The organism is Dysgonomonas sp. UBA7710, assembly GCF_002482385.1.
Classification (GTDB): Bacteria; Bacteroidota; Bacteroidia; order Bacteroidales; family Dysgonomonadaceae; genus Dysgonomonas.
The window spans coordinates 1-115,343 of the sequence record NZ_DLFW01000046.1; the positions used below are offsets into that span (position 1 = coordinate 1).

At 39.8% G+C, this 115,343-nt stretch carries 77 protein-coding genes and 3 tRNA genes (1 of these 80 running past the window's edge); 28 read left to right on the forward strand and 52 right to left on the reverse strand.

The features are described 5' to 3' along the window. The first annotated feature begins 250 nt into the window (after positions 1–250). Both B3317_RS15395 and B3317_RS15400 read left to right on the forward strand, forming a co-directional pair. Complete coding sequence (locus tag B3317_RS15395) at positions 251–1,390, forward strand: AAA family ATPase (RefSeq protein WP_291113206.1); 1,140 nt, start codon at positions 251–253, stop codon at positions 1,388–1,390. After that, positions 1,390–2,103 (forward strand): DUF4276 family protein, encoded by a 714-nt coding sequence (locus B3317_RS15400; protein WP_291113208.1) that lies wholly within the window; start codon positions 1,390–1,392, stop codon positions 2,101–2,103. Before B3317_RS15395 ends, B3317_RS15400 begins: the two co-directional genes overlap by 1 nt. Positions 2,104–2,293: 190 nt before the next feature. Here the strand turns inward: B3317_RS15400 and B3317_RS15405 are convergent, their stop codons facing one another. From B3317_RS15405 to B3317_RS15425, 5 genes are all read right to left on the reverse strand, one after another. Next, positions 2,294–2,974: an ABC transporter ATP-binding protein gene (locus B3317_RS15405; protein WP_291113210.1), complete on the reverse strand. Its 681-nt coding sequence runs from the start codon at positions 2,972–2,974 to the stop codon at positions 2,294–2,296. Between the two features lie 119 nt (positions 2,975–3,093). After that, positions 3,094–5,487, reverse strand: coding sequence for an ABC transporter permease (locus B3317_RS15410; RefSeq protein ID WP_291113212.1), 2,394 nt, complete (start codon positions 5,485–5,487; stop codon positions 3,094–3,096). A gap of 4 nt (positions 5,488–5,491) precedes the next feature. Next, positions 5,492–7,822 carry an ABC transporter permease gene (locus B3317_RS15415; protein ID WP_291113214.1) on the reverse strand — a complete coding sequence of 777 codons (2,331 nt, stop codon included), beginning with the start codon at positions 7,820–7,822 and terminating at the stop codon, positions 5,492–5,494. 7 nt (positions 7,823–7,829) lie between these two features. Further along, on the reverse strand, positions 7,830–9,080 hold the full coding sequence (locus tag B3317_RS15420; RefSeq protein WP_291113216.1) for an efflux RND transporter periplasmic adaptor subunit: 1,251 nt from the start codon (positions 9,078–9,080) through the stop codon (positions 7,830–7,832). Positions 9,081–9,166: 86 nt separating this feature from the next. Further along, complete coding sequence (locus tag B3317_RS15425; protein WP_291113218.1) at positions 9,167–10,492, reverse strand: TolC family protein; 1,326 nt, start codon at positions 10,490–10,492, stop codon at positions 9,167–9,169. A gap of 265 nt (positions 10,493–10,757) precedes the next feature. Here B3317_RS15425 and B3317_RS15430 point away from each other — a divergent pair, with 265 nt between their 5' ends. Then, positions 10,758–11,789, forward strand: a complete 1,032-nt coding sequence (locus B3317_RS15430) for a rhodanese-related sulfurtransferase (RefSeq protein ID WP_291113220.1) — start codon at positions 10,758–10,760, stop codon at positions 11,787–11,789. A gap of 7 nt (positions 11,790–11,796) precedes the next feature. Beyond that, positions 11,797–12,318 (forward strand): NUDIX hydrolase, encoded by a 522-nt coding sequence (locus B3317_RS15435; RefSeq protein WP_291113221.1) that lies wholly within the window; start codon positions 11,797–11,799, stop codon positions 12,316–12,318. Here B3317_RS15435 and B3317_RS15440 read toward each other — a convergent pair. From B3317_RS15440 to B3317_RS15460, 5 genes are all read right to left on the reverse strand, one after another. Beyond that, a complete protein-coding gene (locus tag B3317_RS15440; RefSeq protein WP_291113222.1) occupies positions 12,302–12,940 on the reverse strand; it encodes an HAD family hydrolase in 639 nt (212 codons plus the stop codon). The genes B3317_RS15435 and B3317_RS15440 overlap by 17 nt on opposite strands. 145 nt (positions 12,941–13,085) lie before the next feature. After that, positions 13,086–13,850: a porin family protein gene (locus B3317_RS15445; protein ID WP_291113223.1), complete on the reverse strand. Its 765-nt coding sequence runs from the start codon at positions 13,848–13,850 to the stop codon at positions 13,086–13,088. A gap of 11 nt (positions 13,851–13,861) precedes the next feature. Next, entirely contained in the window at positions 13,862–14,965 is a 1,104-nt protein-coding gene (locus B3317_RS15450) for a PCMD domain-containing protein (RefSeq protein ID WP_291113225.1), read from the reverse strand. Between the two features lie 167 nt (positions 14,966–15,132). Further along, positions 15,133–15,570 (reverse strand): hypothetical protein, encoded by a 438-nt coding sequence (locus B3317_RS15455; RefSeq protein WP_291113227.1) that lies wholly within the window; start codon positions 15,568–15,570, stop codon positions 15,133–15,135. 320 nt (positions 15,571–15,890) lie between these two features. Next, positions 15,891–16,238, reverse strand: a complete 348-nt coding sequence (locus B3317_RS15460; protein ID WP_291113229.1) for a DUF3836 domain-containing protein — start codon at positions 16,236–16,238, stop codon at positions 15,891–15,893. Between the two features lie 368 nt (positions 16,239–16,606). On the opposite strand from B3317_RS15460, the gene B3317_RS15465 reads away from it, so the two are divergent. The 3 genes from B3317_RS15465 to B3317_RS15475 all read left to right on the forward strand — a co-directional run bounded on the left by B3317_RS15465 (position 16,607) and on the right by B3317_RS15475 (position 21,927). Further along, the gene (locus B3317_RS15465; protein WP_291113231.1) at positions 16,607–18,253 is read left to right on the forward strand and encodes a diphosphate--fructose-6-phosphate 1-phosphotransferase; all 1,647 of its coding nucleotides are present in this window, start codon (positions 16,607–16,609) and stop codon (positions 18,251–18,253) included. Positions 18,254–18,996: 743 nt separating this feature from the next. Further along, a complete protein-coding gene (locus B3317_RS15470) occupies positions 18,997–20,361 on the forward strand; it encodes a sigma-54-dependent transcriptional regulator (protein ID WP_291113233.1) in 1,365 nt (454 codons plus the stop codon). Between the two features lie 237 nt (positions 20,362–20,598). Continuing rightward, positions 20,599–21,927 (forward strand): sensor histidine kinase, encoded by a 1,329-nt coding sequence (locus B3317_RS15475; protein WP_291113235.1) that lies wholly within the window; start codon positions 20,599–20,601, stop codon positions 21,925–21,927. Between the two features lie 196 nt (positions 21,928–22,123). Here the strand turns inward: B3317_RS15475 and B3317_RS15480 are convergent, their stop codons facing one another. Further along, entirely contained in the window at positions 22,124–23,182 is a 1,059-nt protein-coding gene (locus B3317_RS15480; RefSeq protein ID WP_291113237.1) for a class I fructose-bisphosphate aldolase, read from the reverse strand. Positions 23,183–23,437: 255 nt separating this feature from the next. Between B3317_RS15480 and B3317_RS15485 the strand changes: the two genes are divergently transcribed. Then, entirely contained in the window at positions 23,438–25,171 is a 1,734-nt protein-coding gene (locus tag B3317_RS15485; RefSeq protein WP_291113239.1) for a phosphoenolpyruvate carboxykinase, read from the forward strand. Positions 25,172–25,218: 47 nt separating this feature from the next. Here B3317_RS15485 and B3317_RS15490 read toward each other — a convergent pair whose 3' ends face one another. Further along, positions 25,219–26,556 (reverse strand): Na+/H+ antiporter, encoded by a 1,338-nt coding sequence (locus tag B3317_RS15490; RefSeq protein WP_291113241.1) that lies wholly within the window; start codon positions 26,554–26,556, stop codon positions 25,219–25,221. Positions 26,557–26,810: 254 nt separating this feature from the next. On the opposite strand from B3317_RS15490, the gene B3317_RS15495 reads away from it, so the two are divergent. The 4 genes from B3317_RS15495 to B3317_RS15510 all read left to right on the forward strand — a co-directional run bounded on the left by B3317_RS15495 (position 26,811) and on the right by B3317_RS15510 (position 29,104). Then, the gene (locus B3317_RS15495) at positions 26,811–27,074 is read left to right on the forward strand and encodes a DUF2089 family protein (RefSeq protein ID WP_291113243.1); all 264 of its coding nucleotides are present in this window, start codon (positions 26,811–26,813) and stop codon (positions 27,072–27,074) included. After that, complete coding sequence (locus tag B3317_RS15500; protein WP_291113245.1) at positions 27,064–27,672, forward strand: hypothetical protein; 609 nt, start codon at positions 27,064–27,066, stop codon at positions 27,670–27,672. Before B3317_RS15495 ends, B3317_RS15500 begins: the two co-directional genes overlap by 11 nt. Positions 27,673–27,683: 11 nt before the next feature. Then, positions 27,684–28,646, forward strand: coding sequence for an alpha/beta hydrolase family protein (locus B3317_RS15505; protein WP_291113247.1), 963 nt, complete (start codon positions 27,684–27,686; stop codon positions 28,644–28,646). A gap of 89 nt (positions 28,647–28,735) precedes the next feature. Continuing rightward, complete coding sequence (locus B3317_RS15510; protein WP_291113249.1) at positions 28,736–29,104, forward strand: hypothetical protein; 369 nt, start codon at positions 28,736–28,738, stop codon at positions 29,102–29,104. Between the two features lies 1 nt (position 29,105). Here B3317_RS15510 and hemN read toward each other — a convergent pair whose 3' ends face one another. From hemN to B3317_RS15525, 3 genes are read right to left on the reverse strand one after another with little or no spacing between them, the layout of a single operon-like run. Continuing rightward, positions 29,106–30,473 (reverse strand): oxygen-independent coproporphyrinogen III oxidase, encoded by a 1,368-nt coding sequence (gene hemN / locus B3317_RS15515; RefSeq protein ID WP_291113251.1) that lies wholly within the window; start codon positions 30,471–30,473, stop codon positions 29,106–29,108. Continuing rightward, complete coding sequence (locus tag B3317_RS15520) at positions 30,451–31,695, reverse strand: MFS transporter (RefSeq protein ID WP_291113252.1); 1,245 nt, start codon at positions 31,693–31,695, stop codon at positions 30,451–30,453. The genes hemN and B3317_RS15520 overlap by 23 nt, the downstream gene beginning before the upstream one ends. 9 nt (positions 31,696–31,704) lie before the next feature. Then, positions 31,705–33,813 carry a TonB-dependent receptor gene (locus B3317_RS15525; protein WP_291113253.1) on the reverse strand — a complete coding sequence of 703 codons (2,109 nt, stop codon included), beginning with the start codon at positions 33,811–33,813 and terminating at the stop codon, positions 31,705–31,707. A 618-nt stretch (positions 33,814–34,431) separates the two neighbouring features. On the opposite strand from B3317_RS15525, the gene B3317_RS15530 reads away from it, so the two are divergent. After that, entirely contained in the window at positions 34,432–35,637 is a 1,206-nt protein-coding gene (locus tag B3317_RS15530) for an FAD-dependent oxidoreductase (RefSeq protein WP_291113254.1), read from the forward strand. Positions 35,638–35,710: 73 nt separating this feature from the next. Here B3317_RS15530 and B3317_RS15535 read toward each other — a convergent pair. Then, a tRNA-Thr gene (locus tag B3317_RS15535) sits at positions 35,711–35,784 on the reverse strand. A 273-nt stretch (positions 35,785–36,057) separates the two neighbouring features. On the opposite strand from B3317_RS15535, the gene pepT reads away from it, so the two are divergent. Next, positions 36,058–37,278, forward strand: coding sequence for a peptidase T (gene pepT, locus B3317_RS15540; RefSeq protein WP_291113255.1), 1,221 nt, complete (start codon positions 36,058–36,060; stop codon positions 37,276–37,278). A 33-nt stretch (positions 37,279–37,311) separates the two neighbouring features. After that, positions 37,312–38,406, forward strand: coding sequence for a glycine cleavage system aminomethyltransferase GcvT (gene gcvT / locus B3317_RS15545; protein WP_291113256.1), 1,095 nt, complete (start codon positions 37,312–37,314; stop codon positions 38,404–38,406). Between the two features lie 57 nt (positions 38,407–38,463). Here the strand turns inward: gcvT and B3317_RS15550 are convergent, their stop codons facing one another. The 9 genes from B3317_RS15550 to B3317_RS15590 form a co-directional block, all read right to left on the reverse strand. Beyond that, positions 38,464–38,685, reverse strand: a complete 222-nt coding sequence (locus tag B3317_RS15550; RefSeq protein ID WP_291113257.1) for a hypothetical protein — start codon at positions 38,683–38,685, stop codon at positions 38,464–38,466. Between the two features lie 126 nt (positions 38,686–38,811). Beyond that, positions 38,812–39,978, reverse strand: a complete 1,167-nt coding sequence (locus B3317_RS15555) for an AIR synthase related protein (protein ID WP_291113258.1) — start codon at positions 39,976–39,978, stop codon at positions 38,812–38,814. A 166-nt stretch (positions 39,979–40,144) separates the two neighbouring features. After that, positions 40,145–41,107, reverse strand: coding sequence for an ROK family protein (locus B3317_RS15560; RefSeq protein WP_291113259.1), 963 nt, complete (start codon positions 41,105–41,107; stop codon positions 40,145–40,147). A 130-nt stretch (positions 41,108–41,237) separates the two neighbouring features. After that, positions 41,238–42,338 carry a methylmalonyl Co-A mutase-associated GTPase MeaB gene (gene meaB, locus B3317_RS15565; protein WP_291113260.1) on the reverse strand — a complete coding sequence of 367 codons (1,101 nt, stop codon included), beginning with the start codon at positions 42,336–42,338 and terminating at the stop codon, positions 41,238–41,240. A gap of 227 nt (positions 42,339–42,565) precedes the next feature. After that, complete coding sequence (locus tag B3317_RS15570; RefSeq protein WP_291113261.1) at positions 42,566–43,852, reverse strand: tetratricopeptide repeat protein; 1,287 nt, start codon at positions 43,850–43,852, stop codon at positions 42,566–42,568. A 23-nt stretch (positions 43,853–43,875) separates the two neighbouring features. Next, on the reverse strand, positions 43,876–46,467 hold the full coding sequence (gyrA, locus tag B3317_RS15575) for a DNA gyrase subunit A (protein WP_291113262.1): 2,592 nt from the start codon (positions 46,465–46,467) through the stop codon (positions 43,876–43,878). A 244-nt stretch (positions 46,468–46,711) separates the two neighbouring features. Further along, positions 46,712–50,026, reverse strand: a complete 3,315-nt coding sequence (gene secA, locus B3317_RS15580) for a preprotein translocase subunit SecA (protein WP_291113263.1) — start codon at positions 50,024–50,026, stop codon at positions 46,712–46,714. A 141-nt stretch (positions 50,027–50,167) separates the two neighbouring features. Then, positions 50,168–51,757 (reverse strand): alkaline phosphatase family protein, encoded by a 1,590-nt coding sequence (locus tag B3317_RS15585; protein WP_291113264.1) that lies wholly within the window; start codon positions 51,755–51,757, stop codon positions 50,168–50,170. After that, the gene (locus B3317_RS15590) at positions 51,754–52,977 is read right to left on the reverse strand and encodes a DUF4105 domain-containing protein (RefSeq protein WP_291113265.1); all 1,224 of its coding nucleotides are present in this window, start codon (positions 52,975–52,977) and stop codon (positions 51,754–51,756) included. Before B3317_RS15590 ends, B3317_RS15585 begins: the two co-directional genes overlap by 4 nt. A 272-nt stretch (positions 52,978–53,249) precedes the next feature. Here B3317_RS15590 and B3317_RS15595 point away from each other — a divergent pair, with 272 nt between their 5' ends. Continuing rightward, positions 53,250–53,849 carry a SagB/ThcOx family dehydrogenase gene (locus B3317_RS15595; RefSeq protein ID WP_291113267.1) on the forward strand — a complete coding sequence of 200 codons (600 nt, stop codon included), beginning with the start codon at positions 53,250–53,252 and terminating at the stop codon, positions 53,847–53,849. A gap of 76 nt (positions 53,850–53,925) precedes the next feature. Here B3317_RS15595 and B3317_RS15600 read toward each other — a convergent pair whose 3' ends face one another. Next, entirely contained in the window at positions 53,926–54,837 is a 912-nt protein-coding gene (locus tag B3317_RS15600) for a dihydroorotate dehydrogenase (RefSeq protein WP_291113269.1), read from the reverse strand. Further along, complete coding sequence (locus tag B3317_RS15605; protein WP_291113271.1) at positions 54,825–55,607, reverse strand: dihydroorotate dehydrogenase electron transfer subunit; 783 nt, start codon at positions 55,605–55,607, stop codon at positions 54,825–54,827. The genes B3317_RS15600 and B3317_RS15605 overlap by 13 nt, the downstream gene beginning before the upstream one ends. Positions 55,608–55,968: 361 nt before the next feature. Between B3317_RS15605 and B3317_RS15610 the strand changes: the two genes are divergently transcribed. After that, a complete protein-coding gene (locus B3317_RS15610; protein WP_291113273.1) occupies positions 55,969–57,345 on the forward strand; it encodes a tryptophanase in 1,377 nt (458 codons plus the stop codon). 61 nt (positions 57,346–57,406) lie between these two features. Here B3317_RS15610 and B3317_RS15615 read toward each other — a convergent pair whose 3' ends face one another. Next, positions 57,407–57,913, reverse strand: a complete 507-nt coding sequence (locus B3317_RS15615; RefSeq protein WP_291113275.1) for a helix-turn-helix domain-containing protein — start codon at positions 57,911–57,913, stop codon at positions 57,407–57,409. 564 nt (positions 57,914–58,477) lie between these two features. Here B3317_RS15615 and B3317_RS15620 point away from each other — a divergent pair. The 3 genes from B3317_RS15620 (at position 58,478) to B3317_RS15630 (ending at position 62,672) form a co-directional block, all read left to right on the forward strand. After that, complete coding sequence (locus B3317_RS15620) at positions 58,478–60,112, forward strand: dipeptidase (protein WP_291113276.1); 1,635 nt, start codon at positions 58,478–58,480, stop codon at positions 60,110–60,112. 138 nt (positions 60,113–60,250) lie between these two features. After that, entirely contained in the window at positions 60,251–61,282 is a 1,032-nt protein-coding gene (locus B3317_RS15625; RefSeq protein WP_291113277.1) for an iron ABC transporter permease, read from the forward strand. 373 nt (positions 61,283–61,655) lie between these two features. Then, positions 61,656–62,672 carry an ABC transporter ATP-binding protein gene (locus tag B3317_RS15630; protein WP_291113278.1) on the forward strand — a complete coding sequence of 339 codons (1,017 nt, stop codon included), beginning with the start codon at positions 61,656–61,658 and terminating at the stop codon, positions 62,670–62,672. Positions 62,673–62,677: 5 nt separating this feature from the next. Here B3317_RS15630 and rodA read toward each other — a convergent pair whose 3' ends face one another. From rodA to B3317_RS15695, 13 genes are all read right to left on the reverse strand, one after another. Then, a complete protein-coding gene (rodA, locus tag B3317_RS15635) occupies positions 62,678–64,135 on the reverse strand; it encodes a rod shape-determining protein RodA (RefSeq protein ID WP_291113279.1) in 1,458 nt (485 codons plus the stop codon). A gap of 22 nt (positions 64,136–64,157) precedes the next feature. Next, entirely contained in the window at positions 64,158–66,125 is a 1,968-nt protein-coding gene (gene mrdA / locus B3317_RS15640) for a penicillin-binding protein 2 (protein WP_291113281.1), read from the reverse strand. Then, entirely contained in the window at positions 66,107–66,601 is a 495-nt protein-coding gene (gene mreD / locus B3317_RS15645; RefSeq protein ID WP_291113283.1) for a rod shape-determining protein MreD, read from the reverse strand. The genes mrdA and mreD overlap by 19 nt, the downstream gene beginning before the upstream one ends. Before the next feature lie 19 nt (positions 66,602–66,620). Then, a complete protein-coding gene (gene mreC, locus B3317_RS15650) occupies positions 66,621–67,484 on the reverse strand; it encodes a rod shape-determining protein MreC (protein ID WP_291113285.1) in 864 nt (287 codons plus the stop codon). Positions 67,485–67,539: 55 nt separating this feature from the next. Continuing rightward, a complete protein-coding gene (locus B3317_RS15655) occupies positions 67,540–68,565 on the reverse strand; it encodes a rod shape-determining protein (RefSeq protein WP_006798177.1) in 1,026 nt (341 codons plus the stop codon). Between the two features lie 40 nt (positions 68,566–68,605). Next, positions 68,606–70,129: a bifunctional phosphoribosylaminoimidazolecarboxamide formyltransferase/IMP cyclohydrolase gene (purH, locus tag B3317_RS15660; protein ID WP_291113288.1), complete on the reverse strand. Its 1,524-nt coding sequence runs from the start codon at positions 70,127–70,129 to the stop codon at positions 68,606–68,608. Between the two features lie 337 nt (positions 70,130–70,466). Then, the gene (locus B3317_RS15665; protein WP_291113290.1) at positions 70,467–71,405 is read right to left on the reverse strand and encodes a cation diffusion facilitator family transporter; all 939 of its coding nucleotides are present in this window, start codon (positions 71,403–71,405) and stop codon (positions 70,467–70,469) included. Positions 71,406–71,645: 240 nt separating this feature from the next. Beyond that, positions 71,646–73,553: a transcription termination factor Rho gene (rho, locus tag B3317_RS15670; RefSeq protein WP_291113292.1), complete on the reverse strand. Its 1,908-nt coding sequence runs from the start codon at positions 73,551–73,553 to the stop codon at positions 71,646–71,648. Positions 73,554–73,729: 176 nt separating this feature from the next. After that, positions 73,730–73,803: transfer RNA gene (locus B3317_RS15675), tRNA-Cys, on the reverse strand. Between the two features lie 243 nt (positions 73,804–74,046). Next, positions 74,047–74,448 (reverse strand): septal ring lytic transglycosylase RlpA family protein, encoded by a 402-nt coding sequence (locus B3317_RS15680; protein ID WP_291113294.1) that lies wholly within the window; start codon positions 74,446–74,448, stop codon positions 74,047–74,049. A gap of 18 nt (positions 74,449–74,466) precedes the next feature. Continuing rightward, on the reverse strand, positions 74,467–77,424 hold the full coding sequence (locus B3317_RS15685; protein WP_291113296.1) for a PEP/pyruvate-binding domain-containing protein: 2,958 nt from the start codon (positions 77,422–77,424) through the stop codon (positions 74,467–74,469). Positions 77,425–77,691: 267 nt separating this feature from the next. After that, complete coding sequence (locus tag B3317_RS15690) at positions 77,692–79,221, reverse strand: hypothetical protein (protein WP_291113298.1); 1,530 nt, start codon at positions 79,219–79,221, stop codon at positions 77,692–77,694. A gap of 49 nt (positions 79,222–79,270) precedes the next feature. Next, positions 79,271–82,126 carry a TonB-dependent receptor gene (locus tag B3317_RS15695; RefSeq protein ID WP_291113301.1) on the reverse strand — a complete coding sequence of 952 codons (2,856 nt, stop codon included), beginning with the start codon at positions 82,124–82,126 and terminating at the stop codon, positions 79,271–79,273. 246 nt (positions 82,127–82,372) lie between these two features. Here B3317_RS15695 and B3317_RS15700 point away from each other — a divergent pair, with 246 nt between their 5' ends. From B3317_RS15700 to B3317_RS15735, 8 genes are all read left to right on the forward strand, one after another. Beyond that, the gene (locus tag B3317_RS15700) at positions 82,373–82,936 is read left to right on the forward strand and encodes a hypothetical protein (protein WP_291113302.1); all 564 of its coding nucleotides are present in this window, start codon (positions 82,373–82,375) and stop codon (positions 82,934–82,936) included. A gap of 22 nt (positions 82,937–82,958) precedes the next feature. Then, complete coding sequence (locus B3317_RS15705; RefSeq protein WP_291113303.1) at positions 82,959–84,287, forward strand: TolC family protein; 1,329 nt, start codon at positions 82,959–82,961, stop codon at positions 84,285–84,287. Between the two features lie 81 nt (positions 84,288–84,368). Then, the gene (locus tag B3317_RS15710) at positions 84,369–85,586 is read left to right on the forward strand and encodes an efflux RND transporter periplasmic adaptor subunit (RefSeq protein WP_291113305.1); all 1,218 of its coding nucleotides are present in this window, start codon (positions 84,369–84,371) and stop codon (positions 85,584–85,586) included. A gap of 4 nt (positions 85,587–85,590) precedes the next feature. Next, positions 85,591–86,343 carry an ABC transporter ATP-binding protein gene (locus tag B3317_RS15715; RefSeq protein ID WP_291113350.1) on the forward strand — a complete coding sequence of 251 codons (753 nt, stop codon included), beginning with the start codon at positions 85,591–85,593 and terminating at the stop codon, positions 86,341–86,343. 147 nt (positions 86,344–86,490) lie between these two features. Then, positions 86,491–87,711, forward strand: a complete 1,221-nt coding sequence (locus B3317_RS15720; RefSeq protein ID WP_291113307.1) for an ABC transporter permease — start codon at positions 86,491–86,493, stop codon at positions 87,709–87,711. Between the two features lie 312 nt (positions 87,712–88,023). After that, positions 88,024–89,130: a sensor histidine kinase gene (locus B3317_RS15725; protein ID WP_291113309.1), complete on the forward strand. Its 1,107-nt coding sequence runs from the start codon at positions 88,024–88,026 to the stop codon at positions 89,128–89,130. Next, on the forward strand, positions 89,127–89,846 hold the full coding sequence (locus B3317_RS15730) for a LytR/AlgR family response regulator transcription factor (RefSeq protein WP_291113311.1): 720 nt from the start codon (positions 89,127–89,129) through the stop codon (positions 89,844–89,846). The genes B3317_RS15725 and B3317_RS15730 overlap by 4 nt, the downstream gene beginning before the upstream one ends. Positions 89,847–89,952: 106 nt before the next feature. Then, a tRNA-Ser gene (locus B3317_RS15735) sits at positions 89,953–90,040 on the forward strand. 183 nt (positions 90,041–90,223) lie between these two features. Here the strand turns inward: B3317_RS15735 and B3317_RS15740 are convergent. The 11 genes from B3317_RS15740 to B3317_RS15790 form a co-directional block, all read right to left on the reverse strand. Beyond that, positions 90,224–92,548: a glycoside hydrolase family 3 N-terminal domain-containing protein gene (locus B3317_RS15740; protein ID WP_291113313.1), complete on the reverse strand. Its 2,325-nt coding sequence runs from the start codon at positions 92,546–92,548 to the stop codon at positions 90,224–90,226. A 29-nt stretch (positions 92,549–92,577) separates the two neighbouring features. Further along, entirely contained in the window at positions 92,578–93,834 is a 1,257-nt protein-coding gene (locus tag B3317_RS15745) for a hypothetical protein (RefSeq protein ID WP_291113315.1), read from the reverse strand. A gap of 23 nt (positions 93,835–93,857) precedes the next feature. Continuing rightward, a complete protein-coding gene (locus B3317_RS15750) occupies positions 93,858–95,531 on the reverse strand; it encodes a SusD/RagB family nutrient-binding outer membrane lipoprotein (protein WP_291113317.1) in 1,674 nt (557 codons plus the stop codon). A 40-nt stretch (positions 95,532–95,571) separates the two neighbouring features. Continuing rightward, positions 95,572–98,760 carry a SusC/RagA family TonB-linked outer membrane protein gene (locus B3317_RS15755; protein ID WP_291113319.1) on the reverse strand — a complete coding sequence of 1,063 codons (3,189 nt, stop codon included), beginning with the start codon at positions 98,758–98,760 and terminating at the stop codon, positions 95,572–95,574. Between the two features lie 17 nt (positions 98,761–98,777). Then, positions 98,778–99,602: a glycoside hydrolase family 16 protein gene (locus B3317_RS15760; RefSeq protein ID WP_291113321.1), complete on the reverse strand. Its 825-nt coding sequence runs from the start codon at positions 99,600–99,602 to the stop codon at positions 98,778–98,780. 261 nt (positions 99,603–99,863) lie between these two features. Next, the gene (locus B3317_RS15765) at positions 99,864–103,871 is read right to left on the reverse strand and encodes a hybrid sensor histidine kinase/response regulator transcription factor (protein WP_291113323.1); all 4,008 of its coding nucleotides are present in this window, start codon (positions 103,869–103,871) and stop codon (positions 99,864–99,866) included. A gap of 627 nt (positions 103,872–104,498) precedes the next feature. Further along, the gene (locus tag B3317_RS15770) at positions 104,499–108,413 is read right to left on the reverse strand and encodes a hybrid sensor histidine kinase/response regulator transcription factor (protein WP_291113325.1); all 3,915 of its coding nucleotides are present in this window, start codon (positions 108,411–108,413) and stop codon (positions 104,499–104,501) included. Positions 108,414–108,499: 86 nt separating this feature from the next. Continuing rightward, positions 108,500–110,050, reverse strand: coding sequence for a right-handed parallel beta-helix repeat-containing protein (locus B3317_RS15775; RefSeq protein ID WP_291113327.1), 1,551 nt, complete (start codon positions 110,048–110,050; stop codon positions 108,500–108,502). 169 nt (positions 110,051–110,219) lie between these two features. Further along, positions 110,220–111,770, reverse strand: a complete 1,551-nt coding sequence (locus B3317_RS15780) for a right-handed parallel beta-helix repeat-containing protein (RefSeq protein ID WP_291113329.1) — start codon at positions 111,768–111,770, stop codon at positions 110,220–110,222. A gap of 37 nt (positions 111,771–111,807) precedes the next feature. Then, positions 111,808–113,247 carry a sialate O-acetylesterase gene (locus tag B3317_RS15785; RefSeq protein ID WP_291113332.1) on the reverse strand — a complete coding sequence of 480 codons (1,440 nt, stop codon included), beginning with the start codon at positions 113,245–113,247 and terminating at the stop codon, positions 111,808–111,810. A gap of 4 nt (positions 113,248–113,251) precedes the next feature. Next, positions 113,252–115,343, reverse strand: partial view of a beta-galactosidase gene (locus B3317_RS15790; protein WP_291113334.1) — the 3' portion only. 650 nt of this gene lie beyond the right edge of the window; only the last 2,092 of its 2,742 coding nucleotides appear in the window; its start codon lies off the right edge, out of view; its stop codon occupies positions 113,252–113,254.

Genomic DNA, 115,343 nt, shown 5'->3' on the forward strand with positions numbered 1-115,343 from the left:
GGCGCGTTAGAAAAAATAGAACATTAAAACATAACTACTGATTCGTATTTATAATTGATTTCCGTTACTTTCGTTACATTTTAACAATATAAAGTTAATGAATGTAAAATAAAAAGAGGATTGGCAATATGCTCCCGTATTAGCAATAAGGCTTATGATTTTTGTTTACCGATTACTGAAAAAAAGCGTATATTTGAGTCTGTAACAGCAGATATATACTTATTCGTAATACCCTAAACTTATTACTTGAATGATACTAAGTGCTTTAAAATATACCCGCTATGTAGGAGAACCCCGCGAATGGAGCATTGTGGGAAATGGTGGTGATTATGCTTATTTCAATAATATAAACTTACTGGTAGGCAAAAATGCTTCGGGTAAGAGTCGCACATTGAATGTCATCCGTGAAATTGCCGATTTACTATCGGGCAGGATAGACTTGAAATATGCAATCAGTCCGTCCGAATTGTTCGAACTGATATTTACCAATGGCAATAATGATAAATACAAATATTCTTTGACCTTCAAAGATAGGATTGTCACGGATGAAGTACTGTCTCTCAATGATAAAGTATTGCTTAACAGGTCGGAAAGGATATTATTGAATTCTCAGGGAGAAAAGATTCCGTTCGAGGTTGCCGGTTTCGAAATCGTTATATCACAATGCGATGCCGAAGGTAAACCCTATTTCGCGAATCTTGTATCATGGGGCGAATCATTAAAGAATTACCTCTTTGCCAATCAATTGGAAAAGAACCGTCTGGTAAAAGACTATACGCAAATAGACGGGGACGACCATGATATAGACGATCCGGACGTGCTCATATACACTTTTTATAAGGGCAGGGAGCTTTTTGGCGAAACGTTTATTTCGGAAGTTAAAGCCGGTATGCAGGAACTCGGTTATTCAATCACAAATATCGATATAAAGGAAACTCGGGGTGGCTTTGGTATCTTTATCGAAGAAGATGGGGAATATACCATCTCCCAGCGTGAGATGTCGCAGGGAATGTTCCGTGCCTTGTCTTTATTTATTATGTTAAGTTATGCGCGGCTGAGCGATATTTCGCTTTGCCTGCTTATCGACGATATGGGCGAAGGTCTCGATTTTGAAAGTTCGAAAAAGATGATGGATCTGGTTATAAAGAAAGTCAACAAATCAAGTATGCAGTTCTTCATGACATCCAACGACAGGCAGGTTATGAACCAGATACCGCTTCGCTACTGGTCTGTGATAGGGCGGGAGAGTAGCAAGTCTATATTTTACGATTACACCAATTCGAAAGATACCTTCGACGATTTTAAATATACGGGACTGAATAACTTTGATTTTCTTGCCACGGACTTTTTCAAGAAAGGCTTTGGTGTTATAGATGAAGATAACGATTGATGAAACGGATTGCTTTTTTTGTTGAAGGACAGACCGAGCAGATTTTCGTGAATCGCTTGATAAAGGAAATTCTGGGAACTCAACAGATAAATATTATACAGAAACAGTTTCGCGGAGGAGTGAATATCCCGAAAGTAGAGATTGTGCGGAACTCTTCATTTTCGCGTAATCCGAAATATGAAGTGCTCATTTTCGACTGTGGTTCGGACAACCGCGTGAAATCTGAAATACTCGATAATATAGAGACTTTACGAAAAAACGGTTATGAAATGATTATTGGATTACGCGATCTGTATCCGTTGCCGATAGACGATTTGGAAAAACTGGAAAAAGGGTTGCGGTTTCTTCCCAATAAGTTGAAGAATGATGCTCAGTATTTCGACGTCATTATAGCCGTACACGAAATAGAAGCGTGGTTTCTGGCCGAGACTAACCATTTCAGGAAAATAGACAAACGGCTGACAGGGCGTTTTATCAAGGATAAACTGGGATTCGATCCCTATGCTTCCGACCCGCAAGCGAGGGAGCATCCGGCCAAAGACCTCGATAATATCTATCGCCTTGTAGGTAAATCATATACCAAGAAATACAACGCGACTACACGCGTGGTCAACAAGCTGGACTTTAATAACATACGCTTCAATCTCCGCTATGATATCAACCCTTTGGACCGCTTGTTGAAAGCGATAGAGAATTTTAAAGGGAAGAAGTGATTATTATTAATTCCTTTTAATGATTTAGCAGGATTGATACGGGGGCTCTAAGGTATTGCCAGCTGATAGCAAGGAAAGAAACCCGCATATATGATACATAAAGAGTTCTTTGACTTATTTATTTAACGTGAATTGTTTCATAAGTATATTACTTCATTAATTCATAGGGGAACAAATCCATATGGGGATATTACATCATGCTTTCCACTTCGGTAACGATCTGCCCGTCGAACAAGTTTACTATACGATGGGCAAATGACGCATCGTGCTGGGAGTGAGTTACCATGACAATAGTTGCACCTTCCCTGTTAAGTTCGGTGAGTAGATCCATTACATCCTTTCCGTTTTTAGAATCCAGATTACCGGTCGGCTCATCGGCAAGTATCAGCTTGGGATTGGCAATAACAGCACGTGCTATGGCAACACGTTGTTGCTGGCCTCCTGATAGCTGGTTGGGGAAATGGCTTGCTCTGTGGCTGATACTCATTCTGCGAAGAGTGTCTTCTACACGTTTTTTGCGTTCCGATGCTTTTACTTTCAGATAGGTGAGCGGGAGTTCTACATTTTCGAAGACGGTCATTTCTTCAATCAAGTTGAAGCTTTGGAATACAAATCCGATATTTCCTTTACGGGTCTGTGTGCGTTCCTTTTCCTTTAAGTTGCCGACTTCATTTTTGTCTAATAGATAATGTCCGGATGTAGGGTTGTCCAACAGTCCCAGAATATTTAGCAGGGTGGATTTACCACAGCCCGAAGGTCCCATAATAGCAATAAACTCACCTTTGTTGACATGCATGGATATACCGTTCAGAGCGATTGTCTCTACTTCTTCTGTACGGAATACTTTCTTTAAATCATTGATCTGTATCATAACTTTTAAATTTAAATTGTTTCTTAAGGTCGCAGACCTATTTATTATTTTGTTTTGCTTAAATACAATAATAGGTTAGATTGAAATAATGTATTATTAAATACTTCTTTTTATTTATATCATTCGTTTTTTAATGAGTCTACTGGATTCATATTTGCGGCTCGCCAACTTTGTCCGCTGACTGTCAGTATAATGATAAGTAGTATAGGAATGCCCGCCAAAACGAATCCCCACCAGTCTAATGGAGTTCTGTAGGTAAAATTCTCCAGCCAGCGATTTAGTATATAATAACTGACAGGAACAGATATGATAAAGCATATAATGAAAATCAATAGGTAGTTCTTATTCAAAAGAGTCAGGATTTCGAGTTCATTAGATCCCAATATCTTCCGTACACCTATTTCTTTACGCTTGTATTCACACTCGAACATGGCTATACCGAATACGCCGACAATGGATATGATAATAGCCAGTATGCTGAACATGCTTATTGTGGCTTCCGTACTTATTTCCTGTTTGTATAAGCTGTCAAACACCTGATCGTAAAACTCTATTTTGACAGGATATGCAGGATCGAAGTCTGAAATGGTTTTCTCAATGTATGATACAGCCTGCCTTATATCCGCACCCATTTTTATGCGTATGTACGAATATGATTGTAAATTGCCGTCATTGAAAACAAATGCCATATCTTCCGATTGGTTGCGCAATGACCTGAACTTTACGTCGTCTGTTATACCCAGCACTCGTCCGTCATTGTTTTTTTCATGAGTTCTGATCCATTCCACATCGATAATTTCACCCGGCTTTATATCATATTTTTTTTGCAGGTTACTGTTTATGATATAGGATACAACAGAATCATTCTTTACCGATTCATCAGGCATTCTGCCTTCCCTGACCTTTATGTCCATAACGTCGAGAAAATTCCATGATACGGACAGTGAATAAAAACCGATACTTTCATCTTTATATTTCGCACCCCATGTGCGGTAATTATCCGAAGCTCCGAACTTCTGATGGGAGAAAGCGACGTCTATTATAGCGGGATTGTCTTTCAACGCGGCAGTAAAAGAGTTTTTGTCTTTCCATGCAATGCTTTGTGGCAGTTCTACGACGGCTATGTTATCAGTATTATAACCCAGTGTATATTTTTGCATAAACAGGTTTTGTTTATAGACAAAGAATGATGTTGTAATGAGTATAATAGACGTCAGAAATTGAAATCCGATCAATATAGTCCGTAGCTTCTTGCCCGAAGGTGAGAGTCCGAAATTTCCTTTCAAAGCCAAAGCCGGAGAATAAGATGTCATATAAAATGCAGGGCGTATGCTTGCAATTGTTCCTGCTATAATGGCAATCAGCCCTGTAATCAGAGTCGGGAAGATATTATTCGCCGGATTTATATCGGCACGTATAAAAGGCAAGGCATTGCTCCCGTCCAGAATAACAGTAACAAGGATGGCCAGTATAAAAGATATCAGGCTCATGATGATACCTTCCGAAATAATACCCAACCGGAGGGATGTATTGGTACTTCCCAATATTTTCCTCGTGTTTATACTACGCATACGCATCGGGGACAACGCCATATTAAAGTTCGTATAATTAATAATGGCTATAACTATAATGATGATGCCAATAGTAATCAGCAACAGGGGTGTAGTTTCACTCCCGCTTTTTACGAACTTGCCCGAAGGATCACTGTTTTGAAAATAAATCGCCGGGAGTGGAGTCAGCTTTATCCCTGTTTCATTGTCCTCATTAAAAGTTTTGGTGAAATCGAAGTTCTTATTAAAATTATCAGCTATTTCTTGCGGGGATACATTGTTATCGAGCAGGATATAGCAGAAATAATTGGAACTGCCCCAGTCGCTTATCGCATAATTTTCGGCTATTGCTGTATAAATACAATTCTTCAGTTGAGTATTATCCGGGAAATCTTCGAATACACCGCCGACAATCAGGAATCCTTTGTCCTGTTTCGACCACAAACTTCCGGTCAGGTTGAGTTGCTTACCTACCGCTTGTTTGTCACCAAACATTTTACGGGCTATACTTTTCGGAATCATTACATTTTCAGGGTTATTCAGGCAATCAGCCTGACCTTCGAGCATCTTGAAGTCGAACATCTTTACTATACCTGTATTGCAGGTAGTAAAAGCTTCTTTAAATCCTCTTTGTATATTCCCTTCATCGACAGTAACGTAGAATTCGTCTATATAAGGATTAATAAGCGTACCGGCGATAATATGCGGCGAAGACGCTATTACGGCAGCCGTAAATGGGCGTGAATGGATAGTCCAGTCTTCGCCGGTTTTGAAGTTGGTACCTTCCACCCTGTATATCCTGCCTGCATTGGAATGGCACTTCTCGAAACTATACTCAAAATTTACCTGAATGGAAATGATAAGGAATGCAGCAAAGGCGGCGGTCAGTCCGAGTATATTAAGGATACCCGATACCCTGTATTTTTTGAATGTGTAAATAAAATTACTGAATATGGCTTTCATCTTTTCATTCTGTCTTTAATGCTTCTATGGGATTTCTGGATAATACCCTGATACTAACCAACGATGTGACTGAAATAGCTATAATATATTGAATCAGTATGGGAAATAGAAAAATACTCCAACCGAGAGATGTACGGTTCGTGTAATTATTGAGCCACTCGGAAGCGAAATAGTACACTATAGGCATGGCTATCGCTCCGGCGATACAAATCCATATTATAATATCGCGTGTAAGCAGTGTGAAAATGTTTTCTACACTGGCTCCGTTCACTCTCCTTATACCGATCTCTTTTATACGGCGCATAGTGCTGTAGAGATGCATGGCTACCAATCCCAACATAGCAATAAATATAGATAAGAATGAGCTTATCATTATAACTTTTCCCTGAGTCTTGATGGTATCGAATTTAGCCTTGTATATATCTTCGCTCCACATCGGGTTAAGATAAAAATCGGGGTCAAATTTTCTGAGAGCATTTACTGTTACTTCCTGAGCAGTTCTTCTGCTCACATGCTCATCATACTTTATATAAAGAAGTCCTGCTCCTCTTACACGGGTCAGCACTATAGGTGCTATACTATTGGCCGGACTGTCATAATAAAATTTTTTCACGACACCTATAATTTCACTGGTACCTTTGTAGTAAACTTGTTTTCCAACAACGGGATAAGTAAGTCCCAGCATTTTTATAGCGGCTTCGTTTAATACGATCTGGCGGATGCTGTCAGGGGTTTCTTCTTTATAAAACTCCCCTTCCTGCAGCTTAAATTCCATTAATTCGCACAATCCGCTCATAATTCTGTATTCGTTTATTGAAAGCCCTTTTTCTTTGCTTTCCAATAATGCGATTAGTTGCCCGCTACATCCTTCGCCAATGATATGATGGCCTCCGCTTACCATTTTTATTTCAGGTAAACTGAGTAATTCCTGTTTTACTGCATCATAACTCTTGGATATATCCTTTGTAACCAGTGCGCACATTACGCCATCCGGATTATAGCCTAACGGTATATTTTGGAGGTAAGTAGTCTGTTTATTGATAATCAGAATGAACGAAATAAGTACAATTGTTATAACAGACTGGAAGACTACAACAATAGTATTCAATCTGCGTTTCGAAAATTTAATACGTTTACCCAAAATGTCTAATGGATTGTAACGGCTCAAATAAAATGCAGGATAAAATGCAGATAGTATGACAGTAATAATAAAGAGAGCTATAATACATGCTATAAATATAGGATTTAGCAACTGCATCAGGTCTATATCCTTTTTTATCAGATCGGCAAAGTAAGGCGTGCAGACGACAGCCAGAATGAATCCGGCGGCAAATGCAACGAAGACAATAAGCGATACTTCCCTGAAAAATTGCCCGATAATATCCTGTACACGTGCACCATTCGTCTTGCGTATTCCGATTTCATTCATACGTGTTTCCCCTTGTGCCATAAACAGGTTTATAAAGTTTGTTATAGCCAAAACCAGTATAAAGAGGGTCAACCCCGATAACAACCATATAAAAGTCGTACTGCTGCGTTTCCAAAGACGGCTATCGGCCAGAGAATGCATGTATATATCAGTGACATTCTGCGTAATGCCATAGGCTTTAGCTCCGAAGTTAGCAGCCCAGGGTTTCATCAGGGTAGCATATTCTTTTTCAATGGATGCCGTAACATTTGCTATCGGAATATCAGGTTTTATTAGATAGTATGTATTGAATTCCAACCCTTTATAATAATCTTCCATGTATTGTGGAATTTTTCCTATTACATCAAAGGAAAAATGAGTGTTTTTGGGAAATTCTTCAACTACGGCCGAAATGGTAACATCTCCTCCGTCGATCTTCAAGGTTTTCCCCATGGCATTGCTTGCACTCCCAAATATAACTTCGGCTTTTTGACGGGTGATGACAAATGAGTTCATATCGTTTAGGGCAGTCTGAGGCGTACCTTCTACGAACTTTAAAGAAAATACCTTAAAAAAATCAGGATCAGCAAAAATAAGCCTTAAATTCTGGAAATGTTCGAGGTTATTTATAGCTTCAATATTCCCGGCATCATATATTTGAGTGGCGGCTTCTATTCCCGGAACTTTTGCCGGTAGTTCAGTATAAGCAGTGCGTAGTGTTATGCCGTTTTTACGTATATTGCCATTATCGTCTACTATGGTTACCAGATTCACTATCCGCTCATTATTTACAAGATGTTTATCATAACTCCATTCATTTATAATAAAAAGAATCAGCATGATGGAAGTAGCCAGACCGATAGCCAGTCCTGTTATATTCACCCACAGAAAGAGGCGGGTACGCTTGTAAGACCTTAATATATTCATAGTATTTCTATTTTAGTATCAGTTCCTGTATATCTCCATAGCTATCGTATGCAGACGTAATCACTTTTTCGCCGGGCTCCAGTCCGCTGGTTACCTCGTAATAGTTCGGGTTCTGGCGGCCTATCGTTATTTTACGCCTTACGGCCTTGCTGTCGTCCGGTACAACAACGAATATCCATTGCCCACCGGTAGTCTGATAAAACGGGCCGCGCGGTATTAATATAGCTTCGGCAGGTTGCCCCAACTGGAGATTTATATAGTATGTCTGTCCGGCGCGGATATTATCGGGGCGCTCTCCTTCGAATACAAAATCGGTTTTAAATTGTTTATCCCGTACTTCCGGATATACTTTCCTTACGCGCAGAGCAAAGTCTTTATTCTGACGTTCGAATGTGGCGTCCAATCCGGCTTTTACTCTATCTATATAGTGCTCGTCGATCATCGCTTCTACCTTATAATCGGATAATACGCTGATTTGGCCTATACGTTCACCGGAAGCGACTGTTTGTCCTATCTCGACATCCAGTACACCCAATTGTCCGTCGACAGGGGCTTTCACATTCAGATTATCCACACGTTGACGTACCAGTACCAGATTCTTACGGATATTGTGCAAACTTTCTTCCATCTGGTCTACCTGGATACCCCGGTATAACGAATCCTGTTTCTGACGCTCAACAACCAATACACGTCCGTCTACTGCAAATTCGTAATCTTCTTTGGCCTGCAGGTATTCTTCTTTAGAAGTCAACTTTTCAGAATGTAGTTGCTTATACTGTTCATATTTTCTCTTCTTGCGTTCCACGTCCACATCCAGTTGCAGTTTCTCTTTTTTCAGGCTGAGTCTTTCCTGCTCCATAGACACCTGCGTATTACGAAGAAAGTTTTGCTTTTCGGCCAGCTGTGCTTCGCTATCGAGTATGTTGAGGCTTAGCATCGGGTTTGTCAGTCGGATTATAATATCTCCTTTGCGTACTTCCGAACCTTCTTCTATCAGCTTCTCTGCTACCATACCGCCTTCTATTGCGCTGAGAAAGATTGTATTGATGGGCTGTACCTGTCCGGGGATGCGGACATAATCGTTGAACATGCCTTTGGCAGATTCCTGTATAGTAACCTTGTTTTTTTCGATATTCAGCTTTGAGGCATGATTACCGAATATGAACCAACCGATAAGCCCAAGTAAAAAGATACCTCCGGCAATGAAGGGGATATGTTTTTTCTGTATTCCTTTTTTCTTTTCTATTTTAATGTCCATATGATTTATTATTTCAAGATTTCAAGATTTCAAGATTTGGCTTCGCTTATAATTTAATTCAAAATACACATATTCCATCATTTACATTATTCTGTGATGAATGGAGTACCTTTGTAATAATCTACCAAACGATGCTTTATTTCGTATTTCAGACGTGCGTTCAGTTCATCTACTTTTGCCTGTAACAGACGATTGGAACTGGTATGCAGTTCTATTGCATTAATCAATCCTTCGGTAAATTTCCGTTGATTTACATTGTGTGCGACGGTCATGGCATCAGTTTGTTTTTTTGCCTGATAAAACTCGTCGGCCAGCCCGTTCATATCGGCAACCGCCTGCTCTACCTCGCTATATAGTGTACGCAACGTTTCGTCCCGTTCGTTACGTGCTATGACGGTTTGAGCCTTGCTTCTTTTTACTTGTGCAGAACGTGAGAATCCTGAGAATATAGGGATAGAAAGGGAAAATCCTATGTAATGCCCGCGCTTGTCTCTTATCTGGTCTTTGAATGAAGAGTATTCACTGCCGTCCATATAACGGGAAAAGTTAGTAGAAATGCCGGCTTCCACAGACAGAGTGGGAGAGAAGCTCCCTTTCGCCGACTTGTATGCCAGTTGCTGTGCCTGAAACGCGGATTCGGCCGCCATCGCTTTCGGGTTGACTGACTTTGCATTTTCAAAAATGGAGACTGCTGTTTCCTGAGTCTTCGTTATCAATTCGTCCGAGACGATATTGCTTATCTCGATATCGTCTTCGATGGGGAAATTCATTTTTTCCTTTAATACAATAATGCCTATTACCAAAAGATTTTTCTGGCGTGTAAGGTTATAATTATCGGCTGCTTCTTTGGCTACAAGTTCGGCTACATCTGCCGCGCCTTTCATTCCCAGTTCTTCCATCCGTTTGATTTGCTTTACATTAGCAGTACTTTCTTCAAGCTGTTGTTCAGCCAGTTTTACCATATCCATATAATATGCTACATTGATAAATGCTTCCATGGTTTCGTAAGCTATTACATCTTTAGTCTGCTGTAATTGCTGTTTACCCATCAGTTTGTTCACCTTCTGCATTTTCATTTTATTAATATTCGAAAAGCCATCGAATAAAACAAGTGACGAGTAAAGACTATAATTGTTACTGAAAGAGTTGATATCGGTGTATGTGTTTGTTTCAGAATCCAGCCCACGTCCGAAATTGAATGAAGCATTGGTATTTGCGCTCAGAGATGGTATAAGTTTTCCTACAGCTTCCAGAAAATTTTGGTGGTAGATGCTGTTTTGAGCGTCTTGCTTGTTTTTCTTCGGGCTGTTCTCTATTGCATACCGCATACACTCTTCCAGTGTCCACTTTTTTTCCTGGGCATTGGCTGTAAAGCCGATAATGAATGCGATAATAAAGATTATATATTTCATAGTTTTATTTACATTTTTAATATCTATAGAGCTAAAGTCGTGCCATAATGTATAATTAATTGTTGTATAGTTATTTATGTATTTTGGTGAATGGTAAAAGTGTAAAATAATTTTACAGTGTTTGTCAAATTTTATTACAATAGATCAATATTCCTTCATCTATGTTGTATAAATACTATTGATATAGAAAATTGGTACTGTTAGTTGTATCCTGTATATCTTTGTTTTTTTATTTGTAATTATTCTAAATTAATTTTTATATAAAATGCAATTATATAATACATTAAGTGCAGAAGAGAGAGCCAGACTTATTGATGATGCCGGACTTCAACGATTGACTTTGTCTTTCTATGCATACGCGCATATACAAAATCCGCAAGAGTTCAGAGACGAATTGTTTGTCCGTTGGAATAAATTAGATGTCCTTGGGCGCATCTATGTGGCTAAGGAAGGTATCAATGCCCAGTTATCATTACCGGCAGCTAATATGGAAGCCTTTAAAGATTTTCTGGATACATATCCGTTTATGAAAGGAATACGGCTGAATGTAGCTGTGGAACATGATAACAAATCTTTTCTGAAACTCAAGATAAAAGTAAGAGATAAAATTGTGGCCGACGGATTAAATGATGAGACTTTCGACCCTACTGATATAGGCACACACTTAAAGGCAAAAGATTTTAACAACATGATGGATGATCCGGATACTATAGTAATAGATATGCGAAACCATTATGAAAGCGAAATAGGGCATTTTACAGGAGCCATAACTCCCGATGTAGATACGTTCCGCGATTCACTGCCCATTATACACGAGCAGTTGAAAGAGTATAAGGATAATAAAAAGCTGCTGATGTATTGTACAGGCGGTATTCGTTGCGAGAAAGCCAGTGCGTACTTCAAACATCAGGGATTCAGGAACGTTTATCAGCTCGAAGGCGGTATTATCGAATATACCCGTCAGATCAAAGCCGAAGGGCTGGAATCTAAGTTTACAGGTAAAAACTTTGTATTCGATAACCGTTTGGGGGAACGTATCACAGAAGATATAATCGCTCATTGCCATCAGTGTGGAAAACCATGCGATACACATACCAACTGTAAGAATGACGGATGCCATCTGCTGTTCATACAATGTGATGAATGTGCGGAAAAAATGAAAGGCTGCTGCTCTGATGCTTGTAAGGATATTGTATCTTTGCCGGATGAACAGCAAAAGGTGATACGAAAGGGTGTCAGGAACGGCACAATGATTTTCAAGAAAGGACGTTCGGAAAGCCTTTTGTTTAAAGACTGATATGATTATGCCGGAAGAAATTTTTCCGCTTGTTGACGAAACAGGCAATATAATCGGACAGGCGCCCCGCAGTGTCTGCCACGATGGTTCGAAACTTTTACACCCTGTTATTCATTTGCATATATTCAATTCGGAAGGGGATTTGTATCTGCAAAAGCGTTCCGCGACAAAAGACGTACAGCCCGACAAGTGGGATTCGTCCGTTGCCGGACATATCGATCTGGATGAAATGCCGGAGATGGCAGCCTGCCGCGAAGCCGGAGAAGAATTAGGCCTTTCGGGTATAGAGCCGCATTTTATCACAAAATATATTATAGAAACAGATCGGGAGCGCGAATTAAGTTATTGTTTCTATGCGGTATATAATGGTGGCTTTGTATTAAACAGGGATGAACTGGCGGACGGACGCTTCTGGAAGATAGAAGAAATCCAGTCCAATCTGGGTAAAGATGTTTTTACGACAAATTTTGAACTGGATTTTATTAAGTTTCTGAACAAGGGCCTGACGGGAATCAGTTCAGGTATTTGATAATTTGCTGCATATCAGTAAAATTCGGTATCACATTCTCTGTTCTTTCTACCAGTACTTCGTGCGGTATGGTGGTCGACAGGCCGATTACTTTCATACCTGCATCCTGACCTGCCCGTATGCCATGCAGTGAGTCCTCAAAGACAATGCATTCATCCGGAGAAGAATTCAGGTCTTGAGCGGCCAGTTTGTAGCACATCGGATTAGGCTTGCCTTCAGTAATACGCGCAGCAGTGACTACTACATCGAAAGTATCGGATAATTGAAGAATATCGAGCGCCCTTTTCATTTTGAAGTCCTGGGAGCTGGTTACTATGCCTGTTTTATAGTTATTATCTTTCAGGTACCTGATAAAGTCCATCACACCATCAACCAGTGGAAAATCCATATTGAGTTCAAAATCTTCCAGTTCTTTAGCTATCTTGTCTTGTTCTTCCTGAGATAAGTGGCTGAAATACTTTTTCAGTATATCGGGTGAAGTAGTACCTTTCACTTGTAAGGCAAAATTTTCTATACCCAGATTATATCTTTCTCCCAGGTCTTCAATATGGATATCATATTGAGGTTCGGTATCAGCAATAACTCCGTCGAAATCGAAAAGAACCGTTGAAATTTTAGTCATGTCTATATTGTTATTTTTACGCTGCAAAGGTAAGACTTTATATTTTGATAAGCAACCTGAGTGAAGTCAGGTGTATGCGTCATAAATATGAAAGAGATGGCTTCGGTAGGAAGCCACCTCTCCGTATATCAATATTATAACGTTATTATTTCAATCTGTATGTGATGCCTATTGTCCCATAGATATTGTGCATCTTGAATTCGATAGGATTTGTTCCCGAATAAAAATAAGGAACCAGCCCCCATGTGAGGCTTCCGTAAAATCCCACACGATTTGTAAGCCGGAATTCGCCTCCGCCCAATATACCGAAATCATAGTCGCGGGTGTCGTCGCTAAAGTCGAATGTGGCTCCCTCTCCATCTATTTCCTGTCTTTGTCCCACGGGTGTATCTATGCGCATATATCCATCGTGGACTTTCCCGTTGAACTTGGAAGAAAGTGTCCTAGCGGCATATATACCCAGGCGTGCTTGCCATCTGTTGTTGAAATTATATGTCCCATAGATAGGTATGGTAAGGTAGGTCATATCTACGTTTGTCATATTCTTTCCTACAAAATAGCCGCTAAGGCGGCTGCCATCTTCCGTAAGTACAACGCTTGTTTTCATGTATTTCACTTCGTCCCTTACTCTCATTCCTTTCCAGTCGAGAGTTGCTCCTGTTCCGACACCCCATTTGTCATCGAGGCTGTATACAACGTTGAAACCCAATTGCGGATTAAATTTCGGATTATAACTTTCAATCTTCCTCACTTCGGCCGGTAGAGGAAGCGGCGCTGTACCTCCGATATTAAAACCGAGCAGGAATGATAAGTCGAGAGGTTTCTTATCCTGTATCTGGGCGGATATACTTGCCGAAAATGCAGATACGAGAAGAAAAGCAAATATTATATTATAAGATCTCAATTTCATACTCTTTCGATTTAAAAACTTTCGGTTAATATTTCCAGTTCATCAACAATCAATGTACTGCCTATCGCTCCCTCATATAGATTTCCATCCTGACTCGAAGATAAGACGATCGTCAGCTTATAATTGTTCTTCGTGAAGTCGAAATTTTCTGTATATACGAACGGAATAGTGAATTTGTAGAAACCTTTATTTACTTCTTCATCGGTAATAGAGCTCGTTTCTCTACTCCATTCGGCCCTGGCTATAACTTTATCCGAGGTCGAAACCGTCTCACCATTCAGATATTCAGTGTGTCCGGAAGAGCCCTTGCTAACCTTAAATATGACAGCATATATACTGCATTCATCTACTCTTCCGGCAACAGGATTACCGTCTTTATCAGTAAATACGTCTCCCGGAGTGTATTTGTAATATCCGGTAAATGTTACGGGTTTACCGTTTGTTTCGGAATACATGCGCCCCAGTTTAAGGGAGAGTAGAGGATTAGTAATGTTTGCGCTAAATTCGCCTAAGAACAGCGATCCGGCAAAGATAGGTATATTCTGACCGGTTACAGAAATATACAGGCCTTTAATAGTCTGCAATTTAGCAGCATAAGTCCCTGCATAAGAGTCTGTTGTTTTCTCTGTCGGATAAGGGTTTGCATTCACAACTATAGCAACGCCGGAGTTCCCTGTGCTCCAGGCATTATGATTGGATAATAGTATGGGGTATTTACGTCCGCTTACACCGGCTTCCCCCCAGTCTTCAAAGTCGTATTTCAGATCAATATTAGATGTCACTGTAATGGTATATTCCTTCGAATAATTACCGTCTTCCGATGTAACCTTATATTTTTGTCCTTCTGTGAAGTCCATAGCTATTCCCGATGCGGGGGAAACTGTCGCACCCGGGGAAAGTTCTATTACCGGAGTTAGATTAGTTATATCGGCTTCGCTGGTTACGAATATATTGATTTCATTGTTCGCTTCGGATATGATACTCGAAATAAAAGTATCCCCTTCTACTTTTACATCTGTGATGTCGGCTTCTCTGTTTAGGGGTTCGTCCTGGATGCATGAATTCAAAGTCAGGGCAATGACGATGTTAAGGGCTAATAATGATTTAGATCTCATATATTTCGATTAAAAAATAGTGGTATGCAAAGGTAAAGATTTCCTTTAACATTTTGCCCAAAATCTGAATTATAAGCTGTAATTGTCTCTATTTTCTACAAAAAATAAGAGCTTTCCTGATATTTTCTTAGGAAAGCTCTTATTTTTCAGAACAACATCTTCAAAACCTATTTATTCATAGTAAGCAAATTATAATCTTTAGTATCGATAGTCATCTGTCTTACAATTGTACTCTTATTCCCGTACGAATGTGCTATACATTGCGATTTTCCCGCCCACGCTTTCTGTTCCTGATCCCATTTTGTACAGATTATATTGGCTATTTTTCCATCGGCGGTATATTCATATTTGTATTTTTGGACAGGAATCCATTTCGTACCATACTCTGAAAGATAGGCTATTCTTTCTATCAGCCTGTCAGCCGGATCATACAGATATACAATTTTTGAGACGGCCTTTGTCCGTTGATACTGAATAGACTCTTTAGTGGTATATCCATTGTCATCTTTACTTATTTTTGTATCTCTTCCTGCATTACTTTGGGAAAAAAGACTTACTGATAGAAATAAGAATGCTATTATTGAAGTTGAAACTTTTGCTTTCATAATCGTTTTTTATTAAACTAAATTTACACTGATTGAATATTTTTATAAGCGCTTTCTATGTATATGACGAGATTGGTAGAAAAAAGTTACAGAAATTCAGATATAAAAAACAAATTTCTACATATTGTTTTGGCTATTAGGGTATTTTATTGTATCGAAAAAGATACATTTTACAGAATCGGATATAATAAAAAAACCGCTCTTTTCGATGAAAAGAGCGGCGTCATATAATCCACTTTAGCTATTCGGGAAAATTTTAAACTTAAATTATTAAAAGAATCTTTGTCTCAGGTTTTTATATATGTAATGAGTAAAGCTTTTTATTTCTTAGCCCAATCGTTGGACTTCTTGTCCCACTTGATTATGGTTGGAGTCTGAGCCTGATTTTCCGCATTGTAAGTATATTCATACTTCTGAATACCGGTCCATCCTTTTTCGCCCATCCATTCATAAGTGGCTTTTTCCATCATGCGGTTAGCAGCATCATAGACGTAAGTAGTCTTTGTTAGTGGAGCATTTGTGTTTTTGTCACAAAAAATAAATTCTTTCACACAACCTTCTTCTGTTTGTTCAACATTGGTAAATTTGATAGTTTCCGGTGTGCCTGCAAAAATATTTGCAGAAAAGAACAGAATAGCTAATAACGAAAATAAAGTTTTTGTTTTCATGATTCAAAATTAATTTAGTAATACAAAGATATATTGTTTTCTAATATATCAGATGTAATATATATCAAAATGTTACTATTTTATAGTTAAATATAGTTAATATGCATGTTTGTTGTGGTATTTTTAGGTTACAATATAGTATTTGTGTATCATAATGATATATTGAATATGAAAAACATTACTAAAAATGATAAAAGGATAAGCAAAACCATCAAAAGAGAAGATTATATCAGGAAAACAATGCTTATTGTATAAAAATAGGCTCGATATGGGCTGAAAACTCTTTCATATTTGAAAAAAAATGACGAAATTTGCGAGCCTTAAAAAAGAGCTGAATAAATTTAACTATATAAACCAATAAAAAAACGATGGTAAAAAGTGCTTTACAAGTAGCCAGGGCTGCTTATAAACCAAAAATGCCGAAAGCATTGTATGGTTCTGTGAAAATTGAAGAGGGTGCAGCAACACAATCGGTAGCTGACCAGGAAGAAGTGAAGAAGTTATTTCCCAATACATATGGAATGCCAACTCTCAAGTTTGTAGAGGCTTCAGAAAAAGCAAACTATCCGGCTATCAATGTTGGAGTTATCCTTTCGGGTGGGCAAGCTCCCGGTGGCCACAATGTAATTGCAGGCCTCTTCGACGGAATCAAAAACTTAAATTCCGGCAGTCGCCTTTATGGTTTCCTTATGGGCCCCGGAGGATTGGTCGACCACGATTATAAAGAACTTACGGGGGAAATTATTGATGAATACCGCAATACAGGTGGTTTTGATATCATAGGTTCGGGACGTACCAAACTGGAATCGAAAGAACAGTTTGACAAAGGGCTTGAAATCCTCAAAAAACTGGATATTAAAGCGCTGGTTATTATCGGTGGTGATGACTCAAACACAAATGCTTGTGTATTAGCTGAATATTACAAAGCGATCAATGCAGGCGTACAGGTAATCGGCTGTCCTAAGACAATTGATGGTGACCTTAAAAACGAGATGATAGAAACATCGTTCGGTTTCGATACAGCTTGTAAAGTATATGCTGAAGTAATCGGTAACATTCAACGTGACTGTAACTCAGCCCGTAAATATTGGCACTTCATTAAGTTGATGGGACGTTCGGCTTCTCATATTGCTCTTGAATGCGCATTGCAGGTACAGCCTAATATCTGTATCATTTCGGAAGAAGTGGAAGCTAAAAAATTATCACTTGACGATATCGTGACAGATATAGCTAAAGCTGTGGCACGTCGCGCTGCCGATGGTAATAACTTCGGTACTGTACTTATTCCTGAAGGTCTTATCGAGTTTATCCCTGCGATGAAAGTGCTTATTTCAGAATTGAATGATTTCCTTGCACATCATCAGGACGAATTCAATGCAGTTCCTAAAGATGAGCAATTGGCTTATATCAGAAAGAATCTGTCTGCCGATAATTCAAAGGTATTTGCCAGCCTTCCGGATGGTGTTGCCCGCCAGCTGACACTCGACCGTGACCCTCATGGTAATGTACAGGTTTCTCTTATCGAAACAGAAAAGTTACTGGCCGAAATGGTAGGAAACAAACTTGCTGAAATGAAAGCGGAAGGAAAATATAGCGGTAAATTTGCATCGCAAGTACATTTCTTCGGATATGAAGGCCGTTGTGCTGCTCCTTCAAATTATGATGCGGACTATTGCTATTCATTGGGATATACAGCTGCTGCCCTTATTGGTGCAGGCAAAACCGGATATATGTCATCAGTACGTAACACTACAGCTCCGGCCAGTGAATGGATAGCGGGTGGTGTACCTGTGACAATGATGATGAATATGGAACGCCGTCATGGCGAAATGAAGCCTGTTATTCGTAAAGCTCTTGTTGAACTCGATGGTGCTCCGTTTAAATATCTGGTGGCAAATCGTGAAGCTTGGGCTGTAGGTACAGAATTCGTTTACCCTGGCCCAATCCAATACTTCGGTCCTACTGAAGTATGTGACCAGCCAACAATTACATTAAAACTGGAACAAGGTAAATAATTTACCCTGGAATATAAAACAGAAGAGGCATGGACGAAATTCCGTGCCTCTTTGTTTTATTCGCACTTTTATATCTGTAGTTTAATTTTAACGTTGGATTCTTTTCATCATATAAGCATTCTTTGTAAAAACTTTTATCATTCGGTTCAAGCCTACCGCGCCCTCCCGGGCTTGCCCTCACTTTTGGCATTGCCCAAAAGTAAGCAAAAAGCTAGCGCTTCGTTCCTCGGCGACCCACAACCGGTTTATCGGCTGAAAGGGACAAACGGGCTATCGCCCCGTCCCTTTCTTAGCCGACTGCACCGTGTGGGTACCCCGCCTGCGTCACTAATGCGCAGGGGCTGACGCACGATAAGGCTGACGCATATTAGATTAGGGGCTTTGCTCCGTTAGTGCGTCAGCCTGCGCCGTTAGCTTCATGGACGGGGTACCCGTAGGATTAAAAGACGAAAAAACGAAAACGTGTTTGAGCTTATCTGCCAATTCATATTTTACAACATTTAGAGCGAGTTTTTTCGTTTCGTCTTTTAGTCCGTTACGGGTCGGCCTATGAAGCGGGGCGCTAAAGCGTTTTTGGTTCCTTTTGCAGCTTTGGGCAAAAGGAACACAAGCAATCTCTGATTGCGCGTAGTAAAAATTGCAGAAAATAATAGAACGTTTTCACGCAACAACAATTATTTCAGCTACTAATTGGCATAACTAATAAATTTCTATATTTGTATCATTGACCAATAAACCCCGGAATGAAAAAAGGCAGCATCCTGATTGTAGATGATAATAAAAATGTATTGAGTGCATTGCGAATCTTACTTGATAATTACTTCGAAGAAGTCACTTTGTTGTCATCGCCCAATATGCTCCTCTCTATGCTCAGAGAAAAAAATCCGGATATTGTATTGCTGGATATGAATTATTCGGCCGGAATAAATACCGGAAACGAAGGACTGTTCTGGCTGTCGGAGGTAAAGAAGACCGACCCGGAGCTTCCGGTTGTTTTATTCACTGCGTATGCCGATATAGAACTGGCCGTGAAGGCTCTGAAAGAAGGTGCGAGCGACTTTGTCGTGAAACCTTGGGATAATGCCAAATTGCTGGCAACATTGCAATCTGCCTTGGCACTCCGTCAATCGAGAAAAGAGGTTAAGAAACTCAGGGAAAAGCAGGATATACTGAATTCCGAATTGACCAAAGATTCTGATGTATGCTGGGGAAAATCCGAAGCTATGCAAAATTTGCTTTCTATGATAAAGAAAGTTGCTAAAACGGATGCTAACGTACTTATCACAGGAGAGAATGGTACAGGAAAGGAATTGATTGCCCGGAAAATACACCAGTTATCCCTGCGGGCGGATGAAACGCTGGTCAGTGTAGATATGGGTGCTATTACCGAAACATTGTTCGAAAGCGAGCTTTTCGGTCATACAAAAGGTGCATTTACCGATGCAAGAACCGATCGTGCCGGAAAGTTTGAAGCAGCGGATAAAGGTACACTTTTTCTGGATGAGATAGGAAACCTTAGTTATATATTGCAGGCAAAGCTGCTTACAGCATTACAATCGCGGCAAATAGTGAGGGTAGGGAGTAACAAGCCTATCGCTGTGGATATACGGCTGATAAGTGCTACAAACCGTAATCTGTTCGAATCTGTAAAAAACGGTGAATTCAGGGAAGATTTATTATACCGTCTCGATACTATCCAGATCGAGGTACCTGCATTACGTGACCGCAAGGAAGATATTTCCTTACTGGCCGATTTTTTCTTATCCCGCTTTGCAAAAAAATACAATAAAAAAGAGCTTGTTTTTAATGATAAAACCATCGAAAAACTAGAGAATTATTTATGGCCCGGCAATGTGCGCGAACTGGAGCATGCTGTAGAAAAAGCTGTCATCCTGTGCGACGGGGCAGAGTTACAACCGTCCGATTTTTACATGCGGGCTACCGAAGACAGGGCTGCTATTATCGAATCCATCACACTGGACGAGATGGAAAAAATACTCATAGAAAAAGCATTGAGCAAATATGATAAGAATATATCTGCTATTGCCGCCGAGCTGGGAATTACGCGTCCGACTCTTTATAATAAAATGAAAAAATATGGATTATAATCCGATTTCTTTATCTATAACAGAAAAGATAAATAATAAGTGAAAAACGGAGAACGAAGAATAAAACATGAAAAATGTGTTACTTCTGTTACTTTTTAACAGTCATGAGTTACAAGTAAACAAGATACAAGTTGTTCACTGTTAACTGAAAAGCTGTTACTTTTGTTACCTTTTAACTATATATGGTTAATAAATGTAAAAATACTTTGAAAACAGGAAAGTAAATGATTGAAGAATATGTTTAAATCAATAGAATATAAATTGTTGATATATATAGGGTTGCTGATGCTTTCGGTAGCTGCTGCCACTTATTGTCTTCTGGAAAAAGAATATGTATACGGGCCATTGTGTATCCTGATAGCCGTATTTTCCATTAACAGGTTACAGAAACATTATAAGAAGTTTAATCAGAATATTTTATTCCTGCTCAATGCCCTTGATAATGGTGACTATTCATTCAACTTTGCTGTAACTAAAATATCGAAGCGCGAACAGGAACTGAACCAGATGATGAACCGTATCAAGGAGATTCTGTCTAAGGCCCGGAAAGAAGTGATAGAAAATGAGAAGTTTCTGAGCCTGATAGTTGAAAGTGTTTCTACCGGTATCATTATATTGGATGAGCATAACAATGTGCTGATAACGAACCGGGCAACGAATGAGTTGCTGGGATTACCGGTCTTTACCCATTTAAATCAGTTGAAAGTAATTGACGAATCATTTCCATCTATATTTCTCCATCTGGAAACAAATGACAATAAGTATCTGAAAATAGCCAATGAACGGGAAGAAACTCTAATAAGCCTGCGTGTATCCAAAATAACACTGAAAAGGGGTACAATGAAAATCTTTACGCTTAATAGTATCGGGAACGAGCTGGAGGCGAAAGAGATGGAATCATGGGTGCGCCTTATACGAGTGATGACTCACGAAATAATGAACTCGATAGCGCCTATCACATCGCTGACGGATACATTGCTGTTCTCTTATAAAATATCCCGGGATAACCAATCGGATGACAATCTCCGGCAAAATACAGTGGAGGCATTGGAAACCATCAGTTCCACGGCCAAAGGACTTATGGTATTTGTGGAATCGTACCGTAAATTTACAGGGGTTCCAAAGCCTCAATTGATAGAATTCGACCTGATTCCTCTAGTAGAAAAGGTGGTTAGCCTGGAGTCGGCGATGGTGCAGGAAAAAGGAATATTACTGGAACTGCAATATACCGCGCCATCCCTGATTGTAAATGCTGATGAATCACAGATCACACAGGTATTGGTCAATCTGGTGAAAAATGCGGTTGAAGCATTAAAGCCTGATGAAAAAGGAAGTGTAAAAATAAAGATCAGCCATACCGATAACAAAACAAATATAGATGTATGTAATAATGGCGAACTCATTCCGCAGGAAGTAATACCAAATATATTCATTCCATTTTTTACGACTAAAAATTCAGGGACAGGAATAGGGTTGAGTATATCCCGCTATATAATGCGTTTGCATGGCGGTAATCTGAAACACTATGTTAAAGATGGCTGGACTGTTTTCAGTATGACATTCTAATCGGATATATTGACATCTTTTTCAGCAAATTTATCAAAATATAACTATAAAAACAGGCAATAATCATAATGGATCGAAGGTTAATGTAAAGAAAATCAATAGAATAAACGAATAATGACAAAGAGGGGCAAAAAGAAGCCCCGCACATGGTGCAAGGGCATCTTCAGCAACTATAATAAAAAACACTAGACTTAGCTCACGCTAATTTTATATCTTTATCTAAATATACATCTTGTATCGTGTTAATCAACTCTACACCTTCTTTCATCGGGCGCTGGAACGCTTTACGTCCACAGATCAGGCCCATACCTCCGGCGCGTTTATTTACCACGGCTGTATATACGGCATCTTTCAGGTCGGAAGCTCCATGTGATTCACCTCCTGAATTAATCAGACCCACACGCCCCATATACCCGTTGGCTACCTGGTAACGACAGAGATCTATCGGATGGTCTGATGCCAGTTCAGTATACATGCGTTCGTCCCATTTGGAGAAGTTTATAGCTTTGAAGCCTCCGTTATTAGTCGGCAGCTTTTGCTTCACTATGTCGGCTTTTATGGTTACTCCAATATGATTGGCCTGACTTGTCAGATCGGCGGCACTATGATAATCCACTCCGTCCTTCTTGAAATCACTGTTTCGGAGATAACACCAAAGGATCGTTGCCATTCCCAACTCGTGCGCATACTCGAATGCTTTAGCTATATCAACAATTTGCCGGCGACTTTGTTCGGAGCCGAAGTAAATTGTTGCTCCAACAGCAGCAGCACCCATATTCCAAGCCTCTTTTATTGTTCCAAACAGAACCTGGTCATAGGTTGTAGGATAGGTCAGTAGTTCATTATGATTAATCTTCACCACGAATGGTATTTTGTGTGCATACTTACGGGCTACCGAACCTAATACGCCGTAAGTAGATGCCACGGCACTACATCCGGCTTCTATTGCTAATTTTACAATATTCTCAGAATCGAAATAGATTGGATTTGGGGCAAAGGAAGCTCCTGCACTATGTTCGATATCCTGATCTACAGGCAGGATTGATAAGTACCCTGTATCGGCAAGTCTACCATGGCTGAATAGACGCTGAAGGTTATTCAATGTAGGAATGTTGCGATCCGAATCGATCCAGATATTGTCTATAAAATTGGGTTCAGGCGCATGAATTAGCGACTTGTCAATCGTTTTGCTTACATGTCCGAGCAGATATTCACTTTGATCGCCCAGAATGTTTGTAATTTTAGAATTTGCCATAATATTATTGTTTTAATGGATATACTATTATTCGCATCCATTGTATTTATTTACCCTTTATTATAAAACAAAGTTGGTACATATAAGTTTTAAAACGAGTTGATAATTTATATGGCTCTAAAAGAATATTTAACATATACGTCTTATTTATAACGTGTCAAAATAACCGAAAAGTTAAATAAAACTGTTATCTTTGCTTAGATAGTTCTAAGGAAATTAATCTTTTTGTATTTATTTAACCATATATAAAACATTATGTTACACGAATTTACGCTTTCCAGAGGAAGAGCAATGATTAACTTTACGCTCAAATATTGCGATACAAAACAAAAACTGCTTAATAGCTACGGATTCAGACGTGTTGTCGAGTCTTTTATTAAACAGGTTTTGAAAAAAGATGAAGGGGTCATTTATGACTATTACATCACCCATTTCGGCAGTGAAGACGAAACGGTAGACTCCCTCATAGAAGTCTTTAAATTGCTGACAGTATTTGAAATAAACGAGGTAATTGCGGTTGATAATAAATATTCGAAATTCTTTGAAGATAAACACCTGTTTATAGAAGTTACCGAATTGCTTTTTGCTTACTGGAAACGGCTCGAACGCTATACTATCGTAAGAAACTCGCGGGTAGGAGAAGGCTTACAGAATGTACGCTTTATACAGGCTAATGATATGTTTAATGATCTTGTATTATCAACAGGCCGCAGGATACAGACAACAGTCAACGGGCACGAAACACGTGTTTATCGCCAGTCTGTAGCCGGAGCTAATGCCGGACTTACATTGAATGATGTCAGCTGGAATTGTCCTGTGGAATACAAGGGGTTGGCATCTATACCGTTTATCAGTACAGTCGTTTTTCAGCCGCCATACATTTCATACACAAAAAGGAATACGCGCGATGGAATATTCCAGGAGCACCAGCAAAATCCACTGGTAAACATTGTGCTTAATGAAGATGATTGGTTTGTGTTTCCGGCTAAGGTAGGTAATATGCTTACCTTTGTTTATTTTCATAAGGATTTTATGGTTCATGGCATTGGACTGGCAAATCTGTTTGAACTGGCGACAGAAACCGAATATATCGGTAAAAAACCGGACATGATATATGTATTCGGATATCCTGACGGATATGAAGAAAAACGTACATTCTATTATAAGGATAAAAAGAATGATATTCTTATCGGCTACGCTAATTATTGCGACGATATCGATTATTTCGGTTACATGAAGAAAATGCTCCTTACATTGCATAATGTAAAGCAGATAGACACAGGAAGTCTGCCTATACATGGAGCGATGGTAAACATTGTGCTTCGCAACGGTAAAGAATCCAACATTATCATTATGGGTGACAGCGGAGCCGGAAAATCGGAAAGTCTGGAGGCATTCCGTACCCTGAACGAAAATTACATTCGCCACATGCGTGTGATCTTCGATGATATGGGGTATCTGAAAAAAGAGAAAGACGGTACTATCAAAGCATATGGAACCGAAATCGGAGCATTTGTCCGTGTAGACGACCTTGATCCTGCTTATGCTTTCGAGCAATTGGATAAAGGGGTATATACCAATATGGACAAAATAAATGCCCGTGTTACAATTCCTATATCTACTTACGAGATTATATCCAAAGGCTATCCGATCGATTATTTCCTATATGCAAATAACTACAATGAGGCGGACAAGAAAATCCTCATTTATGAGAATCTGGATCATGCCATTCAGGTATTTGAAGATGGTGCCCGTAAAGCAAAAGGAACTACAACCGAAAAAGGATTGGTAAAATCATATTTTGCAAATCCGTTTGGCCCTGTTCAGGAACGCAAAGAAACAGAGGTCTTGGTGCGTGCTTACTTCAAAGACATGAAGGCTGCCGGAGTAAAGATAGGAGAGATGCATACATCGCTTGCTATAGACGGTAAGACAAAAGACGGTCCTCGTGAAGCTGCTGAAGAGTTGTTCACACTGATAAATGAATAATAGCTCTTATTATATAAAAAAGACTCCGGTAATATCCGGAGTCTTTTTTATTTGAGGGGGGCAGATTCAGTTTTTTGTTCAATATCTTCGTCACTGCTTTCTATTTTGAGCCATTTAATTAGTAATGGTAAGCCCATACCTTGTATAAGCAGCATCAATACAACAACTAATACAGTAAGAAATATAATACTGTTGCGCTGGTGGAAAATAGTTCCATCATCCAATGTAACAGGCAGAGCAATCGCCGTAGCTACAGATACAATGCCCCGCATGCCCGACCAGCCGATAAGCAATGCATCTTTCCACGTAAGAGCCTTCACATGTTTTATCCTTTCAGCGCGCCGGGAGGATATTTTAGTTCCATATCCGTCGCTATTTACGATGGAAACCAATTTGTCCAGCTTAAACTTATGCCTGAATACAACGATTATACGAATGAGCAAAGCTATTACAAAAATTGCAAAGGCACTAATTACGAGAGGAATGACTGATGATGAAGGTATCTCTCTAAGCACTTGGGGTAATTCCAGGCCGATAAGTATAAATACAAGTCCGCTTAGCAGATAAATGATTGTGTTCCATACAGAACGTGATTGTACGCGGGTGACATCCGACAATAGTTTGTTCTTATGTACATGTCCGGCAATAAGTACACCCATAAATACAACAGCAAGGACTCCCGAAACGTTCAGTTCTTCGGCAAACTGATAAGCTACAAATGGTAGCATCAGATTCAGGCTGACAATGGCTGTGCTTTCGAGTTTCACTTTCGATACAGTATATCCAAACAGAAAAGCCATGATAGCACCGATCAGACAGCCGCCCATTATAGTGACAACAAATTCAAGTCCGGCTTCCCATACCGAAAATATACCTCCTATAGCTACACCGAGGGCAATCCGGTAAGCTGTAAGAGCCGATGCATCGTTTATAAGGCTTTCGCCCTCAAGTATTGTATTCGTACGATGAGAAAGTTGCAAGCTCTTGGTTATCCCTGACGTTGCAATAGCATCCGGCGGAGATAGTATTGCTCCTATAACGAATGCTACCGGCCACGATATGCCGGGAATCAGGAAACGGGCTACTATGGCAATTGCAATCATAGAGATGAAAACCAAGGTGACAGCCATCATGGAAATAGTTCCAAAATTAGCCTTAAAATCCTTAAACGGCATATTTACGGCAGCATCGTAGAGCAGGGGCGGTAAAAATAGCAGGAATACCACATCGGGGTCGATAGGTACATAGTGAAAGCCGGGTATGAAACCGACGGCAATGCCCACAACCATCAACAGGACAGGATAGGGCACTTTTACTCTGGGGGCCAGAGCTGATATTGCTATTGCTATTGCCAGCAGGAAAAGTATAACATGATAATATTCCATATATAGATACTATGTATAATCCGGATTAAAGATAAACAAATTGTGGTTTGTATATCCATAAGTTTCTTCAACTTGCAGTAGAAACAATAGTAAGAGGGCTGTAGTTTTCAGAAGATAAAATTTAATAATAGCGATCATGTAATTAATAAAAGTGCAATTTAGATAAATAATTAATCAAATAAACTAAATATTATTTATGTATTATTTGATTTTATTAAAATAATATTTAGTTTTGTAAAAAAAATAATGATATTATGTTACCTTGTAATTGCCCGAGCTGCCAGGCTCAATTGAAAGTAAAAAGTTTGTTGTGCGAAAATTGTGGTACAGAAGTACACGGATTATACGCACTTCCGGTATTGGCGCGCTTGCCTATAGAAGAACAGGATTTTATCCTCAGGTTTGTAAAAAATAGCGGAAGTCTTAAAGATATGGCTAAAGATTTGGGTTTAAGCTATCCTACGGTAAGAAATTTATTGGATGATATAATAGAAAAGATAAAAAACTATGAAAAATAACAATTCGATTACAACATGGTTATTCGCCCCGTTCAGATTTATAGCAGGGGTAAAAGCTCTTATTATCGGTCTGGCTGTTATGTTTCTTTTATCCATATTGGGATATCTGAGTAATACACATTTCGATGGGGCATTGGATATTCATTATGGATGCCTTGCCGCTGATACTTTGTATTTAAACCATATTATATATCAATTGGCAGGGTGGGGATTACTTACGGTTGTGTTTTATCTGACTGCCCGTATTGTAACCAAATCATCTATACGGCTGATAGATATTGCCGGTACAATGGCATTATCACAAGCTCCGTTGATATTTGCAGCATTGTTGGGATTTATACCTTCTTTCCATATTTGTATAGGCGATATTAATACAACAAAAATAGGCGAAATGATGGCTATACTTAGAGAAAATGCAGTAATGATGACTATAGCCGGATTAACCACAATGTTATTTGCCATTTGGTCTGTTGTTCTCAAATACAACGCCTATACGGTATCGGCCAATATAAAGGGTGTAGTAGGTGGGATATCGTTTGCAATAGCATTGATTGTAGCGGAAATTCTCTCCAAAATAGCACTGTATATTATTCTGTAAATACCTTGATTATGAATAAAATATATATTTTAGCGCTGTTCTGCATATTATCACTTTCAATATCGGCACAACTACTGGTTACTGAAGAATCCGTAGTCTTAAAAACGGGTACAGGAGATATTTATGGAACATTAAAAGTCCCTGTGAACAATAAACCAATCCCGGTGGCCCTGATTATTGCCGGTTCCGGCCCGACAGACCGAAACGGAAATCAGCCTCAGATGAAGAATAATTCATTGAAAATGTTATCGGACGGATTATTTTACAATAAGATAGCAACGCTTTGTTTTGATAAACGGGGTATTGCAGAAAGTAAGGCTGCCGGAAAAAATGAAGCGGATCTGCGTTTCGATGATTATGTAAATGATGTACGCAGTTGGATTGATCTTCTGGCTAAGGATAAACGATTTTCGGAGATTGTCATAATCGGGCATAGTGAAGGCTCGCTGATAGGGATGATTGCTGCACAGGATAATAAGAAAGTCTCCAAATACATATCTGTAGCAGGAGTAGGGGAGCCGGCAGCAAATATACTGAAGGAGCAGTTGGGTAAACAAATGGCTGCGCAGCCGCAGGTAGCAAGGGATATGATATTTTCATATATAGACAAATTAGATAAAGGCGAAACCATCACAGATGTTCCCGCCTCGCTCAATATGTTGTTCCGTCCAAGCGTACAACCTTATATGATTTCCTGGTTTAAGTATAATCCGCAGGAAGAAATTTCTAAGTTGACGATTCCTGTTCTCTTATTGCAAGGTACAACAGATATTCAGGTAACAGTAAGGCAAGCCGGACTACTGGCCGGTGCAAACAAAAAAGCAAAAAAAATTATCATTGATAAGATGGACCATGTAATGAAAAACAGTGAAACGACAGATCAGCCAACACAGGTAAAAGATTCGTATACAAATGTGGATAAGCAGATTATGCCGGAAGTAATAACGGATATAACCGATTTTATTAAAGAATAGGAATCTCTCAATATTATGTTCATAATAAATTGTTTATTCTTCAATAATCTTATAATTTTGCTATCAGTTACAAGAAGAATCGAACAGACATGAACGAAAATTACAATAACTATAAGCAGCATACTAATGTAGGGTTCCGTATAATATCCATATTCACCATATTACTGAGCGGGTATATGATGTGTACATATTTTTACTCGTTTGGGAATGCCACTTTTTTCGAAACAGTATCAAAGCTTCCTACAGGAGATGTGCCGCTTGCGGAATCCTATTATATGGAAACAGTAAAATATCCGGTCAGGGATTTTATTTATGGCACTTTGTTCTTCGTCACTCTGATCTGGGCAATAGTGTCGGCAGCGAAAAGAAACGTCAGATCGCTGTCTAAATGCCTTGTTACAACGATAATGATGTGTGTCGGCGTATTCCTTATAAATGAAATATTGATTTATAGCTGAATCAGATAGATCTGGAGTATAGGTTTTCCTTCGTACCTGTCAGTTTGTCGAAAGACGCGGCTACATTGCGGACAAATGGAGCGGCATCGGGAACAATACTTATATAATCCTCATTATACTCTATAATCCCATCGGCAGCAAATGCCTGTAATGCCGTTTCGTTATAATTAACCGCAGATTTTATCTTCGCCACAGGAATATCCAATGTATTGGACAGTTCCGGCCAACTGACTGTATAATTACACATTAGTTGGGAAATAACCTCTCGGGTAATCTGTTCCTCCTCATTCAGTATATAGCCTTTTGCAATAGGGAAAATACCCTCGTTTATTTGTCTGATATATGTATTCAGGTCTTTTGTATTCTGGCTGTAGGCAGTCGCCAATTGGCTGATACCTGTTATGCCGAATGCGTAAACCTGTCCTGTAGTCCGGCGGGTACAATATCCCTGAAAATTACGGTGCAGTGTTTTCGATTGTTGAGCTGTGAATAATTCATCGTCGGGAAGTACGAAGTGGTCGAGTCCGATAGTCTTATATCCGGCATCGGTCAATAGTTTTTTCGCTGTTGAATATAGCTGGCTTTTTATTTCCACCGATGGTAAACCGACTTTTTCCAGATTCTTTTGCAATTCATTTACCCAAGGTACATGCGCATAGGAGAAAGTAACTATCCTGTCGGGGCGGAGTGCGATGGCTCTGTTTATGGTTTTTGCGAACGATTGGGGCGTTTGAAGCGGCAGCCCATAGATAAAGTCCATATTCAGCGACACATTCCTATTGCGGAGTATGCGGACTACATCTTCCATAGCCATTCTCGGCGCTTTACGGTTCGATGCTTTCAGCACCTCCTCATCAAAGTCCTGTATCCCGAGGCTGATACGGTTAAATCCGGCATTAACAAGCTCATTCCAATACACTTCATCGGCATAGCCGGGATGGCATTCAATGGCTATTTCGGGATTTTCTATACAATCGAATTCGGATAATATCAGTTCATTCAGTTCTTTAAGTACAGATACCGGTTGCGATGTCGGCGTACCTCCGCCGTAATGTATCTGCGATATTTTACGATTGTGGTCGAGTAGGGGGAGTACCATTTTAATCTCCTTCTTCAAAGCATTTATATACTTCAGTACGATCTCATTATCTCTTAGTAACTGTGAGTTACACCCGCAATAGAAGCACATATGATAACAAAACGGAATATGGATATACACAGAAATATGCCGTGGATTTTCCTTATTCGATTCTACAACAATCTGACGGAATTTTTCGGACGTAAACGATTCGTTGAAGAAGTTTGCAGGCGGATAGCTCGTATATCGCGGTACGGGTATGCTGTATTTATTCAGTAATTCTTGTTTCATCTTTTTCCTTCGGTGCTTTTAATTTGAATGCAAAGAGTATGAATGTAAGAGAAATGGCTGCAATACACATTTCTACTACAAACAAACCTTTATAAGTAATCATTGCGGCTATCTTCCCCGAACTGACACCCATAACGATGCCGCTAAGGTGTGTGATAACCGTTTGTATAGTAAAATCCGTGCCTTCATATCCCTTGCGTACACAGTCCATAGCAGTGGTATATACCACAATGACAGACAGGCCGTAGCTTCCCCATAACAAGGAGATCCCCAGATGTAGTGTCGCTATATTGACAGGCAGCACAGTTACCAGCAGACAGAAATATATAGTGGTAATCAACGTAAATACGGCAAATATAAGACGTGCGGCGTGTCTTCCTATCTTACGCACGATAAAACCGCCCCCGAACGACGCTAGGCATCCGATAGAAGTACCTACAATACCCGACATGACGCCGATTTCTTTCATATCATACCCATAGTCCACAAGCATGGGCTTCAACATGGCTAAAATACCTATCAGCCCGGCATAATAAAGGAACAGGAAAATGATTTGTTTCGATATCCCTTTCTGCTTGAAAAATCCCAGTATATCATTTGCCGTAGCTTTTTCGGCTTGTTTTTCTTTTATGATTTCATGTCCCCTGTTACCCTTGAAGAAAAAGAGGGGGATAAGTGCTATGATGACAAACAGGGCGAGAAAAGGTAGGAGGTTGCCCCATCCGAATTTGTGGTAAAGCAGCAGTAAAAATCCGCCGCCGACCATTGCCCCGGCAAAGCTACCCATCGACTGCATGCTGTTAGCCAAGCTCTTATCTTTTTTGCTGAATGATAGTACGGCCAATGAATCGGTTGCTATATCCTGTGTGGCGGATGCGACGAATGATAGTATAACAAGGCCTATTATCAGGTAAGGAGTAGTTTTGAAATCGAGGAACGAAACAGCAAGGATAATACTTGCATAGATAAGCTCGGACGAGAATATCCAGCGCTTAAAGTCGTTCAGCTTATAGGTTGAGCGGTCTACCATCGGCGACCACAGGAATTTGAGTATCCAGGGCAGTTTGAGCAACTGAAGCAGACCTATTGTCTCCAGGGAGAAATTCTGTTGCCGCATAATAACAGGAAGCACCGTAGAGAAAAAGCTCATCGGGATCGACTGTGCAATATACAGGCAAAAAAATGTAAATAAGTGTCCCCCTTTTTGATAGTTTAGCTTCATCCCGATAGTTTAAAATTTTAGGTTCATATTTACACCGCAGGTAAACGGCCTGCCTCTTTGCACATAATGTTGACTCGATGTGGAGAAGTAATAAGAATTATATTTTTCCCCTCCAATATTTTTCGACCACAAATCTATGGAAAAATCTTTCTTCACAAAAGAAACTTTGCCATTGAATATACCATAATAATCCTGTGATATATCATTCTTGTCGGTCCAGTATAATTTGCCTGCTCCTATATACTGAGCGTTCAATACGATATTATCCAGCCATTTCCGGTTTATGCCGAATGTATAGTTCGCAGATATGGAAACTGTATTCTGCGGTACCATCGGCAGGTAATTATCATCGTATGTAGTTGTTACCCCGGTAGCGGCATTATAGTCCTTATAGTCTTTATACTTTGCATTTGTATAACCATATCCCAGCTGGAAACTAAGATTTCTTACAGGGTTCACCTGTGCTGATAATTCAACTCCTTTGCTGGCCGATTTGCCTGCATTCTTGATTATAAAGCCTTTTCCACTGGTCTTTGTCTGTGATATCTGCTGGTTTTCCCAGTTGATATAGAACAAACTCAAGTCGAGGAATAAAAGATTATTGAAAAATCCGGAGCGTGAACCAATCTCGTAACTCCAGCTATATTCGGGGTTGAATATCAGGTCTTCTTCCTTTTCGGCTGTATTGTTAAAGCCACCTGTCTTATATCCTTTGGTTACTGAAAAGTAAGCCAATCCGTCTTGTTTGAAAGTATATTGGATAGCCGCTTTCGGAGTCAATTGCGAGAAAGAATTCTTGTCGGTAATGGATTCACCCGCCTTTGTCAACGGGGTACCTACCATAGTAGATTTAGTTTTCTCCCGGTCGTAACGAACGCCCAATACGAGGGATAAGCCGGGTGTTATAATATCGTTAATCGTAGACTGATGATAGGCTGCAAATCCATCGGTCGGATTTTTTGCACTTTGTATTGTATGTGCTCCTGTTAAAAGATTATTGACATCATTTGTCTGAAAATAACTCTGGTGAAAACCAAACAGGCCGAACTGCCATACATAGCGGCTGTCGTCTTTCAATGACCCGATATTAAATTCCTGTGAGTACATCTGTTGACGCTGATAGAAATCTACGTAATAGGAATCCTTCGGCGTAAAGTCCTGATCCAGTCCCTGCTTGCCGTCATAAAACTGAAAAGACGATTGAGAACTAAGTTTAAACTGGTCGGTTATATACTCTATATTCAATCCGTTTGTAGACATATTCCGGCGGTAATAGCTACGGGCATTGTAATTCACCTCGTCTATTTCGCCTGTGTCCTTGTGCAATACCCTGTAAGGATAGCCATCCTGGTCGGAATATTCATATGCCGTTACCAGATGCATCAGCAATTGGGGCTGCACACGCCAACTGATACGTGCACGGGTAGAGACCGCATCTATGGGGTCGGCTTTCTTACCGGTTGTCGTATTTTTGAAGTATCCTCCCGAATGGAGGTAGTTTCCCGATATGGCATAACCTACTTTGTTATCCACATTGCCGTAATGAGACAAGCCTGTTTGATAATTGTTATAATTTCCTGCTGTCAGATTCAGGTTTGTACCCTTGTATTTAAATGGCGATTTGGTGAAAACATTGATTATCCCTCCCATCGTATTACGGCCATAGATAGTACCTTGTGACCCCCGCAATACTTCAATGCGGTCGATGTCGTTGATATTAATATCAAATGTGGAACGGTCGAAATACGGTACGCCATCCACATAAAGCCCTACAGACGGTGCATTACGGTGTGAGCCTATTCCCCTGATGTAAGCCGGTGATGTCATTTTGGAACCATAGTCGGGAATAAACAGGTTTGGAACGATAGAAGTAATTTCCTTTATATTTATGATATTGAAATCCTTCACTTCCTTGCCTGTCAGCAATGAGGCGGATACAGGCTGCAAAAAGAGGTTGTTGTTCTGCTTGAATGATTCTATGACAACTTCTTTTGCTGTAAATTTCATCTTCACAGAATCGTTCTCGCCCTGTATGTCTTCTGCTTTTACATATGAGTAAGTGGCTGTAAATAAAAATATTAATAAGATAATATTTTTGATGTCCGGTCTCTTTTTCAAGGTGCTTTGGTTGTATTTTAGTTGATATGCAAATTTAAGTAAAAGCCTTAATAAAAGTCAATCACTAGATGTAGTGATATTTTTAATTAATTTATAGATTAAAGATAGTGGGAGAGAGTGTTTTTAAGTGTAATATTTATTACTATATGATAAGAAAGTAGAAAAAGTTTATCTATGTAATTGGAGCTGATAACCTTTAGCTGTTAGCTGATAGCTCTTTGAAAGATTGATTAGCATATTAGCAAATGTTTTAAACTAAAAGTGAAAAGTGAAAAATTAAAAGTGAAAGAAAATGAAAAACTAAAAATTAAGAGTGAAAAATATTTATCACTTATCACTTTTAGTTCCTCGTTTAAAAACATTCTTCACTTTTCATTCTTCGTTTTTCGTTTAAAAATATTTTTCGTTCTTCGTTTTTCATTTTTCGTTAAAAACATTGGCACATCGGCATATTGGCTAATTAGCACATTAGTTTTCTGTTACTTCTGTTACTTTTTAACTATATATTGCAAACTAATGTTAATTTAAAAAGAGGTTGGAAAGAATTACTGTCAACAGCTAACTGATGACTGTTAACTGATTATCTTTGTCATTTGTGTTAATATTAAAAGGAAATGTATGAGTGAAACAATGTATGACTGTATTGTGATAGGAGGGGGGATAAGTGGAATATCTTTTGCTCATTACATGCATATGGCAGGCAAAAAGGTATTGATTATAGAAAAAGATGATAATACGGGAGGGCAGGTGCAAAGTCTGTTTTCGGAAAAATACCCTGATTATTGGAGAGAGTTTGGAGCGCATACATGTTACAATTCTTATACCCGTTTATTATCGATTGTAAAAGATATCGAATCTACGGATTTAATCAGGCCGTTGGGTAAAGCGAGTTATGTGACATATGCCCGGGGGCAGATAAAAAAAATGTTTGCGGAAATGTCTCTCCCGTCTCTTATCCTGAATGGGCCGAAAATGTTCTTTATATCGAAGAAGGATAAAACCGTGAAAGAGTATTTTAGTAAGATTGTAGGCTTGTCTAACTATAATAGATTGTTCTCAAGACTTTTCAGAGCCGTCATTTCACAAAGTGCGGATGATTATCCCACCGAATTGTTTCTGAAGCGCAGGAAAGACAGATATAAAGAATTTCCACGGAAATATACTTTTAATAAAGGCTTATCGTCATTCCTGCATTCCATAATAGAAAAAGATAACCTGCAAATTGAAAAATCATGCGAGGTATTGGATATTCAGCGTAATAGTGACGGATATAGGATAATCACTTTGGAAGGTAAAACATTTAATACCTCTCACATAGCAATAGCCACAGATCCCCAGACTGCATCACGGCTGATTAAGGATATAGAGGCGCCCTTATCGGTATTACTGGCATCGATACCTTTATTTCAGACCGAATCATTGAATGTCATAGTGCCGAAGGATAAGCCGGGAATACAGGATGTGGCAGGAATAATACCTGTTTCGGATGACTTTCATTCTGCGGTATCCCGCGATCTGGTCGAAGATGAAAAGTTAAGGAGTTTTACATTCCACTTCGAAAAGGGAGAGAAAGATGAAGATGAAAAGTTTGATATAATATGCAGAGTGCTGAATATTTCGCGCGAAGATATACTGGAATGGAAAATAATAAGACATATACTGCCTTCATTACGCATGCCGCATCTGAATATGGCGGAACAAGTAGCTAAAGCGAAGCTATCAGATACAATTTATCTGCTTGGTAACTATTTTTACGGACTCTCTTTAGAAGACTGTGTTCATCGCTCGTTCGACGAGTCCGGAAGATATTGTGCAATTCATTGATTAGCATATTATTAAGTTATAAAGATCACGGAATAAAAAAAGACCGTCTGAATATTTCAAACGGTCTTTTTTGAGCCTCTTGTTGGATTCGAACCAACGACCCCGAGATTACAAATCACGTGCTCTGGCCAACTGAGCTAAAGAGGCAAGTGGGTAAGCTGACTATATCGCGTCGCTACAACCGACGGCCCTTGCTGCGATCAAACCCTGGGGGATTAATCGGGAGCTGACCGTATAGGACTTACCCGCGACAAAAGTAGATAAATTTTTCATATTCACAAAATGTGAATTCGATTTTTTCCTTTGATTTCCTTTTACTACATTTGTATTGGAAGTCTTTTCCAGAAAAAGAAGTTAGATATCAGTGACTTATAAATTGACATTTTATACGAAAAAATATTAAGAAAAAAACAAAATAACATGACAGTAACAGATCGTTTCATCAAATACGCAAAATTTGATACAGAATCGGATACAGAAACAGGTATAACCCCAAGTACTCCGGGGCAAATGGTTTTGGCACGGGAGATAGAAAAAGAACTCCGCGAAATGGGTTTGGAAGATATTACACTGGACGATAATGCCTATCTGATGGCTACTCTTCCGGCTAATACGGATAAGAAGATTCCTGCTATCGGCTTTATAGCCCATCTGGATACCAGCCCTGATCTGACAGGAAAGGATGTTAATCCCCGCATTGTAAAAAACTATGATGGAAATGATATAGTACTGAATAAGGATACTAATGTAGTGCTTTCCCCTGCCGATTTTCCTGAAATGCTCGATTATAAAGGGCAGGATTTGATAGTGACAGATGGCAATACATTGCTGGGTGCAGATGATAAAGCGGGTATAGCTGAAATTATTACTGCAATCAAATATCTTCAGGATCATCCTGAAATAAAGCATGGAAAAATCCGTATCGGATTCAATCCTGATGAAGAGATCGGACTGGGAGCGCATAAGTTTGATGTGGAAAAATTCGGTTGCGAATGGGCTTATACAATGGATGGCGGCCCGATTGGAGAACTGGAGTATGAAAACTTCAACGCTGCCGGTGTAAAAATTAATATCCAGGGTAGGAGTGTGCATCCCGGATATGCAAAGGATAAGATGACAAATGCTCTTGTGGTTGCCAATAAACTGATATCCTTACTTCCTGCCGGCGAAAGGCCGGAGCATACTACCAAGTATGAAGGGTTCTTCCACCTTACCAATGTCTCGGGGACAGTAGATTCGGCTACAGTGGGCTATATTATACGCGACCATGACCGGGATTTGTTTGAAGGGCGCAAACGGTTAATGCTCGAAACAGTGGACTTCATCAATAAACTGTATCCTAAGAGTACTACAGTTGAAATAAAAGACCAGTATTATAATATGCGCGAGAAGGTAGAGCCTGTAAAACATATTGTAGATATGGCTTTTGAAGCTATGGAGGCGGTAGGAGTGACTCCGGTTGTGAAACCTATACGCGGAGGTACAGACGGCGCACAGTTATCATTTAAAGGATTACCTTGTCCGAATATTTTTGCCGGAGGGCATAATTTCCATGGACGCTACGAATTCGTTCCTGTGCAATCGATGGAAAAAGCCGTAGAGGTAATCGTAAAATTAGCAGAGATAGTCGCAAGTAAATAGAATAATGTTAATACTTAAAATATATAAGCAAATATGAAGAAAACACCTTTTACGGATATCCACATTGAACTCGGGGCGAAAATGCATGAATTTGCAGGTTATAATATGCCTATTGAATATTCCGGTATAATAGATGAGCATATGACTGTATGCACAGGAGTAGGAGTATTTGATGTTTCGCATATGGGCGAAATATGGGTTAAAGGTCCACGTGCCGAAGCTTTCCTGCGACGGATGATGAGTAATGATGTGGCTTCCCTAGAAATAGGAAAAGCGCAGTATTCTGCCATTATAAACGACCAGGGAGGGATTGTGGATGATATAATCGTATATCATTACGAACCGGAAAAGTATATGCTTGTTGTGAATGCATCTAATATAGAGAAGGACTGGAAATGGTTTACGGAGCATAACGATGAATTTGCGGACTTGGAAAATGCTTCGGATAAAATTGCGCAATTGGCTATACAAGGACCTAAAGCCTTGGCTACGTTGCAGAAATTGACAAAAATAGATTTGACCAAGATTCCTTATTATTCATTCGCGATAGGAAGTTTGACTGGTTCCGGATTAGATAATGTGATTATATCCAATACCGGATATACTGGTGCGGGAGGCTTTGAAATCTACTTTTATCCGCAATATGGTGTAGATATATGGAATGCTTTGTTTGAGGCAGGAAAAGAATTTGGAATCAAACCTATCGGACTTGGCGCACGCGATACATTACGTCTCGAAATGGGATTCTGCCTCTATGGTAATGATTTGGATGATACAACCACTTCTATCGAGGCCGGACTGGGCTGGATAACTAAATTTACGGAAGGGCGGAATTTTACTGCACGTCCCATATTAGAGAAACAAAAGGCAGACGGTGTAAGCCGTAAGTTATGCGGATTTCATATGCTGGAAAAGGGAATACCGCGTCATGGGTACGATATAGTAAATGATAGGAATGAAAAAATCGGAATAGTAACATCCGGAACAATGTCGCCGACTGCAAAAATAGGCGTTGGGATGGGCTATATTAAACCAGAGTATGCAGCATTAGGTACACCGGTTTTCATCAAAGTGCGTGATAAGAATCTGAAAGCAGAAGTGGTGAAACCGCCTTTCAGAAAGTTGTAAGATATGAACAGAAAAAGGGATTCCACCCGGAATCCCTTTTTTATCAGTTCTTTAAAATTACTTTTTGTCAGCTTTTTTATCTTTAGTGCAACAAGCTTTTTTATCAGCAGCCTTGTCTTTGGTGCATTCTTTCTTGTCTTTTGCAGATTCTTTTTTATCTTTCGTGCATTCTGTTTTGGCTTTACAGCACTCTTTTTTAGGAGTAGTATCCTGAGCCATTACACTTGATGATGCAACAAAAGCGATACACATGATAACTGACATTAGAAGTTTTTTCATCTCTTTCTTTTTTTAATTGTTTGGTTACATACTGAGTTTGGTAATGTTACAAATATAAGTGCTATTCGGCTATAATATTATTAACAGAAGTTAAATGTGTAATACCTTATAGATAATCATTCTAAATTAGTATTCGAAACGACCAAATTCACTTTCTATCACCAGTTCTGTTTTATCTGATTTTTCAACAAAACCGACTATCTGTGCATCGATTCCGTATGATTTGGAGGTTTCAATTACTTCCTGGGCATATTCCGGTGATAAGTATATCTCCATGCGGTGTCCCATATTAAATACCTTATACATTTCTTTCCAGTCTGTACCGGATTGCTCCTGTATAAGCTTGAATAATGGAGGAACAGGAAATAGATTATTCTTCGTAATTTTCACATTATCAACAAAATGTAAAACTTTGGTTTGTGCGCCACCTGAGCAATGTACCATGCCATGGACATGAGATCTTAGCTTTTCCAATATCTGTTTAATGACAGGCGCATAGGTGCGGGTAGGGGAGAGCACCAGTCTTCCCGCATCTATATCTAAACCCTCTATATCATCGGTTAACTTCATATTTCCGGAATATACCAAATCCAGAGGGATAGAAGAGTCATAACTTTCAGGATACTTGGCTGCAAGATATTTGGCGAATACATCGTGGCGTGCTGATGTAAGACCATTGCTACCCATTCCGCCATTATATTCTTTCTCATATGTAGCCCGGCCGTATGATGAAAGCCCAACGATAACATCTCCTCCCTGTATTTTGTCATTGGAGATTACATCAGACCGTTTCATGCGACAGGTAACAGTACTGTCCACAATAATCGTGCGTACCAAATCGCCTACATCGGCTGTTTCACCGCCTGTAGGATATATATTGACACCGAGGTTTGATAATTCTTCACATAAGTCGTTTGTCCCGTTTATAATGGCTGATATAACTTCGCCGGGAATCAGCATTTTGTTTCTGCCGATGGTGGATGATAGTAGTATATTATCGGTTGCGCCAACACATAGCAGATCGTCGATGTTCATTATCAATGCATCCTGGGCAATACCTTTCCAGATGGATATATCTCCGGTTTCTTTCCAGTAGATATATGCAAGGGATGATTTAGTACCGGCTCCGTCGGCATGCATTATATTGCAGTATTCGGGATCCCCGCCCAGTATATCAGGAATTATTTTGCAAAATGCTTTTGGAAATATTCCTTTGTCAATGTTCTTTATAGCATTGTGTACATCTTCTTTCGATGCGGAAACTCCTCGCTGGTTATATCGTTGATCGCTCATGTTTGTTATTAATAAGTTTATTTAAAGTCTCAGACCTATTTATTTTCGGACAAAGTTAATAAAATCAGACTGATTTTGAAACTTCGGTAGCTAAAAGGAAACAGCCTGCAAATATCTTTATTCTACAGGCTGTTAATATACATACATTTACTGTTTTGGCTTAAATTTAATAGTCTTTTACTTCCCAACCTAATGCACTGGCACCAAGTACCGCAGCATCGCTTTCCTTAAGTTCCGACATTAATAGTTTTATCTTATTACGGTAAATAGGGAGCAGATTCTCTTCCATATGCTTACGCACAGGATCGAAGATAAGTTTGCCGGCCTTTATTAAACCTCCAAATAAGATGATAGCTTCAGGACTGGAAAATGCAACGAAGTCGGCGAATGATTCTCCTAAAACCTGACCTGTATATTCGAAAATTTCCTTAGCCAGTTTATCGCCTTTTACAGCCGCATCATATACATCTTTTGATGTGATTTCATCGATGGCCAACTCCCGCAATACACTTGGGTCCTTTCTTGTTTGCAGATATTCTTTAGCTGTACGGGCAACACCTGTAGCTGAACTGTATGTTTCGAGACATCCTTTTTTCCCGCAACCGCACATACGGCCTTCGCGGATAGCTGTTGTATGCCCTAATTCTCCGGCAAATCCATCATGTCCATATACTAACTGGCCATTTACCACAATACCGCTACCGACACCGGTTCCCAATGTAATAACAATGAAGTCTTTCATTCCGCGTGCTGCACCATAGGTCATTTCGCCGATTGCAGCTGCATTTGCGTCATTTGTAAGAGCTACGGGTATATTTAATTTGTCAGTAAGCATTTGAGCCAATGGAATTACACCTTTCCAAGGGAGATTTGGTGCAAATTCGATACAACCGGTGAAAAAGTTACCATTTGGTGCTCCAACTCCAATACCTTTGATATTTCCCGAACCTCCGACCTGATCTATTATCTCCTGAACACCAGCTGATAGATGGTCTACGTATTCGTTTATTTCTTTGTAAGCACCTGTTTTTATAGAACCCTGATTTATGATATGGCCGCGCTTGTCGACTATACCGAAAACAGAGTTAGTTCCACCGATATCGATTCCAATAGCATATGGTTTTTCCATGATTTATATTATGTTAATTCAACAATGAAATTATTTTTGTGATAATGCGTACAAATATAATCAATTCTGTGGTAAAATAAGGACTTTAAAAGTGAATAATAAAGCTTTCCTTTAGTTAAAAAGAGGTTATTTATGAGCGTTTTAAGTATATATCCAACACTTTATTGGCCGCAACAAACGAACTCATATGTGAATTTAACACTTGGCTTTCACATAAAATCAACTCTTTCTGTACTTCCGGATCGTTATAAAAATTACTTTTCAGCCTTTCATTAATAGTTTCATACATCCAGAATCTGGATTGGGAATTACGTCTGTGTTCAAAGTAGCCGCTTTTCTTAACAAAATCGATGTATTCATCTATCATATTCCATACTTCATCAATTCCTATTTCATAATAGCCGGAATATGTCAGGACCTTAGGCTCCCAGCCGGAATCGGGTAGAGGAAACAAATGCAGAGCATTCTGAAAATGTGATTGAGCCAAACGCGCCTTTTCTATATTGTTGCCATCTGCCTTATTAATAACAATTCCATCCGCCATTTCCATTATTCCGCGTTTGATCCCTTGCAATTCGTCTCCGGTTCCGGCTAATTGGATTAATAGAAAGAAGTCGACCATTGAATGTACAGCCGTTTCAGATTGTCCAACTCCAACAGTTTCAACTATAATACGATCAAAGCCGGCAGCTTCACACAAAATGATTGTTTCCCGCGTTTTGCGGGCAACACCGCCAAGTGAGCCTGCAGAAGGGGAGGGGCGGATAAAGGCCCTTTTCTCTACAGATAACCGTTCCATGCGGGTTTTATCCCCCAAAATACTTCCTTTGGTAAGTTCACTGGATGGGTCGATCGCTAATACCGCTACTTTAGAGCTTTCATTTTCTTTCAGGATGTGCATCCCAAAAGCGTCTATAGAAGTACTTTTTCCTGCACCGGGAACACCTGTAATCCCCACACGTACAGAATTACCCGTGTATGGGAGACATTTTTCGATAACTTCCTGAGCTATAGACTGATGTTCTGCCTTTGCACTTTCTATAAGTGTAACGGCTTGACCCAGAATGCTTATATTTCCCTTTAGTATACCTTCAACATATTCGGATACGGTATATGTTTTACGTTTGAATTTTTTGAAGCTATCTAAGTAGGGATTAACTGTCGGCTGTTCTCCTGTACCTTTATTTACGCGCAATCCCTGAAATTGTTCGTCGTTTTCGAAATGTTCCATGTATTTGCTTATTGCTATGAATAAGTCAGGATAGAAAAGTTATAGGGGACCATTAAAATATGTAATTAAACATAATAGTAATTATATAACTTTTATCTGAATTTATTCCTTGATTAATTTTAATCTTTAATTTAGCTTGTAAATATAGCAAAAAACAACGAGAAGATAATAAAAAGAAAAGCATCTATAGAGATTTCTACAGATGCTTTCTTATATATTTATAGAACTTAGTTCAATGCGCTGAGTTCTTTGTCTATTGCTTCTAATTCTTTCGATTTATCTACATTCAAAAGACTCAGGTTATAATAAACGTTCTGTAGTTTCATTAATGCTGGTCTTAAGTCTAAACTTTCAGCATTTTTGCTCTTCAGAATATCACGATATTTTTCCAGATACGGCAGAGCTTTTGAGTATAACTCTGTTGTTTGCTTGTCCATATCAGCCTGTTCTTTTCTGTTAGTCGATTGTCCGGCTTTTTCCTTCATATCCTGTGCCTGCAATACATATAGTACACCTAATCCTTCTAAAGCTCTTTCGCAGTTAGCATCAGCATTTAGAGCTGTCTGATATGCAGGCTCTGCCTGAGCATAATCTTTTTGTTCTGAATATAAAGATGCTTTCACACTCATCAGGTCACATGTATTTGTAGGATCATTTACAATTGCCTGATCAAGGTATGCGATAGCTTCTGTAGTCTTACCTCCTCTGATATATTCATTAATCAGATTTGGCGTAAAATATTTATTCTTAGGAAATTTCTGAGCACCTTCCAATAAAGCATTTACATAAGCTACGCTATCATCTATTTGTTGATACTCGCTTGTAAGCAATTCATATACATCACTTTCTTTATATGTACTGTTTTGAATGTATGGCTCTGATATTAGCTTTTTCAAGAGTTTTATTGAACGCGGATGGTCTTGAGACTGGATTGAACTGATCACTGCATAGTATTTAATTGTTTGATATGTAGTGTCTTGCAGGTTGAAATCTGCTTGCGTATCTTCAAACATAGCCAATGTTGGTAGTTCCCAATATCTTTCAAAGAAGTCTGCAGCTTTTTTGAAATCTTTTTTATCGTTATAGAATACACCGCCATTGATATAGAATCTGTGGCCGTCTCTCATATTTTTAACGATATCTTTTCTGAATTTATTTTTTACCTGGCCCTTTTCGTTTGGTACCTGGCCCAGTTCGTCAGCTTTGATATATGGGTCATACATATTGTATAAGCCAACGTACATAGCTTCTTCGTTACCACCTTTTCCTGTTATTTCTTTTTGCATTTCTAAAGTACGCTCATCGTCGAATGCTTTGTATTCAATATCTCCGGCTATTTTCCATGTTTCAGGATCACTTGCTGTTTCCGGGTTTGTCAAAGCTGGCTTAATAAGTTCTCTTGCCTCCGGAACATTGTTTTTCATCGCTGATTTAGCATCTTTCACAGCTTTCTTCTGAGCGAACGAAAAGCTGGCAAGTAAGCATAATGATGTTACTAATAATATACGTTTCATAAAATCATTTATTTTAAAATTAATTATTCCTCAGTTATTTCTGTATTGTTTGTATTGTCTGTTTCATTATCCGGAATGTCAACATCTTCTATATCATCCGGTTCTGATTCAGATTCTACTTTACAGATTGATGCGATTTCATCATTTCTTTTTCCCAGATTTATGAGCCTTACTCCCTGAGTAGCACGTCCCATAGTGCGAATATCTGAAACTTTTAGACGAATAGTGATACCAGACTTGTTAATAATCATTAAATCGTTTTCGTCAGTAACACTATTTATAGATACAAGCTTACCTGTTTTCTCTGTAATATTAAGAGTTTTAACCCCTTTACCTCCACGACTTGTAATACGGTAAACCGGTACTATTTCGCCGTTTTCATCGAGTATTTCGTTTCCTTCTTCGTCTTTTTCGTTCAGATTTGTACGTTTACCGTAGCCTTGTTCCGAAACTACCATAATGGTTTCGTTTTTCTGGGCTTCTTTTGACATAGCCAACATACCGATTACTTCATCCTGTCCGTCTTCATCTAAACGCATACCACGTACTCCGGTTGCTGTCCGTCCCATTACCCGCACATCTTTTTCATTGAAGCGGATGGCGCGTCCGTTGCGGTTAGCAAGTAAAATTTCACTTTCGCCGTCCGTCATCAGGACTTCGATTACTTTATCTTCTTCACGGATAGTGATTGCATTCACACCGTTCTGGCGTGGACGGGAATAGGCTTCCAGACTTGTTTTCTTTATCACGCCTTCTTTTGTACAGAAAATCAGATAGTGACTGTTTATAAACTCAGTGTCACTGAAACCTCTCACACGAACAAATGCCGTTACTTTATCATCAGAATCAATATTCAGCAGGTTCTGAATTGCACGTCCTTTCGAATTCTTGGTTCCTTCAGGTATATCGAATACACGCAGCCAGTAACATTTTCCTTTTTGTGTAAACAGCAACATGTAATTGTGCATAGATGCCGGATAAATATGCTCTATAAAGTCTGTATCGCGTGTCTCGGAACCTTTTGCTCCTACTCCACCTCTGTTTTGCGCCCTGAATTCAGATAGAGGAGTACGTTTGATATAGCCAAGATGTGAAATGGTAATAATCATTTCATCATTAGAATAGAAATCTTCCGGATTAAGCTCTTCTGATGCATATACAATCTCCGTACGGCGTGCATCGCCATATTTATCCCTTACTTCAATTAATTCATCAGTAATAACTTTCATACGAAGCTCTTCATTTACCAGAATTTCATTCAGATAGGCTATTAATTTTTGTATTTCATCATATTCGTTGCGCAGCTTATCCTGTTCCAGACCCGTCAACTGGCGCAGACGCATTTCAACGATAGCACGGGCCTGTATTTCAGAAAGTTTGAATCGCTCTATCAAGCTCTCTATAGCTTCTTGAGGCGACTTGGAGGCTCTGATGATAGCAATGACTTCATCGATATTATCTGAGGCTATGATTAATCCTTCTAATATATGAGCACGTTCTTCTGCTTTGCGAAGTTCATAAATAGTCCTGCGGGTTACAACGTCAATTCTGTGTTCAACGAAAAAGCCTATCATTTCTTTTAGGTTCAACGTTTTTGGCCGGCCTTTGACCAGGGCGATATTATTTACACTGAATGAAGATTGTAATGCCGTAAGTTTATACAGTTTATTGAGGACTACATTCGCATTTGCATCACGTTTGATATCCACAACAATACGCATACCCTGACGGTCCGATTCATCATTGACATTGCTGATTCCTTCCAGGCGCTTTTCTCCAACCAGATCAGCTATATGCTTAATCAACTCTGCTTTATTTACAAGATACGGAATTTCTGTAATCACGATCTTTTCATGATTACCTTCCATTTCTATTTCGGCACGACCACGCATAACCACGCGTCCGCGACCTGTTTCGAAAGCATCAATAACACCCTGGTAACCATAAATAAAACCTCCCGATGGAAAATCCGGGGCTTTTATGTGTTGCATCAATCCGGCAGTATCGATGTCTTTATTTTCTATATATGCAATGGTGGCATTGATAGCTTCGGTCATATTGTGCGGAGCCATATTGGTAGCCATTCCCACAGCTATACCTGATGCACCATTGATAAGCAAATTCGGAATACGTGTAGGGAGAACAGTCGGCTCTTTCAATGTGTCATCGAAATTCAACTGAAAATCAACCGTTTCCTTATCTATATCTTTAAGCATTTCTTCGGCCAAACGGCTAAGTCTTGCTTCCGTATAACGCATGGCAGCAGGCATATCACCATCCACACTACCCATATTACCTTGTCCGTCTACCAACAGGTAACGCATGCTCCATTCCTGAGCCATACGCACCATTGCAAAATAAACTGATGAATCGCCATGTGGGTGATACTTACCTAATACTTCTCCGACTATTCTGGCGGATTTTTTGTGTGGTTTGTTAGATGCGTTACCAAGTTCGCTCATACCGAAAAGAATACGGCGGTGAACGGGTTTGAATCCGTCCCTTACATCAGGTAATGCCCTCGATACTATTACCGACATTGAATAATCAATGTAGGCCGATTTCATCTCATCCTCGATGTTAATCTTAATAATTCTGTCCTCTGTTTCTGCCATTATTTTAAGATAAAATTTTTATTCTCAAATATTTGTGAAGTACCTCGGAAATAAGGTATTTTCTAGTGTTCAAAAAACATGCTAAGATACAAATTTTCTTTGTATTAAGAAAATATAATATGGCAAAAAAGCCCGATGAATACTAAATTTCATCGGGCTTTTTGTATTTAATTATTAGCAGGTTTAAGAATAAATCAAGCATTCAAAATGTAACCGGCTAATTCATTTCTTTTGTGTACTAAGATCATTCGTTTTTACCGTGACAGTTCTTATATTTCTTACCACTTCCACAATAGCAAGGGTCGTTTCTTCCCGGCTTTTTATCTACATGTACGGGTGCTATCTTCGGCGCTCCCTGTGGTTGCGAAGGTCTTTGTCCTCCTCCCTGAGAAGCGTTTCCGTCTTCCATTTCATTACGTTCTGTGCGATAGCGGCTATAATCCGTCTTTTGCTCCGGGGCTGCCTGACGCACCTGTTCCGGTTCACGCACAGGTATTTGTCCGCGCATCAGTATTGTAACCGCTTTACCGTTAACACTGTTGAGCATGGATTTGAACAAGTTGAATGATTCCAGTTTGTAGATCAATAAAGGGTCTTTCTGTTCATAGCTTGCATTCTGTACAGACTGGCGAAGTTCGTCCATTTCGCGAAGATGTTCCTTCCATTCTTCGTCTATGGTGTGCAATACGATTGCTTTTTCAAACGATTTGATAATATCCTTCGACTGGCTGTCGTATGCTTCTTTCAGATTGCATGATATATTGTAGACGCGTTTTCCGTCTGTGATAGGAATCAGTATGTTCTCGAATTTATCACCTTGTTCTTCATAGACCTGTTTGATTACCGGATTGGCTATTTCAGCCAGACGATCCATCTTATGTTTGAAGTTCTGAACAGCTCTGTCATAAATCTGATCTACCATTGCATCCGATTTCATTGTGCGGAAACTGGCTTCATCGAACGGAACTTCAATAGCAAGCAAGCGTAACAGATCTATCTTTAATCCTTCGTAGTCAAGATTGTCTGCATATTGCTCTACTATATTCACGGCAGTGTCGTAGAACATATTCACGATATCGATTCCGATACGTTCGCCCATAAGTGCATGGCGACGACGTTTGTAAATGACCTCACGTTGTGAGTTCATCACATCATCGTATTCCAGCAAACGTTTACGGATACCGAAGTTATTTTCTTCCACTTTCTTCTGCGCGCGCTCTACTGATTTACTAAGCATGTTATGTTCAAGCATTTCGCCTTCTTTGAAGCCCATACGGTCCATCATTCCGGCAATACGTTCCGATGCGAACAGACGCATCAGGTCGTCTTCCAGCGAGATGTAGAATACGGAAGAACCCGGGTCACCCTGGCGTCCTGCACGACCACGCAACTGGCGGTCTACACGGCGCGATTCGTGCCTTTCAGTACCTATAATAGCCAACCCTCCGGCTTCTTTTACACTAGGAGCAAGCTTGATGTCGGTACCACGACCGGCCATATTGGTGGCAATGGTAACTGCCCCCGGTTGTCCGGCTAAGGCCACAACTTCGGCTTCACGCTGGTGCAACTTGGCATTCAGTACGTTATGCTTAATCTTACGCATGGTAAGCATCTTACTCAACAACTCGGAAATTTCCACCGAAGTAGTACCCACAAGTACAGCACGGCCTTGATTGACAAGCTCTTCTATCTCGTGTATAACAGCAGTATATTTTTCACGTTTTGTTTTATATATACGGTCGTTCATATCCTTACGGGCAATTGGCCTGTTCGTAGGGATTACAACCACATCGAGCTTGTAGATATTCCACAACTCGCCTGCCTCTGTTTCTGCCGTACCGGTCATACCCGAAAGTTTGTGGTACATACGGAAATAGTTCTGCAGGGTAATAGTTGCAAATGTTTGTGTGGCAGCTTCTACTTTCACACGTTCTTTCGCTTCTATTGCCTGATGCAGCCCATCAGAGTAGCGGCGGCCATCCATGATACGGCCTGTTTGCTCGTCTACAATCATTACTTTGTTGTCGATGACAACGTATTCGTCATCTTTCTCAAACAAAGCATATGCTTTAAGTAATTGGTTCACTGTATGTACTCTCTCCGATTTGATAGAGTAACTCTGCATCAGTTCGTCTTTCTTTTCAGCTTTTTGTGCATCGGTCAACGACTGATTTTCCAAGTCGGAAAGGAGTGCGCCGATATCCGGCAATACAAAGAATAACGGGTCGTCGGAATTACCTGTAAGCAGGTCGATTCCCTTATCTGTAAGCTCTATGCTATTATTCTTTTCATCGATAACGAAGTACAAGTCGTCAGTAACAATATGCATATTGCGCATCTGTTCTGCCATATAATGCTCTTCCGTTTTCAGCATCGACGATTTTATCCCCGGTTCACTAAGGAATTTAATAAGCGGCTTGTTTTTAGGAAGCCCCTTGAATGAGCGATATAACAATAGACTACCTTCTTCCTGTTCTTTTTTATCTTCCGAAGCCATTTTTGCTTTAGCTTCCGCAAGTAATTTAGTACAAAGGTCTCTTTGTGCTTTTACTATAATTTCTACACGCGGACGGAATTCCTCAAATAATTGTTGCTCTCCTCTAGGTATAGGTCCTGATATAATTAATGGAGTACGTGCATCGTCAATCAATACGGAGTCAACCTCGTCCACAATTGCATAATTGTGTTTGCGTTGTACAAGGTCTGACGGATTAATCGCCATATTATCACGCAGGTAGTCGAAACCGAATTCATTGTTAGTTCCGAATGTGATGTCTGCCTGATATGCTTTGCGACGGCCTTCCGAGTTTGGTTGATGTTTATCTATACAGTCTACAGACAGTCCGTTGAACATATAGATAGGCCCCATCCATTCCGAGTCACGTTTTGCAAGGTAGTCATTCACTGTTACCACGTGCACACCGTTTCCTGTAAGGGCATTGAGGAATACAGGCAAGGTACCTACCAGCGTTTTACCTTCCCCTGTGGCCATTTCGGCAATTTTACCTTTATGCAGCACAACCCCTCCGAAGAGCTGTACATCGTAATGGATCATATCCCAGACTATTTCGTTTCCTCCGGCAGTCCAGTGATTGTAATAAATAGCCTTATCGCCGTCTATGTCAACAAAATCGTGTGTTTCAGCAAGTTCTCTGTCGAAATCGGTTGCTGTCACTACAACTTCTTCGTTTTGAGTGAAACGGCGGGCGGTTTCTTTTACTATTGAAAATACTTCGGGAAGTACTTTTTCGAGTACTTCTTCATATTTATCGGTAATTTCCTTTTCCAGTTTGTCCACTTCTGCCCAAACGTCTTCGCGCTGATCTATTTCCAGTGCTTCAACCCCGGCTTTCAGCTCGGCAATCTTATTTTTTTCGGTGGCTACATAGTCTTGTACCTGTTGCCTTATTTCAGCAGTTTTGGCGCGTAATTCGTCATGAGAAAGTTTTTCTATCGACGGATATATTGCCCTGATGCGGTCTACATACGGATTAATCTCTTTTAAGTCGCGTTGAGATTTGTTTCCGAATAATGATGATAAAATATCAGCGAATCCCATATAACTGTTTTATTTATTTCAAGATTTAAATATTTAAATATTAAAAAATTTCAAGATTGACCACTCAGGTCAATTTTCTATTCAAGTTTCAGGATTGTAAATTTTGAAATTTTGAAACCTGAAATTTTGAAATTATATATATCAGAGTAATTCTGACAGAGCTTCTTCCCGTGCCGCATTCGGTGAGCGTATGCGCATGATGTAGGACACTGTAGGGGCTATTTCAGTAGCTTTTATAGTTCTTTTTATTCTTTCGGCCTTTATATTATTACCAAAGAATATAACAGGACAGACAACCGCATTATTTCGTATCTGCTTTTCTTTGAAAGAAGCATCCTGTTCATTTACAACTTTATACCCCGGTTGTAACTCGATAAAGAGGTCACCCGAAGTTTCTTTTGTATAACCGTTTTTATAATACTCCATTACAGGATTCCATTGCCCGTGCTGTATCTGGTAAGAGGTATACACCTCTTGTACCCCTGTGAATTCGGAAACGAATTCGGCAGCTTTATCCTGTATTTCCTGTAATGATATTTGTTTTTGCTTTATTAATTCCCTATTGAGATATACCTGTCCGTTGTAGATTTTATTCACCCACTTGTTGTCCCTGCCATAAATAGCCATCAGGTACATGTTCAACAATGCTTCGCAACGATTGATATAGAATTTATTTTCAGGGATGTTTTGTCCGTCCGAATAGCTGACATCATTCGAATTATAATATCCTGTAGACGAGACAAATATTAATGTATTTTTCAGTCCCACGGTTCTCTCTACTTCATCCAGGATTTTTTCTATTTCACGATCGAGGCGGACATATACATCCTGAATTTCGTATGAATAGTCAGACCTTACGTTAGGGTAATTCCCTGCATAGAATGTGAGCGACAAAAAATCCGGGCTTGTACGCTTTCCTAATTCCGCTTTGGAGAGCACTGTCAGAGCCGTGGTTGTCACATTCTGATTTACAATGGGTGTCTGTTTTGCCAGTAAGTATGTCGCTTTGTCAGTACCCGTATGATGTGTAAAAGAAGCTTTGTTTTCCACATAAGGAAAAGCCTTATAATCACTGATGCTCAAAAGCGGAGTCCATCGCATATCCCATGCCTGAACTGAAAAACCGGAATTGCCCCGGTTATCCTGATCTACTGTCCAATAGAAGTTTTTATAATAGGTGCTGGATGCCCATTTTCCGGTATAGTCATCGACCCAGTATGCGGCATTGCCTCTCAATCCGGCAGTAATTAAAGCCTGAGATATCTGCGGCGCAAACGAATATACATCGGAAGTTCCCTTGGTCGCAAGCTTCAATTCATCGGTGATAGTCGAGGATTTGAGAGCTAAGGGAGAAACCTTATCATCTGTATAGTTGCCTAAATAGGCAGGGTCTGAAAATGTGAAGACTTCCTGCTCTTTAGCTGCCAGATACTTTTTGTTGCCTACAATACCATGATAAAATGGCGTAGCACCCGTGTAGATTGTGGCTATAGCAGAAGCATCATCGAGATATGGAAAGTCGAATTTTATATTTTGGTAAACCAAACCTTCGTTCAACAGGCGCTTGAATCCTCTTTCAGAGAAATTGTTTCGGAAAAGTTCAAGATAATCCCCCCTTAACTGGTCGATAGTAATGCCTATTACCAATTTTGGAGTCTCACGCACAGAACTTTGTGCCTGAATGGATGTAATAGTCAGTACTGCTACTAATGAGGTTATTATTCTTATCATTTTGCTCTAGGTAAGCTGTAATCAGCTTTTTTCTTAAACTTTTTTTGTTGCAATATATTCATAAACGATCTTAGCCCGATGGACAAAATGAACGGAATGAATGTCATTTCTAATTGTTGTGGAATCAAATTCCATGCCAAAAGAAACGCTAAAAGCGCCACAAAGTTAATAAAATGATAATAATAAATACACTTTGACAGTGATTTTACAAAGAATAGCAGAGCCACAATGAGTTGCAGCGGATTCAGCCATATGATATTCCAGTTTGGATTGGTACAAGGGTGTACCGAAAAGAACATAAGAAAGAAAATAATACATCCTGCTATTCCCGCAATCAGAAATAGGATTGTATCGAATGCCTTTCCTAGTCCTTTCATTTGCTTTTTATATACCAGATACGAAATAAGGATGCTGATAATCAGTAATATGATGCCGGCATACAGAGGTGTAACCGGAAAATCTTTTTCGAAAGGTTTTGCTTCCAGCAGAGTGGTTGTGGACAATAAAATATTTCTTGGGATACTGTCGCCTGTTACAGTCGCTCCTTCATAAGCATTCATCAGATAACGGGGCAGGAAATCCTTTTGCCGGTCTGTTATCACCTTGTCTGCATCCGCACCTATTACCAGATTTATTCCGAAGCGAAACCACAGCCTGCTGTTGGTACATTCTATTACTAAATCACGATATGTCTGCTCTCTATTCGTAGGTGTATATTCTATTTTTCCATTGATATATTTTTCGAAGATGTCTCTGGGACGCGTGGAACAGTTGTCGTAAAAGTAGTTATAACGGTATTCCCTGTTTTCGGGTAAACAGTTGACTAGTAATGCATCGAATATGTCCTGTTTTTCCTTTTGAGTAAGGTTAAATACTTGTTCTATTATGCCTACACCTCTTTCTTTATACTCCTGATAATACGCATTGTATGGTATCGGAGCAACCATATAATCGGTTTCCCCCTTCATAAAGAGAAATATAAAATTGGATTTGGACATATTGAATAAGCCAAAGTTAAAAGCATAATCAATGTTTTGCGCCGGGTCGCTTACACGCATTGATGTATGTCCAAAAAGGGAATAAACAGCTTCATCCCAGGGCGCATTGGTCAACAGGCTGACTTTAGCCGAGTCGCTCAATACAATTCGCTGCATTTCCTGAGCCTTTGTTTGGGCTGTAATCCCAATAATTATTGTAAGTAATAAAATGAGTTTTCGCATTACTAAAAAATTTCATTGCAAAGATAAGATATATGGTGAAAAATATATCGGAATAGATGATTCATTCGTATATAATGTTGTGAATTTTACTTAAAAAGCAACACTAAAGATTTCCAACAGGAAGTTTGAATTGTTATTATTGTTTATTTTTGTACATATTGAGTGCAGGTAAGATTTGATGTGTATAATCAAAATCATAACTTACTCTTGCTTTTTACTTATCAAAATGGTTAACAGGTCTGCGACCTTTAAAATTTAAAAGTGCTTTAATTATGAAAAGAGGATTATTTGTTATTGCTTTATTGTGTCTGGTTAGCTATATATCGGCTCAGGATATAGAGTTGGTTCCGCCTACAAAAACAGGAGGAAAACCATTAATGGAAGCGTTAAACGATCGGCAATCGCATCGTAACTTTGAATATAAAGACTTGCCGGCACAGACTTTGTCCGATTTATTGTGGGCAGCATATGGTTTCAACAGAGAAGACAAACGGACTGTGCCTTCTTCCCAGAACAAACAGGAAGTAGATGTATATGTGATGCTTAGCAGTGGTATCTATTTTTACGACGCTAAAGCAAACAAATTGGTATTGAAAGAAAAAGGTGATTTCAGAGCTGCTTTAGGACAACCGAATATTTCTGAGAATGCCTCACTTTCTTTGATTTACGTTATCAATCTGGATAAAAACAGCCGCGATGCGGGGCTGATGGACGCAGGCTTCTCCATTCAGAATGTATATCTTTACTGTGCTTCAGCCGGATTAGGTTCTGTTGCCCGTGGTTCATTCAAGAGACCGGATGTGCATAATGCATTGAAGCTGACAGATAAACAGGAGGTCGCTCTAGTGCAGGCTGTGGGATTTATTAAGTAAAACTTGCTGTATAAGGATAATTAAAAAGGCTATGAATTTTTCTCATAGCCTTTTTAATTATGTAAATCTGATAGTTCTATATTTCCAATGCACCGACTAAATCCCGGATTGAACTGATATTGTTTTTATCCAGATATTCTTTTATACCGTCCACAACTTTTACTGAAATCGTAGGATCGATAAAGTTATGTGTACCTATCTGTATTGCTGATGAACCGGCCAGAATGAACTCAATGGCATCCTGCCAGCACGAAATACCGCCCATACCAATAACCGGAATTTTCACGGCATTATATGTTTGCCATACCATTCGCAGGGCAACAGGCTTTACACATGGGCCGGAAAGGCCTCCTGTTACGGTAGATAGTACCGGACGTCTTTTGTTTATATCGATAGCCATTCCCAATAATGTATTTATCAGAGAAACAGAATCAGCTCCTTCGGCTTCCACGGCACGGGCTATTTCGGTGACATCAGTTACATTGGGGGATAATTTTACGATCAGTGTCTTGTCCCATACTTCGCGTACGGCTCTTGTGACGTCGGCAGCCGAATCGGCACATACCCCGAAAGCCATACCGCCTTCCTTTACATTCGGACAGGAAATGTTCAGCTCAATAGCCGGAATCTTATCCAAACCGAGTAGTTTTTCGGTACATTCTACGTAATCTTCGATGGTGGAGCCCGATACATTGACTATTACATTTGTATCGAAGTCTTTTATCTCGGGATAGATGTTCGAAACAAAGTAGTCGACACCCTTATTTTGCAGTCCCACAGCGTTTAACATGCCTGAAGGTGTCTCCGCCATACGAGGATAATCATTCCCCTGACGATTCCGAATAGTGGTTCCTTTTACAAAAATACCACCTATTCGCGATAGGTCAATGAAGTCCAAATACTCTTTTCCATAGCCAAAAGTACCCGATGCGGTCATAACCGGGTTCTTCAAATGTAGTTTACCTATGTTTACAGCTAGTTTATCCATGTCAACTTTTCTATATTAAATACGGGACCATCTGTGCAGACACATATATTCCCTTCGCTGGTCTTTTCCACACAACACAAACATACGCCAAACCCGCATGCCATCATGTTTTCGAGAGATGCTTCGCAGTTAATTCTATGTTCGTTTGCATACCTTGCCACAGCCACCATCATAGGCTTTGGCCCGCAGGTGTAAATGGACGAAAAACGGGTGTTTTTTAACACTGAATGGTTGGTAACATATCCCTTTTCTCCATAGCTGCCATCTTCAGTCGTGCAAAACACTTCTCCATAGCGGGCAAAGTCATCTAATTGGAGTAAATCATTCTTCGATCTTGCTCCTAAGAGAAATCTAGGGCTAAATCCTTTTTCTTTCAGGCATGCACCGAGATAGAGCATAGGGGCTGTTCCTACACCACCGCCGATAAGCAGTAATTCCTGCCCCTCTTTTTCGGTAGGGATAGAGAATGAATTACCCAGAGGAAGCAGAAGATTCACTATATCACCTTTCTTATATTCGCACATTTTACGTGTTCCGTCACCAATTGCCTGTACAAGCAGCCACAACTCATTTTTTGCTTTGTCCAAAAAGTTTACGGAAATAGGCCGGCGCAGATAGGTGGATGGAGAACCATCTACTCTTACTTCAACAAATTGTCCGGGAAACATTTCCGGTAAAGGGGAATGGTCTGTGGTGGTAAGTTTTATGAGGCAATAACTTTGGTTTAGTTGGTTGTTTTCGGTAACAACTAAATCCAGCATTTTTTTCATTTACCTTAGTTTTTTTAGAGATAAATATCTGATTCTATTCGGGTACAAAGTTAGTAAAGTTTGGGCGTACTAGAAAATTGCCGGGGCAGAATAATTTTATGATTTTTTTTTGTATCTTTATGATATCATTTACGACCTGAAACGATAGTATAACTATGGCTTTAAGTTTCAAAAACACATCATTCAGCCCCATATTCCTTAACATTAAGGATAGAGACCATTTTACGTTATAAATTTCCTGTTTCATTTATCTATTTATCATTTTCTGAAACATGCCGGTGTTTTAGTCAATGAGTTATATATACAACTGTATATACATTCTTCAATTCATAATTTATAACTTAAAATTCATAACCCATATATGGAACTACCATTTGCAGAATCATGGAAAATCAAGATGATTGAGCCGATTCGAAAAAGTACGAGAGAAGAACGTGAACAATGGCTTAAAGAAGCCGGATACAATATGTTTCAGCTAAAAGCCGAACAGGTCTATATAGACCTTATTACCGATTCGGGTACAGGAGCCATGAGCGACCGCCAATGGGCCGGCATGATGCTCGGGGATGAGAGTTATGCCGGAGCAACGTCTTATTACAATATGAAGGATATGGTGACCCGGATCACAGGCTTTGAATATGTATTGCCGGCTCATCAGGGACGTGCTGCCGAGAACGTGTTATTCTCTTGCCTGGTAAAAGAAGGCGATGTGTGTCCGGGTAATTCCCATTTCGATACCACAAAAGGGCATATAGAGTCCCGGAAAGCCGTTGCACTCGATTGTACAATCGATGAAGCAAAGGACACACAGCTCGAAATCCCGTTTAAAGGGAATGTGGATGTGAAGAAGCTGGAAGATGCCCTGATTAAATATGGCGACCGCATTCCGTTTATTATCGTTACCATAACAAATAATACGGCAGGCGGGCAACCTGTATCTATGCAGAATCTCAAGGAAGTACGCGCTTTGGCTGATAAGTATGGCAAAAAAGTGTTGTTCGACTCGGCTCGTTTTGCTGAGAATGCCTATTTTATAAAGATGCGTGAAGATGGATATAAGGATAAGTCAATCAAAGAGATATGTATAGAAATGTTTACGAATGCCGACGCAATGACAATGAGCGCCAAGAAAGACGCAATTGTAAATATGGGTGGATTTATTGCTACCCGACTGAAATCGTGGTATGATATGGCCAAGGTAAAAGGAATCGTTTATGAGGGCTTTATTACTTATGGCGGTATGAATGGGCGTGATATGAATGCACTGGCTATAGGCCTTGACGAAAACACCGAATTCGACAATCTGGAGAGCCGTATCAAACAGGTAGAATATCTGGGTAAGAAACTCGACGAGTACGGGATACCATATCAGCGTCCTGCAGGGGGGCATGCGATATTCGTAGATGCCACCAAGATACTGACTCATGTGCCTAAGGAGCAGTTTCCGGCTCAGACTCTGACTGTGGAACTATATCTGGAAGCAGGTATACGCGGATGCGAGATAGGATATATACTGGCTGACCATGATCCTGTAACGCGTGAAAACCGTTTCGATGGGTTGGACTTATTGCGGCTGGCTATTCCGAGGCGTGTATATACCGACAACCATATGAATGTGGTAGCAGCCGCATTGAAAAATATATTCGACAGAAGGGAGAATATAACTAAAGGTTTGGCTATTACATGGGAAGCCGAACTTCTCAGGCATTTTACAGTGGAACTGAAAAGAATCGGATAAAGATTATATTTTTATCAAACTCATTCATTAAGGGCGAAAGGTTTTTCGTCCTTATTTTTTATTATAAAGGTGAATTATCGGCATTGAATGTCTCAAATGTATTATCCGAGTAATAAATAATTATTTTACTGATTTTTCGTTCTGGTGTTTTCTGATATATAACAGGCTGATTTATAGTTTTTTCATATGTATTTTGAGCCTGCTCAACTATATTTTCCTTGCGATATTCTGTTTCCGGTTGGGGAATGGATGGAGATACAGAAGTCTGGGAGAATAAATCCGGTTGATTTTGGCTTGGATGAAAATTATTGGATGAAGGAATAGATACTTGATGCATAGTTGAAGTTTTTCCTCCATCAGTTTTGATCATATCGCCATTTCCGGTAAGTAACCAGTCGGGATTAATATAATTAACCTTGGATAAAATACGTGTAACCACATCCAGGCTGGGATTGTTACGTCCATTAAGGATATGTGATATAACAGCCCGTCCAAGTTGTAGCCTATCTGCAAATGCTGATGGAGTGAGATGCTCACGTTCCATTATTAATCTTATACGATCTTTCATATATAGTAATGTATATAATGATATAACAAATGTAAATAATATATTTTACAAAAGGAAATTTTATTTATTTACATTTGTCGTTTACAATTGTTTGGAACTGTTTACAATTGATTGCTTTACAAATGTATTCACATCAATATATAAATAAGTATTACTTCACATATTTTCATTAAATTATTAATAATTAATATTATAATATGCTTTATAGGCGTATATAGCCCCTAAATCCCGTTATATCCCCTACTCTATTGCTTATCATATTAAACTATAACTTTAAATATTAGTATTAATATATTGGAATATAACATATTATTGTATTTAAAATATATTATTTTAACTATATACATCCGTGTATTCTAATAGATGCAACAAATGTATATTAGCTCATAATGTTTAATACATTTTTATCTATTTACATTTGAATATTACATAATATATTCTTGAATATTACAAGTAGTATACTTATGTAAATTGAAGTTGCAATACTTTTGTATATTTATCCAGATGCCTTCCTTATATATAAATAATAAAGTTTATCTTTACATCATTAAAAAAATTAGAACTATGAAGAAGATATTTTTATTTACTCTCTTTTATTTGGCCGCCCAGATTCACGTATTTGCCTGTACAAATTTTTTAGTTGGCAAAAAAGCGTCTCTCGACGGCTCTACTATTATCAGTTATTCCGCCGATTCTTACGCTTTATTCGGTGAACTATACCATTGGCCCGCTAAAAAATGGGCTAAAGGTGATATGCTGAAAGTGTATGAATGGGATACCGGAAGATATATGGGTGAGATAGCCCAACCCGCTCAGACCTATAATGTGGTGGGAAACATGAATGAGCATCAGGTGACTATCGGTGAAACAACTTTCGGAGGACGTGAAGAGCTGGCCGATCCGGATGGTATAATGGATTACGGTAGCCTTATATATATAACTCTGCAAAGAGCGAAGAACGCACGGGAAGCGATAAAAGTAATGACAGAACTGGTAGCCGAATACGGCTATTATAGCGGTGGCGAATCTTTTTCTATTGGCGACCCCAATGAAATATGGGTACTGGAGATGATAGGTAAAGGAAAAGGAAATAAAGGCGCCGTCTGGGTAGCTGTGCGTATTCCTGATGATTGTATATCCGCTCATGCCAATCAGGCCCGTATACAACAGTTTCCGCTAAACGACCCGGAGAATTGCATCTATTCGAAAGACGTAATTTCTTTTGCTAAAGAAAAAGGCTATTACACAGGTAAGGATACTGATTTTAGTTTTGCGAAAGCTTATAATCCACTTGATTTTGGCGGACAACGTTTCTGTGAAGCCCGTGTATGGACTTTCTTCAACCGCTATAATAAAGATATGGCAAAATTTGTGACTTATGCACAAGGAAAGACACAAGAACCAATGCCTCTATACATCAAACCCGACAGAAAGTTATCAGTTGCTGATGTACAGGAAATGATGCGCGACCACTATGAAGGTACCGAACTGGACTGGACTAATGATGTAGGTGCCGGCCCGTTCAAGTCTCCATATCGATGGGCTCCTCTAACCTGGGAATCGGACTCGGTTCAGTATTGTAACGAGCGCCCTGTGGCTACCCAGCAAACAGGATTTGTTTTTACATCGCAAATGCGCTCATGGTTGCCTGATCCAATAGGCGGTATTCTTTGGTTTGGAACCGATGATGCCGATCAGACTGTTTTCACCCCTATGTATTGTTCTATAACCGAAGTGCCGGAATGCTATCGCGAAGGAAACGGCGATTTATATACTTTCTCGTGGACATCCAGTTTCTGGATTCAGAACTGGGTATCGAACATGGTATATAATAAATATAGCTATATGCACCCGGATCTGGAAAAGGTACAAAAGGAGTTGGAAAGTAAATTCTTTGCCGAACAGGACAAAACCGATAAAGAAGCTCTTGCATTGTATGAAAAATCACAGGAACAAGCTGTTCGGTTCCTTACTGAATATAGTGGAGAACAAGCACAGTATGCATTTGACAAATGGAAGAAGCTGGGCGAGTTCCTTGTTATTAAATATATGGACGGCGTAGTACGCAAGGAAAAAGACGGAGAGTTTATCCGTAATGAACACGGAAAACCATCTTCACCGCAGCGTGTGGGCTATCCGAAAGAATTTTACCGGCAGGTGGTGAAAGAAACCGGAGATAAATATAAAGTATTGTATTAAACATAATAAATAGAAAAATTTGTCATTGACTCCGCTTCGCTCTGTCGAACGTTGTTTCTGAACGGAGTGAAGAATCTAGTGTAAATTTACGAGATTCTTCACTCCGTTCAGAATGACAAAGGAACCAAACGAAAATTAATGTCTAAAAGCCTCATATATAGCCTTCTGTTTACGATAAGTATCCCCATTTTGTTTACCGCAAACCTATTTCTAGGCTCTGTATCCATTCCGGCCCACGCTATCTTCGATATATTGGCAGGAAATGAAGTTGAGAAGCAGGCTTGGGAATATATCGTGTTACAGTCGCGATTGCCACAGGCCATCACGGCACTATTTACGGGAGGAGGCATAGCTGTATCGGGATTACTGTTGCAGACAGCTTTCCGTAATCCGCTTGCCGATGCCGGGATTCTGGGTATAAGTTCGGGGGCAAATCTGGGTGTGGCACTTGTTATTTTACTGATAGGTAATACAATAGGTTCAGTCGGAGGATTCGATTTTTCTTATTCGATGAGCATCGTATTCGGCGCATTTGTGGGGGCAGCTCTCATTCTTGCCATTATTATGGGCTTTGCATCTGTTATTCGCAACAATGTTATGTTGCTGATAATCGGTATTATGGTCGGCTATCTTACATCCTCCATAATTTCCATCCTTAAATTCTGGAGTACAAGCGAAGACGCTTACTCATTTATGATTTGGGGTATGGGGGATTTTTCGGGTGTGTCTACAGAGCAATTGCCATTCTACTGCATTGTGGTAAGTATAGGTATTTTATTGTCCGTTTTATTGATTAAACCTTTGAATGCTTTGCTCTTAGGGGAAAGGTATGCTGCCAATCTGGGTGTGAATATAAAATTGATTCGCTTCCTTTTATTATTATGCGCAGGTCTTTTGACGGCAATAACCTGTGCTTTTTGCGGGCCTATTGCATTTATCGGTTTGGCAGTTCCGCATATCGCCCGTTTGCTGCTGGGAACATCCAACCATAAATCGTTGTTACCTTTTACCATCCTGATAGGCTCGGTAATGGCTCTCATATGTAACCTGATAAGTGTGCTTCCGGGCGCTTCGGGTTCATTACCTCTGAATGCGATAACTCCGATATTCGGAGCTCCGGTCATTATATATGTGATTTTGAACCAGAAAAAGATACAATATTTCAATTGATTTATCTATATAAAGTAAAATCTAGAAAGTAATGAGTAAAAAAGTAATATTACTAAAAACAGAGAAAAGTTGTATACTTTGTTACCTTTTAACTATATAAGGTTAATATAGATTAATTTTATGCATGTTTTGAATGATATATTGTTAAAATTGAAATAGAAAGAATTTGAATGATTATTACTTTTGTTACTTTTTTTAATGTTACAAGTTTTGTCGTCTCGCACCATTGCCTCGCCTTCGCTTCGGCGATTGTTAATTGGCACATCGGCAAATTTGCTAATTGACATATTGGTTTTCCGTGTTACTTCTGTTACTTTTTAACTATATATAGTTAAAATATGTAATATTATTTACAGGAAGGATGAAATTTAAGATGAATAAAAAAGCGATAATATCTGCACGAAACATAGGCATAGGTTATGCAAAAACGAAGCATAGAGACAAGACTGCTCTGTATGAAGATTTGTCTTTTGACTTGTATCAGGGAGAACTTGTATGCCTGATTGGTGCTAATGGAGCAGGTAAATCCACTCTGTTGCGTACAATCAGTGCTTCACAACCCAGCTTGCGTGGTAGTATACTTTTTGAAAATAAGGATATAAATGCTTATTCTGAAAAGGAGTTATCACAATTATTAGGCTTGGTGTTAACGGACAAGACTTCAGCGGGAGGGTTATTGGTCAGGGAATTAGTCGAATTGGGACGATATCCTTACACCGGATTTTTCGGTCAATTGACAAAAGAAGATAAAGAGATAGTGCAAAAGGCCATGGAGGATGTCTGTATCGTACATAAAGCAGATGTATATGTAGCCGAATTATCGGATGGCGAACGGCAAAAGGCTATGATAGCCAAAGCATTGGCGCAACAATGTCCGGTTGTCTTATTAGATGAGCCTACCGCGTTTCTGGATATTGAGAGCCGCATAGAAGTAATGAATCTGCTTCACAGCCTGACCATGAATCAGGGTAAAACAATACTACTGTCTACTCACGATATAGATATGGCCTTGCTCCTCGCCGACCGTTTATGGCTATTGTCGCGAGAAAAAGGATTGACTGGCGGAGTAACAGAAGATATTGTATTATCCGGTACAATGGACAACTTCTTTAAGGGCGATAATATTCTTTTTGATAAGAATTCAGGGAATTTTTTACCGAATAGGGAAAGCCGCAGAAAGGTATATTTGCAGGCAGAGGGATATCTATATCACTGGACCAAAAATATGCTGGAAAGACATGGCTTTGGTGTGTCTAATGAAGAGAATAGTACCTTATTTTCAATAATAGTTGATTCGGCTGTTTCCATCAGGATAGTAAAGAAAGATGGAACTGGAGAAAAGCTGTACAATTATGAGGAGCTTTCGAATTATTTATCCGGATTACAGTAATTTGCTTATCTCCGCTTTCTTGCCATATCGATGCGCAGGAAGATAAATAGAAGAATGGTAAATCCCCAGAGGGAAGAACCCCCATAGCTGAAGAATGGCAATGGAATGCCAATTACGGGAGTTAGCCCGGTCACCATTCCTACATTGATGGCCAGATGGAACAGAAAGATACAGGCTACACAATAGCCGTAGACCCGTCCGAACGTATTCTTTTGTCTTTCTGATAGATATATCAACCTGATTATCAGTGCTAAGAACAAAAGTAAGACGAGTACAGAACCTACAAAGCCTTGTTCTTCTCCTACTGTACAGAATATGAAGTCGGTATCTTGTTCAGGGACATATTTCAGTTTGGTTTGGGTTCCATTCAGGTACCCCTTACCTAAAATTCCGCCCGAACCGATTGCGATCTTTGACTGATTGACATTATATCCTGCACCCATCAGGTCTTCTTCCATACCTAGCGTAACCTTGATACGCATCTGTTGGTGAGGTTGCATAATATCGGTAAAAAGATAGTCGACCGAACTTACAAATAATAAACTGCCCAGGGCGAATACGGCCGTAAGCAGATAGACTTTCGACCAGTACTTCTTAGCCATGTATAACAGATAGCCAACTAAAACAGCCAGGGCAGCCAGGGCAACTATACCAAAGTCAATAGAGACACCAGTTAATGAAAGTAAGTATGGAATACCGAATGCGACTGTCGCTCCAAGGGATATATTACGGGCGGTTATGCCATCTTTGCGATAACTCATTACCAATACGGCGCTGATGACAATGACTAATATGATAGATATAAACTCACCTGTGGAGATAATCCCAATATCGGTTTCGGAATATTTAAGCCCTACAACAAAAAGTACCACAGCCGAAACACCCAGGAAAAGGATAATTCCAGGTAGCCCCTCCCTGTATAGCATCAGTATAAATGCAGTATATACAAGAGCCGAACCTGTTTCTTTTTGTAGCATAATCAGGGCCATAGGCACCAGAATCATCACGGCTATTATGCCCAGATTCTTGGGTGCGAGCAACTTGAAATTATAAGAATTGAGGAACCGTGCCAAAGCCAGCGCTACAGCAAACTTGGCGAACTCGGCGGGTTGGATTTGTATCGAATTGGTTATCTTAAGCCACGATCGCGATCCCCTGATATCTGTTGCCAAAAAGACCGTTGCCAGTAAGAGGAGTATGAAAGCAGCATATATATAATAAGCGAGTATATCATAGAGGTTACTATCCAGCTTCAAGATGATGAAACCCAGAATAATTGACGTCCCCATCCATATTAGCTGCATACCTGCTCTTCCGGATAAATCGAACATGCTGGTAGCATTCTCATACTGATAGCTGGCACCATATATGCTGAACCATCCACCCAGTATCAGTATGATATACAAGGCGATGGTAAACCAATCGAGGCTCTTCTTTATATTTTCATCTTCTCTCTGATACATCTGTATGGCCGGTCTATAGTTATCAATTATCGCTCTCCAGAGTAAATGGTTTTACTTCATCTTTCTCTACATCATTGCTTGCCGGGGTAGGTTGCGAAAACTCCATAGTCCGTTTGTTGGTACGGTTCCAGTTGAAGAATGTCTGAGGAAGTATTGTTGTATTTACAATCCGGTCCTCGATATACTTGTCACTGGCAGGCACTTCCCCTTTCAGATACTTTTGCATCATCAGCCTCCCGACAGGAACTCCGAATGTGGCTCCAAATCCTGCATTTTCAACAATCACAAATATAGCCACTTTGGGGTTATCCTTAGGTGCAAATCCCATGAATATGGAGTGGTCTTTACCATGAGGGTTTTCAGCAGTTCCTGTTTTACCGCATACTTCAATATCCGGTAGCAGATTTGCTCCGCGGCATGTACCTCCGGTTACTGCACGGGCCATACCTTCCACTATAGATTGATAATGCTCTTTCTTTATTCCGGTTTCCCGTTTGTGAGTATAAATACTATCGAGAGGAGTGTCCTGTATGTTCTTCACTACATGAGGTACAACATAATGACCTCTGTTTGCGATTGTTGCGGCCAGATTCGCAACCTGTAACGGAGTAGCGGTGACTTCTCCCTGTCCGATTGCTATAGATATAATGGTGGAAGCGTTCCAGCTATTTCTATAAGCTCTGTCGTAGAAATTGCTATTAGGAATGAAACCTCTTTTTTCAGAAGGAAGGTCTACTCCTAGCGGATAGCCGAATCCCATATCCACCATATGGTCTTTCCATACTTCAAATGCCTCCGGTACGTTCTTATACTTCTTTCTGTTGCTAAGCATTGCAGATAGTCCATAGCAGAAGTATGAGTTACAGGATGTTGCAATAGCCGGAATCAAAGCCAGAGGAGAACCATGCGGATGGCATTTGGGCCTGCCACCTAATGGAGGATATCCTCCGGCACAGGAGTACATGGTGTTCTCTGTGATAATATCTTCTTGGAGAAATACTAATCCTTGCGTAGTCTTGAATGTAGAACCGGGAGGATACATACCTTGTATCGGTCTGTTCAACAGGGGCTTTAGTGGATTATTTTCCAATTCGAGATAATTCTTTTTGAAATCACGTCCACCAAGTAACATTGACGGATCATAGGTAGGAGATGTAACCAAGCATAGTATTTCACCGGTTGCAGGTTCTATCATAACAATACTTCCAACCTTATTTTGCATGAGATATTCTCCATATGCTTGTAACTCAATATCAATGGATAAGGTTAGATCTTTCCCCGAAATAGGCGCTATATCATTCTTTCCGTTTTCATATTTACCTTGTATGCGTCCATGTGCGTCGCGAAGTAGTATTTCCACACCCTTCTCCCCTCTCAGATACTTTTCATAAGATGCCTCCAGTCCTGACTTTCCGCCGTAATCACCCCTGACATAGTAGCCATCATTTTCCATCTGGTTTTTACTAACTTCGGCTACATATCCTAACAACAGACCTGCATTATGGTAGTTATATTGCCTTAGTGTTCTCTTTTGTATGAAAAATCCGGGGAACTTGTATAATTTCTCCTGAAGGATACCACTTTCCTGTGTGGTAAGTTGGGTCATAAAAGTTTGCTGAGTATAGGTCGAATAACCTGGATTCTGCCTGCGGTCTTTTACATCGGCCAAACGTTTATCGAACTGTTCGCGGGTAATATCAAGAGCTTTACATAAATCGAGCGTATCGAAAGGCTGCACTTCGCGGGGAATATATACAAGATCGTAGGTAGGCTGGTTAAAAACGAGTAGCTTATCGTTCCTGTCCGATATTTTTCCGCGCGAAGGGTATAAAGTTCTATTAAAGAATGCATTCCCATCAGCAGAACTTTTGTATTCACTCTTGACTATCTGGAGATTGAACAATTGAACTATATATATGAGCACTATGCCGCAGGCTATCCCGCCCAAAACATATTTTCGTTTAGTGAGGTCTAAGTTGATTTTTGCCATGAACTCTTTTGCTTTAACGAAAATCCTTCAAATGCAAAAATAAGGATAGTTGTGAGTACTGTAGATAGTAGTATCCTTATTAAGACAAGTTTTATATTGAAATATGAAAATGACTCTATTGAAATTAATACTATGTGGTGTATAAGAGTCAGAAAGAATGCAAATTTCATATATGCAACCCCCAATAGCTTCAGTCCGGGCGTTTGTCCATCGTAATCGTCTATCATAAAGAACAATCCCTGTACTGGACGGCAAAGAAAACCAATAAAAGTAGTAGCTGCTGCATTTATACCCGGCGTATTACAAAAAATATCAATAATGAAACCAAGCATAAATCCCAATAAAGTGGATAAATTCCTATTGAACCCGACAGGTAGCTTCAGTATAAAGTAGATATATGCAAAAGGTACAGCATAACTTAGAAAAGAAATCCTGTTAAGTACCAATACCTGTAATAATACAAGCAGCACGAACATCAAGGCATATTTTAAAACACTACTTTTTAACATTCTTGGTTTTAATCTTATTCTCCAGTTCTTTTATTTCCTCATTGGTATTATTAATGAGAAGTACATTTTTGAGAGAGCCAAAGTCCGTAGATAACTTCACTTTCAAGCTATTGAAATTATCGTCAGTCTCACTCTTATATTCTTCTATTGTACCTACCATTATCCCTTCCGGAAAGAAGTCCGAGAAGCCGGTTGTTACAATCGTATCCCCTATCTGTACATCCTCATATTTGGGATATTCGGTAAGCATTGCATAACGGGGGTCTCCCCCTTCCCAGATAAGTATGCCTGCAGCATTCGAATTCAATATCTTACAACTGAACCGGCTATGCGGATTCAATACAGGCTGCACGATACCATAATTGGCACTTGCATCGATAACAACACCCACTATTCCTTGTTGGGACACAACACCCATATCGGCCCGTACGCCATTATTCTTACCTTTGTTGATAATCATATAGTTATCGACAAGAGAAATACTGTTCTTTTCTACCCGGGCAATTACGAAATGCGGCTCAACTCTCCGTCCTAACGAATCGCGTAAGAAAGCCTCTGTTTTCAATGAATCGGCCTCTATTGCGAATATATAATCTTTCAGTTCGTTTATTTCAGCTTGTAATTCAGCACTTTTTTGTAAAAGCTGCTGGTTTTCTGTTCTTAATCCAAAATAGGAAGAGATACTTCCTGATATAGCATAAACTCTTCCCGTTATTTCGTTGGAAGAGTTTAAGTATACACTTTTTTGGAATGAGTTTCCGCTAAAAACAAAATAGAAACAGATTATTTCAAGTGTAATGAAAACAAACCAAGAACTATTCTTTAATAAAAAGTTTATCAGGTTGCGCATAATCTGTTCTTATCTATTATAAATCAGTTAGGTATAAGATATAATACCAAATACCTTACCGCATCAAGAAATTGAATTTCTCAATATTCTTCAAAGCAATTCCTGTGCCTTTAGCCACCGCATGAAGCGGATCTTCGGCAACGTAGAATTGTATACCTATTCTGTCTGAGAAACGCTTGCTAAGACCTCTTAGTAAGGCTCCTCCTCCTGTGAGGTAAATACCATTACGAACAATATCGGCATATAACTCCGGAGGTGTCTGTTCCAATGCACTCAGGATAGCCGAATCCATCTTGGATAAAGATTTATCGAGACAATGAGCCATTTCCTGATATGATACAGGGATATCCATCGGCAATGATGTCATTCGGTTTGGTCCGTGCACGATGAAATCTTCCGGAACTTCTTCGTCCGGCAGTTCGGTCAGAGCAGCACCAACGGCTATCTTTATGTTTTCCGCTGTACGTTCTCCTACTTTAATATTGTGTTGGCGTCCCATGTATTCCTGAATATCTTCAGTAAGGTCGTCCCCTGCAATTTTTATAGATTTATTAGATACGATACCGCCTAAGGAAATAACTGCAATTTCTGTCGTACCACCGCCTATATCTACGATCATGTTTCCTTCCGGTGCTTCTACATCGATACCGATACCCAGAGCCGCAGCCATCGGTTCGTATATCATATACACATCGCGCCCCCCGGCATGTTCAGCAGAGTCGCGGATAGCGCGGGTTTCCACTTCGGTACTTCCCGAAGGAATACAAATAACAATGCGCAATGACGGAGAGAAAAGGCGGCTCTTGTTGTTGAACATCTTTATCAATCCGCGAATCATCTGTTCGGCAGCCGTAAAGTCTGCAATTACACCATCTTTCAATGGCCTTACAGTACGGATGTCTTCGTGGGTTTTACCATGCATCTGTCTGGCCTGTTCCCCTACAGCAATAACTTTCCCTGTTTTGCGTTCAAGGGCAATTACTGAGGGCTGGTCTACAACAATTCTGCCATTATGTATTATGATAGTATTGGCCGTGCCAAGATCCATCGCTATTTCTTGAGTGAAAGAGAATAATCCCATATTTGAGCTTGTTTATATTTGCTTACTAACCAGTTAATTATTAATGTTTAAAATGACGGATACCAGTCATTACCATCGAAATATTGTGTTCGTTACAATATTCGACCGATAAATTATCTTTCACTGAGCCTCCCGGTTGTACTACAGCTGTAATTCCTGCATTACCTGCTATTTCCACACAGTCGGGAAACGGAAAGAATGCATCGGAAGCCATAACAGATCCATCGAGACTAAAGCCAAAAGAATCCGCTTTTTCTATCGCCTGCTTCAATGCATCAACACGTGAAGTCTGTCCGGTACCTCCGGCACACAATTGTTTATTTTTAACCAAAATGATGGCATTCGATTTAGTATGCTTCACTAATTTGTTGGCAAATAACAAGTCTTCAAGTTCTGTACCTTGCAGTGGCCTGTTTGTTACCAATTTTAGATCGTCAGCTGTTTGTATACTTAAATCTTTATCTTGTACCAAAACACCATTCAAGAGTGAACGGAATTGTCTATCTCCGGCCAATCCTTCTTTCTGCACTAAGATAATGCGATTTTTCTTTTGTTCCAAAATTTCAAGTGCATCCTTATCATATGCAGGTGCAATTACTATTTCAAAGAAAATATTGTTGATCTCCTCTGCTGCTGCTTTATCTATTTTCCGGTTGCTGACAATGATACCGCCAAAAGCCGAGACAGGGTCTCCGGCCAAAGCATCTTTCCATGCTTCAACTACGGTAGGACGCGACGCAATGCCACAGGCATTATTATGCTTCAAGATTGCGACGGTTGTTTCATCGAATTCGCTGATAAGGCTTACAGCAGATTCTACGTCAAGCAAATTGTTATATGATATTTCACGGCCATGCAACTGGTCAAACATTGCATTGAAGTCGCCATAGAATGTACCTTTCTGATGTGGATTTTCTCCGTAGCGAAGATGCATGGCATTGTCTTCTGCATAACGGAATGCTGTTCCTTCATTATTATCCATATAATTAAATATGGCAGTGTCATAGGAAGAAGATACCGAGAAAGCCTCTTTAGCAAAGAACTTACGGTCTGTAATATCTGATTTTCCGGACTTTTCTTCCAGCAGGGTCATCAATGGTTGATATTGTTGTTTTGATGCAACGATAATTACGTCTTTGAAATTTTTTGCTGCAGCACGAATGAGGGAAATGCCACCTATATCTATTTTTTCTATAATATCTTGTTCGCTGGCGCCTGAAGCAACTGTGTCTTCAAAAGGATACAAGTCCACGATAACCAGATCAATTTCTTGTATATCGTATGCTTTTACCTGTTTCATATCTTCGGTTAGTTCTCTGCGACAGAGGATTCCACCAAATATCTTCGGATGTAATGTTTTTACCCGCCCACCCAAAATAGAAGGATAACCTGTTGCATCTTCCACGGCATCGCATGGTAAGCCTAACGATTCAATGAAACTTTTCGTTCCGCCTGTAGAAATGAAACGAACACCTAAACTATCTAATTTTTTTAAGATCTCATCCAATCCATCTTTATGATAAACTGAAACTAACGCTGTTTTAATTTTTTTCTCTGAAGACATGATGTGTTAATTATCCGACTTTTTTAGGGGAACAAAGTTATAAAAACTATTGTTATTACAGACCGTTTTTAATATAATTTTTCAGGAATATATCTGTTCGGAAAAAATAGGGAAAAATCGCATCGATATTTACATATTTTCATATACTTACAAACAAATCCCAATAACTCAATGCCTGTGAAAAACGTATGTATGACAACGGGCGAGATAGTAGCAAAGTAATGGTATCTGCCGGTTATAATCTGAAACAAACTGTGATTATAATAGTCTGAAAATGTCTTTTACTAATATGATTAGGAAATTCTCAGAAACGATAGTATTGGCAAAGAAGTAGCTGTCAATTGCATGACTCTTCACACAGGTACAATTCACGGCCTTCGGTCTGTATAGTTACATGTCTGATGCCAAATTGTTTGCCGATCGATCGTTTTGCCTTTTCCAGGATAAGGTCACGGTCTGCTTCCGGGTTTACTTTGAGATGTACTGTCATCACAGAGAAGTCGGAGGTTATCATCCATATATGCAGATCATGGACACCCTCTACCCCATCCACCGATTTGAGGACATTTATCACCTCTTCCGAATCGATACCGGATGGTTTGGCTTCCATCAATATGTTTACTGATTCTTTGAGCACGTTCCAGCCACTGTAAAGCACTAACAAAGACACAATCATACTGGCTATCGGGTCGGCTATATACCAACCGAACAGCATAATAAGCACAGCCGCAATGATAGCCCCTACCGAACCGAGCAAATCTCCGATAACATGAAGAAATGCGCTGCGGACATTCAGATTTTCTTCGGTAGAACCCTGTGAATGCAATATCCAGGCAACAATAATATTAATAATTAATCCGATAGTGGATATTATCATCATCCCCTTGCCTATCACCTGAGGGGGAGAAGATAGACGTTCAATGGCTTCTTTAAAGATGAAAACAGCTAACAATACCAATACAATTCCATTCAATAATGCTGCCAGAATTTCGAAGCGTTTATAACCATATGTTTTGGACGCAGTGGCAGCTCTTGCGCCGAAGATTAGTGCACTTAGGCTTAATCCCAGTGCCACGGCATCACTTAGCATATGCCCTGCATCGGAAATTAATGCCAGACTGTTTGTCAGATATCCTCCGATAAATTCAATAAACATAAATCCGGATATCAGGATAAAGCTGATAGTCAATGCTTTTTTGTTTGCATTGTGACTATGGCTGTGGCCTCCGTGTGAATGCCCATGATCGTGGTCATCGTGGTTATGGTTATGTCCCATAAAACTATTTAGTTAAAGTAATGAATATAAGAAAGTAGCGGAGATAATGAATCTGCAATCTGTTTTAAAGCTACTTTTGATATGCTCTTTATGTAAACGTCCGGCAGTAATAACTTGTTTGATACTATTCATTATAATATACAAGCAAAAGTGCTATCCGTTTTTTTCGAAATAAAAAAGCAAGGGTAAAGTTAATCTTTTTCCCTTGCTTTAAGTATTTAATATTATAAATATCTTCTATCAGTCGTTCATCGAAATGAGAAACTCTTCATTATTTATTGTTTTTCTCAACCTGTTTTCAAGGAACTGCATTGCCTCTACCGAATTCATATCCGATAAGAAGTTACGCAGAACCCACATACGGCTGAGTGTATCGTTGCTAAGCAGCAGGTCGTCGCGACGTGTACTGGATGCAATGATATCCACAGCAGGGAAGATACGTTTGTTGGACAGTTTACGGTCGAGTTGAAGTTCCATATTACCTGTACCTTTAAATTCTTCGAAGATAACATCATCCATTTTAGAACCTGTTTCTGTAAGCGCAGTAGCTATAATGGTAAGTGAACCTCCGTTCTCTATATTACGGGCAGCCCCGAAGAAACGTTTCGGTTTGTGCAGGGCATTGGCATCCACACCCCCGGTCAATACTTTACCCGATGCCGGTTGTACTGTATTGTAAGCACGTGCCAGACGGGTAATGGAATCAAGGAGGATAACCACGTCATGCCCGCATTCTACCATGCGTTTAGCTTTATTGAGTACTATTTCCGCTATTTTTACGTGACGGTCGGCAGGTTCATCAAATGTAGAAGCAATCACCTCTGCATTTACACTGCGTTCCATGTCTGTTACCTCTTCAGGACGTTCATCGATAAGAAGTACAATCATATATACTTCAGGATGGTTGTCGGCAATAGCGTTTGCAATATCTTTCAGTAATGTAGTCTTACCTGTTTTTGGCTGCGCAACAATAAGTCCACGCTGTCCTTTCCCTATCGGAGAGAATAAATCCACTACACGGCACGATAAGTTATCGTTGCGGCCCTTTGTGAGCTTAAATTTCTCATCAGGGAAGAGTGGTTTCAGATGGTCGAACGGGACACGGTCACGAACTTCGTCCGGTGTGCGCCCATTAATTCTGTCTACTTTTACTAAAGGAAAGAATTTCTCCGATTCTTTTGGAGGACGGATAGGGCCTTCCACGATATCTCCTGTTTTAAGACCGAATAGACGGATCTGCGATTGAGAAATATAAACATCGTCAGGAGAAGACATATAATTATAATCGGATGAACGTAAAAATCCGTAACCTTCCTGCATAATTTCGAGTACGCCGGTAGCATTCAATATACCTTCGAAATCGAATTGTTTATTATCTTGTTGCTGATTATTTTGTTTCTGATTATTATTGTTATGTTGTTGATTTTGTTGTGGCTGTTTGGCTGCCGGTTTTGCAGGGATTTCAGGCACTATAATTTCGACAGGTGTAACTTCTGAGTCTACTTCCAGAGGGGTAAGCAAAGGTAATCCCGGAATAGGTTCCTGCGGTTCTTCTTCTCTTACCTTATTTGAACGGAAAACCAGTTGGGTTGGTTTTGCTGCCGGTTGTTGTGGCTTAGCTTCGGCTTCAGGTTTATTTTCCTTCGGCTCTCCGTTATTCTTTTTAACAATAATTTCCTTCTGCGGAGCTTTTTCAGCAGCTACAACAGGTGCAGGAACTTCTTTTTTCTCTGCAACAGGGGTTTTAACCGGTTCCGGTTTAACTTCCTTTTTCACCTCTTCCTGAGGGGTTGGTTTTGGAGTATCCTCTTTCTTGGGTTGTACGGCTGCTACTTTTTCTTTTACAGGAGCAGGAGGTGTGGTTTGAGGTTTAGGAGTTTGGTCCTGTTTTTTTGTTTGATTCTGGGCTTTTTGTTTTCCTTTAGCAGCAGCTTGCGATTTTTTCTGCTGTTGTTCTATCCTATCTTCACTTTGGTAGCTTTCCGAATTTTTATTCTTAGCTTCCATAATGGCCTGTTCATCTAATATCTTATAGATAAGTTCGTCTTTTTTATAAGCGTCAGGCCGTCTGATTCCAAGTTCTTTAGCGATAGTTCTTAGTTCTATTGTGAGCTTTTCGTTAAGCTCAAGAATGTTATATATACGCATGTATATCTATATTAAATTATACTGATTTTGTATGTATTTTCAAAAAATAATTAAGGAATAACCTTTTGGTAGTTCAAATACTATTTATAATAATTATTATGGATTTTATTCTTTTTTAGAAGATAATAACCCAAAGTGATTATTATCATAAAATAAAGCCTAAAAGTTTGCTCTTTTGGAGGTTCCTGGCGGATTCGAACCGCCGTCAACGGTTTTGCAGACCGGTGCCTAACCACTCGGCCAAGGAACCATTTTTGGTTAGCGAATGCAAAGATATAACAATTTATTCAACAGACAAGTTTTTATAATTTTTTTTATCCCGAAACCAAGGCTCTCTCCGGTTATAGTATAGAACACAAAAGAGATCTGATTATTATTAAATCCCGTATTTACTTATTATTTAGGATTATATGTAAATGCTGATTTGATTCTAATGTTCACCATGATTTATCTGATAATTTCAAATTTAATAAAAATAATTTAGTTTCCATCCTTATTTTGGAAGCTTTAACGTATCAAACATATAAATTGTAAAAGGCGCCGGCAAATTATATTTATGCTCCGATACCATAACATCGGCAACACCCCGGCTTAACATATCTATCTTTTTAGCAGCTGCATAAGACAGATCTATGATATATTTCTTTCTGAAGGGACCTCTGTCTATTACCCGTACTACAACCTCCTTATCATTATGTAAGTTCTTTACTTTCAATAATGTCCCAAAAGGATATGTCTTATGGGCGCATACCATACTGTCTTTTCTGTATATCTCTCCGCTGGCAGTTTTCCTGTTATTGAATTTCGTCCCATAGAATGTTGCCTTTCCGGTATGCTGAGCATTAACCATCAGGACTAAGATAAACAATAGGAGTATAAATACCGCTTTTTTCATAAGGTAATAATTACTTTATTATTCAGGTTTCAGTACAACGCCGATCTTTTTCTTTCCGTTTATCTTTATTATGACAGGATTCGGGAAACGGACATGACGCAGGTATTCTGTTTCGTAAACAGCCGGCTGGCTGTTCAAATATTCTTCATCGAATAGTCCGTCGTTTTGTAAAAAGGGATTAATAGAGAAATAGCCGACTCCAAAAGAGGTCAGATTCTGGAAAAAGTGCGTGCCCTGACTTGGTTCTATCTTATAGTTATCCAACGCAATCTCTACCAGCACCCGTGCATTACTTATTTGTGGCCAGCGTACCGGTATTCCCAGCCAGGGATCACTACTCCCCCATCTTCCCGGGCCAACAAGCACATAATTCTTATCGTTATCCAGAAATTCTCTGTTTATACCATCTATCTCTGCGACAATCGATTGATTATTTGCTGCACTGAAGCTTTTGGTTTTCACATAAACTATGTCGTACACATCACTGGTTACCCCATGGCCGAGCGCACTTGTGGAATGTAATATTTCCTGTTCAGGCTTTATCTGCGACAGGTCTTCACTTTGCAACTCGCGGTTCTGTACAATAGGGCGTATCTGCAAAAGGTAGAAAGTACCTTCCCCTTTGTCTTTCAGGTCGGCGGCAAATTCTATTTCCACTGCCCGTCCCATTTCTTCCTGTCCTATCCTGAGTGTTTGCTTCAATATTTCGGCCAAAGGGAAAACATTGTGTTGCAATATATTAACAAAAGATAGGATTTTTCGCCCTCCTTCATAATAACCGTCATAAATCACCTGGTCTACCGGGTCGTAAGTAGATGATATATATTTGATAGAGCCGTCTTTTTCTGCATCTTTCAGATTCAGTTTCAACAGATTAAAACCGTCATTAGTGGAAAATTCCTTATCTGTATCTTTCATATCCAGCGCATAGAAGAAGCGTTGTGTATCTCTTAATGCAAAATCAACGGAACTTAATTGTACTATATTATGCGGATGAGCGGGCGAAAAGCGCAGGCTGGCTCCGCCTTCGACAATATATTTTCCCAGTCCCAACACAATATTTGCAATACCTTCTTCCGGTTTTTCATTGCCTACAGGATAGAAATTAAGCGAACGGGCAACTCCCGATAATGTAGGATAGAAATGGTCTCCATAACGGCTTCCGACAGCTTCCTGTAATACAATAGCCATTTTTTCCTGGTCAATCAGGTTTTGCGTGGCTACCATATATGTCTTGCTATCTCTGTAAAATACAGATGCGTAAACGGCTTTAATCGCTTTTCCTAAAAGCCCCAGCATTTCATATTTATCGGGTAGTAGTGGTATCATATATGTGGAATACACACCTGCAAACGGTTGGTAATGGGAATCTTCCAACAAACTTGATGAGCGTACGGCTACGGGTGCCTTTACCACATCCAGAAATGCCATAAAATCTTCAATCAGGCGGTCCGGCAATCCGGCTTTAAGAAAATAACGGAGAATCTCATCGTCCGGTCTGTCGGATAGAGCTATGGGGTACAAATCGTTTATTTCCATGAATTCATCAAAGAGATCGGTGGACATAACCACTGTACGGGGAATTCTTACTACAATATTCTCGTCATCGTTCAGTTCGGTGTGTTCTTTAACAATGTTATCCATAAACGCGATACTACGGCCTTTTCCACCTATAGATCCATCGCCCATTCGCACAAAATTGGAGAATTCATCGAACCTGTCTTTATCAAAAACGGCTACAATTCCCGAATTTTTGATACGCCGGTATTTTATTATCATATCATAGATGATCTGGCGGGCGTCTTCCACATTGTCGAAGTCAGAAATATCTATTTTCTTCAATCCTTCTGCCAGCGGAAACAGTGCACGGGAATAGAAAAAACGTGAAAAATGGTTGTGGGACATATGGTATACCAGCGAATCGGTTGGTATATTAAATATATTTTTCTGTAAATCCTTTAGGTTGCGGATACGGAATATCTCTTCCTGGGTCTCGGGATTGATAATAACGAAGTCGCCGAAACCGAAATTATTTACAACCTGTTTTCTTAAATCGCGAGGAAAACTTTTCGAGTTTTTATCAATGAAACTGCACTCCAATTCGTCTGCATATACTTTGTTCGTTATTTCGGACGAAGTGAAGACAATCGGTTTGAAACGATCCTTTTCCTTTACCCATTTGGCAAAGTTATAACCAGCCAGTTTGTCCTTCGTCCCCCCATGCATATAGCTCATATCGGTCACTATGCCAAGTATATTATCTTTATATTCGGTATATATCCCGACAGCTTCTTCGAAGGTGCGGGCTAGCATGATTTTAGGGCGGCCACGCATACGCAACATCTGTTGGTGTTCGTTCAGGGCTTCTTTCGAAAATTCTTTCGATTCTTCCATAACTATCTTGAACAGGGTTGGCAGGGCCGATGAATAAAACCGTACCGAATCTTCGATAAGAAGGATGATCTGTACACCTACGCTTTCTGTATCATGTTCGGCATTCATTGCGTCTTCTATCAGCTTTATGATAGCCAATAGTAAATCGGGATTGCCAAGCCAGCTAAATACATAATCTACACCCGACAGGTCTTCCTGCGACAATCTCTTGGTTACTTCTCTCGAAAACGGGGTAAGAACAACAAACGGTATATCATTAAAATGTTCCTTTATATGTTTTGCCGTGGCGAACATATCCGTTTCGTCCATATTCGGCATCTGGATTATGAGTTCATAGTGATTCTCACTAAGTTCGGTCAGAGCCTCTTCTTCAGTAACTACTTGTGTAAAACGTGGCGGATAGTTCAGGTTAAGGGACGTATATTCATTAAAGATCTGTTCGTCGATACGTCCGTCGTCTTCGAGAATAAAAGAATCATATTTGGTTGCTATCAGCAAAACATTATAGATCCGCTTATTCATAAGGTTGGCGAACGAAGTGTCTTTGATACGGAAATCTTTGATATCTGGTATTCGTTTCATAAAAAACAGTTACAGTTATTAGTTACGAGTTGCCAGTCTGTCTTTAATAAAATATTTTCCGGCAGACTTTCGTTTATCAGGATAATATATACGCAACAAATATAATGCAAAAAAAGAAGCCGGATATAAAATCTGCTCAGCTTCTCTTATTCTTTTAATCTATATCTTTTAATATTCTAAACGAAATAAGTCTTTTTTTACTCCATAATAGTATATAAAAAGGGACGGCTTATTTAACCGTCCCTTTTATGAAAAATTGAAGTAATATTAATAAGTAGTGTTTTGAGGGTCAAAATTTGTCCATCCTTTCAGCCAGTTGTCATTATCCGAGTCGCTGGCAAAAGCTCCTGAATAATTTACTATAGTGAAGAATGAATCGTTTAGCGAGGCATCTGTAAATGCACCTAAGCCAAGAACCGGACTTCCTGTAACAGGTCCATAGTTAGGATTGGCTTCTTTGCTGTTAGGCTGTTTCAGTTTGAGGTCCGATATATTATTCAGAATCGTGTTATTGTTGCCTTCTTTTTTAAAGAATGTACTGGAGAATGAAGCTTTTGTAGCGTCGGTAACATTCGTTCCGTCTGTAGATAACTGGTCTGTCCATCCATTAGCCTGCTTGTTGATATCAGAACCTACGATTCCCATTCCGGCGAATACATTATTTTGTAATTTAAGTATGCCGTCTGTAGCCCATGTTTGAGTAGTACCTTTTTGATTGTCTAACAACAGGCCTACCGGATATCCTGTAGCAACGGAATTGAAGAGATTCAGACGTGAGTTGCGGCGAATTTGTATTGCTGCCTGGAATATACCAAGTCTTGATCCATTGTTAGGATTCAGCCCGTCACCTGTAATATACTGTGTGGTATTAGCAAAATCCGTAGTCTGTCCCATTGGGCCTATCAGAGTGACATTACTGAATACGGCTTTAGTATATGGTTCGTCAGTTGTACCATTTGCATTGTTATCGGATTCAAAACCATTTGATAAGGATTGGTCTGCTATTTTCGGATTTTTAACTGACAAAAGGAATTGCAATTTACCTGAATATCCATTGTCTGTATCGAAATCGTCATCCCATCCGTGATATGCTACAAGGTATTTTGCATTTACTGTTCCGCCAAACCACTCAAAGGAATCGTCATTACTATAAGATACCTGTACGTGGTCTATCTGTGTACCGCGACCTACCGATCCCATTGTCAGACCGTTTATTTCCTGATCGGTAGCAAACGGATAACCGGCATATTCTATTCTCACATAGCTAATTACACCTGAATTATCTTCGTCGTTGTTTCCTCCATGCTTGGCGTCTACTCCGCCTTCTATCTGCATTCCGTCTACTATATCAATGTTATTTTTAGCTCTACCGCATAGGATAATACCTCCCCAGTCACCCGGTTTACGACTTCCTTTTGCCTGATTGGATGTAAATATGATAGGTTCGGCAGCAGTTCCTTTAGCTATCAGTTTTCCTCCTCTTTTAGCTATCAGGGCTGCTTTGGTTTCTTTATCTCCTTTTATGACTGTTCCCGGCTCTATCGTAAGAGTAGCTCCATCTTCAATATATACCCAGCCTTTGAGTACATAAGTTCCTTTTCTGATTGTATGGCTTTCTTTTACAAAGAAATTTTGTTCCCCATTACCGATTTCTGTTCCGTTATTAAACAGGATTTGTTCGGTTTCTTCTCCGCCTCCGTTTCCACCATCTGTATCGTCATTGCTATCCGAGCATGCCGGAAACAAAGCTATACATGCAATAAAAAATGCGCTTTTAAATAAACTTAAAGTTTTCATAATCAATATTATTAAAAAATGTTTTACTATTTGATACCTATATGTGTAATTAGAATGAGTATCTAGCTGTTAATGAAATATTTTGTCCGGTTTTATATTCCTTCGTTATTTGCTCCCTCTCTTGAGTATTACCGTCCTTGTCTACAAATTTGGGAAACTGTGCATACTTTGCTTTCGCTGCCAGAATATCTTTTATTCCGGCATTTAGCTCGAAATGTTTACCCAGTTTTTTAGTCACAGTCAGGTCGAGTACATTGCGGGGCATTTCGTACATGTCAGGTATATCGTTGTTGATAGAAGAGCCTGAAGAGGTGGATATGCGCCCGATTCCCACAATACGTTTACCTATAATATTATAAAGCACTGTTGCATTCAGCCCGAGAGCTTCATTCTGATAGAATATACCTGCATTTATCAGATATGGAGATTGTCCCTGCATCGGACGGTCGTAATTCGCTCCCGAGTTTTCTTTAAATTTCACTTTACTTTTAATCAATGAGCCATTGAATGTCAGGGAGAAATCTTTCAGTCCCACAAAATCCAGCTTCTTTTTGATATCTACTTCTATACCGTAATTATCTGCATTATCCGCATTCTTGAATGTATAGATATAGGTTCCCCCTCCGTCAAGGTAGGTCCATTCGATCGGGTCTTTAAAGCGTTTGTAGAACAGGGCTACGGAGAATATTTCCGAAGATGAAGGATAAAACTCGTATCTGATATCGAAATTGTCGATATAAGCAGGTTTCAGATCCGGATTACCCGATACGAAGCTGAACAGGTCGAAGTCATAATATGAAGATGATGATATTTCCCTGAATTCCTGTCTGTTGGTAGAGCGTCCGTATGCTATCCGTACCAGATGGTCGTCTGTAAGATTGTATGACGCATTCAACGATGGGAATATATCCGTGTATGAATAATCTGTTGTCTTCGATTTGTCCCCGGAGATAGTTGTATAGCTTTTCAGCGACATCTTATTATGCTCCAGACGGGCACCCGTATAAATATTGAACTTACTGAACGGGATGTTGAAACCTATATATCCTGCAGCCTGTGTATTCGTACCCGAATAATCGTTAAGTCGGTCGGTATCGTCATAAGCGTATAATTTATCTGCACCATAATTTTCCGGAATCAGTATCCCTGAGATAGCATCCCTGTAACCGAAATCATCGGGCAGATTTTCCGGTATCCAACGGTATTTAAAAAACCGTGTATTGTAATTCCTGTCTCTGTATTCTCCGTATACTCCAGCTTTTACAGAAGGTTTGAAGCCATTGTCGAACGAAAAATCATGTGTATAATTTGTCGATAAAGTATAGCTATATTCGTTCAGCTTATTATAGTCCCGTGTTATATCATTCTGGTCTATTTGGTATTCTTTGTAATGGGCATCTCCGGAATATCCGTTTTCTTCCCAGTTGATAATACGTCTGTCCGGCTGGTTCTTGTTGCTGTAGGAGAAACCTGTGACCCAGTCCAGATTGTCTTTATCGGTTAGGGTATGTTTTCCGGCTAATTGTCCTGAGTAAGCCAGGCGGCTACTGTAGATATATTCGGCCTTGCGTTGTCCGTAAAATCCACTTGTGTTCTGATATCCTTCGCGGTCGGTATATCTGTTCTTCCCTATCTGGTTTACTATATTTCTGAATTCGAAACGATGCTTGTCGTTCGGCATATATATAAGATTGGCTAAAGCCCCTACCCTTGCATCATTATTATACTGATTATCTTTGTATTTAAATGTAAAATATGGTTTGTCATTATCGGAATCATATACGCCGTATCTGGAGTTTTCCATATCTGTATATGTCTTGCTTGTATTGCTATAGTTCAAAGCAGCGATAAGTCCCCACATACTATTGTCCTGTCCGGTATATTTACGGTTGATAACGAAACCTAAACGTTGGTCGGGTAATGGATTTTTTGTCTTTACAGACCAATCGTTATTGAAGCCGTTCTTTGTCAGGTTACTCACCTGCTCTGCATTAGCATTGTCGATTCGTCCTGAATTAAAGGCACTTGACAAGCTTCTCATTCCATCGTCGAAGCCAAGAAAATCTGTTCCGCTGCCTTTGCTGTATTTGAAATCCTTAAACTGAGTCTGAGTATTGATACCGAGACCATAATTCAACTGTATTGAATTTTCGCCGGGAATACCTTTTGTCTCCACCTTAATAAAACCTCCCGAGAAATCAGCCGGCAGTTCCGGTTGCGGTGATTTTACGATCATGATATTTTCTATCTGTGAACTGGGGATGATATCGAATGAGAAAGCACGGGTATCTGCTTCCGAACTGGGGATTGTACTGTTATTTACCCATACATTATTATATCTTTGCGATAATCCTCTGGCTACTACAAATTTATCGTCTATGATAGAAATTCCGGGCACCCGTCTTATTACTTCCGATGCATCCCTGTCCTGACTTTTCGATATTTGTTGTGAGGATACTCCGCTTATAACAGCATTGGATTTCTTTATCGAACTCAGGAGGGATACTTCCGAGTTTATACGGCCTATCGCTACTACATATACTTCGCCCAACGCATGTTCCGATTCCTTCATGGGAATATCTACTATGGTGGGCTCACCTTTCTTTACTTCCACATCTGTAATTTCCATCGGCTGATAAGATAAATAAGATGTTACTATGGTATATTTCCCGGGGGCAACATTAAGTTCGTAGTCACCATTTTCATTTGTTATTACTCCTATCGTGGTGTTTTTTACCGATATGGCAACTCCGGGTAGTGTTTCCAGTGTTTTGGCATCTTTTACCGACCCCTTTATTATTGTCTGTGCCGACAGGGTGTTTGCTGATAGTAATATAAATACCGCAAAAAAAGCTTTTAATAAGTAGTTACGTAGCTTAAACATATTCCTAATTTCCTTGTACATATTTTCTTTGAATTTTACGATACAAAGCACTTGTATTTTTGTTACAGAAACGCTACATAAAAAATAAGGTTGAACAAAGAAATTGTCTCTTTCCTGTTAAGTCCTTTGTGATATTCTTAACAGCGAATACTTCCCTTTTATCAGGCGAAAACGCTTATACATCTATGAAATCTGCCTGTCTGTCGATTAGCGTTGTTTGCCACCCTTCCTCCTCATAATTTTGAGATAGAAATAAAAATATGAAATATGAAAAAGTCGATTTTGGCAATAACATTCATTCTTATGTGTTCCGGTTTGGCCGCACAACCGCCAATGGGCGGAGGAGGCGGTGGCAGACCTCAGGGGGGCCGAGGTGGAGGCCGTCCGCCTATGATGAACGGTCAGGGACAAAACCAGGATAGTTTTATGATAATGGGTATGCCCGAAATCCCGGGTCTAACACTGGAACAACGAGAAAAACTGGGAAAGGAAATAACCAATGAACGTAAGGATATTTCCAAGTTGATGCAGGAAAAGCAGCAATTGAAAATAGATTCCGAAAATCCGGGAATGGCGGAAAAAGAAAGGCAGAAACTTTTCGGGAAGATGGCTAAAATAGATGGAAAAATAAAAAAGAAAGAAGAAAAATATGACAAGAAGTATCGTTCTATCCTATCCGAAGAGCAATATAATATATTCTCCGCTAGTAAGAAGAATATAGAGTTCAGAGGGCAAGGCAGACCCGAAAGGGGCAACAGGCAACAGCCGCCCGCACAAAGACCCGATGATGGCGGAGGCCGTCCGGATATGCCGGATGACGATATGTTTTGATAACTTCATGAATTAGAATTTTATGGACACGTATAATATTAAAAGATTGTTTGGATTGGTAATGGTTGGTGTTCTGATACCAACCATTGCTTTTTCACAAAGAAAATGGACCTTGCGGGATTGTATCGATTATGCACGGCAGGAAAATATTCAGGTGAAAAAATCGGACATTACAGCAGAAACTTACGATGTGGATATTTCACAATCCAAGGCCGCATTGTTCCCTTCCCTCAGCGGAAGTGTCTCACAGCGATATACCAATTCCCAATCGCCGGATGGAAACGGGGATTACAGGTACGAAGGTTTATTCAACGGGCAATATACCCTGAATGCGAACTGGACTGTGTACAACGGTGGAAAAAACAGGAATGATATAAAGCAGGCTCAATTGCAGAAAGAAATGCAGAATCTGAATACCCAGAATACCCAGAACAATATAGAAATAGCTATTACTCAGGCTTATCTACAGATATTATACAGCAGGGAATCGATAAAAAACAATGAAAATATAGTTGCTTCAGATTCCGCTCAATTGGAACAGACTAAAATATTTCTGGATGCCGGTAGTATAACCCGGAGCGAATATGCGCAGGTGGAAGCGCAATACAGTGCCGATAAATATAATCTGGTGCAGGCTCAGAATTCGTTTGAGGTTTATAAGCTGCAATTAAAACAGCTGCTGGAACTTGATTATGACGAAGAAATGGATATCGACTTTCCCAGGATTGCCGACCAGGACATATTATCTTTTATCCCTTCAAAATATGAAGTTTATCAGAGGGCTTTGAATATTATGCCGGAAATTGCCGGCAGCAAAACAAATATAAAACTGGCAGAACTCAACAAATCGTCTGCCAAAGCGGGCTATTTACCGACAGTATCCGTATCGGGAAGTATCGGTACAGGAAATATATTCAACAGCAGTCCCTCATTTGCGACACAGATAGGGCGTAATTTCAATCAGAGTGTAGGACTGACGGTCAGCATCCCTATATTTGATAATAAACAGAACCGGTCGAATGTAAAGAAAGCCGATTTGAATATTCAAATGGCTGAACTGGATCTTATCGATACACAAAAGACATTGCTGTCGACAATAGAAAACCTGTATCAGGATGCAGTGTCGGGACAAAGTAAATACAATGCGGCAAAAGACAAACTTAATTCGGCCAAATTGAGCTATGAACTGGTGCAGGAACAATATGCGCTGGGAATGCGCAATACGGTTGAACTGACGACCGAAAAAAATAATTATGCCAATGCTTTGCAGGATTTGCTGCAAGCTAAATATACAGCGTTGGTAAGTCTCAAATTACTTAATTTTTATCAGGGACAGGAAATTGCATTATAATTATTAATTAATAGTTGACAATTAACTCTTTACAGATTATAAACAACTTGTAACTCGTTTACTCGTAACTCGTAACTAATTATGAACAAGAAATTGAAAAAATACCTGATTATTATAGCCGTAATAGTAATTGTGGCTGCAGGGATATTCTTCCTCCTGCCATCAACAAAAGGTTCTGCGATTATGCTGGATACAGCGAAAGTAGAAAAAGGAAATATCTCTATTGCCGTTACAGCAACAGGTACTATAGAGCCAATAACACTAGTAGAGGTAGGTACACAGGTATCGGGTGTTATATCTAAAATATATGTGGACTTTAATTCAGAAGTCAAAGCCGGACAAGTACTGGCCGAGCTGGATAAGAGGCTGCTTGTGTCGGAACTGGAAAACGCGAATGCCAATCTACAGACAAGACAGGTTGAGCTTACATTACAAAAACAAAATTACGACCGTCAGAAAGGTCTGTGGGAAAAGCAAGCTATAAGCAAGGTAGACTGGGAAAATGCCGAATCGGCATATCAGACGGCACAGTTGGCTGTAACTTCATCGAAGGCCGCTGTACTGAAAGCACAAACCAATCTGGGATATGCAACTATCACATCTACTATCGATGGGGTGGTTATATCCCGCGCGGTAGAAGAAGGACAAACCGTAGCCGCTTCATTCAGCACCCCTACCCTGTTTACCATAGCTAACGACCTGACAAAGATGCGGGTGATCGCCAATGTGGACGAGGCCGATATAGGCGGTGTGAAAGAAGGGCAACGTGTAACATTTACAGTGGATGCCTTTCCCGATGATGAATTTGAAGGAAAAGTAGTACAGGTAAGACTCGAAGCTACAACAACATCGAATGTTGTTACATATGAAGTCGTTATAGACGCTCCGAATCCCGAATTGAAACTGAAACCGGGACTTACAGCCAGTGTCAATATCTATACACAGGAAGAACAAGACGTGTTGGTGGTACCATCTAAGGCTTTGCGCTTCAATCCTGAGCCCGATATAATGAAGAATTTTAAAGACCTGACACTGGGACAGCCTCTGCAGTTCGATCCGAAAGATAAAACAAAGAAAGTAGTTTGGGTAAAATCGGGAAATACACTTTCACCAAAACAGATTACAGTAGGAACTACTGATGGTGTACATGTATCTGTAAAGGAAGGACTTAATCAGGGAGAAGTAGTTGTTACAGGTATTTCGCAAGAGACAAATAGCAGTATGTCCGAGCCTGAAAAAACAAATGGCGAATCGAGTCCGTTTATGCCTCAGCGTCCGGGCGGCAACAGAAGGAGATAATGTAATGAATCAGAATAAGGAAATTATAAGAGTAGAAAATCTGAAACGCGACTATGTTGTAGGCGATGAAACGGTTCATGCCTTGCGGGGTATCAGCTTCAGCATACAGGAGGGTGAATTTGTAACCATTATGGGTACAAGCGGTTCCGGGAAATCTACTTTACTGAATATATTGGGTTGTCTGGATACACCTACAGAGGGAGAATATTACCTGGACGGTATTTCTGTCCGCAAAATGGGAAAGAATGACAGGGCTACATTACGTAACCGTAAGATAGGGTTTATATTCCAGTCTTATAATCTGTTGGCCAAGACTACAGCTGTGGAAAATGTGGAATTACCTCTTATGTACAACCCCGATGTTTCGGCAAAGGAACGCCACCAGCGTGCTATAAAGGCTTTGGAAGAAGTCGGATTGGGTGACAGGCTGAACCATAAGTCCAATCAGATGTCGGGAGGCCAGATGCAACGTGTGGCTATTGCCCGGGCACTGGTGAATGAACCCGTGATAATACTGGCTGATGAAGCTACCGGAAACCTCGATACCCGTACATCTTTCGAAATTCTTTCCGTATTGCAACGTATGCATGATGAGGAAGGGCGTACAATTATATTTGTAACCCACAATCCTGAAATCTCGGCATTCAGCAGTCGCAATATTGTTATTCGCGATGGTAGTATCAAGGAGGATAAATATAATGAAAATATTCAGTCGGCAAAGGAGTTTTTAGCAAAACTGCCGAAAGAAGATAATTAATGAAATAATGAGATAATATGCCAATGTGCCAATTTGAAAGTGAAAAACGAAAAGTGATAAGTGAAAAATATTTTTCGTTTTTCGTCCTTCACTTTTCGTTAAAAAATATCAGCACATTAGTATATTAAAAATTGGCATATTAAAGTTATGAATCTAGTAAATCTATTCAGAATAGCTCTCCGGGCACTGAGCGGTAATAAGTTCAGGGGATTCCTTACTATGCTTGGTATTATAATCGGTGTAGCGGCCGTTATTACTATGCTTGCAATAGGACAAGGCTCGAAGAAGAGTATACAGGACCAGATATCCACAATGGGTTCGAATATGATAAATATCCGGCCCGGAACAGGTCAGTTTGGCGGAGTACGACAGAGCGCATCGAGCATGCAGACACTGAAACTCGAAGATTATGAGGCTATTGTGGAGCAGGCCGAATATATTTCGGCAGCATCACCTGAAGTGCAATCATCGGGACAGGTGATTTATGGAGCTAACAACTCTCCTACTTCCATTTATGGTGTAAACCCGTCCTATCTCGATATCCGCAAATATACTATTTCCCAGGGCGAAATGTTTAGTGAAGGAGATGTTAAGACTTCTGCAAAAGTTTGCGTAATAGGACAGACTGTTGTAGATAATTTGTTTACAAACGGTGAAGACCCTGTTGGGCAGACTATTCGTTTCAACAAAATACCTTTTAAGGTAATAGGTGTGCTTACCTCCAAAGGTGATAATACAATGGGGATGGATCAGGACGACCTGATAATCGCCCCTTATACGACAGTTCAGAAGCGTATTCTGGCCATTACTTACATTCAGTCCATATCGGCTTCTGCCGTAACAGAGGATGCGACAGAGGATGCTATAACAAGTATAGAAAACATTTTACGGCAGCGTCATAAAATAGGTGCGAATGATGAAGATGATTTTAATGTACGTTCACAGAAAGAGCTGATTTCCATGATGAGTTCCACAACGGATATGATGACAATCCTTTTGGCATGTATTGCCGGTATATCGCTGTTGGTCGGTGGTATAGGCATTATGAATATCATGTATGTATCTGTAACTGAACGTACCCGTGAAATCGGGCTGCGTATGTCTATCGGAGCCAAAGGTGTGGATATATTGATGCAGTTCCTGATCGAAGCTATCCTGCTGAGCGTAACAGGAGGGGTTATCGGTGTGATACTCGGCGTCAGCAGTGCTTTTATGGTAAATTATCTGCTGGCATGGCCTATCAGCATCCAGGTATATACTATTGTATTGTCTTTCATTGTGTGTACTGCAACGGGAATTTTCTTCGGCTGGTATCCTGCAAAAAAAGCATCATACCTTGATCCGATCGAAGCTCTGAGATATGAATAAGGTTGAATTATCCCTAGAATTGTTTATCTATACGGTTGTGCTATAAGTACAGAGATATTTGATTTCGTTATTGGTTTTCGGAAAAAGTAACAGTAATAAAATGTGAATAATGTGTTACCTTTGTTACTTTTTAACAAGCAGTAAGTTGAAAATTATATGAGATACGAGATATAAGTTGTTAACTGATGACTGTTCACTGATAACTGAAAAAAACGTTACGTTTGTTACTTTTTAACGAAAAATGGTTAGTAAATGTAAATTCGAGCTTAAGGTATCTAAAGTTAACTTATTGTATTTTAAAATGATATGAACATGAAAAACTTTATAAAAATATTTCCACACATCATTATATGGACGATTGCATTGCTGGTTCCGATATATTTGATTTCGCGTGAAGGAACATTCGATTATAAACCTTATTATAATTATGTTATCCGCATGGGGATATTTGCCATATTGTTTTATGCAAACTATTCTTATTTGATAGAAAAGTACTTGTTCAGCAGGAAGTTTGCTCTTTACGTTATTACAAATATAGCACTTATAGTCGTTCTGGTAATTCTTCAGACTTTTATATCAGAATCCATGCGACCTGATCCGCAGGTAATAGAGAGTATGGAACAAGGCATGCAGAAGAGACCTCTCCATATGGGCCGATTCCCGGAAGGCAAACATGGTGGACCACCAATTCTGATGCGTTTCGTATTCGATTATGTATCCATTATTTTTGTGATAGGGCTCGCTGTAGCAATAAAAACAACTATTCGCTGGTATCGGGATTCTATTAATTTTGAGAAGTCGAAAAGTGTTCAGTTAGAGGCCGATTTGCGTAACTTGAGAAGCCAGCTTAATCCTCACTTTCTTTTTAATACACTGAATAATATATATTCACTGATTGCTATCGATCAGAACAGGGCGCAGGATGCCGTCCATAGGCTCAGTAATCTTTTACGCTATGTGATGTACGATAATGATGAGAAATTTGTTCCTTTGGATAAGGAATTGACGTTTACTCAGAATTATATTGATTTAATGAAGCTCCGTCTTAGTGCTAACGTGAAACTGAATGTGCTGATAGACGGCAAAAGCAGCCATGATATGATTGCGTCATTAATGTTTATCACCCTGATAGAGAATGCTTTTAAACATGGGATAAATAATGGTGAAGAAAGTTTTATCGATGTTAGTATTTTGGTAGATCCGGGAAAAGGAGTGCTTTGTACAGTGGAGAACAGCCTTGTGGAAAGAGAAGAAAAAATGAATATGGAAGAGCATAATTCCGGTATTGGTTTGACTAACCTGTCCAAAAGGCTCGATCTTTTATATCCTAACAGGCATGAATTTATCGCAGAGAGACGGACAAATAGTTTCTTTACTTTATTAAGGATCGATTTTGGGAAAGAAAAGAATATATTATGAAACTGAAATGTGCAATAATAGACGATGAGCCTTTAGCAATAGATTTGTTGAAGACATATGTTGCCAAAACTCCCTTTTTGGAATTGACCGGGACTTTCAATAATGCTTTGTCTGCTATGGATACGATAAGCAACGGAAAAATAGACGTATTGTTTCTGGATATAAATATGCCTCAGATAACGGGTCTGGAATTTTCCAAGACCCTCCCTCCTACTACAAAGATTATATTTACAACTGCGTATGACCAGTATGCTATTGATGGTTTCCGGCTAAATGCACTGGACTATCTACTGAAACCAATTAATTATACAGAGTTTCTGCAAGCAGCAAATAAAGCATTGGAATGGTTTAAGTTGACAGCCGCTTCATCAAATGATAATGCAGCATCCTCTGCTACAAGTATATTCGTGAAATCGGGTTACAGAATGGAGAAAATAGAGTTTGACGATATTCTCTATATAGAAAACCAGAAGGATTATGTAAAGTTCCATCTGGAAAATCAGAAGGAGCCGGTTAGTTCGTTGATGAGTATGCAGTCGCTGGAAGAAAGGCTACCTGCGAAACAGTTTATGCGGGTGCATCGCTCTTTTATAGTTAATCTGGATAAGATAAAAACAATAGAAAGAAACTGTATTGTGTTCGGAAAAGAATATATTCCTGTGTCAGAATCATATAAGGCAAAATTCATGGATTTCCTCAACAAGCATTTCTTCTGATGATACAGATTTATTGTAAAAAAGGCCATTATTTATTTTGGAATTAGAAAAAAGTACATATCTTTGCATCGCTTTTGAGGAAAAGCACAGTGTTAGGATAAACACTGGAGAGATGGCAGAGTGGTCGATTGCGGCGGTCTTGAAAACCGTTGAACTGCGAGGTTCCGGGGGTTCGAATCCCTCTCTCTCCGCCAAGATAAGATGAAAAATGAAGTAAAATCCTGAAATTCAATGAGTTTCAGGATTTTTTATTTTCTGTAAAGTGACAAAAAATGGCAAATTCGGGGACAGTGGTAAAACCGAAAAATTGTCCCCGATTTAGATTATTTCAGTTCTGCGAGTTGGCTTGTTCAATTGTTAAAGCTTTTGAGTGACATTTATTTATTAGGAGTATTCCATTTATACGTTTTGTTGCATGTGATATTAACTGTCTGATTACCAATTTGCATACGGAAATCGCCCTGTTCCAGAATCCATTTTCCATCGGCACCGACAAAAGCCAAATCACTGCCTTTGATAAGCATCGTGACTGTCTTGGTCTCCCCGGGTTGCAATTCAACCTTCTTGAATGCTCGCAATCGGCGACTTTCCGGAGTAAGTGATGCCACTAAATCGCGGCTGAACAACATAACAACCTCTTTTCCGGCACGTGCTCCGCTATTGGTAACATCTATAGAGAAGTGGAGTTCATTTTCTGCAGTAAAAGAAGTCACATTTGTCTGGAAATTGCTGTATTCAAACGTCGTATAGCTAAGGCCATATCCAAAAGGCCATTGTACAGAGATAACTGCATCGTAGTCGTATGCGCCTTCCATCTTGTCCATCTCTTCACTTACTCTGTAGTCATAGGTGGTAAGTTCTGCTTGGTTGCGCGGATATGTGTATGGCATCTTGGCACTAGGATTGACATCACCCGCCAGAATATTAGCTAGTGCGTCGCCACCATAGTTTCCTGGTAACAGAATATTTATGATACCGCTTGCCAGCGGTTCTAGGTCATTGATGATACGAGGTCTACCCTCATTGAGTATCAGTATAATGGGCTTTCTTGTAGTGGCCAGTGCTTTTACAAGATTACTTTGGTTAGCTGAGATAACGAGATCTGAAAGGTTCCCTGGTGTTTCACAATACGAGTTTTCACCGATACAGGCAATGATGATATCTACATTGCGCGCGGCAGCGACTGCTTTTTCAATCTCCGGTTCATTCTCTTCCGTGTAACCGCCTTCAGGCTTATAGGTTACTCCTTGCTCCAGACGGACATTGTCTACGCCAAATTTGTTGGAAAGCGCCTCATAAATGGTGTTATACTTGCCGGCAAACCTGTCGGCTAAATGTCCTTGCCACGAATAGCTCCATCCTCCGTTCAAACAGCGCATTGAATTGGCATTAGGACCGGTTACGAGAAACTTTTTACCTTTTACAAGTGGTAGTATGTTATCCTTGTTTTTAAGCAAAATTTGCGATTCTTCAGCCGAGCGAAGTGCTAGTTCGGCATGTTCGCTACTGCCGAAAAGCGGATAATCTTCAGATAAAGTATTGGGGCATTCAAACAGGTTTAAACGAAACTTGAGCCTGAGAATACGACGAACGGCGTCATCAATGCGGCTCATCTGCACTTTGTCCTCTTGTACCAATTCTTTCAGCAAAGTACAGAAACTAAGGTCGTAAGGTTCCATTGCCATGTCTATACCTGCATTAATGGCTATTTGGATAGCCTCTTTCTTATCTGCCGCAATATGTTCGCGTGTATACAGATTGTTGATATCAGCCCAGTCGGTTATCAACATACCGTCCCAATTAAGGTCTTCTTTTAGCCACTTTGTTAGCAGTTCATAGTCGGCATGTACTGGTACTCCGTTAATAGAGCCGCTGTTGACCATGATAGTCAAAGCTCCGGCTTCAACACATTCCTTGAAAGGAGCAAAACACTTTTCTCGCAGGTCTGAAACAGATATGTAAGCCGGCGTGCGGTCTTTTCCGGTGCGCGACATGCTGTATCCCATATAGTGCTTTACAGATGTGGCGACACGGTCGGCCGGAATATGATTGGGGTCGTCGCCCTGATAACCACGAACAGCAGAACTGCCCATTATCGAATTGACCAGACAATCTTCGCCAAAGTTTTCCCAAACTCGTGACCACCGCGGGTCACGCGCCATATCTACTGTGGGAGAATAAGTCCACGGACAATTGGCTGCACGGGTTTCATAAGCAGTGACACGTGCTGCCTCGTACGCCAGTTCAGGATTGAATGAAGCAGCTATATTAATGTTCTGTGGAAAAAGAGTTCCATCTAATGTATAGGTAGTACCATGAGTCTGATCCAGCCCATAAATACATGGAATACCGATCTCTTTCATCGATATAGCTTGTATTTTACCGATAATTTCCTGCCATTTCTCCCTGTTTTGTGCAACAGGTCCCGGAGCATTGAGAAATGAACCCACCTTGAACTCCGCAATAGCCTTGTTGAGTTTGCTATCGTCGAGTTTGAACTCACCATCCTCGAAATCCCCCAATACATCAATGGCAAGTTCTGTCATTTGACCTATTTTTTCGTCTAATGTCATGTTTGAGAGGACTTCATCTACTTGTTGCTCTATCTGGGAATCCTTAGGAATGGCAGGAGGAGCTACCTGCGTAGAGCAGGCAGCCATTGCCATTATAGTTGAGATTAATAGTATCTTTTTTAGTATCATATCAGAAAATATCATTCTTTTAGCAATTATTATTGTACAGTTATCATATCCACATAGTAGCCATGGCCTATACAAAGGAATCCGTCTTCTGCCTGAATTTTATCCAGTACTGCCTGTGTGAGTAATACCGTCTTCACGCCGCCTTCCGAGAATTCGATAACAGAAGTGCCCGGTAAATCATCCCACCATCCACTGGTTGTACGCAACTGATGATATACATCTTCGGAGGCTACTGAATAGTGGATACTCAAGGTAGCTCCAGCCTTTATGGTGGCAAATACATCTTTGCCGATCAGGTTGAACATTTTATTAGGGTCACCATCAGGACGGTCCCATGATACATAGTGATGCCCTTGCCAAAGCACAGTTTCAGAAGATACAGTGACTGTTTGTTCTATAGTAATGCCCTTGGTACTATAGAATTGGACATTTTCTCCGTTTTTTGTTTTTCCTGTCAGTTTATATTCTCCATCTGCAAGAGACGGGCAGATAATTGTAATTTCTATAGCAGTCTGTTGTGTGAACTCAGAGATAGCTTGTCCGCCAAACGTCAATGAAGCGATCTGGTCGAGGTTGATACCAGTCATTACCCATTCTCTGTTGGCGTTGGTACGGTCGGCTCCAGATGTAATAAGTGCAGCATTGGAAACTTTAACAATGTTTCCGCCAAACTCACTATCACCTGTATCTACAAGAACCACGCGATGTTCGCCTTCTGCCAGATCGTTTGGCACGTTATATTCTATATAACTTCCGCTCTCGGACTCAATATAGCTAATGTCAGTGATGGTTTTTCCGCCAATAACAATGCTTTTCACCTTGTTGAAGTTATCACCATAGAGGCGAGCCGTTGTGCCCGGAGCAATGATACGTTCAAATCCGACTTCCGTTGCCCACGGATCATCAGACAGAGGATTAACTTGTATGATACCCTCGCGATAGGTTGACTTACCGACCTCGGTTGAGGCTACTACCTTAAATTGATATGTACCGGCTTTAAGGTTGATATCGAGCATTGTTCCGGTCTGCACTTCATGACCATCAATTTGCCATGATATGTTGGTATGATCTGCCGGAGTAACTGTCAATTTCATTGTAAGATTCGCATCGCGGCTAATATTGGCGATAACGGGCAAATTACCGCTTTCATGGTCGGGGAAGATGGGATCGAGTATTCGCGGTTCATCATCGGCAGTAGCTGTCGAAAACGGATCTTCGTTACTGCAAGCTGTGAAGGTAAAGCCCATAGCCAGCAAGGTAAGCAGTATATAATATATCTTTTTCATATTTGACTTTTATTTTTTTATAATTACTTCGTAATATCCCACCATACTTGTGTGTTCCAACTATCGGCACCACCCATGCGGTTCAAAGCCTCATCATAACTTGCTTTGTTGTAAGACGATTCAAGTACAGGGTAGCAAAGACGTGCGGGAATTTCAGAACCGCCAGTAAGGAATTGGCCGAAGCCATAATCTGCCGGTGATTTCAGTTTTGGATAGCCTGAGCGGCGAATATTAGCCCAAGATTCGGCAGGATTAGTGAAGTGAAGAATCCATGCTTGTGTGTTAATGGCTTCCTTTTTCTGCTCATTGGTATAGCCTATACCAATGTTCGGGAAAAACGTTTCGAAATCATCATTAGAAACGACCTCACAATCATAATTATCGGAAAGGAAGTTCATTGCTGCACGTACACCCTGTTTGTAAAGATCGTTAACTGAAGCATTTCCAACATTCCATCCTTTCAAACTGGCCTCTGCCAATAAGAATTTCACTTCTGCCGAAGTCATCACTACACCCGGATTATCACCTTTGAGGAAGTTATTGGCGAGTTTTGGTTCAGTTTCACGAGCTACACTGGCAGAAATCGAAGGATTATTCTCGGCCAGTTCTTTCAATATATCGCTATCGTAGCCCGACGGCCATGGTTCCCATGAGTAAGCTCCCGGATCACGTGGCTGGAATTTGATGTTTTTGGCAATCATCTCATCGGTCAAATCAATACGATTATCAGGACTAGTGGCACCCATCAGACCGTCGTAATAGCAACGAGCAATTTTAAAAGTACGAGGGTCGCCGGTATTATAGAGTTGATTGAAGAATGTAGAGCATAGGTAGCTTGGATTATTGGCAGGGTCGTTACCGAAAAGTAGCTGTGACAAAGCATTACCACGATAATCGGTATATGCTTCCTGTCCAAAGCTGAATGATATATTCATATATTTGATAAGCGCATCGTCTGCTGCACTTTCAAAAACGCCTCCATCAGCCTGCAGCGCGTTCTCAAATTCTTCCTGACCTTTTTGTGGAGCGGCATCGGAGATTCGCATGGCAAAGCGCAAGCGAAGCGAATTGGCCAGTTTTTTCCATTTTGCCACATTACCATTGAAAATCACATCACCCGTGATCTTATCCTTACTTGCGTCAAGATTTGCAGCGGCAGCACTCAATTCAAGGAAGAATTCGTTGTATATTTCCTCCTGTTTATCATAATGAGGAGTGTATTTTCCTTCAAGCAAACCCTTACCAGCCTCACTGTAAGGAACGTCTCCATAGATGTCGGTAATGATTGAGATGAGATAAACTTTGTATATGCGTAGAGCAGAATTGATATTTACTTTGTTGGGATCATCGGTAGTGCGATATTCGGCATCGGTGATGTTTTTGATGGCATTAGCATAGAAGAATGTCCATATGCGGCTCATCTCTGAGTTATCTTGTGTATGACGACCTCCATAGTTTGTGGTATTCCAGCATCCCATAAGGTGCTGATTAAATGCATAGAGGTAATTGCGGTAAATTTCTACCATATCGAGGCTGCCATAAGTCTGTAACTGCGCAGTAGTGAGCTGTGCATTAGGGTCAATAGAAGCTGCCTTTGATGGGTCGGTATTCATGTTTTCCATATACTCATCACTACATGCAGTAAAGAGTATGGTACACGCCATCAGTATTATTGTAATATATTTATTGTATTTCATTGTATATATTCTTTATAAATGAATTGAATTTGATACCCTTTTAGAATTTTACATTGACGTTGAAGCCATAGCTCTTGCGCGATGGCAACGAACCATACTCAAGCCCCATTCCTGTAGTATTATTATAATTGGAATCCGGGTCAATATTAGGGATATTCTTCCATACGATGAATGGGTTGCGTGCAACAAATGAAAGAGTGAGACCTTTCACAACATTCTTCAACCATGGTTTTGGCACATTGTAACTCATTGTAATTTCACGGCATTTCACATACGAGTTGTCATAGATAAACATCGATGGAGCATTTCTGCTGACGCTCATCCAGTACTCTTCAGGATTGATGTACATATCGTTTGCACGATAAGTACCATCACCATTGTCAATCACGCCGGGAGCTATAAAACCACCTGTCGGGTTCCATGCAGAAGAACCTTTGGCGATACCGGCGGCCTGGCGCTGTTCTTCTGACTTGTACCATCCCTCACGTCCTTCAAGCGTTTCTTTACTCTTACCCGACTCGTAGGTAGCCCGGGCTGACATAGAGTAGAGGTCGGCACCCACTTTTACATCGAAGACGGCTGAGAGTGATAGATTCTTATAAGTGAAGGTAGTGACGAGACCACCCGTCCAATCCCACGAAGCATTACCCAGAACATGATTACTTTTGTCATACTGAGGTAAACCTGTCTGTGGATCGATGAGAATGTCGCCATTTTCGTTACGCTTGAAGTCAGGGCCAATAATAGATCCAAAGTTTTCACCCACTTTGGCCGCTACCTGCACATCTAGCCATGCGGCTTTTTCTAATTCAAACATATCCATATCGTCAACAAGTTTTTTCACTTTGTTGCTATTCTTTGAAAAATTCAGGTTCAAATCCCAAGAGAAGTCTTTAACTTGAACAGGACGTGTATTGAGCCCAATCTCTATGCCTCTATTCTCTATTTCGCCTGCATTGATCAGGCGGCTGGTGTAACCTGTTGTCCATGAACTGGCCATACCCAGAATCTGGTTTCTACTGTTTTGTGTATAGTAGGTGAAGTCAAGGCCAACACGATTTTTCAGGAATTTCATTTCCAAACCTATTTCAAAGGAATTGGTCTTTGTCGGTTTCAGTTTCTGATTAGGAATCGTGTTATTGTTGATATAGCCAATGGTGTAACCGGGGTAAGTGAATTTTGATTTTGTATACACCAGACCTAACTGATAAGGGTCAGTATCACTACCTACCTGTGCCCAGGACATACGAAGTTTTCCATAAGGCATAATATTGTCCAACTTGGCCAGTTCGGAGAATACGAAGCTGCCTGAGAATGACGGATAAACATACACGTTATTTCCTATAGGCAGGGTTGATGATTGGTCACCACGCAGGGTAGCATCAAGGTAGAGCATGTGTTTCCATCCCATATTGACTGCTCCATAAACAGAGTTGATTTGCTTGCGGTAGCTATTCGGCTCAACACTTATTTCATTGAAGCTCATCAGAGTCACCACATCGCGGATCTGCATATCTTGTGCTGTAGTTATAGTAGTCAGGTTATTTACTTTATAAATGTTGCCGCCAAGTGTAGCATTGAGGTCAAAATCGCCCCACCTGTTGTTGTAAAGAGCGAGCACTTCAAAATTGTACATGCGGTTTCGGAAGTTACTAATTTGAAGACGTCCGGCTTCAAACCCTGGCGTGGTAGGGGCTTTGTAGTCCTCGAAAGCAAACCAGTTAAGTTCGGCTCCTACCGTTCCCTGCAATTTCAGACGTTTGCTGATATTCCAGAGGGCTTTGCCATTGAAACGGAACTGGTCTTTTTTAGAACTATTGGAATTCTTATATACATCCCAATATGGATTTACGTTGTAAGGGTCCATACCGTTCCAATTAGAATATTCTCCATTTTCGTCCTGATAGGTTTTCAGCCATTTCTGGTCATAAGAGGTAGCCAGAGTCATCAGGTTTTTACCGATATTTGACTTACTGTCGCCTAATGCAGGGCGGTTCTTCACATCTTCACGCGTATAGTTGGCGCTGAAGTCGAGATCTACTTTGGATAGAGTAGTGTTGGTACGCAGGTTGAAGATGTCGCGGCTCATGTGAGTCTTTGGTACGATATCTTTGTTACGCATATCGGTATAGGTAAAGCGCACACCCGTATTGCCACTATTTGTATTGACAATGGCGGTATTAGTGGCTGTGAGTCCTGTACGGAAAAAATCCGAGGTGTTGTCAGGTATGATGAGGTAGGGGCGCTCTACTCCGTCAAAATATTTTAGCATGTTACTTCCGTCTGCTTTAGGACCCCAGCTTTTGTTAGTGTTGGATACAGCATCGATGCTATAGGTTCCGTTACTGCCCATGCCATATGTTTGCTGTATATCATTCCATTTGGCTAACTGTGTATCGAAAGTCAATGTCCCGTTATATTCTACATTGTATTTGTCTTTTTCGTTAGCCTTCTTGGTGGTGATAAGGATGACACCGTGACTGGCGCGGCTACCGTACAGCGCAGAGGCGGCTGGGCCTTTTAATACAGACATATTCTCAATATCATCGGCATTAATGCTTGAGATACCATCTCCAAGGTCAAAACCTCCGGATGTTCCGGCACTGCCATAATTGGTGTTGTCGAGGGGTACACCATCAATAACATACAAAGGCTGATTGTTACCTGTCATTTCAGTGCTACCGCGCAGGATGACTCGGGTGGAACCGGATGGTCCGCCTGCAGTCTGGCTGACTACCAACCCTGCCACACGGCCAGCCATAGAATTGATAACATTGGTTTCTTTTGCCTTTGTTAAGGCATCACCTTTTATTTCATCCACGCCATAGCCCAACGCCTTACGCTCCCTCTTAATACCCAGTGCCGTAACTACTACATCATCAAGCATTTTGCTGTCTTCTTCTAAAATAATATTTAGCGGCTCACGACCGGTTTTCACCTCCTGAGTCTTATAGCCTATGTAGCTGATGACAAGAGTGGTGCCAGGCTGAACATTCAAGCTAAACTTACCATCTGTATCAGTCATTATTCCGTTAGTGGTACCTTTTTCTACAACAGATGCTCCGATGATAGGTCCAAGATTATCTTTTACTGTTCCTGTGACTTTATTGTCTTTTTGTTCAATTGCAGACTGATCCGGTTTTGCTGCTTTCATTTGTAGAACGCTTCCCAACAGGCAGAGAAACAATGTTCCACAGAACAATGCATACTTACAATTTCTTACTTTCATAGAATATATAATTAAGATTAATAGACTTTTACCCAATCGATATACATATGTACTTTTTCTCCGTCTTTCAGCGCTGTGATATCGTTTATGTTGTGGATTCCGGGAAAATCACCTCCTACAGCAAGATTGAATAAGATATAGAAGTTGTCTTGGAAATATTCATAGCGTCCACTGATTTTGCTGATGTCAAAAGAGCGGAATTTGATGTTGTCAATAGTTATTGTGAGGCTATTTTCGTCCCGATCTAATGTATAGGTATGATATTTTCCGTCTTGCAAATTGTTAACGACATTTGCCGCATGATATTCTTGCCGGTGGGTTTCGACATTCTCCCCATAATGAATAGCTGTGTTTACAAATGTCTCAGAAGTGCCCGAAGCTATTCCGTTATGCTCACCCATTTCCATGATGTCAATTTCTCCGCATTGTGGCCAATGCTTATCATTATCTCCCATCATCCAGAAGGCTGGCCATAAGCCGTTGCCAGTTCTGGGTAGTTTTATGCTTGCCTCTATTCTTCCATACTTGAAACTCTTTTTTCCTTGAGAATTTACCCGTCCGGAGAAAATCTTGTTTCCTTTCCGTTCAGCTGTCAGAATCAGAACTGATTTACCATCGTCCATACCAACTGATACATATGCCGGATCGTAGGCTTGCAACTCATTATTGACCCATCCAGGTTCATGGACCTCTTTCGTCCATACATTTTCATTGAAGGAGTTAAAATCGTCTTTGAAAAGAAGTTTTTCCGGTTCTTCTGGTTCTGTATATCCATCGTTGGAGGAGCAGGCTTGCTGCATTGAACACATTGATAATAGTAGTAAAATTATTACCTTTCTCATATTACAGATAGTTTAAGGTTAAACTTATTTTTCATAGCTGTTTGGGATAATAGACCGTAATAAAATGTCTCTTTCATATTGGGACATTTATTTTACTGCTTTTTCCTTAAAGCCTGATACAAAGATGATAATAGTAAATAATAACAATGGGCAGATTGCTGACATATAAGGTTTGATAGCTGACAATTTTTATGCTCAGCCTTGTATTACGTAGACGAGTAAATACAAATTAATATGATCTGTGTTTTCTGTGTCCGGATTTTATTCTGAGTATTTGCTAGGCTGGACACCAAATTGTTTTTTAAATAATGAACTAAAGTATTTTGTGTTTACAAACCCCGTATCGGCAGCAACTTCAGTTACGTTTCTACCTTCTTTTAATAGTTCGGCTGCTTTTTGGAGTCGTATGATGCGGATGAATTCTTGCGGCCCTTTCCCTGTCAACGATTTGAGGCGACTGAAAAAAAGTGTTCGGCTCATGGCCATTTCACGACATAGGATATTGATGTTAAAATCAATGCTACTCATGTTTTCGATTATAAGTTGAGTCGTTCGTATGATAAACTGACGATCTCCTTCCGACATGATGTTCAGAGATGATTCGTCAACTTTACTCTCATGAACTTCCTGATTTTCTGCTATCTCTTCACTTTCTTTATTGTCTGTGTGCCTCTTGTTCGACTCAACCTGTTCAATGGCTTGTCTCATGAAGAAATCCCTTTGCCTATTCCTGTTTTCAATTAGTCCTTTTACCTTCAACTTCAGAATTTCAGTACTGAAAGGTTTGGGAATATAGTCATCCGCACCTTTTTTTAATCCTTCAACTGTGGCATCATGGTTGACTTTTGCTGTTAGTAGAATGAATGGGATGCCTGATGTATTGGGGTTGTCTTTGACTAACCTGCAAAGTTCGTCTCCTTGTATTCCCGGCATCATAACGTCGGACAGTATTAAATCAGGGTACTCGTTTGAAAGATAGGATAGGGCTGCTTGTCCGTCAGATACATCAATCACCCGGTAATCATGTTCAAAAGTTTTACGTAAGTAATAGCGGAGAGCTTCATGATCCTCTACTATAAGCAGAATATCTCTGGTTAGCTGCCTGCTTGTATCTTTGATTTCTTTGTTTCCATATTTTGCAAAGTCTATAGTCTCAGTAAGTAAAACTTTCTTTGAGGTATTAGTTTGTTTTGGTGTTGGTACAGTAGAGGCATCGGTCCTTCTTAATGTTACAGTAAAGATACTTCCTTTATTTTCTTCAGACTGAAACGTAATCTTTCCATGCAGCATCTTCACAATACGATGCACTTGTAAGAGCCCAAAACCTGCTCCATCCTCCTGAGATCCCCGTGCATTTTCCGCCCTGTATACATCCGAAAACAAATGTTTCCATTCTTTCTTTGGAATACCAATGCCGCTGTCTTTAACTTCTATAATTGCTTTTCGTTTGGTACAACTTAAACTTAAACAGACATCGCCCTGCGGCATAGTATATTTGCAGGCATTGGAAATAAGATTGTCAAGTAACATCTCTATGATGTGCCTGTCAGCCATAATACGAATATCTTCATCAGGTAAAGACAGGGTTAAGTTTAATTGTTTTTTATCGCAAAGCGGCTGAAAACTAGCAGCTTCTTCTGCAAGAATATCATTAAGGCTCAATGGGTTTAATACAAGCTGTTGCTTATAGGTATCAACTTTCTCAAATTCGAGTAGTTGTGTGATGAGCGTATAGAGTTTTTGAGTATTGTTGCGTGCCAGTTCCAGAAAATAGAGAGATTTGCCGGAGAGTCCCTCCTCTTTTCTCATATCTTCCAGTGGTGCCATGATAAGTGTCACTGGTGTCCTGATGTCATGCGCAGTATCAATGAAGAATCGTATTTTGTCTTCATCATATTTTTTCTGAAGTCGATTGCTATTATATCGTAAGATGAAGTAAAAAATAGTACCTGCAATACAAATATAAAACAGCCATGCCCACCATGAATTCCACCAAGGTTCCGACACATTCAATATAAGCGTTCTTTCGGATATTATTTCTCCATTACTTTGGCGTAAGCTGCGCACCTTAAGAATATAAGAACCCGGAGATACATTTGTGTATCGCACCATACCATTGGAGGATATACTACTCCATGATTTTTCGTATCCATCCAGAATGTATTGATAGGCAATATCACGTTGAAATCGATAATTGATTGACTCAAATGTAATTGCAAATGAGTTGTGAATGTAATCAAGTTGGACTGTACCATTAGTCAACATGTCATAAATGACAGGGCGTAAACGTTCTTCTTCATCAGTACTCAGATATTCTATCGTTAGTCCGGTAAATCTTAATGGAGCCTGATAGTTTGTTGCAGCAATGGCATTAGGTGTGACGCAGACAACACCATTTGTGCTACCATAGATAAATCTTCCGTCTGCAAGTCGAGTAAATGAGGATTTGTTATATTCTTTGTTTATATCACCCAGGTAATTAAGATTCGACACCTTGAAGTTTTCTACTAATGCAAGTCCTTTTCCTGTGCTTACCCATAAACGTCCCCTGGAATCTCGCTGCAGACTATATACATCATCAGATGGAAGTCCCTCTTGTGTGGTGAGCATCCTCAATTCCCGAGTACGCATATCATACAGGTTTAGTCCACCTCCTTCGGTACCAAGCCAAACAGTGCCATCGCCATTGAAAAGCATAGAAATGATATATGCACTGGTATTTTGATTCTGAAATTCCTGGAATGTAGCATAGCGTTGTATATTCCCGCTATGTTTGTTCACCAGGCAGAAACCATTAACAGTGGCTACTGCTATCTGGTTATGCTCTACCACTTCTATGGAGTGAATCCATTTTATATCGTATGATTGTATATATCGTCCCTCTTTATCCATCATCAGTAGATCTCCGTCCAGACCTCCCACCCAAAAATCTCCATCCATATCCTGCTTTATGGAAAATATGTAATTTGTTGTAAGCACTCCCTGCTGTTTGGTGAGATGTCGTATAATTTGTCCCCTGCTGTTCAGAAGATAGATGCCATCCCCATAAGTCCCTGCCCATACTGACCCCCCTTCACCTTTACACAAAGTGACTATTACATTGCCTTTTAAGCAATGACTCCAGGTGTGGGAAGATGCATCCAGTATGCTGATTCCATCATCGGTAGCAAACCAAAGGTCTCCATTGATATTCTCTTCTATATCATCAACGTTATTATTGGCTAATGATTGTGAATTCCCTCTTTCATGTGCTAATACTGTAACAGGGTATCTCGACAGGATGGCGACGGATACGCCTCCAGAATAGCTTCCTATCCAGATATTTCCCTGACGGTCTTTGGTGATGGCATATATACCGTTGCCTAATAAAAAAATATCGGTACTGTCTTCTGTACTCATTAACCGATGAGCTTTTTTCGAATCTCTATCTACTGTATACACACCTCCACCATCTACCCCTACCAATACTGTATGGGAGTCATAACTTGTAATAGCTCGTATTGGGTTGAGAAAACTGAAATTTTGCTCTTTCAGAGGAAGCAGAGAGGAAGTATTCAGGTTCATTACCCATAAGCCATTATTGACTGTCCCTATCCAGAGTTCATTTTTAACGACGTCGCAAAATAATGTCTGTATGTCCTTTCCGTTTGCCAGCCAGCGTGTCTCGCTTAACTTGGAATGCAAGAGCTGTAATACTCCCATAGAAGTGCCGACAAAAAGAAATTCACCTGTAGAAACAATATCATTTACATATTGTTTCGGAACAATAGAAGTAATACGACCATCTGCCTCTTTCCTATATAGTCCACTGCTTAGTCCGAACCAGAATGTCCCTTTATGGTCTAGGCATAGCTTATTAAGTATGATTTCTCCACTGATGTATTCTCCCAAATATAAGTCTTGTTCAAAACAGTCATTTTGAATGGAATAACGGTATATCCTTCCGGTATGGTCGTATGCCCACAGCCCGCCATAACGTTCATTGTACAGCAAACGAAGTCTGCGCCCAGCCATATCGCCATAATGAAAGTCACCCGGCAAGGTATAGCTTTTTATGGTTTGACCGTTATAGCGGTCTATTCCTACTTTTGTTGCAATCCATATTACGCTATGATTATCTTCAACAATAGAAAACACACGTTGACTACTAAGGCCTTCGGAGTAACCGATATGCCTGATATCAAACATACTGTTGGTTAATTCAGCTTTGGCTGTTATGCCGATTATCCATAATATTATAGTAATAGCATATTTCAAGAATAACCTCATAGCTCGAATAAACATATAATAGATGAATAAAAACGAATAACCTGCCTCCCATTTAAGAAATTACCTAAAAAGGATGTATGGTTAATATTATTATACTTGACAATAAGAACATTTATAAAAATGCGTCATTATGCTAATCCAAGATAAAGTTATAGAAATTTATTGTATCGCAGGCGATTCTTTTAAGGAATTACACAGCAAATCAAGAAAGTCGAATGGTACTAAACTTGTTGTGCCCTTTACAAACAGAAAGAAGCATAGGGCTGAAATCTATTTATATCAGAGGCTTTGGAAAGCCCGTATTCGTATACTAAAATAAAAAAACTTATGCCTCAAATTATTATTTATTTTCTGAAATATAGTATTGTTTTTCTGTTTCTTACCGATTGATTTTTATTCGCTGTTATTGACGAATAAAACTACAAAATATTTCCTGTTATCATAAATCCGGTTCCAAAATCGTCCGTTTTACGGAACTGTTTTTTTGAGTGAAATATAGGTCAGAATTCAGTTCTTTTTTCCGTCGTATTTATTAGTTTTATAAATAATGATTTAATATGACTAATATGGTCGTTGGTTATACGCGGGTATCCACTCGGGAACAGGGCTGAATCTGCCACTCCCCGCCTATTCTTCCAAATTATTGCTTTTCCTGAAATTCTTCGGGGTATCCTGATATAATTCTTTGAAACATTTGATAAAATAATGAGCCTGACTAAAACCTGTAAGATAAGCAATTTCCGAAATGGATAAATCTGTCTCTTTTAGCATATTTGCAGCTTTTCTCAGACGAATATTTCGGATAAATATATTGGGGGTTTCGCCTATCATCAGTTTAAACTTGCGATGTAAAACAGTCTTACTCAGATGCATTTCTGCCGCGAATTCATCTATTTTGAAATTCTCATCCATCAGATGTTCCTCTATTATACGGATTGCTCTTTGTAAAAAATCATCCTTGGGTTGAATTCCGGCATTATCGCTCTGAGGCGATAGCAGATCTGTAATAATTTGCTTTCTGCGCTGCTGACGTGTTGCATACACATTCACCATCTGTTTGATAAGTATTTCGGGGTCGAACGGTTTTTTTACATAAAAATCCGCACCTGATTTATAGCCCTGCATTTCATCTTCAGATGAAGATTTTGCCGATAGCAAGATTACAAATATATCTGAATACATCGGCGCATTCTTTATCGTAGAGCAAAGTGTCAGTCCATCCATTTCAGGCATCATAACATCCGACATCACTATTTCGGGAAGATTATTTTTGATAAAATCTAATGCCTCTATCCCATTCGATGCCACAGCCACATCGAAATGTACCGCCAATTTCTTCCTTAGATAGTCACGTAACTGATTGTTATCTTCAACTAATAAGATGGTGAAAAGATTATCTCCGTCGGTATATTCTTTCTCTTCCTGTAGAGGCTCTGACTCTTCTATTTTTTTCGCAGGCAAATTGATCGTTATAGTTGTTCCCCGGAGAGGTGCCGATTTTATTTCGATGCCACCTCCCATCATGTGTATAAATTTACGGGTAGTATATAGACCAAGTCCCAATCCCTGAGAATTATTATCTTTCTCTTCCTGATAAAATTTCTCAAACACTTTATCCTGATTCTGAGCATCTATTCCGATTCCTGTATCACACACTTTCAGATAGAAGATATCTGATAATTCATCATAGTTGAGTAACACATCTATATCCCCTCCCTCTTTTGTAAATTTGAGAGCGTTGCTAATCAGGTTGTACAGAATTCGTTCAAGCTTGATGGTATCAATAGAGACAAACAACCGCGAAATATCCGGCTTGTAAGATAATTTTACGCTATTTGACTTCGCCAGATAATCAAAAGCATTGACTATAATCTGGATAAAGGAAACCAGTTCTACATTCTTTTCTTTTATCTCGGTATCGATAAGTTCTGCCCGTTTGAAGTCGAGTATAGTACTAAATATATCGGACAAAAATGTTGCGTTTTTAGAGATTATCTCCAATTTCTCTCGCTGATCTTCATTCATTCCTTTATCTCTCATCAGGTCACTGATGGGCGCTATTATCAGAGAGAACGGAGTTAACAGATCGTGGGACAGACCTGCAAAGAAGCTTTCTTTCTCCTGTAATAGTTCTTCCTTCTTCTTTTTTTCTATTTCTTCCAGTTTTTGCAATTGCCGCTTTTTATAATAGTTTTTTATGGTGAAGAACAATGATAATAATGACAAGAATATAACCGACGACAAAATCATATAAAACAGGTTTGTTCTCCACCAAGGTGGGGTAATCTCAATATGCAGACTCCATAGCGGTTCATTATCTTGAGTCAGAGATGCATTGTTTAGTCGGATAAGCAATGTATAATCTCCCGGAGGCAATTGAGAAAATGTGATTGGCTTCGAAATATCCAAATACTGCCAATCTTCGCTAAAGCCCTTGATCTGATATTGATAGCTATTGTGATAGTTGTCCCATCCTACTTCTGTAAACGAAAGACCGATCCATTTGCAGAGATAAGACAAGGTAATGGAATTGATATACTCTGTATCTTCGTTTAACACTACTTTGCCATATACTTCCTGCCCTACATCCACTATCTGGTGGTCTATCTGCAACTCTGTCAATAGAATTTTTGTATGATTGGGCTGACTTAATACAGTTTTGGGATCGATAAGAAGCAGATTTTCTGTTCCTCCAAACACAATGTATTGTTTACCGTCAGTTTCACAGCGGGATGTTGAGAATAACACTTGATTATTAGCAATTCCGGGGTTAATCTCTTTTAATTCGCTACGTCCGTCAACATAGCAGAATATTCGATTCGAGACGGAAAACCATAAATTGTTGTCAACATCAAGTATAACATCACGTATTGCCCCTTCGGGCAGCATTTCTGGAGAGACAGGATTTTTCAAACTGTCGTTGTCTGAATAATCCAATTTTCTCAGACCTCCAGATGTACCTAGCCACAAGCAATTATTTTTAGTATCTTCCGCCAGACTATAAACCATTTCGGAACTATCTTTCCCATATTTCTGCGCTTTGTTCGTCTGCGGATTGAATAAATAAATTCCACTATGTGACGATATCCATATCTGGCCGTCAACAGCTTCGGCAAAGCCTGTTATTTCATCCATCCCGAAAGAATCGTAATGAATGTAATTGGTAAATGTTTCTTTCGCCGCATCGTAATTCATTGATACTAATCCAAATTGTTTCGTTCCTATCCAAAATCGGTTCTTACTATCCTTGAACATCGACGTCACTTTACCAAATCCGTTGTCTACACGGAATGTTTTTAGTGAAAAATAGTGAGTCTTTTTTTTTAAAGAAGTATATAAAATTCCAATATTATCGGTACCAACTATAAGAAGGTCGTCGTCTTTATAGAGTGATAGAATATACTTATGAAAAAGATTCCCTGAGCTTTTAGTTTCTTTCGGAAGTAATGCCTTGTTTCTCAGATCATATAAATACAAACCATCCCCCAATGTGCCTACAAGCAAATGATCGTTATCAAAATAACGTAATGCATAAGCTGCCGAAAACCCATTTCGATTGATCGGAGCAAGGGCTGTTATTCCCCGATTTTCATCATTAAGCCGAAAAAGACCAGCTCCGTATGTTCCTATCCATAATTTGTTGAAACGGTCGCGAAAAAATGACATGATAACAGGAGCATCCGTTTTTACGGTACTTGCAGGCATTCCTGATTGCAAGTTCAAAGTCTTCACTCCACTGCCCCATGTTCCGAGATAAAACTGATTATTACCGATAGAATAGATACGATAAATATCGCCGGTATTGTTATTTATGTTCTTATCGGCTACAGAAAAAGTATTCTCATCCCATTCCAGCCTATGCAAACCACTTGTCCATGCAGAAAACCACAAACTATTTTTCTCTCCTGTATCAAGAAACTGTGTTATAGCAAAATAGTTATCTTTAAGCTTTATATCTTTTCTTTTTTCCAGATCGTATAGAAAATAGCCGTAGTAGGTTCCTATCCACAATTTCCCTTCTGGTTTTTCAATAATGCTGGATACTACATTCTGAGGATAATGTTTAGACACTTGAAACGACAAATCACCCATTCCTGTAGGCTCTAATTGATACAAACCGTCTTCCCAACTTCCCAGCCATATATTCTTTCGGGAATCTTCATAGATTGTGACTACACGCTGAGGATAATCCTTTACAATATCTCTGAGATGTATAAACTTATTCTTGCGAGGATTAAATATATCCACTCCCCCAGTCTTAAACCCAATCCAGAGTAAGCCCTGAGAGTCGAACATAAGAGTTTCAATATTATTCTCGGTCAAACTATTTTCTGAGTTATCATTTCTATATACTTTAAATTCCCGCCCGTCGAATCGGTTAAGACCATCGTTCGTCGCTATCCAAAGAAAGTTCTCGTTTTCGCAAATTGCCGTTACATCAGTACCTGACAGCCCGTCGGCTGTTGTGTAATGATTGAATACCTGTGAATATGATAGCACAGATATTGCAAGTACAAACAAAGTGAGAATGGCGCGTTTCATTGGTAAAAGATCATTAATGCTTAGTCGGGTAAAGTATAATACAAATTAAGCATCCTTTTTCTTAATTTCAATCCTAATAGTGTTAATTATTGGCAAGCACCGACGATTGTCGGACCTACATTTTTCTGATTAAAATCTTTGCCTCCAGTATCTATTCCTAAAAGCTCACTCAGGTTCAGACCATTTGTTCTTAAAGGAGAATTATCCGGTAAGAAATAAGCATCATAAGATGATAACTGCTTTGGGTCTGTCAGATTCGTTTTTCCTGCATTTCTAAATTCAGGCGAAATATTTTGCCCTACCAATTTACCATCCTGATATTCTTTTTGATATTGTTTCGCCCAGTTTTCCAGATTATTCATATTCTTCATTTTAAACCCGCCGGAGCTAAGACTATACCAATTATTGGCTAAGAATGTACTATTATGTTCTTTACCTGTTATCAGGTCATTTTCGGCTACAAAAATATTGTTATAGAAATAGAAATTTTGGTGAGCACTATTCGCTTCATAACTAATCGCTGCTCCCTTTTCGTTATAAATGGTATTATTATAGAAATAACAATCCTTTAATAGCGTCGAATCTCCGGTCGCATTCCAGACAAAGACACCCGAACGCGAAGCAGAAACAAGCCCGTCATTTTCGCTGATGCAGTAACGCACCGTATTATTATACCACGGACTTGCGTTATTGTATTGAAACAGGCCATAACCGCTTCCTTCATTTTCATATGATAAGCAATATTGTATAATTGAGTTTGTTACACCACCATCTAAATCGAAACCTCCGCCATCGGCTGCCCCTTTCTGAGTCTTGTTTCGGTAAGCTATGCAATATTGAATCAAAACATTATCGGCTTCATAAGCCCAAATACCGACAGGACCATTTCCCACTCGCGGCATATCCCAACCATTGTTGGTGGCAGTACAGTATTCTATTGTTACATTGGAGCAATTACCTACCAGTATACCATTTCCACTGTGATTGGTCAGATTGGTAGGATCTCCGGGATTATTATCAGCTTTACTATTTCTTATTACTATGTTTTGTGATGCATCTTTTCGATCTGCTTTTCCACTAACAAATATTCCTGCAAATCCATTATCATGGGCATTAATACCATCAGCGATAACATTAGAGGAAGAAGATATATGTAGTCCCGATTTTTGATAACCTTCGGCCTCTATTTCCGAAACATATATACCTTCGCATTCATAGACAAGCAACCCATCTTTTGTGTTCCCATCTTTTCGCCCGCTACCAATCAGATGCAGACGTTCAATTTTCAGGTTCTTAGAATTTCGGATATGCATTCCGACACTATCTCCCGAAGCCACTTTTGCTTTTCCGCTACCAGAAGAAGTGATTATTATCGGCTTTTCTTTGGTTCCTACTGTCAGGGAATCTATAGCAATGCTTTTAAATAATCCGTCACTCATCAGGCAAATAGTATCTCCAGCCTTCAATAGAGAATAATCCACATCACAAAACGATCCCCAAGGATTAAGTTTCGAGCCGTCGGTATGTTCCTTATTATTATTCCCTACATAGTAAGCCTTGTTACTCTGCCCTTTATCACAAGATGAGAGTATAATTACGAAGATAACAGATAGTGCAGCTAATATTACTTTTTTCATATGTATATTTTTAATATAAGATGTTTATCTCCTCCCCTTTCATATCCCCGGATAATTACACCGGGGATAGACAGGAAAAAATGGTTCACAAAAACTACTTATTAAATAAAGGCTATAAACTATTTATTTTGTTTTATAAAATGTTGCAGAAATAGGTTTTATACTATTTTCAATTTAAATCATATCCTATAATTTCCAATATTGGGGTTTCCCTTCCATTCAGAAAGACGCTCTTATCTTTCACAAACTCTATGAGTTTATTCCAGTTTTCATCTTTGGAGTCGTACCACATCGCTTTATCAAATTTATCGCCATACTTCTTAAAGCCGCTTCCGGTATATTTCAATGGACCCACATACAGATTGTTTTCTATGAAGTTATTTGTCGATTTTGTTGCATCAAACGCAAGATTTGGTTCTTCCACAAAAATATAATTGTTACAGAAGAATGTACTATCAGCATACCCGCGCCAATCATCGGAATGAACTATGCGTCTATCCATCTTCGGCAGTTCTTTTTTGCATACATAGAAAATATTTTTCTCTATCCTGCTATTGCGTGCAGGCCCTGTGATATGTATCACCGGTGAGTAATGCTCAGTTTTCTTTTCCATTACAATATGTTTTCTTATCCCGTCATTAATACTGATATTGTATTCAACCACAGTTCCATTATTCCCTGCACTCCAATCTTCAGGCCATCCTCCTGAATTACAAAGCAACAAAAATCCTCCTTCACTATTGCAACTCAGGTTGTAACGAAACTGCGAATTATTAGAATTGTAATCAGAATCGTACCCATAACCATCCGTCTGTGACTTATGACCATCCACAACATTATATTGTATAATCGTGTTGTCGCTAGAGAAAGGCCAGATACCATCGCAAGCCTCTGAGGCTGGCAAGGTACGAGGGCAGTTTTTCATTACATTGTATTCTACAATTGCGCCGTCACATGCCGTAGGAACTATTCCATCGCCGGGCACACCATCAATTACATTGTTACGGATTACCACATTCAAACTCGGGAGCCATTGTTTCCTTATCCAGTTGCCCCACATAATAATACCATTGCGTTGCGAATCCTTTATAAGGCAATTTTGCACAAGCAACCCGTCGAAATACGATGGAATAGAATCCGTATCATCGTCTTTGAAATTCCGCAACATCATAGCTTGTCCTCCTCCTGCATCCTCATGTTCATGCCCCTCGCCCTTAATGAGAGAACCATAAACGTCATGGATAAAAAGATTATCTATAATTATATTCTCTGCTCTTCCATAGTTTTGAAGTTCTACGAGTAACCCGCTCAGATATGGCCGAATTTTCTCTCCTTTATTGGAGATTTCTATATCTCTGACTACAATGTGCTCACAGTTGAAGATATGTATCATTTCCAGACTGGAGGCATCCCCTTTTATATGCGGCATTGACTCTCCTCCATACTTACCTATTACAATAGGTTTACCCGCTTCGCCCTTACCGCTGAAATATAATTTTTCAGTAAATACAGAACCTGATTTTAATAATATACTATCGCCGGGTTTAACATTTATATCTCCCAATTTAGCTAAACTTCTTAACGGCTTGGAAGGATTTGTTCCCGCATTGGAATCATTACCGTCAACAGCATCGAAGTAATAGTTTGTCGTTTTAGGCTGAGTACATGCTACCAGCAAAATGGTTAGTAACAAAATCGCAGCTTTTAATATATTTTCCATAACAATATATATTTTTCTATTTATCCATTCTTTGTGTTTATTCCCAATCATCTGTCCTGAATGATGAAACGGGAAGACCTCCTGTCCCAAATAATTCGGCCTGCACATAATCTTTAAATGCATAACGTACTGCTTTCGGTTCCTTTACTAAATAGCTGGACACAACAACTGTACCTTTTTCTCCATCTATATGTGCTTTGGCTTTGACAAAGACCTTATTATCTCCTGCTATTTCAAATAGATTCAACTCTTTTCCGTAACTGGTAAGACCCATAAATTGTTTAGAAAAGTGAATAATCGCTTTATCTCCCTCTATCTCCATACGTTCATATTCAGGACTCTCGAATTCAAATCCTTTGGCTCCATATGTATTTGCGAGTGCGAGAAGAGCCAGACGTTGCCCTACTTCTTTTTTTTGCGAGGGATGAATCTGATATTCTTCTCCTACGTCCAGCAACACAGCCATTTTACTATTAGGTATAAGTGATTGCGATTTCATCTGCGCCTCTCGCTGATAAGCGGATATCTCAGGCCATTGCGGTGTAAAGAAGTTCCATTCTTTATAATCATAGGGTGCTATCTGTGCAAAATAGAATGGAAAATCTCCTACACTCCATATTTTTCGCCAATCCTTTACCATAGCAGCTACAGACGGTGCATAGCGAGGCACATTAAAGATATTGGATTCGCCCTGATACCATATCATACCTTTGATGTTATAACCAACTATGGGATGTATCATACCATTGTATAGCAAAGTAGGGACATTACCTATCCATTGAGATTTTTCTTCGCTTTTCTCCGGTACTTGAATACCGGGAAACTCGCGACATGCAACATCAGTCATCCAAGCCTCTACGTTAGAACCGCCATAACTAGCATTGATAATACCCACAGGTATATCCAGTTGCTGGTTTAGCAGATCTGCAAAGAACCAACATACAGCACTACAATCGCCTGTTGTGGAAAGAGAAGATGTTTCCCATTTAGCATTTTCAAATTCTTCTTGGACCCTGTATGCTGCCATTGCAGGAATATTGATAAAATGGATTTTCCGCCCTTTCGATTTAAGAATAGCTTCTGTAGAATGCATCACTGGTTGGTTTTCATATCCTTTTAGTAGCATACTCATATTCGATTGGCCGCTAGCTAACCACACCTCACCAATATATACGTTTTTCAGTTCAATAATATTCGAACCTTTTACTGTAATCGTATATGGTCCACCTGCTACGGGAGTTGTTACCAGAATTTTCCATTTACCGTTTTTATCGGTTGTAACATCATATGATATCCCATCCCACGACGTAGCCATACTGATTTTAGAATTTTCCTTTCCCCACCCCCATACAGGTGTCTGAGATTGCTGTTGCAACACCATATTATCCGTAAAGACAGAGCCAAGTTTTAAGTCTTGCGCAAATAGGGACATATGGCATATCAGACCCAATAATATAATGATCTTTAAGGTCTTCATATCGTTATTTTATTTTGACAGAATATTCCCGTTTGGTTTCGAAACTCTTTATTTCAGCCTTGTTATAATCTCCGGCTGAAGGCTTCACATCGAAATACATCTTTGTCTTTTCGGATAGAGGATAAACTACCAGTCTTAATTTCTGTCCCTCAACTTTAGGAATAATCCTTTGTAAACCTATTTGCCACGGAGTATTGTCATTGAAACTATCAGCTGAAAGAATATGTCCGTTATACAATTCGGCACGATCACCGGCATATCTAATATGTGTATATAGTGCACTCAATTTTTCGAACGAACCCCAGGGAATATTTATATCCCATTCGCTGAAAATAGGGTAATTCAACGTTTTAGCATAAACCGGTTCATCTACAATTACAGGCTCTAGAGGACGATCGTGTGCTCGTGTCGACGACGGATTTGTATACATATCGGCAGCTAGCCACGATTTATCTGTAGAAAATTCTATACGGTCATAGTTACTATATTCAACAATTACTCTTGCTGCAAACTTGGCATTTCCTTCAATATAAGGAAAATCCACAAACATCATATTCTCCCCTTTAGTTACATATCCCGTAATATCAATAGCATTAATCTGACCCGGCTTAACATCTTGTCTTATCCATTTATCATTCATATGCAATTTACAATCAGATTCGGGATAAATATAAAGTGTAGCTTTACGAAAAGCAGATGGATTATCGAGACTGAACTCCTTGATGAAGAAGCGATGGTGACGTACCTGATAGGCTGGTATATTTTTGAAATTTGCTGTTTCTAGCCATTTTGCATCTGCAAACAAAGGATGAGCTGTCAATTTTATTTCACCTTGTGCACCTGCTTGATAATTATGTTCAGTGAAACCATCCTGCTTCATTTCATATACTTTTATATCCTTACCTGAGGTAAATGCATATACAGAATCTAATTTCACATACATATTCGATTCAGATATATAGAATTCTTTTTTACCGCTACGCTCGAGTACCCACGAATTTGTAGCATCCTCTTCATTTAGAACCAAAATCCGGAGTTTACTTCCGTTCTTTGAAACAACATCAATAAAGCAATCTTTGCCCGGTTGAATATCCGTAATCATCATTAAATTGCCTTTTTTAGTAACTGTGACCTTTACCGACTGTACATCGTTGACTGTAGAGGCATCGAACGCAAACTCAGGGCGGACAGTTTTATTCTGAAAAAAGATATATGTATTTTCTATTTTCGACAATGGTTGTGCAGTCGCATATTTTAGTAAAGCGTCATCCATTTTCAGATTCACAGGCCAAATAAAAACTGTACTGTCCGGAATATCTACGCCCGTTTGCGGAAACTGCAAAGTTTCTCCTTTAAATTTAACGCTGAACTGTACGTTTTTTCTTACAGGCTTTGGTACATAACGAGTATAATTAATCCCGAAAAGGAAAGCAGATTCGCCATCGGAACGTACTGCATATTGTAAATCGTCTTCTTTTGTACGAGCAAGAGTAGGAATCATCGGCGCAAGATTTTCTTCAAAACTATTCACGAAATAATGAAGCTTTTTCACCTGATTATATGATGGGTCCAGTTCGCCCGACTCTCTTATTGCCGCTCTGAAATCGTAAGACTTAGCCGGAGTACGGCTCCAATATCCGGTTTCCTCCTGCTCTTCTTCAGTTGAATGCAGTTCGCCTCGTGGATTAGTCCCTCCGGCAAACATATAATACCCAAGAAGGTTGCTCCCCGAACCTAGCTTTGCCAATATCATACCCAAGCCGTCGATAGGCGAAAGTACAATCCGGCGATGATACATCATCGGAATACCAACACCCATCTCGCATGTAAAATACGGGTAACGCTCATAAGTCATATACTCTTCTTTACGGTCTATCTGATCGTTGCCGATATGTTTGCTATCGCGAAACGAATCGAACTGAAAATAGAACGGTAATACATGTTTCTCTACGCTTTCTATCCAAGGCTCGTCGGCATATCCACCCCATAACGGAATAACTTCATACGGAGGAACCGAGCCTCCGCCCCATCCCGTAACGGTATATAATGGCACATCTATACCACATGCCCGGGCTGCATCTTTCAACCATTGAATA

What these genes read in the sequence shown, in the direction of transcription:
- B3317_RS15590 (WP_291113265.1), bottom strand. Translation starts at nt 52,977, where the DNA reads ATGCGAAAACTCATTTTATTACTTACAATAATTATTGGGATTACAGCC.
- secA (WP_291113263.1), bottom strand. Translation starts at nt 50,026, where the DNA reads ATGGGATTCGCTGATATTTTATCATCATTATTCGGAAACAAATCTCAA.
- B3317_RS15520 (WP_291113252.1), bottom strand. Translation starts at nt 31,695, where the DNA reads ATGAAGCTAAACTATCAAAAAGGGGGACACTTATTTACATTTTTTTGC.
- B3317_RS15440 (WP_291113222.1), bottom strand. Translation starts at nt 12,940, where the DNA reads ATGACTAAAATTTCAACGGTTCTTTTCGATTTCGACGGAGTTATTGCT.
- gcvT (WP_291113256.1), top strand. Translation starts at nt 37,312, where the DNA reads ATGAAGAAAACACCTTTTACGGATATCCACATTGAACTCGGGGCGAAA.
- pepT (WP_291113255.1), top strand. Translation starts at nt 36,058, where the DNA reads ATGACAGTAACAGATCGTTTCATCAAATACGCAAAATTTGATACAGAA.
- B3317_RS15725 (WP_291113309.1), top strand. Translation starts at nt 88,024, where the DNA reads ATGAAAAACTTTATAAAAATATTTCCACACATCATTATATGGACGATT.
- B3317_RS15505 (WP_291113247.1), top strand. Translation starts at nt 27,684, where the DNA reads ATGAATAAAATATATATTTTAGCGCTGTTCTGCATATTATCACTTTCA.
- B3317_RS15730 (WP_291113311.1), top strand. Translation starts at nt 89,127, where the DNA reads ATGAAACTGAAATGTGCAATAATAGACGATGAGCCTTTAGCAATAGAT.
- B3317_RS15585 (WP_291113264.1), bottom strand. Translation starts at nt 51,757, where the DNA reads ATGATAAGAATAATAACCTCATTAGTAGCAGTACTGACTATTACATCC.
- B3317_RS15570 (WP_291113261.1), bottom strand. Translation starts at nt 43,852, where the DNA reads ATGAAACGTATATTATTAGTAACATCATTATGCTTACTTGCCAGCTTT.
- B3317_RS15625 (WP_291113277.1), top strand. Translation starts at nt 60,251, where the DNA reads ATGTCTAAAAGCCTCATATATAGCCTTCTGTTTACGATAAGTATCCCC.
- B3317_RS15470 (WP_291113233.1), top strand. Translation starts at nt 18,997, where the DNA reads ATGAAAAAAGGCAGCATCCTGATTGTAGATGATAATAAAAATGTATTG.
- B3317_RS15770 (WP_291113325.1), bottom strand. Translation starts at nt 108,413, where the DNA reads ATGAAACGCGCCATTCTCACTTTGTTTGTACTTGCAATATCTGTGCTA.
- purH (WP_291113288.1), bottom strand. Translation starts at nt 70,129, where the DNA reads ATGTCTTCAGAGAAAAAAATTAAAACAGCGTTAGTTTCAGTTTATCAT.
- B3317_RS15595 (WP_291113267.1), top strand. Translation starts at nt 53,250, where the DNA reads ATGAAAAGAGGATTATTTGTTATTGCTTTATTGTGTCTGGTTAGCTAT.
- B3317_RS15455 (WP_291113227.1), bottom strand. Translation starts at nt 15,570, where the DNA reads ATGAAAGCAAAAGTTTCAACTTCAATAATAGCATTCTTATTTCTATCA.
- B3317_RS15740 (WP_291113313.1), bottom strand. Translation starts at nt 92,548, where the DNA reads ATGATACTAAAAAAGATACTATTAATCTCAACTATAATGGCAATGGCT.
- B3317_RS15690 (WP_291113298.1), bottom strand. Translation starts at nt 79,221, where the DNA reads ATGAAAACTTTAAGTTTATTTAAAAGCGCATTTTTTATTGCATGTATA.
- mrdA (WP_291113281.1), bottom strand. Translation starts at nt 66,125, where the DNA reads ATGGCAAAAATCAACTTAGACCTCACTAAACGAAAATATGTTTTGGGC.
- B3317_RS15710 (WP_291113305.1), top strand. Translation starts at nt 84,369, where the DNA reads ATGAACAAGAAATTGAAAAAATACCTGATTATTATAGCCGTAATAGTA.
- B3317_RS15605 (WP_291113271.1), bottom strand. Translation starts at nt 55,607, where the DNA reads ATGAAAAAAATGCTGGATTTAGTTGTTACCGAAAACAACCAACTAAAC.
- B3317_RS15555 (WP_291113258.1), bottom strand. Translation starts at nt 39,978, where the DNA reads ATGAGCGATCAACGATATAACCAGCGAGGAGTTTCCGCATCGAAAGAA.
- B3317_RS15665 (WP_291113290.1), bottom strand. Translation starts at nt 71,405, where the DNA reads ATGGGACATAACCATAACCACGATGACCACGATCATGGGCATTCACAC.
- B3317_RS15700 (WP_291113302.1), top strand. Translation starts at nt 82,373, where the DNA reads ATGAAAAAGTCGATTTTGGCAATAACATTCATTCTTATGTGTTCCGGT.
- B3317_RS15485 (WP_291113239.1), top strand. Translation starts at nt 23,438, where the DNA reads ATGTTACACGAATTTACGCTTTCCAGAGGAAGAGCAATGATTAACTTT.
- B3317_RS15405 (WP_291113210.1), bottom strand. Translation starts at nt 2,974, where the DNA reads ATGATACAGATCAATGATTTAAAGAAAGTATTCCGTACAGAAGAAGTA.
- B3317_RS15685 (WP_291113296.1), bottom strand. Translation starts at nt 77,424, where the DNA reads ATGAAACGAATACCAGATATCAAAGATTTCCGTATCAAAGACACTTCG.
- B3317_RS15785 (WP_291113332.1), bottom strand. Translation starts at nt 113,247, where the DNA reads ATGAAGACCTTAAAGATCATTATATTATTGGGTCTGATATGCCATATG.
- B3317_RS15465 (WP_291113231.1), top strand. Translation starts at nt 16,607, where the DNA reads ATGGTAAAAAGTGCTTTACAAGTAGCCAGGGCTGCTTATAAACCAAAA.
- B3317_RS15445 (WP_291113223.1), bottom strand. Translation starts at nt 13,850, where the DNA reads ATGAAATTGAGATCTTATAATATAATATTTGCTTTTCTTCTCGTATCT.
- B3317_RS15460 (WP_291113229.1), bottom strand. Translation starts at nt 16,238, where the DNA reads ATGAAAACAAAAACTTTATTTTCGTTATTAGCTATTCTGTTCTTTTCT.
- B3317_RS15750 (WP_291113317.1), bottom strand. Translation starts at nt 95,531, where the DNA reads ATGAAATACAATAAATATATTACAATAATACTGATGGCGTGTACCATA.
- B3317_RS15530 (WP_291113254.1), top strand. Translation starts at nt 34,432, where the DNA reads ATGAGTGAAACAATGTATGACTGTATTGTGATAGGAGGGGGGATAAGT.
- B3317_RS15720 (WP_291113307.1), top strand. Translation starts at nt 86,491, where the DNA reads ATGAATCTAGTAAATCTATTCAGAATAGCTCTCCGGGCACTGAGCGGT.
- B3317_RS15620 (WP_291113276.1), top strand. Translation starts at nt 58,478, where the DNA reads ATGAAGAAGATATTTTTATTTACTCTCTTTTATTTGGCCGCCCAGATT.
- rho (WP_291113292.1), bottom strand. Translation starts at nt 73,553, where the DNA reads ATGCGTATATATAACATTCTTGAGCTTAACGAAAAGCTCACAATAGAA.
- B3317_RS15550 (WP_291113257.1), bottom strand. Translation starts at nt 38,685, where the DNA reads ATGAAAAAACTTCTAATGTCAGTTATCATGTGTATCGCTTTTGTTGCA.
- B3317_RS15475 (WP_291113235.1), top strand. Translation starts at nt 20,599, where the DNA reads ATGTTTAAATCAATAGAATATAAATTGTTGATATATATAGGGTTGCTG.
- B3317_RS15500 (WP_291113245.1), top strand. Translation starts at nt 27,064, where the DNA reads ATGAAAAATAACAATTCGATTACAACATGGTTATTCGCCCCGTTCAGA.
- B3317_RS15510 (WP_291113249.1), top strand. Translation starts at nt 28,736, where the DNA reads ATGAACGAAAATTACAATAACTATAAGCAGCATACTAATGTAGGGTTC.
- B3317_RS15430 (WP_291113220.1), top strand. Translation starts at nt 10,758, where the DNA reads ATGCAATTATATAATACATTAAGTGCAGAAGAGAGAGCCAGACTTATT.
- meaB (WP_291113260.1), bottom strand. Translation starts at nt 42,338, where the DNA reads ATGGAACATTTCGAAAACGACGAACAATTTCAGGGATTGCGCGTAAAT.
- gyrA (WP_291113262.1), bottom strand. Translation starts at nt 46,467, where the DNA reads ATGGCAGAAACAGAGGACAGAATTATTAAGATTAACATCGAGGATGAG.
- B3317_RS15760 (WP_291113321.1), bottom strand. Translation starts at nt 99,602, where the DNA reads ATGAGAAAGGTAATAATTTTACTACTATTATCAATGTGTTCAATGCAG.
- B3317_RS15715 (WP_291113350.1), top strand. Translation starts at nt 85,591, where the DNA reads ATGAATCAGAATAAGGAAATTATAAGAGTAGAAAATCTGAAACGCGAC.
- rodA (WP_291113279.1), bottom strand. Translation starts at nt 64,135, where the DNA reads ATGTATCAGAGAGAAGATGAAAATATAAAGAAGAGCCTCGATTGGTTT.
- B3317_RS15600 (WP_291113269.1), bottom strand. Translation starts at nt 54,837, where the DNA reads ATGGATAAACTAGCTGTAAACATAGGTAAACTACATTTGAAGAACCCG.
- B3317_RS15630 (WP_291113278.1), top strand. Translation starts at nt 61,656, where the DNA reads ATGAATAAAAAAGCGATAATATCTGCACGAAACATAGGCATAGGTTAT.
- B3317_RS15615 (WP_291113275.1), bottom strand. Translation starts at nt 57,913, where the DNA reads ATGAAAGATCGTATAAGATTAATAATGGAACGTGAGCATCTCACTCCA.
- B3317_RS15395 (WP_291113206.1), top strand. Translation starts at nt 251, where the DNA reads ATGATACTAAGTGCTTTAAAATATACCCGCTATGTAGGAGAACCCCGC.
- mreC (WP_291113285.1), bottom strand. Translation starts at nt 67,484, where the DNA reads ATGCGCAACCTGATAAACTTTTTATTAAAGAATAGTTCTTGGTTTGTT.
- B3317_RS15490 (WP_291113241.1), bottom strand. Translation starts at nt 26,556, where the DNA reads ATGGAATATTATCATGTTATACTTTTCCTGCTGGCAATAGCAATAGCA.
- B3317_RS15695 (WP_291113301.1), bottom strand. Translation starts at nt 82,126, where the DNA reads ATGTACAAGGAAATTAGGAATATGTTTAAGCTACGTAACTACTTATTA.
- B3317_RS15420 (WP_291113216.1), bottom strand. Translation starts at nt 9,080, where the DNA reads ATGGACATTAAAATAGAAAAGAAAAAAGGAATACAGAAAAAACATATC.
- B3317_RS15680 (WP_291113294.1), bottom strand. Translation starts at nt 74,448, where the DNA reads ATGAAAAAAGCGGTATTTATACTCCTATTGTTTATCTTAGTCCTGATG.
- mreD (WP_291113283.1), bottom strand. Translation starts at nt 66,601, where the DNA reads ATGTTCGTGCTGCTTGTATTATTACAGGTATTGGTACTTAACAGGATT.
- B3317_RS15755 (WP_291113319.1), bottom strand. Translation starts at nt 98,760, where the DNA reads ATGAAAGTAAGAAATTGTAAGTATGCATTGTTCTGTGGAACATTGTTT.
- B3317_RS15780 (WP_291113329.1), bottom strand. Translation starts at nt 111,770, where the DNA reads ATGGAAAATATATTAAAAGCTGCGATTTTGTTACTAACCATTTTGCTG.
- B3317_RS15400 (WP_291113208.1), top strand. Translation starts at nt 1,390, where the DNA reads ATGAAACGGATTGCTTTTTTTGTTGAAGGACAGACCGAGCAGATTTTC.
- B3317_RS15495 (WP_291113243.1), top strand. Translation starts at nt 26,811, where the DNA reads ATGTTACCTTGTAATTGCCCGAGCTGCCAGGCTCAATTGAAAGTAAAA.
- B3317_RS15775 (WP_291113327.1), bottom strand. Translation starts at nt 110,050, where the DNA reads ATGAAAAAAGTAATATTAGCTGCACTATCTGTTATCTTCGTAATTATA.
- B3317_RS15435 (WP_291113221.1), top strand. Translation starts at nt 11,797, where the DNA reads ATGCCGGAAGAAATTTTTCCGCTTGTTGACGAAACAGGCAATATAATC.
- B3317_RS15765 (WP_291113323.1), bottom strand. Translation starts at nt 103,871, where the DNA reads ATGAGGTTATTCTTGAAATATGCTATTACTATAATATTATGGATAATC.
- B3317_RS15410 (WP_291113212.1), bottom strand. Translation starts at nt 5,487, where the DNA reads ATGAAAGCCATATTCAGTAATTTTATTTACACATTCAAAAAATACAGG.
- hemN (WP_291113251.1), bottom strand. Translation starts at nt 30,473, where the DNA reads ATGAAACAAGAATTACTGAATAAATACAGCATACCCGTACCGCGATAT.
- B3317_RS15425 (WP_291113218.1), bottom strand. Translation starts at nt 10,492, where the DNA reads ATGAAATATATAATCTTTATTATCGCATTCATTATCGGCTTTACAGCC.
- B3317_RS15705 (WP_291113303.1), top strand. Translation starts at nt 82,959, where the DNA reads ATGGACACGTATAATATTAAAAGATTGTTTGGATTGGTAATGGTTGGT.
- B3317_RS15745 (WP_291113315.1), bottom strand. Translation starts at nt 93,834, where the DNA reads ATGAAAAAGATATATTATATACTGCTTACCTTGCTGGCTATGGGCTTT.
- B3317_RS15610 (WP_291113273.1), top strand. Translation starts at nt 55,969, where the DNA reads ATGGAACTACCATTTGCAGAATCATGGAAAATCAAGATGATTGAGCCG.
- B3317_RS15655 (WP_006798177.1), bottom strand. Translation starts at nt 68,565, where the DNA reads ATGGGATTATTCTCTTTCACTCAAGAAATAGCGATGGATCTTGGCACG.
- B3317_RS15480 (WP_291113237.1), bottom strand. Translation starts at nt 23,182, where the DNA reads ATGGCAAATTCTAAAATTACAAACATTCTGGGCGATCAAAGTGAATAT.
- B3317_RS15415 (WP_291113214.1), bottom strand. Translation starts at nt 7,822, where the DNA reads ATGAATATATTAAGGTCTTACAAGCGTACCCGCCTCTTTCTGTGGGTG.
- B3317_RS15450 (WP_291113225.1), bottom strand. Translation starts at nt 14,965, where the DNA reads ATGAGATCTAAATCATTATTAGCCCTTAACATCGTCATTGCCCTGACT.
- B3317_RS15560 (WP_291113259.1), bottom strand. Translation starts at nt 41,107, where the DNA reads ATGGAAAAACCATATGCTATTGGAATCGATATCGGTGGAACTAACTCT.